Raw genomic sequence first — 112,103 nt, forward strand, 5'->3', positions numbered from 1 at the left:
ACCAGCGGGATCTCGATGTACCACGGTGTGGCATTGTCCTCTTCGGCGCGCCGCAAGCGCGCCGAAGAGGACAATGCCACACCGTGGTACATCGAGATCCCGCTGGTCGTCCTGTTGACCTTGGCGCTGATCTTCGTCCTGCAGACGTTCGTGGGGCGCGTGTATTTGATTCCGTCGGCATCGATGGAGCCGACGCTGCACGGCTGCGACGGCTGCAACGGCGACCGTATTTTCGTGCAGAAGGTCAGCTACTACTTCTCGGACCCAGAGCCGGGCGATGTCGTGGTCTTCGAAGGCACGCCGTCGTGGAACACCGATTACGTGTCTAACCGTTCCGATAATGGTTTCGTGGCTGGTCTGCAGCAGCTCGGCTCGTACGTCGGGTTGGTCGCGCCGGACGAGAATGATCTGGTCAAGCGCGTTGTCGCGACTGGCGGTCAGACGGTCTCGTGCCAGGCAGGCGACCCGGCAGTGATGGTGGACGGCGCACCGATCGACCAGTCGTACATTCTCGACCCGCCGGCGAACCCGGTCATCGGCGAGGACGGCTCCGCCGAGTGCGGCGGCAAATTCTTCGGCCCGATCACGGTGCCGGAAGACAATGTCTTCGTCATGGGCGACAACCGCACCAATTCCGCGGATTCGCGCTATCACTCCGGCGATGAATTCCAGGGCACGATCCCGACGGACAATATTCGCGGCAAAGTCTCCTTCATCATCCTGCCGCTGACCCGCATCGGGCCGGTGAAGAACGGCGACGTTGAGCTGCAGCAGCAGTAACAGCGCGCTTTGCACATGCGCCGGCTGAAGCAGCTGCGCACCTTCGAGGTCGCGCTGGACAAAGCGGGGCTCGGGCCCGTCGCGGGAGTCGACGAGGCGGGCCGCGGCGCGTGTTTCGGCCCCATCACCATTGCGGCGTGCGTTCTCCCGCCGCAGCCGATCGCGGCGCTTGAGGGGCTGACCGACTCCAAGAAGCTCACGGCGAAGCGGCGGGAGGAGCTCTACGCGGTGATCGTCGATAAGGCGCTTGCGCACGCCATTGTGCACGTTTCCGCGAAAGACATCGACCGCCGCGGCATCCAGAACGCCAATATAGATGGTGCGCGCCGCGCGATTGCCGCGCTCGACGTCACGCCGGGCTACGTGCTTATCGACGCCTTCCGCATCCCCGGTCTGACCTCCCCCCACCTCCCAGTCATCGGCGGGGACTACACCGCCCGCTGCATCGCCGCCGCCAGCGTGCTGGCCAAAGTGAGCCGCGACCGGCTGGTCACGGGGATGGGGGATGAGTACCCGGGGTACGGCGTCGATAAGCATAAAGGCTATTCGACGCGCGCCCACATGGACGCGGTGCGCCGTCACGGCGCGAGCCCGGAGCATCGCTACACTTATGCCAACGTTGCTGCCGCCCACGAGAAGTACATGAGGAGCATCCACGATGAGCGCTGAAGACCTGGACAATTACGAAGCCGAGGTCGAACTGTCCCTCTACCGCGAATACCGCGACGTGGTCAGCCAATTCTCGTATGTCGTGGAGACCGACCGCCGCTTCTACCTCGCCAACGCCGTCGAGCTCATTCCGCACACCGAAGGCAAGGACGTCTACTACGAAGTCCGCATGTCGGATGCGTGGGTGTGGGACATGTACCGCGCCGTGCGCTTTGTCCGCTACGTGCGCGTGATCACGTACAAGGACGTCAACATCGAGGAGCTCGACAAGCCGGACATGGTCATTCCCGAATAAAAAATTCGCTTCTCGACGGATCCTTCCGCCACTTCCCCTCGTCTAACTAAGTGCAACTACTTGAGTTAACAGAGGGGATTGTTCATGCCTGTAAAACACGACCAGTACATGCTGGGTATGTGCGGCGAATCGAGCGCCGCGGCCTGGTACGAGGACTTGGGCTACGACATCGTGCAGCTGCGCTACCGTGCCCGCGACGGCGAAGTCGACCTGATCGCGCGCTCGCCGCACGGCGAGATCGTCTTCGCTGAGGTGAAAACCCGGCGCAGCACGAGCTTCGGTGCCGCGGAGGCCGTCACGCCGGCGAAGCTGCGCCGGATTCACGCGGCGGCCGCGCAGTGGCTCGCTGAGAAGTCGTCCGGATACGTCTCTGTGCGCTTCGATGTCATCGAGGTCATCTTCGACGGCATCAACGTCTCGTGCCGCATGTACCAGGGGGTCGACGATGGCGCTTGCTAGTACTTTCTCCGCGACTGTCGAGGGCGTCGGTGCGCACCGCGTCACCGTCGAGGCGAATGTCGGGCCCGGGCTGCCCGGCATGCACATCGTGGGACTCGGCGACAAAGCTGTGGGGGAGTCCCGCGACCGGATCCGCACCGCCGTGGCCAACTCGACGCTGCCGTGGCCGCGCACGAAGATCATGGTGTCGCTATCGCCCGCGAACCTGCCGAAAGCCGGCTCCCAATTCGACTTGCCGGTGGCGCTGGCCGTGTTGGCGAGCATGGACCCGCGCGCGGAGCGCAGGCTGGGGCGCAGCCTCATCGTCGGCGAACTCGGCCTCGGCGGGCAGCTGCGGCGTGTGGACGGGATCCTCCAGATCATTCTGGAAGCCCTCGACGATGTCGATCACGTCATAATCCCCGCCGAAAACGCTGCCGAAGCCGCACTGGTCGGGCACCCGGCGGTGAAGGTCGCGGGGAGTCTCACCGAGGCGTGGCTCTGGGCGGTCGGGGAGCGCGAACTGCCCGGCCTGGAGACCGTGAGCCACACCGTGCAGCCTGTGCACGTGCCGGATTTCCGCGACATCGTCGGTCAAGAGCGCGAGCGGCGGGCCATGGAGATCGCAGCTGCCGGCGCCCACCACGTCCTCATGATCGGCGCGCCCGGCTCCGGCAAGTCGATGCTCGCTGAGCGCCTCCCGTCGATTCTTCCGGAACTCTCTCCGCAGCAGGTCGTGGAAGCGACAGCCATTCATTCCATTTCCGGCAATTCCACCGGGGAAGTGATCGTGCAGGCGCCATTCGTCGCGCCGCACCCGTCGCTGGGGCGCGCCGCTCTCATCGGCGGAGGGTCAGGGATCCTGCGGCCGGGCGCCATCAGCCATGCGCACCACGGTGTCCTTTTCTTGGACGAAGTCAGCGAGATCGACGCTCACACTCTCGACGCGTTGCGGGTCCCGCTCGAAAAAGGTGAGGTGAGGCTGACACGCGCGCGGCGCGACGTCGTCTACCCCGCCGACTTCCAGCTCGTCATGGCCGCCAACCCGTGCCGCTGCGGCGTCGACAACGCCGCGAAATGCACCTGCTCCTCGAGCGAGCGCGCCATGTACTTGCGCAACCTGTCGGGGCCGCTGCGCGACCGCATCGACATCAGCCTATCGACGACCTCCGTCGGCGCACTTGTCACCAGCACCGACAACGAACCCTCAGCGGCGATTGCCGAACGCGTCCTCGCCGCCCGCGACCGCGCGCGGCACCGCTGGTCCGCAGCCGGATTGAGCGCGGTGACCAACGCGCGTGTCCCCGGCGCAGTCATCCGGCGCGATTTCCCCGCCGACGAAGAGGGCATGAGCGTGATCAGCAAAGCCTTGAGCAACGGCTCAATCACGCAGCGCGGTGTCGACCGGCTTCTGAGGTTGGCATGGACGGTGGCGGATCTTGGGGGCGTCGATAAGCCGCGTCTTGCTGACGTCATGGACGCCCTCGACCTGCGCGCCACGCAACACGCGGGGGTGATGGCATGAGCTCGCTGGAATCCTGGGCCTACTTGAACCGCGTCGTCGAAGGACCGAACCGGCACATCCAAGCCATGCTCGCCGCCGGACGTGACGCCGATGAACTCGCCCATGGCATACGCACGCGCGCCAGTTGGCTCGGCGAACTCGGCCCTGCCACCGAGCCCCGCTACAGGTGGGACCAGCCTGCCGACGATCTCGCTGCCGCTGAACGCGAAGGCTACCGCCTGCTCACGCCTGAGTCTCCTGAGTGGCCGCGGGACGCGATCGAGATGTCGTTCGGGGCGGCGGTGGCGGGGGCGTCGAAAAGCGATGAAAAGCTTCCTCCCGACGCGCACCCGCCGCACGGACTGTGGGTGCGGGGCAACGCGAATCTCGCGCAACTTTTCGCCAGCGCCGTCGGCATCGTGGGCACTCGTGCCGCGACCTCGTATGGGCATCACGCCACCGCTGACCTGTGCCGGGGTCTCGTGCGCCACCAGCACACGATTGTCTCCGGCGGCGCGCTCGGCATTGACACCGTCGCGCACACCTCCGCGCTGGACGCAGGGGGCGCGACCGTCGTCGTCGCTGCGTGCGGTGCCGGGCAGGTCTACCCGCGGCGCAACGAGGCGCTGTTTTCGCGCATCGCGTCCGAAGGTGGTGCTGTGGTCACCGAATATCCGCCCGGGGTCACGCCCGACCGGCACCGCTTTCTCACGCGCAACCGCCTCGTCGCGGCGCTGACGCAGGGAACCGTCGTCGTGGAAGCCGCCTTCCGGTCTGGGGCCCTAAACACCCTGAAATGGGTCGAGGTGTTCAACCGCGTCGGCATGGCTGTGCCGGGGCCGATCCTCGGACCGGGCTCTTTGGGCACCAACCTGGCCATCCGCGACGGACGCGCCGCCATGGTGCTCAGCGCCGACGATGCTCACGAGAAACTCAGCCCGATTGGCGCTTCCGACGTCGACGGCCAATACGAAATAGACTTCGCCGCCGACGCTGTCCAGCAGCTCTCCCGCAACGAGCTCCGCGTCTACGATTCCCTGCCGCTTTCCGACACCGGGGGGATTGAAGCCTCCGACGTCGCCGCTGCGTGCGGGTTCACGATCGGGCTCACCGTCCATTTGCTCATGGACTTGTCTGGGAAGGGTCTCGTCGCCCGCGAAGGGCAGCACTGGCGCCGCGTGTAGCCCCGGGTCCGGCTAGTGCGCCGAACTATACTGCCGCGAAGACACCTTTTCGCGGCAGTTTTTCAATGCCCGCGAGCACCCAACCAAGGCAGGCGACAGTGGCAGAGCAGATCACACAGCTCGAAGCGGCGATCGACGACTTCGCCGACTATGCGCTGCTCGTCAAAGGGCGTTCGCCCGCCACCGTGAAGGGGTACCGCAGCGACCTGCGCACGCTCGTGCCGTTGTGTGCGACCTTCGCCGAATTCACGCTGCCCACGCTCAGGGCATGGCTTGCCGACGCCCTCCGCTCCGGCCTCGCCCGCTCCACCATGGCCCGCCGCACTGCCGCCGCCCGTGCCTTTTCCACCTGGGCGTATGAGCGCGGACACCTCGATAGCGATGTCGCTGCCCGCCTGGCCACCCCGCAGGTGAACCGGCACCTTCCCGACGTGGTCACGCCCGCGCGCGCCGGGCAGCTCGTCGAAGCGGAGATCAACGCGGACGCCGCTTCGCCAGAGGCGGCCCGCGACCGCGCCATGCTCGAGCTGCTCTACGCCACCGGCATGCGCGTCGCCGAACTGACGGGCCTCGACATCGCGGACATCGACGCTTCTCGACGCCTCGCCCGCGTCACCGGCAAAGGCAACAAACAGCGCGTCGTCCCGTTCGGCGACAACGCTGCCACTGCGCTCGAGGCCTGGCTCGCCCGCCGCGACGAACTCCTCAAACCCGGTGCTACTGCCTCTGCTGACTCCTCTTCCTGCTCTGCCTCGGAGGCGCTCTTCCTCGGCTCCCGGGGCGGACGCATCGACCAGCGCCAAGTCCGCCGCGTCGTCGAGCGCGCAGCGCAGCGCACCGGGGACAGCGACCTAAGCCCCCACGCACTGCGCCACAGCGCAGCGACCCACATGCTTGAAGGAGGAGCGGACCTGCGCGTCGTCCAGGAATTGCTCGGGCATTCGTCGCTGCAGACCACGCAGATCTACACGCACGTGTCCGCGCAACGGCTCAAGAGCGTGTACGACCAGGCGCATCCACGGGCTTGAGGCGTATCTGCGGAGCGTCGAGAAGCGAAAGCGGATTGATATAGGTGTCCTTGCCGGTGCGTGCGCCCCAGTGCAGCCCGTCGTGATCGCCGTTCGGCGGTGCCATCCTGCCGATCGGCTGCCCCTCTTTCACCTTGTCGCCAGTGCGGACCGTGGCGTGCACCGGCTGATACGTCGTGCGGATCCCGTCCGCGTGATCCACCGAGACCACCGGGACACCAGCAATGACGCCGACGTAGGCGACCACGCCGTCCTCCGCGGACAGGATGTCCTGACCCGTCCGCGCCGCCAGATCGACGCCGCGGTGGCCGGGCAACCAGTTCTTGTCGGGAATATCGGCGCGGCGGGTCACGTTCGTCGCAGTCGGTTTGCCGGTCGTCGGATCGACATACGCGGCGGCTGGGACCGCGCCCGCGAATACGACCGCCGCGACAGTACAGAAAAGCGCGCAGAGGGAAAGAAAGGGATGGACACGAGCATGGGAATGAGAAATGTTCATGGGGTCATTGTGGGCGGGGAGGGGACCACGGTGCGTCGATAAGCGAAATGCCCTGTGGATAACCGTGAGGTGTGCACAGTGCGGCGCGCCGCGAATTGGCGCGCACCCAGCAAAGATGTAAGCTTGGTGACCAGCAGTGTGTCCACTCGGGCGCGCTGACTACGCGCGACGAAAATGCCTGGTCACGAAGGTGGCACGGTGCTGCGATCCGCAACGGTCCTCCCGCAAGGCGCGGAAGGCGTGGACGTGGCTCGTCGCTAGGGTGCGGGCAAAACCCGTACAAACTGCAAGAAACCGAACAACTTTAACTCCCAAGGAGACATTCCCATGGCAGTCGTAACCATGCGTGAACTCCTCGACGCAGGTGTGCACTTCGGCCACCAGACGCGTCGTTGGAACCCGAAGATGCGCCGCTTCATCTTCACCGACCGTAACGGCATCTACATCATCGACCTGCAGCAGACGCTGACCTACATCGATGAGGCATACGAATTCGTCAAGGAGACCGTCGCACACGGCGGCACCATCCTGTTCGTCGGCACCAAGAAGCAGGCCCAGGAGCCGGTCCAGGAAGAGGCCGACCGCGTGGGCATGCCGTACGTCAACCACCGTTGGCTCGGCGGCATGCTGACCAACTTCCAGACCGTGTCCAAGCGCCTCGCCCGCATGAAGGAACTGCAGGCCATGGACGCAGCCGAGGACGGCTACGCAGGCCGCGGCAAGAAGGAAGTCCTCATGCTCACCCGCGAGCGCACCAAGCTCGAGCGTGTGCTGGGCGGCATCTCCGAGATGACCAAGACCCCGTCTGCGCTGTGGATCGTCGACACCAACAAGGAGCACATCGCTGTCTCCGAGGCGCAGAAGCTGCGCATCCCGGTCGTCGCAATCCTGGACACCAACTGCGACCCGGACCTCGTCGACTACCCGATCCCGGGCAACGACGACGCCATCCGCTCCGTCAAGCTGCTCACCCACATCGTGGGCGAGGCAGTCGTTGCTGGTAAGCAGCAGCGCGAAGAGCGCCAGCTGGCCAAGGCTCGCGAGGCAGCCGGCGACGCGCCGGTCGAGGCTAACGAGGCAGCCGCTGAGGCTCCAGCCGAGAAGGCTGACGCACCGGAGACCCCGGCAGCTGAGTCCGCAGAGAAGGCAGAGGCTCCGGCTGACAAGGCTGCCACCGAGGCAGTCGAGAACGTCGACTCCGCCAAGAACGACGTCGACCCGGTCTAAACCCCCGGGCCGTACACGGCGTTTACTTTTAGCACCGACCCCCGCGCCTTTTGAGGCGTCCTAACTTCATCAAGGACGCTTCAGGCGCGGGGGTTTTGCGTGCGACACGGCAGCTGGGCATGCCGCTTAGCGGTAAGTCCACTACGCTGTCAGATGACCTTTACACATACTTTTAGTCCCACAATGAGGAGGGTCGCCCAACTATGGCGAACTACACTGCTGCAGACGTGAAGAAGCTCCGCGAAACCACCGGTTCCGGCATGCTCGACTGCAAGAAGGCCCTGGAGGAATCCGCTGGCGATTTCGAGAAGGCCGTTGAGATCCTGCGCATCAAGGGTGCGAAGGACGTGGGCAAGCGCGCTGAGCGCAACGCTCTCGAGGGCCTGGTCGCAGTGTCGGGCAACACGATCGTGGAGATCAACTCCGAGACGGACTTCGTGGCTAAGAACGACGAGTTCAAGCAGCTTGCCGACGATGTCGCTGCCGGCGCTGCCGCCGTCAAGGCGAACACCCCGGAGGAGCTCGCCAACGCCGACGTCAAGGGCCAGTCTGCAGCTGACGCTGTGCAGGCACTGTCCGCGAAGATCGGCGAGAAGCTCGAGCTGCGCCGTGCCGCTACCATCGAGGGCGACCAGGTCGAGGTGTACCTCCACCAGAAGGCTGCGGATCTTCCGCCGGCAGTCGGCGTGCTCGTCGCGTACACGGGCGAGGGCGCTGAGGCTGCGCACCAGGTCGCGCTGCAGATCGCTGCGATGAAGGCTCGTTACCTGTCCAAGGATTCCATCCCGGCTGACATCGTGGAGAAGGAGCGCGCGGTCCAGGAGGAGATCACCCGCAGCGAGGGCAAGCCGGAGGCTGCGATCGAGAAGATCGTCGAGGGCCGTCTGGGCGGCTTCTTCAAGGACGTCGCTCTGCTTGAGCAGCCGTCGCTCGCGGACTCCAAGAAGACTGTCCGCCAGTACGCCGAGGAGAACGGCATTGAGGTCACCGACTTCATCCGCTTCGAGGTCGGTCAGCAGTAAGCTTTAGCTTTCCAGGATCTCGGTTTCGCCGCTTATCGACGGCGGGGCCGAGATCCTTTTTTATTTGCCTCCCCTTCATGACGCTAGAATCGGTGGGTGAATTTTCGCCCCCATGTGAAGGAGTTTTCGGTGACCGACAACGCGACTGTCAACAGCAACGCCTCGGATTCCACGACCCGCCGCGGATACAAGCGGGTCATGTTGAAGCTGGGGGGCGAGATGTTCGGTGGCGGCAACGTCGGCATCGACCCGGATGTGGTGGAAAATGTGGCGAAGCAGATCGCCGAGGTAGCAAGCAACGGCACCGAGGTGGCTGTGGTCATCGGCGGCGGCAATTTCTTCCGCGGCGCTCAGCTGTCCCAGCGCGGCATGGACCGTGCGCGCTCCGACTACATGGGCATGCTCGGCACCGTGATGAACTGCCTGGCTCTCCAAGACTTCCTGCAGCAGCTGGGCGTGGACTGCCGTGTACAGACCGCCATCAACATGGCGCAGATCGCTGAGCCGTACCTGCCGCTACGTGCCGCCCGCCACTTGGAGAAGGGCCGTGTGGTCATCTTCGGCGCCGGCATGGGCATGCCGTATTTCTCCACCGACACCACCGCAGCACAGCGCGCCCTGGAGATCGGGTGCGAGGTGCTACTCATGGCGAAGGCCGTTGACGGCGTCTACTCCGACGATCCCCGCACCAACCCGGATGCGGAGTTCTACAGCGAGATCAGCCCGCGAGAGGCACTTGAGAAGGGTCTGAAGGTCGCAGACGCCACCGCATTCAGTCTCTGCATGGACAACAACATGCCGATCCTCGTGTTCAACCTCCTCAAGGAGGGCAATATCGCCCGTGCGGTGTCGGGTGAGCAGATCGGCACGCTCGTCCAGTAACTCATGCTGACTGCTGCTGCTATGGCCGTGGGGGCCGTCATCCCCGCGCAGACTGCTGTGAACAGCCGCCTACGCGGTGCGATTGGTGCGCCGATTCCCGCGGCGTTCATTTCTTTTTTCATCGCCTTTTGCTGCGCCGCCGCCCTCGCGGGAGTGTTGGCTGCGACGACGGGTCCCGGCATTGACCTGACGCAGGCTTTCGGTGAGCCGTGGTGGGTGTGGATCGGCGGCCTGATGGGCGTCATCTTCATCACCGGCAACGTGATCCTGTTCCCGAAAATCGGCGCCGTCGAGACGGTCGTCCTGCCGATTCTGGGGCAGGTGATCATGGCGCTGGTGATCGATAATTTCGGTCTGTTCGGGGCGGTACAGACCGATGTCGGGTGGCTTCGGGTGCTCGGCGCCCTCGTCGTCGTGGCGGGCATCGTGCTCGTGCATGTGGTGGGGCGCGCCCCGAGTTCCGCACATGGCGACGCGGCCTCGACCTCCGCGTGGGCGTGGCGTGCACTCGGTGTGTTCATGGGCATGTGCTCGGCCTCCCAGACAGCGGCGAACGGCTACCTCGGCGAAGTGCTGGGCAGCTCCATCCAGGCTGGGTCCGTGAACCTCGGCGTCGGCGTAATCCTGCTGTTTTTGCTCAGCATCGGTCTCACCGATTCGCGCAAGGCACTGTTGTCCGGCATTGAGCGCGGGCCGTGGTGGATGTGGCTCGGTGGTGTCTGCGGCGCGATTTTCGTCATCGGGGCGGCCACACTGTCCCCGTTGATCGGCACCGGTGCCACGGTGATCGGCATCCTGGCCGGAACGATCATCGCGGGCCAGGCGATCGAGCGCTTCGGCCTCTTCGGCTCGCCGCGGTCGGTGCTTCAGCCGGTCCGCGTGCTGGGGCTGTTGTTCGTCTTCGTGGGCGCCGTGCTAGTTCGCACGCTGTAGTTTCCACTCGGCCGCGACCGGTTCGACCAGCCGGGCGAGCTCGAGCACGGTCGCGTCGTCCGCCGCCGTTGTGACGCCGCCGATCTGCACCGGCCCCACAGCGATCGCCGGCGCGCCGGAGAGGTTGAACAGCGACCCCCACGGCGACCATTCGGTCTGAGCTTCGAAGGAATCGGCGGGGGAGAGCGACGGGAAGAACCCCAGCGGAGGCGGGTCGGTGGCGATCATCGGGGTGATTACAGCATCGACACCCCATTCCGCGCGCACAATTTCCGGCAGGGCATCGATGTGGCGGTTCGCGGCTAAGAGCTGGGAGGAGGTGACGGAGCGGCCTTCGTCGCAAAGCCAGGCGATGTACGCGCTGTCTTCCGGATCCGCTTTGGAAAACGCGTGCTTGATACGCGTCTGGAAATGCCGGTACGTCTCGGTCGCCGCGGGATACGGCGCGACTTCGCGGACCTCGCACACCTCCGCCACGGCCTCCGCGGCACGCTTGACGACGGCGGCGCGGTCGGCAGCCACCTGCGCATTCGGCGTGAACAGCGGCTGAGTGAGCACGCCGACGGTGAGTCCCTCCAGTCTGCGCGGACGCGCAGCCCACAGCTCGATCTGGTCGGCGACCGCCGCCGTGATGAAACCGTCTACCGAACCCGACTCCGGGAGACCCGCCGGCTTGAACCCCACGACCTCGCACGCGGCGGCGGGCACACGCAAGGACCCGCCGGCATCACTGCCGTGGGCGGCGCGGTGCAGGCCATCTGCCACGACGACCGCGGCACCGCTCGATGAACCACCAGGTGTGCAGCCGGGGTAGGCGGGGGAGGAGAGCAAGGGGACGTCGTCACGCTCTGCGTAGATCGTCGCGCCGAGCTCGGACGTGACTGTCTTGCCGTTGATCGCGGCGCCCTGGCGTCGGAGCCTATTCAGAAAGGGGCTTGTATCCGTGGCGATGAGTCCCCTGCGCGGACTGCCCCACGTCGTCGGCCAGCCGGCCACATCGGCGGTGTCTTTCGCGGGGATCACCCACCCGTCCAACCGTCCGCCGCGAAGAGGCGGCAGTGGCTCGGCGGGGAGAAAAGAAAAGGCGGGGTGCATGGTGACTCATAGTGTAGGAGGAAAGCAGCGCGCTGCTAGATTGGATGGAGACAAAGCGAAAGGATGACAACATGATCGACGACGTACTTCTCGACGCAGAGGAGCGCATGACCAGCTCCGTAGACCACACCCGCAACGAACTGGTCACCATCCGAACCGGACGCGCCAACCCGGCCATGTTCAACGGCGTCATGGCTGACTTCTACGGTGCTCCCACCCCGATCAACCAGATGGCTACCGTCTCTGTCCCCGAACCGCGCATGCTCCTGATCAAGCCGTTCGACCCGTCGACCCTCGGCGAGATCGAGAACGCGATCCGCAATTCCGACCTCGGTGTCAACCCCACCGACGATGGCAACGTCATCCGCGTGACCATCCCGCAGCTCACTGAGGAGCGTCGCCGCGACCTGGTCAAGCAGGCCAAGGCGAAGGGCGAAGACGGCAAGATCGCCATCCGCAACGTCCGCCGCTCCGGCATGGACGCGCTGAAGAAGATCCAGAAAGACGGCGACGCCGGCGAGGACGAGGTCACCGCAGCCGAGAAGGAGCTGGACAAGACCACCGCCAAGTACGTCGAGCAGGTCGACGAGCTGGTTTCCCGCAAGGAAGCCGAACTCCTCGAGGTTTAAACCGTGGCCGAATCCCACTCCCGCGAATCTTTGGACGCGGTGCACTCTCGTCGCGTGCAACTGCCGCGGCCGAAGAACTCCGCCGGGCGGAATCTGCCTGCCGCGATCGCCGTGGGAGTAGGCCTTGCCGCACTCGTCCTGGTAGCCACGTACGTCGGGCCCGTCATGTGGTACCCGGTGGTGTGCACCGCTGCCGCATTAGGCATGTGGGAGGTGCTCACACGCCTGCGCGAAAACGGCTACGGGGTCTACCGTTTCGTCGTGATCGTGCTCGGGCTGTGCATGATTGTCTCGACGTGGCAGTTCGGCTATCCCGGACTCTTAGCGACATTCACGTTGAGCGCACTGACCATCATGTTCGCGCGACTGTTTTTCAATGGGCGGCACAGTCCGCCGCGCAACTATTTGCGCGATACAGCGGTGAGCATTTTCATCCTGGTGTGGATCGGGTTGTTCGGTTCGTTCGCCGCGATGATCTCGCGTCTCGAGTCAGGGAACGTCACCGGCAGCTATTTCATCGTCACGTTCATCTTGTGCGTGGTGGCCTCTGACGTCGGGGGCTATGTGTCCGGTGTACTGTTCGGTTCCCACCCGATGGCGCCAGCGGTCAGCCCGAAGAAGTCCTGGGAAGGATTCGCCGGCTCCGTCACCTTCGGTGCGGTCGCAGGTGTGCTCAGCGGCATTTATCTGCTCGGTAGTCCCTGGTGGGCCGGGCTGGTGTTCGGACTCGGAATCGTCGTGTGCGCCACACTCGGCGACCTGGTGGAAAGCCAGTTCAAACGCGAGCTCGGTCTCAAGGACATGTCCGGGTTGCTGCCGGGCCACGGCGGCATGATGGACCGCATCGACGGCATTCTTCCCGCCGCAGCCGCTACGTGGCTACTGATGAATGTCGTGGTTCTCTGATTAGAAAACGGGGCTGCGACGTGCCAGAATGGGGCTCGTCATGAGTGATATTCCCAAGATCCAGTTGATCTCGCCGAAGCGCGGGATGCCGCCGAAGCACTTCGCAGACTTGAACGCGCAGGAGCGTATCGACGCCCTCGCGGATCTCGGCCTGCCCAAGTTCCGCGCCGACCAGATCGCCCGCCACTATTACGGGCGTTTCGAGGCGGACCCGTCGACCATGACGGACCTTCCCGCCGCGCAGCGGCAGGCTGTCAAAGATGCACTGTTCCCGCGTCTGCTCACTCCGGTCCGCACCGTCGAGACCGACGAGGGTGATACCACCAAGACCCTGTGGCGCCTGCACGACGGAATCCTGCTGGAGTCGGTGCTCATGCGCTACCCGGGCCGCGCAACACTGTGTATTTCTTCGCAGGCAGGCTGCGGCATGGCGTGCCCGTTCTGCGCCACGGGCCAGGGCGGTCTCGACCGCAACTTGTCCACCGCGGAGATCGTCGACCAGGTCCGCGAGGCCGCCGCGATGATGGAGGCCGAGGGCGGCCGCCTGACCAACGTGGTCTTCATGGGCATGGGCGAGCCGCTGGCGAATTACAAGCGCGTGGTGTCCGCGGTGCGCCAGATCGTCTCGCCCGCGCCGGCAGGCTTCGGCATTTCGCAGCGCAACGTCACGGTCTCCACGGTGGGGCTCGCCCCAGCGATCCGCAAGCTCGCCGACGAGGGTCTCAACGTGACACTCGCCGTGTCCCTGCACACGCCGGACGATGAACTGCGCGACACGCTCGTCCCGATGAACAACCGCTTCACCGTCGAGGACGTGCTCACATCCGCGCGCTATTACGCGGATCAGACAGGTCGCCGCGTGTCCATCGAGTACGCGCTCATCCGCGACATCAACGACCACGATTTCCGCGCGGACATGCTGGGGCGCAAGCTTCACGACGCACTCGGACCCCTCGTCCACGTCAACCTCATCCCGCTGAATCCGACACCGGGTTCGAAGTGGGACGCTTCGCCGCGCGAGCGCCAGGACGAATTCGTCCGCCGCGTTATCGCCCAGGGCGTCACCTGCACGGTGCGCGACACGAAGGGCCAGGAGATCGCAGCGGCGTGCGGTCAGCTCGCGGCCGACGAGAAGCAAGCGGGCGCATAAAAATAACGCTCCGGGAGTTCCCCGGAGCGCTTATCGACGCAGCGTCTTAGCGTCGCTCATCCTTCACCCGCAGAGTCTCCCGGACGTTCGGGATCTCCGGAGCAGCGATGTCCTCGCGCAGTTCGTGGGCACCGCGAGCGGAGCCCTGGATCGCCGGAGCACTGTGCACAGTGGCCGGGTCGATGTTGAGTGCGCGCAGCTGGCTGTCGGTCAGCTCGGCGTAGCGGCCGGTCAGCGTGTGCTGCTCGTGGGTCCAGTTCGGCTCGACGTGACCCTCCGGCTTGTTGTGCGCGGTGAGGGTGCGGACCTGGGAGAGCTCCGGACGCAGGGCGAACAGGATCAGACCGATGGCGATCAGTGCTGCGATGGAGATCAACCAGATCGTCTCGACGTGGCCACGGTGGTTACCGAAGTTGTAGCCGAGGAGGAACAGCACGGAAATCCAGCCGGCAATCTGAATGGTCTTCGGCGTCAGCTCGCTCCAGCCGAGCTTCGCCGACGGGACATCGGCCTCGGAAACACCGTTGTACACCTGGGGTGCATCGTCCTTAGCGCTCACAGCACACTCCTTGCGTGAAATCAGTTCTTGTCCATTATATTGGCACACCGCTCGCACCCGCCGCGATTCATCCCCCCGAAAGTCGCCCGAAAGTCCGGGTGCGGCAAACGTTCGTTTGACCCCGCCATGAAGCCCGTGCGGTGTGTGTGAGAATAGAGCGGTGCGAAAAGTTCTCATCTTGGGGTCCACTGGGTCAATCGGTACGCAGGCGTTGGAGGTCATCGCCGCGGCGCCGGAGCAATTCGAGGTCGTCGGCATCGCTGCCGGGGGGTCGGACCCGCAGGCTGTCATCGCCCAGGCGAAGAGATGGGGGCTGAAGGGGGATCAGGTGGGCGTCGCTAAGCAATCTGCGTCTGCTGTTGTCGCGGAAGCTCTCGGTGAGCCTGTGCGTGCGGGCGAGCACGCGGCGGAGGAGCTCGTGCGCGACATCGATGCGGACGTGGTGCTCAACGCGCTCGTGGGCTCGCTGGGACTCGCGTCGACGCTGGCAACGCTCGACCGCGGCGCCGTGCTCGCCCTCGCGAATAAGGAATCCCTGGTTGCCGGCGGCGACTTGGTCACCGCGAAAGGCGGCGACATCGTGCCCGTCGACTCCGAGCACTCCGCGATGGCGCAATGCCTGCGGGCAGGACGCGCCGCCGACGTCGACCGCTACGTGCTCACCGCATCCGGCGGGCCATTCCGCGGCTGGACCCGCGAGCAAATGTGGGACGTCACCCCCGCGCAAGCCGCCGCGCACCCGACGTGGTCGATGGGGCAGATGAACACGCTGAACTCCGCGACGATGATCAACAAAGGCCTCGAACTCATCGAAGCGACCCTGCTGTTCGGCATTTCCCCGGACATCATCGACGTCGTCGTGCACCCGCAGTCGATCGTGCACTCGATGGTGACGTTCAACGACGGCGCCACGATCGCGCAAGCCTCGCCGCCGTCGATGAAGATGCCGATCGCGCACGCGCTCGCGTGGCCTGGGCGCGTCGCGGGCGCGCAGCCGGCGCTCGACTTCCGCGAAGCCATGGATTGGCGCTTCGAGCCGCTCGACGAGTCGGCGTTTCCCGCGGTGCGTCTCGCACGCGAGGTCGCGGCGGCGCGCGGCACCTACCCGGCGGTGTACAACGCGGCCAACGAGGAAGCCGCGGCGGCGTTCCTCGCGGGGCGGATCCGCTTTCCGCAGATCGTCGACATCGTGGCTGAGGTGCTCGATTCGGCGTCGTCGTACACAGTGGTACCGTCTTCCTTCGACGAAATCGTGGGCGTCGAAACCCAGGCCCGGCAGCGTGCCAATTCGCTTATCGACGCCACCTCCTAACCCCAGGAAGGCCACACCCCCATGGGAGCATTTGTATTAGGCATCGTGCTCTTCGCCGTGTGCATCGCTTTGTCGATCGCGCTGCACGAGGCCGGGCACATGCTCACCGCGAAGGCGTTCGGAATGCGCGTGCGGCGGTTCTTCCTGGGCTTCGGCCCGACGCTTGCGTCCACGAAAAAAGGCGAGACTGAATACGGCATTGCGGCCCTGCCATTCGGCGGCTTCTGCGATATCGCCGGCATGACCGCGATGGACGATTTGAGCGCCGAGGAAGAGTCCTATGCCATGTACCGCAAGCCGTGGTGGCAGCGCGTGGCGGTGATGAGCGGCGGCATCGTGATGAACCTGCTGCTCGGATTCATGGTCATCTACCTGTTGGCCGTGAGCTCCGGGATCCCGAACCCGTACGCCGACCGCACTCCGACTGTCGGGGAGCTGACATGCACCTCCGACCAGGTCGACGAGACAAACGTCGCGGATTGCACCGGTGACGGTCCTGCCGCTGCCGCTGGGGTGCGCGCAGGCGACCGTCTTCTCACCGTCGACGGGGAGGAGCTGGAGTCGTTCGTTCAGTTACGCGACTACGTTCTCGCCCGTCCTGGCGACACCGTTGTCCTTGGTGTGGAGCGTGGCGTGGAGAGCCTCGACATTTCGGTTGAGCTCGATGAAGTCGTCCGCTTCGGCGCTGACGGCCAGCCGTTCACAGCGGGTGCGATCGGCATGGGCAACGCGCCGGTGGCCGACGCCATGAAGCGCTTCGGGCCGGTTGAAGCAGTGCCGGCGGCGGGGCGTTTGTCGGGGGAGATGATCTCGGCGAGCGTCAAGGGATTGGCGGCGTTTCCGGGCAAGATCCCGGGCGTGGTCTCCGCGATTTTCGGCGGCGAGCGCGATGTCGAAGGCCCGATCAGCGTCGTCGGCGCATCCCGCGCGGGCGGCGAACTGGCGGAGCGCAACCAGTGGGCGATCTTCTTCTCGCTGCTGGCCTCCCTGAACTTCTTCCTGGCGCTGTTCAATCTCGTTCCGCTTCCGCCTCTGGACGGCGGCCACATCGCCGTTGTCCTCTACGAAGCCGTCCGGGACCGGATCCGTCGGCTGCGTGGCCTACCGCCGGGCGGACCCGTGAATTACGAGAAGCTCATGCCGCTGACCTACGCCATGGCGGCGCTACTGCTGGGGGTGGGCGTGCTCGTGATCATCGCGGACGTGACTAACCCAGTCCGATTGTTCGGGTAGCGCGCGTGGTTTGCGTGCGGTGTTAATCTTGGGGCTATGAATCAACCTATCGGTTTGGGCATTCCGGAAGGGCCGCCGCCGACGCTGGCCCCGCGTCGCACAACCCGCCAGCTGTTCGTCGGCGACGTTGGAGTCGGGTCCGATCACCCGATCTCTGTGCAGTCGATGACGACGACGAAGACGCACGACATCAACGCCACCTTGCAGCAGATCGCGCAGTTGACGGCGACCGGCTGCGATATCGTGCGCGTGGCGTGCCCGAAGACGGTGGATGCGGAGGCGTTGCCGGCGATCGCGAAGAAGTCGCCGATCCCGGTGATCGCGGACATTCACTTCCAGCCGAAGTACATCTTCGCGGCGATCGACGCCGGCTGCGCTGCCGTGCGCGTCAACCCCGGCAATATCAAGGAATTCGACGGCCGCGTCAAGGAGGTCGCGAAGGCCGCGGGAGATGCGGGCATCCCGATCCGCATCGGCGTCAACGGCGGCTCCCTGGATAAGCGCCTGTTGGAGAAGTACGGCAAGGCGACGCCGGAGGCGCTCGTCGAGTCCGCGATCTGGGAGGCCGGCCTGTTCGAGGAGCACGGCTTCGGCGATATCGCGATCTCGGTGAAGCACTCCGACCCGGTGCTGATGGTCGAGGCGTACCGCCAGCTCGCCGCGAAGACGGACTACCCGCTGCACCTCGGCGTGACGGAGGCGGGCCCGAAGTTCATGGGCACGATCAAGTCGTCGGTCGCGTTCGGCGCGCTGCTCGCTGAGGGCATTGGCGACACCATCCGCGTGTCCCTGTCTGCGGACCCGGTGGAGGAGATCAAGGTCGGCGACCAGATCCTCCAGTCGCTGAATTTGCGTCCGCGCAAGCTGGAGATCGTTTCCTGCCCGTCGTGCGGTCGCGCGCAGGTGGACGTGTACAAGCTCGCGGAGGAAGTCACCGCGGGCTTGGAGGGCATGGAGTACCCGCTGCGCGTCGCGGTGATGGGCTGCGTCGTCAACGGCCCGGGTGAGGCGCGCGATGCGGACCTCGGTGTGGCGTCGGGCAACGGCAAGGGCCAGATCTTCGTCAAGGGTGAGGTCGTGGAGACCGTCCCGGAGTCGAAGATTGTGGAGACGCTCATCGCGCACGCAGAACGCATCGCGGAAGAGGAAGGCCTCGAGGAGATCGAGGGTGCTCGCGCGGAGGTCAAGGTTACAAAGTAGAACGGGCGGGTTCTGAGAGTGGCAGCGTCGATAAGCATGTCGGCGCTGCTATTTTTACGGCCATGAAATCCAGGCTTTCGGTGCTGCTCATGGTCGTCGCGGTCGCGTTGGGCGCTGTGGCGTGCACGCCGAAGCCGAATCCCGCGGAGCCCGTCGCGGAGGAGTTCTTGGACGCGTTGGCGCGCTTCGATTACGAGCACATCAGCACGCTTATCGACGACCCCGCCACCGCCTCCGATTCCCTGTCTTCTTCCATCGGCGGCATGCAGGCAGAAGCGGTGACGGCGACTCTGAATTCGGTCGACCAACAGGAAAATCTGGCCACCGCGAACTACACGCTGGACTGGGCGCTGCCGCGCGACCGCCATGTGCGTTACGACGCGTCGATGACCTTGACACAGCAGAACGACGATTGGACGGTGCGGTGGCAGCCGTCGATCCTGCACCCGCGGTTGGGCGCGAACCAGCACTTGGAGTTGCGGACGGTGCCGGCGGATCAGGCGAGCGTCGTGTCGTCGGACGGTGTGGCGCTGCTGAGCCCGGGGGTTGCGTACCGTCTGCTCGTGGACACGAATGCGGTGGGGGACAAGGCGAATACAGCTGCATCGATTGCGAATGCGCTCGGTGCCGCGCACGAGCAGGATCCGTCGGTTCCGACGCGTGATGCGGGAGAGCTAGAAAAACAGCTTGACGATGCCGCCGGTGTCTTCTCCGTCGCCATGATTCCCCAAGGAGCCCGCGAATCCGTCGAAGGAGCCGTCGGGGGATTGAAGGGCGTGCGCCTCAACGAGGAAGCCTCCATGGTCGCTGACGATCCGCACTTCGCGCCCGACATCATGGCGCGCATCGGCGAGGAAGTCCGCACTGATCTTGAAGGCGATGCCGGATGGAAGATCGCCATCGTCAACGAGAACGGCAACGAGCTCGAAGACATCGAGCGCCACGACGCCACCCCGTCGCCGTCCATCACCGTCAGTCTCTCCCACAAGGTGCAGACTGCTGCTGAGAAGGCCCTCGAACCCATCAACGGGCAGAAAGCCATGATCGTGGCAATCCGGCCGTCGAGCGGCGAGATTCTCGCAGTCGCCCAGACCAAAGCCGCGGATGAAGACGGCAACACAGCCATGATGGGGCAGTACCCGCCGGGGTCGACGTTCAAGATTTTGACGGCGTTCGCGGGCGTCGATAAGCAAGGCCTTTCTTCTGAAGCGATCGTGCCGTGCCCTGGAACCATGGATATCTACGGCCGAACCGTGACCAACTACGCGGGCTTCGGTATGGGAAGCGTCCCGCTCGAAACCGCTTTCGCGCGGTCGTGCAACACCACCTTCGCCGACATCTCGACGAAACTCGCCCCGGGTGAATTGAAGGACGTGGGCAAGCAATTCGGCCTCGGCGTCGACTACGAGATCGCCGGCCTCGACTCTTTGACCGGATCCATTCCCGACGGGGAAGAACCCCTCGACCGCACCGAAGCTGGCTACGGCCAGGGCCTCGACTTGGCGAGCCCCTTCGGGATGGCCCTGGTGTCGGCTACCGCTGCGAACGGATCCACCCCGATGCCGTATCTCATCTCCGGACGCGAGACGAAGCCCAGCGAAGAAATTCCCGCTCCCAACCCCCACGCGATCGAGGAGCTGCGCGGCATGATGAAGGCCGTCACCAGTCCCGGCGGCACCGCCTCCGGGTTCGGCGCTGGCGGCGATATCCGCGGCAAGACCGGTGAAGCGGAGATCAACGGAGGCTCCCACTCCTGGTTCACCGGATACCGCGACGACGATATCGCCTTTGCCACCCTCATCGTCCTCGGCGGGGGATCCGAGGCTGCTGTCGCCGTCACCGACACAATGCTGCGGAATATCGACGAGGCCGGTGCCCCGAAGCAATAGCCCGGAACCGGAGACTAGCATGGTCCGCATGAACACTCGCGGAAAACTGACCCCCGGTAAGCCCACTCCGATTCGCACCGTGCCCGATAGCATCGAGCGCCCCGAATACGCGTGGAAGGACGAGGTCCAGGAGAATATCGGTGAGCCGCTGATTCAGACGGCGGAGACCATCGAGAAGATGCGTGAGGCGTCCCGGATCGCCGCGAACGCGCTCGAGGCTGCCGGCGCCGCTGTCGCCCCCGGCGTGACCACGGACGAGATCGACCGCATCGCCCATGAGTACATGCTCGACCACGGCGCGTACCCGTCGACGCTCGGGTACCGCGGGTTTGAGAAGTCCTGCTGCACCTCTCTCAACGAGATCGTCTGCCACGGCATCCCCGACACCACCGTCATCGAGGACGGCGACATCTGCAATATCGACGTCACTGCCTACAAGAACGGCGTTCACGGTGACACCAACGCGACCTTCCTCGCCGGCGATGTCGCAGAAGAGAACCGCCTGCTTGTCGAGCGCACCAAGGAAGCGACCATGCGCGGCATTCGCGCTGCGAAGCCCGGCCGCCAGATCAACGTGATCGGCCGCGTGATCGAGTCGTACGCGAAGCGCTTCGGGTACAACGTCGTCACCGACTTCACCGGTCACGGCGTGGGAACGACCTTCCACAACGGGCTCGTCGTCCTGCACTACGACTCTGATGCCTACACCGACATTCTCGAACCAGGCATGACACTTACCGTCGAGCCGATGATCAATATCGGATCCCTCGACTACGACATCTGGGACGACGGCTGGACCGTCCAGAACCGCGACGGCGAATACACCGCGCAATTCGAGCACACCATTCTCATTACCGCCGACGGCAACGAGATCCTCACCATCCCAGATTCCGAACGCTAATCTCCGAACAGGAGAGTCATCGCGCCGAACGGGTGGACTTTATTGTCCACCGGGAATCCCCGCGGGGACCGCCAGACAGGTTTGCCTCTGATATTCACGATGCTGCCGCGGTGACGATTCCTCGGATCATCGTCATTAGTGCGGTTGTGGTACCTGCACAGCGGCGCCAGATTCGACATATTCGTCTGACCGCCGCGCGACCACGCCGTGATGTGGTGGACTTCGCAGTTATCGGAGGCATGGCGGCAGTCGGGGACAGGGCACGTCGATAAGCTTGCTCGGGCGAGGTCACGCTGTTTCTTGTTAGCGAAACGGCTCGTGCGGTACAGATTCACGGCACCTTCCTGCGGGTGGAACATGGCGGCCTCGAGGTCGGCGCCGTGATACTTGGCCAGGTAGTCCGCCCCCGTGATCGTCGTGCCGTCGCTGAGCCCGAGGATGGTCTCGTCGCCGTCGCCGTTGATGATGTCGAGGTAGTCCGGAAGCGGGATCAGCACCAGCGGACGCGGCACAGCCGGCGCGACGGACGGTGTCGTCTCCGTCTCGGCGTCGGGCCGCAAGCCGAGCATGGCCATGAGCGTTTCGAGCATCTGCGGGCCCGCTGGTCCGTCTGACGAGATACGCTTCCGCAACGCGTATTCCAGCGCCGCCATGTCCTTCTCGGTGCCCATCGCCGTGAGCGGACGCATGCCATCGCGCGTTTTACCGAAGCCCATCGTCTTCTTAGGCTTCGGCCTCTCCTTCTCGGGGACGATCTCCGCTGCCTTTCGCTTCAAAGTGTCGCAGCGGCCCCGGATGCCCAACAGTTTTAGCCGCAGCTGCCATTTCTCGCGTTCGTCGGTGATGTGCTTGATGCGCGATTCAATGGCCCAGAGCTTGTCCGCCGTGAACTCCGCCGACCGAGCGGCGTGCGCGGCATGCCGTTGCTGGCGCGCCCACTTCGTCGGAGCCAGGTACACGTTGTGGATGGTTTCCCATTGTTTCACCGTCGACCGGTCGAGCCCCGCGTCGAGAGCTTCCTGGGCATCGAAGTGCTCCAGGAAGTCGAGCGGGGCTTTCAGCGCCCCGAGCATCGCGGTGAATTGGTTCATGGCTTTCAACCTAGACACAGCCATGGGCGCTGCGAAAGAGCATGTCTACTGAAGTGCGCAGCCGCGGGGGTGGGAGCGGGGGTAACGCTAAAGAATGCAACAAAAAAGACCGCCCGAAGGCGGTCTTTTTAAAGATCTAGTAGTTGGCCGTGACGGCCGACGGAACTAGAACGGCAGCTTCACGTTGAACGGAATCTGCGGCAGCAGGCCCTCGTGGAGAGCGGCGTTGCCAGCTGCGATGACGATGCCCAGGCCTGCAGCCAGAGCAGCCCAGTTCACAGCGTCGCGCCAGATGAGAGCCCACTGCGCATTCTCGCCGTCCTGGACTTCCTTGCCCCAGACGTTGTCGATGTCAACATCCTTGTCGCCTCCGGTGATGTCACCGACAGCGGAGGAGCCGCCCTTGAAAAGAGCGCCGAGGACGTCGCCGAAGGAGGCATCGCCCTCGCGCTTGGAGGAACCGGAGGTGAAGGTGGAGGAGCCGCCGGTGGTGGTGCCGGTCTGCTCGGCGGAAGCGACAGCGGTGCCGCCGAAGGCGACAGCGGTAGCGGTAGCGGCTGCGAGTGCTGCGTTACGGAACTTACGCATTATATTTCCCTACTTTCTTGAAGATGTGGAGTATCTGGTGTTCGAACGCAGTTACTTAGCGAACGGGCCGAACTTGACGAAGTTGTAAGCCGGTGCGATCAGGAAGGTCAGGCCTGCGAAGACGCCCAGGGCGATGGAGAGGCCGCGCAGGGTCTCAGCGATCTCCGGGTTCTTTTCCGGGTTGCGCTCTTTGCCCCAGAGGTCACGACCGTTGACCTCGGAATTGCCGTGGTCGTTGCCCAGGGAGCCGCCGACGGCGGTCTGCCAGGAGCGACCCTCGGAGCTGCCGCTGTTGCCGTTCTCCTGGGAGCCGGTTGCGGTGGTGTCCTGGTCTGCCTCAGCTGCGGTTGCGACGGTGGTGCCACCGAAGGTCAGGGCCACTGCGGTGGCGCCAGCGATGGCTGCGTTGCGGAAGTTACGCATATTCACTGTTCCTTTTCAACTAGTTTGGTTCGGAGAACGGGTCTTCATTCAAATCTCCGTTCGCTTCCGGAGGTAGTGTAGCGCACCTCATTGTCCTTTGCAGTTCCCGGCAATGTCTTTTCAAGAAAATCTTGTTTCCTGCCGTGAGCCTGTGAATGAGGGCTGCATTTTGTTCATTGTTAGCTGCGCAGATTTCGTTACAGCAGCAACTGTGTTTTGTGTCACACTGTGGGAAATTCGAGGTCGAGGCCGAGGATCGCGTTCTCGGTGACTTCGGGTAGAGCAGGGTGAATCCAGTACTGCTTGCGGGCGACCTCGCGGAGGTCGAGGTCGAATGCCATGACGGTGATGAGCTGCTGGATCAGGGTGGATGCCTGCGGGCCCATGTAGTGAGCGCCGAGTAGCCGGCCAGTCTGTTTGTCGGCGACGAGTTTGACCACGCTGTCCTGGTCCTCGAGGGCCCATCCGTATGCGACATCGCCGTAATTCTGGATCTTGGTGGTCACATCAAAACCGGCGTCGCGTGCTTCAGCTTCGGTCATGCCGACTGTTGCGAGCTGGGGGTAGGTGAACACAGCGGAGGGGACATGCTCATGGGGCATCGGCACCATGTCTTGGGGGTTGAGAATGTTGTGGCGCACGGCGCGCAGCTCGGCGTTGGCGACGTGCTTGAGCATGTGGGGAGAAGAAACATCGCCCAGCGCCCAGACGCCGTCGGCAGTCGTGCGGCCATGCTTATCGACGACCACCCGTCCCCGCTCATCCATCTCCACGCCCCCGGCTGACAAGTTCATCCGGTCGCCATTGGGGATGCGCCCGGTGGCGACGAGGAGGGCGGAGGAGGTGATGGCGGTGCCGTCGTCAAGCGTGAGCGTGATGCTGTTGTCGTCGTGGCTGGCGCTGGCAACCGTGCGCCCGATGTGCGTTTCGTAGCGGGGTGCAGCGAGCGCGTTGAAGCGGTCGTGGATGTCGGCGTCGAGGTGGCGCATGAGCGGCGAGCGGTTCACGATGCGCACGCGGGTGCCCAACGATTGGAAGACGTGCGCGAATTCCATCGCGATGAAGCCGCCGCCGAGAATCGTGATGGATTCGGGTTGTTCCGGCAGACGCATGACGTCCTCGTTGGTGAGGTACGGCACGCCGGAATCGGCGATGACGGGCGGAATGAACGGTCGGGAGCCGGCGGCGATGACGATGGTGTCGCCGGTGATCTCCACATCCTTACCGTCAAGAGTCGTTGAGAGGGTTTTGGGGCCGGTGAACTGGGCGTGGCCGTCGAAAAGCGTGATGTTGGGGCACTCGTCGCCGCGACGGTACTCCTCGCCGCCGCGCGAGATGAGGTCGATGCGGTTCGCGAAGACGCGGTCGACGATCGCGGGCCAGTCGGCGCCCTCGAATGTCGTGTCGATGCCCAGGCGCTCCGAATTTGCAGCGGTGTGCGCGGTGTCCGCGGCGACGACGTACATCTTGGTTGGGATGCACCCGGAGTTGAGGCACGTGCCGCCAAACCGCGGGGCCTTATCGATGATGGCGATGGAAGCGTCGTCGAATTCCGGGGTGGGGAACGAGTTGCCGGAGCCGGAGCCGATAATGATGTAGTCGAAGTGCATGGTTAATTCTCCTGGTTGTCGAGCTCAGCGAGCCACGTGTCGGCGGCGTTGAATGCGAGCTGGCGTGGGTGCGGCTGGGACAGGAAGACGTCGTGAAGCGCGCCCGGAATCGGCCGGGTCTCGTGCGCGGCGGTGGTCAGCTTCGGCGCCCAGCGTTGGATTTGCGCGACGTTGAGGACGGTGTCGGCATTGTCCGCGGCGGGGGAGTACGGCTTGCCCAAATACGAGTGAGTCGAGCACATCGTGAGCGTGGGCACGCCAGCGTCCGTGTCGCTGTGGAGCTGTTCTTGACCGCGCAGGACAGCGCCGAGCCATCCCATGTATTTGTCGTGGCCCCCGAGTCGCTTTTTCTCGGTGTCGAAGTCCCACGACCCGTTGCGCTCCTTATATATGGAGTCGCCGTACGTCGTCTCGCCCGAAATCGGCAACTTCAAGTTCGGCGCGAGTTTCCCACCAAGCTTGACGACGGGGCGCAGCACCCTCAACTGCCACCCCGGCACCTGCATGTCCACCCACGGGCTATTGAGGATCATGCCTTTGACGAGTGCGTGGGTGTCTTTGTCCGTCCGACGGAGGTGATCCAGCCACAGGGGCACGATGAGTCCGCCCGTAGAGTGCGCGAGCGGAATGACTCCGCCGTGCTTTTCCGCGATGAGCTTCGCTGCTTCGGTGAGCTCGTCGAAATAGGTGGCCATGTCGTTGGTGTGGTGCCAGCGCTGGCCGTCACAGTGCGCGCGGCCGCACTTGTGCAGATCGATCGCGTAGAACGAGTAGCCCTGTTCCGTGAAATGGTCCGCGACGTGCGTCTGGAAAAAGTAGTCGGACATGCCGTGCACCCACAGCAGCGCGGGCTTGTCCGTTTGGGGCTCGCGTGCTTTCACCAGCACCGCGACGTTGTCTCCTTCGCCCTCCGGGTCCGCGCCGAGGCGGAGTGTTGCGCGTTGATAATTGTCGCCGAGTTCGTCGGCGGACCAGTCCAGAGAGTCGATTTTCGGGGCTTCGTGATTCATGGCCCTCATCTTAGATTCGGATTCAGGGGGTGGGCCATGTCCGGCGATCTGCGGGGCCGTGAGGCACCGTTTGTGGTTTTCGGGGGTGAGTTCCCACCGTTTTTAGGTGTTTACTGGCCACGAGAAATAGCGTGGAATGATTAGAGTAAGCTTCATCAGCACTAGACAATTATCGGATCGAAGAGGTCATTGAAAGTGTCAACATCGTATTCGCAGGAAGCAGCCAGCACGAGGAACGGAGACGAGGTTGACGTTCTCCTGATCGGCGCCGGCATTATGAGCGCCACCCTCGGCGCCATGATTCGCCAGCTCGAGCCGGACTGGACGCAATTGGTCTACGAGCGCCTCGACGGACCCGCGCAGGAATCCTCCTTCCCGTGGAATAACGCAGGCACTGGCCACTCCGCACTCTGCGAGCTGAACTACACCCCGGAGAAGAACGGTCGCATCGACGTCTCCAAGGCGCAGACCATCAACGAGAAATTCCAGGTCTCCCGCCAGTTCTGGTCCCAGCAGATTGAGGAGGGTGTGCTGACGGACCCGACCGAGTTCATCAACCCGGTCCCGCACGTCTCGTTCGCCCAGGGCGACGATCAGATCGATTACCTGCGCCGCCGCTACGACGCTCTGTCCGACAACTACATGTTCCCGGACATGAAGTTCACCGCCGACCGCGACGAATTCGCCGAGAAGCTGCCGCTGATGGCGCGCAATCGCGACTTCGACCGTGAGCGCGTGGCGATTTCCTGGACGGACGAAGGCACCGACGTCAACTACGGCGCACTGTCCACCCAGTTCTTCGAGCACGCCAAGAAGGCCGGCACCGAGATCCGCTACGGCCACGAGGTCAAGAGCTTGAAGAAGAAGGGCAAGTTCTGGCACGTCACCGTCAAGAACCTGCACACGGGTGACACCAAGGTCACGCGAGCACGTTTCGTCTTCGTCGGCGCCGGCGGCTACGCGCTTGATCTGCTGCGCTCTGCGGGTGTCCCGGAGGTCCGCGGTTACGCCGGCTTCCCGATCTCGGGTGCATGGCTGCGCACCACCAACCCGGAGCTTGTCGAGCAGCACCAGGCGAAGGTCTACGGCAAGGCCAAGGTCGGCGCTCCGCCGATGTCTGTCCCGCACCTGGACCTGCGCGTCGTCGACGGCAAGCAGTCCCTGCTGTTCGGCCCGTTCGGCGGCTGGACGCCGAAGTTCCTGAAGGAAGGCTCCTACCTCGACCTGTTCAAGTCGATCCGCCCGGACAATATCCCGTCCTACCTGGGTGTGGCTGCAACGAACTTCGACCTGGTCAAGTACCTCGTCGAAGAGGTCTTCAAGTCCTTCGACAGCCGTGTCGACGACCTGCGCGACTACATGCCGTCCGCAGACGGCAAGGACTGGGAGTCCGTGATCGCGGGCCAGCGTGTCCAGATCATCAAGCCGGCTGCTCCGCCGCACTTCGGCTCCCTGGAGTTCGGCACTGCTCTGGTCAACGATCAGGACGGCTCCATCGCCGGCATCCTCGGCGCATCCCCGGGTGCCTCCATTGCCCCGGCTGCGATGCTCGAGCTCCTTGAGCGCTGCTTCGGTGAGCGCATGATCGAATGGGGCCCGAAGCTGTACGACATGATCCCGACGTACGGCAAGTCCCTGAAGCGCCACCGCGACCTGTACGACCAGCAGTGGGACTACACGCAGCGCGTGCTTAAGCTGGACCGCTAATTAGGTTCCGCAGAACGTCGTAAAGGCGATATCGCCCTCAGGCTCGGCCATCCAGGCCGGGCCTGCTTGTGCGTTATAGGGGTCGGTGACTGCGGCGAGCAGCTCGCGGTACGCCTCGAGATCGCCTTTTTGCTCCGCGGCGGTGATAGCTGCCTCGAGCATCTGGTTGCGCGGCACGAAAAGCGGTCCTTCGTGGTGCTTACGGTTATACGTCGTGATGTCTTCGGCTCGGGCCAGTGCTTCGGGATCGGGAACGTGCTCGGCCCAGAGGTGATGCCACATCGATTCCATACCGGCGAGGATGTCCTGCATCGCATCGATATCGCTGACCGGCAGCAAGGCTTCGGCCAGGCGCGACAGGTTCCACGCGATGATATCGGGCTGATTGCCGAAGGCATAGCGCTTTTGAACGTCGATGGAGGAGAAGCATGCATCGACGCGGAAGCGTTCCGTGAAGGCGCAGGGGCCGTAGTCGATCGTCTCACCGGACAGGGCAGTGTTGTCGGTGTTCATCACGCCGTGGACGAAGCCGAGGCGCAGCCACTGCGCGATGAGATCTAACTGGCGCTCCATGACGGTGCGCAACAACTCCTCCGGGGTATTGAACCCCGCGGCAGCCACGACGGAATCCACCAGGTCAGCGGACTGCGTCGCTGCGTATTGCACGGAGCCGACGCGCAGGTGGCTTGTCGCCACGCGGACCACTACGCCGCCGGGGACCGGGCCGTGTTGTCGCAGGACGGTCTCGCCAGTCGTCAACACTGCGAGCGACCGTGTCGTTGGAACACCGACCGCGTGCATGAACTCGCTGACAAGGTACCCGCGCAGCATCGGCCCTAAAGCTCCGCGGCCATCCGAGCCCGGTTTTGAAAACGGCGTCGGCCCAGAGCCTTTGAGTTGAATCTCCACGCGGCCGTCCGGGGAGGGAAGGTCGCCGAGGAGGAGGGCGCGGCCGTCGCCAAGCAATGGCACGAACTGGCCGAACTGGTGCCCTGCGTACGCTGTTGCGTGGCCGCCGTGCGCGCCTGTGAGCCAGCGGAGGCCGTCGTCGCTGCGCAGACATTCGATGTCGAGACCGAGCGATGCGGCGAGGTCCTCGTTGAGCACGACAAGCTGCGGGTCGGGGAAGTCGGCGCCGCGCGCTTCGAGCGCCATGGACGGAAGCGCGTCGGCGAAGGTGTGGGCGAGTTTCGGTTCCGGCATGGGCACCACCCTAGACTCAGAAGCCATGAACGGAAGTGTGACTCTTGTCGGTGGTGGCCCCGGCGCGTGGGATCTGATCACGGTGCGCGGTTTGCGCGCGCTGGAAGCAGCGGACGTGATCCTCACGGATCACCTGGGGCCGACGGATCAGCTTGCTGAGTTTCTGGACACGTCGGGCAAGGAGATCATCGATGTGGCGAAGCTGCCGTACGCGAAGCAGGTCGCGCAGGAGCGCATCAACGAGCTGATGGTCGCGCATGCCCGTACCGGCAAGCGCTTGGTGCGGCTTAAGGGCGGGGATCCGTACGTCTTCGGCCGCGGCTTCGAGGAGCTTCAGTCGTGCGCTTCCGCCGGCGTGCCGTGCGAGGTCGTGCCGGGCGTGACCAGCGCAGTGTCGGTTCCCGCGGCGGTCGGAGTCCCTGTGACGCAGCGCGGAGTCACTCACGCGTTCACTGTCGTCTCGGGGCATCTCGCGCCGGATGATCCGCGTTCGCTCGTCGATTGGGAGGCGCTCGCGCGGGTGGGCGGCACCATCGTGGTCATCATGGGCGTGCGCCAGGCAGCGGCGATCGCGGAGACGCTGCAGCGCGTGCTGCCCGCCACGACGCCGGCCGCGGTCATCCAGGATGGCGAGACGGCCCGCCAGCGCGAGTTCCGCACCACGCTCGGTGCGCTCGCCGAGACCATGGCGCGCGAGAATGTCACCAACCCCGCGGTCTACGTCATCGGGGAGGTCGCAGGCCTTGCGTACGCTGGATAAACTCATCGTCGACGAAGCGCTTATCGACGCCACCGCCACCACCCTCATCTGCCACGACCCGTCCCTGGATCTCACCCGCACAGCTCTGGACGCGGGCGGGCCGGTCGTATTTCTGGATTCCGATTATGCGCGCAGCCAGCAGGCTGCTTCCCTCGGCGCTCAGATCGCCGGCGATGTGCGTCTCGACGGGTTCTTGGCCGGTGCTTCAGGTTCGGCTGTAGCCGTGGGTGAGATGCCGAAGTCGTTGGCGCGCCTGGACTACCTGGCGCGCTCGATCGCCGGTGCCGGCTTTGATGACGTGCGCGTGGTGCTCGGTGCGAATAACAAGCACCTCTCGCGCGGCATGAACGGTGTGCTCGCAGAATCTTTCACCGAAGTCGCGGCCTCGCGCGGCCGCGGCAAATTCCGCTGCCTGGTCGCCTCCGGTCCCCGTGAGGTGACGTATACGCCCGTGCGCGGCGATGGTCTCGTCGCCGTCGGCGGCGTCTTCTCCGGCGCGAAACCCGACCGCGGTGGGGAACTGCTGCGCTCGTGCCTGCCCGACGCGCCGGGCCGTCTGCTGGATCTCGGCTGCGGCAACGGCTCGGTCACCCGCGGCCTCGAGGCACAGGCGACAGACTCCGATGCCGACGCGGTGCTGTCTGCCCGCGCCATCGGCCTCGACGCAACGTGGGATGACGCCGGCTCGCAGCTTCCCGACGCCTCCTTCGACACCATCGCCCTCAACCCACCATTCCACGACGGCACCGCCGTCGACGCCACACTCGTGCAGCATCTTCTCGATGCCTCCGTGCGCCTCCTTGCCCCCCGCGGCTCCCTCTACCTGGTGCACAATTCGCACCTGCGCTACCGCGGCGAGGTGGAACGACGTTTCGCCGCAGTCGACCAGGTCGCCCGCGACAAGACCTTCACGGTCCTGCGGGCCTGGAACTAGCTCAAGAGTTTCGGGAGAGCATTGGCCGCCGTGTCTTCAATGACCACTTCAGCCAAATGCGACAGGTCAGTGCGCAGCGGGGTGACCTCGATGATCGGGATCTCGCGGGAGTGCGCGAGCAGCGGCAGACCGGCGGCGGGGTAGACCACGCCTGAGGTGCCGACGATCACCACCGCGTCCGCAGTCTGCATCCGGCGCTCCGCTTCCTTCCACTCGGCCTCGGGGAGAGCCTCCCCGAACCACACCACGCCGGGTCGCACTGGTCCGCCGCACTCGGGGCATGCCGGCGGGGTGATCTCAGCGACTGCCTGCTCGGGGAAGGAGATGGGGTGGGGGTACGGTTCGTCGCAAAGCGAACAACGGAATTCGAACAACGAACCGTGCAAGTGCACGACCTCCGTGCTTCCCGCCCTTTCGTGCAAATTGTCGATATTTTGTGTGGTCACCGTCGTCTTCGGCGAACGCGCAATGGCGAAGTGCCCCGCGTTCGGCTCCGCCTGCTGTGCGAGACGCGCGCGCCACAAGTACCACGCGAACATCGTGTCCGGGTCGTCGTGCCACGCGTCAGTCGACGCCATGTCCTGCGGGTCCACGTTCTCCCACAGGCCCGTTTGTGCGTCGCGGTACGTGGCGATGCCGCTGTCCGCGCTCATGCCGGCTCCGGTGAAGACCTCGATGTGCGCGGCGCCCGCGAGAATCTCCTGTGCGCGAGTGATACTCATATTCTCCAGGCTATGCGTTCGGCTGTGCGCACGCTTCGGCGCTGAAAAATGGGAGCAACGAGATGCGGAACGTCAACTTATTCGCTGCGGACGCCCGCGGTCCAGCAGATAATGTCCGAGATACGGCTGAGAAAATTCAACGAGGCCCCACCCGGCGGGAGAGATCAGATCGCGTTCGATGAGGCGGGCGCGAATGTCGGAAAGCGCCGTCGAGGGACGGCCGAGTTCCTCTGAGAGCGAGGACGAAGAGACTTCGCTCGAACCGGTTTCGGCCTCGATAGCAGCCATCGCCCGAAGGTATTCCATCTGTCGGGCAGGCACATCCCGCAAAGCTGGCTGGTGTATCTGAACCCCCAGCCGTTCGAGGGTGCGCGGAATTGCGTCCGACACTGAGTGGGCGTCGATACTGTCAGTGCCGAAAGCGTCGGCAGCTTCCCAAGATAGGAACCCCAGAAGCTGAACGAGGTAGGGGTAACCTTTGCTGAACTGAGCCGCGCGCTCAGCGTCTTCGAACGGCCTGCCACCGTCGCGGGCTGTATCAGAAAGAGCCGTGCGGGCATCTTCTAACGTGAGAGGTCCGAGTTCGTAATGACGGGCGCGCCGCAGGAACGTCGCCCCTGGAAGATCAAGGAGAGTGTTGATTCCGTGAGTGAGCCCGGCCATAGCGACGGCGACAGGCAAATCGTCGCGCACGAGATCCTGGTACGTCACGGCGACCTGGGTCAGATCCTCGGGGGAGGCATCCTGTACTTCGTCAATGGTGATGAGCACGCCTGTACCACGGAGATGTGAAAGGAGTTCGCGCAACTGAGTGGTGAGCCTGGGAACTGAGTCGGTGGTCTCCACATCGGTTCTCACCGACCCGATGCCAGCCACAGAAACCCCAGTGATGCGACGCTGCGGTGGAGGAGACAGACGGCGGATCGCTTCAGGGATCACAGATTGCATGAGTGATTCAGCAATCTGCTCCCGGGCTGAGGCACGCAGCACCACCCAGCCGTGCTGCGCCGCAATGTCTTCGAGTTCCGTGAGAAGCACAGTCTTCCCGATGCCACGCGACCCCGAGATCAAAAGAGAGCGGTCAGGGTTTCCAGCAGTCCCAGATAGTGCACGGTCGAAGTCGGTGAGCACTGTGGTGCGTCCTGCCCAGACGAGGGGGCTGGCTCCGAAGGTTGGGCGGAAAGGATTGTCCATGCTGGTCAGTGTAGCGCAACCGATAAACCGATAAATTCGCCTCGACCGATAAACCGATAAATTCGCAGTGCGGTTCAAAGTGCGCCCGCTCACGGAATGCGCGTGAACATCTTCCTGTGACAACTAGCCGATCTGTTCTTTGGTGTCGCAGTCGATCTTGGCGTAGCGCCGGCCGTTTTCGTCGACGCTGTCTAGCGAGTAATTCCCGCCGTAGGCGCGGCAACCGGTGTAGACCTCCGCGTCGTCCACTGGCGTGGTCTGGTCGGGCGCCGCGCCGACGAGACATCCTGGCTCGACGCCGAAAACCCCTTTCCGGTCCGCGCGCGGGACTGCCTCGGCAGCGCGAATCCGGTCGTAGAATTTCCGGTTCGGTTCAAAGAGCACCGCGTGGGCGAATCCTTCGCTGACGATCTGCTCGTTGACGAAGTCGTCTCCCACGAAAACACCGGCGAGCTCGCGGCCGTACCGGTCGCGCCGGTCCACGTCGTACTTGAGTGTCACTGTCGTCCCCGCTGGAAGGAGCTCTTCGAGGCGGTCCTTTGCCTCCTGGGCGAGGCATTCTTCCGGGGCACCGTCGTGGCCGAGCTCAGGGGCATTGATATTGAGCAGCCGCACCCGCTTCGTGCCCGACCAGGTGGACACGTCGACGGTGTCGCCGTCGACGACGCGCTCGACCGTCGTGTCGCTCACCACGACGACGGCTGCCGCCACCCCAGCTCCCACGAGCGCAACTGCTCCGATGCCTGCGATCCATTTCTTCATCGTCACTTACACCAGATGCCCGTGCTTAGAGAGCGAGGAACGGAACCACGCACACCGCGACGAGCAGCACAAGAACTACGAGGGCGTACTGCTTCACTGGTGCATGGGCCCAGTTCAGATCCACCTTTCCCTGGTTGAACGGCGAAACCCACGTGACCATTGGGTCGTCGGGCTCGTTGTAGAAGCCCATCCCGGCCCCCGCACCGAAGTGCTTCTGGCGGGTGCGTTCATCGTCGTCGGTGGGCATTTCCTCCATCTGCTTCGGCCAGCGGGAAAGCAGCACGAAGGTGTAGATCACTGCGGCGATGAGACCGACGACAAGCAAGCCCAGTGCGACTGGGCGGTACGCCGCGTACTCGGGAAACGCGAACGTCAACTGAATCAGACACATCGGCACGACGAGCGCCATGGCGATCCAGGCCAGCGAACGGTCCGACACGCGCAACAGGGCAGCGGCCTTGTCAGCGGCGGTGTCGGAGAAAGGGATGGGGGAGGTTGGGGAGACGGGGATTCGTCGATAAGCGATGCCCGGACGCGGGGCCGCGAGGTAGATGAGCGCGAGAAGCAGCAGCGAGTACCACGCGCCGAACGTCGCTGCCGGAAGAGATTTGGGCACCCAACTGTCGACCTCGCCGGCGGGGCCGATGTGGACGGGGATCTCTGCGGGCACCGCGTCGAAGCGCAGCACGATGACAGCGAACGTCAGCAGCGCCACGCCGAGCGCCGTGACGTACAGGGACCGGGATTTCACATGATCACTGTATCGGACACCACAAGACACCTGACCGCGACGGTGCAAGAATGGGTGCGGGGGAGAAAATGAACACAGACAAAGCAAGAAAGCTTTTCGGAGCGTTAGTGTCCACTCGGGCGGCAGCTTCTGGAAATCGCGAACAAGGACGCCAAATCATTGAGGGGGAACTCGTCGAGCTGTCTTCGAGGTTCGCTTTGCCGCGCGATCTCTATTCAACGTTGGAAGCTTATGAACAGAAGTGGATCACCGTCGCCGCAGTAGCGGCCGGTGCGCCACGAGCGGTAGTGTGCGGTCGGTCAGCTGCACGACTGCTTGGGATGTGGGTGGTTCCTCCCAAGAGGGAAAAGGTCGAGCTCATGCTCCCTTCTGGGGGTCTGCCGCCGAAATCGAAATGGCCGCAAGGGGTTGTTTATTACCGCGACGGCTTCCTCGCCGACACCTTCGCGGAAGTCCACGGCATGCACATGACGACTTTTGTGCGCACAGCCTTAGACATCGCGGCGCGCCACGGATTTCTCGAAGGGCTTGTGGCCGTGGACTGGCTTCTGGGACACGGGGTCGCGACTCGGAATCAGTTAGAGACGGAAGTTAGACGTATGCGCGGGCGGAAAGGCGTCGGGACGGTACGCCAGGTAATTCGTCACGCAATCGATTGTTCTGAGTCGCCTTACGAAAGCTATGCCCGTGGGCTTCTGATCGAAGCAGGTTTGGAGGTAGGTGCGCAGGTACAGATCGGGAGGTTTCGAGTTGACCTGCTCGTCGGACGGGTGATCGTCGAAGTGGACGGGCAGGAAAAATACGACGGGGTCACCTATAAACCGGTTGATGAGACTTTGCGGAAGGAACGCGCACGCGAGAACCATTTGCAGGACATTGGTTATGTGGTGCGTCGTGTGTCGCCGCAGGAGTTGCGGCGGGATCCGCAGGGGTTCGTGGAGCGGATCAGGCGCGCACTTGCTGTTTCCTAATGGTCAACGATCCGACGTGTAACGGCGATTGATAACCAGGTTTGCCTTTTGTGGTTTGCCTTTTGCGAGTTTCCGGCGTCGGCGAGCTGGGGTTTTGTGGCTCTCGACGTGCAAAAAGCAAACCACAAAAGGCAAACCTCTCTCAGCGCGCACGAGCACGCTTATCGACGCCGCCCCCGCCGACGCCCCTACACCACGAGGGTGAGCTGATTCGGGTCCTTGGCGTCTGCGCCGGGCAGCTCCACCGTCATGCGGGCGGCTTCGGCAATGGAGGCGACCCCCTCGATGTCAGTCACCGAGTCGGCGTCGGGCGCGGTGGCTAGGACGCGGGCGAGCTCGCCTTTGTAGTGCTTGTTGAAGTGGCTGACGACCTTCCGGGAGCCGTCGTCCTGCACCGACTCGACACGCACGGTCACCGCGCCGGGAACGGGGCCGAGCTGCTGGTAGGCGCCTGAACGCATGTCCACGATGAACCCCTGGTCGGCCAGCGCATCGGTGATGACGGACCCCCACCGGGCCTTCATGGTGGGCAGGTTACCGTCGCGGGACGGGAGCTTTGACCCGCCGGACAGCCGGTAGCGGGGGATGGTGTCGTCGGCGCGCACGACACCGAAGAGGGCGGATCCGATGGCGAGGTGTCCCAGGGAGGTGGAGGGGAGGGAGCTGGCGTCGAGGGCGTCGTAAAGCACGCCCGTGTAGCGGTAGATGGCCGGCATGACGGGCGCTGTGCGCAGCTCGAGGTTCTCGGCGGCTTCGTCGCGCTTGGTGGCGGGGAGTTTGAGCGCGGTCATCATGTCGTCGACGCTCAGGGCGGCGAGGTCGTCCATGATCGCGGCGCGGACCGGATCGAGGGCGGGAAACGACACGTCAATGCCGTCCATTTCGCCGCCGGGAGCTTTGGTTTCGGAAGGGGGAAGCACGATCAGCATGCCGTCAAAGTTACCGGGTAAACTCGCCCGCACCACACCAAAGCAGATCGCCGAGGATGCCTCCGACCGCGCAACTGCCGCCGACAAGGACCTCGAGCACCATGCAGCTGAGTTGCATAGCCGCGGGATGCCCGAAGAAGAGATACAGGCAATCCTCGAGAACGTTCGGGCCCAGAACAGGACACGAGGTATCGGAGAAGAGGTAGCGAAAAATGAGTGACGCAATGACAGTGTTCTTCGATGCGCTTGGTGCCCGCGAAGGCACCAGCCCTGTCTATGACCTCATCGCCCACATCGGAGTCGCCTTGGACTTCACCGATCCCATCGAGGGCGAGTTTTCGTACATCTTCAGCAAGCGCGGCGCAGAGGTGGTCTTCGCAGATCACGTGGTCGTCATGGTCACGGTGGTCACCGTGCCTGAGGGTGAGTTCGCCGCGTGGGCGGGTGAGGTGGTTACCGGCCTCGATCCCCGAGCATCCCGCGCTGAGGTCATGAATGCTCTGGGCACTCCTGAGCGTGTGGGCGAAGACGGCTCATGGGCACGATTCACCGCTGGTCCAGAGCGCTACATCCACGTGGAATTCGATACCCAGGACCGGGCACGCCGCTGGTCCGCCCTGAACGAGGCGCTGTAAGGCGAAACATTCAAAGCAACCGAGCCACTGCATGGTGCCGGTTGTCTGTTCCTCCGCCCGTGGGCACACCTGACACCTGATGCTCCCCAAGTGCCCTGTTGGCTCCGATGACCGAAACCGCCCACGCCATCTCGCCGCCGGGAGCTTTGGTTTCGGAAGGGGGGAGCACGATCAGCATGCCGTCAAAGCTACCGGGTAAACTCGCCCGCATGATCACACGGTTGTCCACGCTGTTCCTGCGCACGTTGCGCGAAGATCCCGCTGATGCTGAGGTGCCCAGCCACAAGCTGCTGGTTCGGGCCGGTTATATTCGTCGCGCGGCGCCGGGCGTGTATTCGTGGCTGCCGCTGGGTTTGCGCGCGCTGCGCAATATCGAGGAAATCGTCCGCGAGGAGATGAACGCGATTGGCGCGCAGGAGCTGCTGTTCCCGGCGCTGTTGCCGCGCGAGCCGTATGAGACGACGAACCGGTGGACGGAGTACGGCGACGATCTGTTCCGCCTGAAGGACCGGAAGGGCGCGGACATGTTGCTTGGCCCGACGCATGAGGAAATGTTCACCGCGGCGGTGAAGGACTTGTACTCGAGTTACAAGGATTTCCCGGTCACGCTCTACCAGATCCAGACGAAGTACCGCGACGAGGCGCGTCCGCGTGCGGGCGTGCTGCGCGGCCGCGAGTTCGTGATGAAGGACAGCTACTCGTTCGACATGTCGGACGAGGGGCTCGATGAGTCCTACGCGAAGCACCGCGGTGCGTACCAGGCGATTTTCGACCGTGTGGGCCTGAAGTACGAGATCTGCAAGGCGACGTCGGGCGCGATGGGCGGCTCCGCTTCCGAGGAATTCCTCGCGTACAGCGACAATGGCGAGGACACGTTCGTCGTCTCCACCGCGGGCGATTACGCGGCCAATGTCGAGGCTGTGGTCACGGTTCCGCCGGCCGAGCGCGCGATCGAAGGCCAGCCGGAAGCGCAGGTTCACGACACGCCGGCGTGCGAGACGATCGAAGCGCTCGTCGAGTGGGCGAAGCAGAACGCGCTTATCGACGATCGTCCGGCCGACGCCGCCGACACCCTCAAGTGCATGCTGGTGAAGGTCAACGACCCCCGCCAGGTAGGCGAGGACGGTGAACCGGTCGGCCCGCAGCTGGCTGGCGTGCTCATCCCGGGTGACCGCGAGCTGGACGAGAAGCGCCTCGAGGCATCCCTCGAGCCGGCGACGTTTGAGCTGGCGGGGGACGAAGACTTCGCTAAGAACGATTTCCTGGTGAAGGGCTATGTCGGCCCGCGCGCGTTGCAGGCAAACGGCGTGAAGATCTACGCGGATCCGCGCGTGGTCGACGGTTCCGCCTGGATCGCGGGTGCGGACGAGCACGAAAAGCACGTCGTCGGACTGGTCGCCGGCCGGGATTTCGAGGTCGACGAGTTCATCGAGGCGGCGGAGATCTTAGAGGGCGATCCGTCGCCAAGCGGCAACGGCACTGTGAAGCTCGCCCGCGGTATCGAGCTGGGCCACATCTTCCAGCTGGGCCGCAAGTACACCGAGGCGTTCGACGTGCAGATTCTCGACGAGAACGGCAAGCGCGCCGTGCCGACGATGGGCTCCTACGGCATCGGCATCACCCGCATGCTCGCGGTCATCGCGGAGCAGACCCACGACGACAAGGGCCTCGTGTGGCCGAAGGAGATCGCCCCGTACCAGGTGCACCTCGCCGTGGCGAATAAGGACGCCGCAGCGATGGAGGCAGGGGAGAAGCTCGTCGGTGAGCTCGAGGCCGCCGGCATCGACGTGCTTGTCGACGATCGCCCCAAGGTCTCTCCCGGCGTCAAATTCAAGGATGCAGAGCTTTTGGGCATGCCCTTCATTGTGATTCTGGGCCGCGCTTTCGCTGACGGCATCATCGAGCTGCGGATCCGCGGGGGCGAGACCCTCGAGGTCCCGGCTGACCAGATCGTGGAGAAAGTCCAGGAGCTGGTCCGCGGTTAGCTTTAGGCGCTGGCCTCGGCGTGCTGCGCATGGCCAGCTAAGACAATGGCGGCTGCGCGCCACTCAGTAGTGGAAGCATCGGCGGCGGCGTTGCGCCAGCGGTTTACCAGACCGCTTTCCAGCTTATCGACGAAGGCTGCCGCCTCCGCCGGGTTTGTGGGGGCACCATTCGGAATCTCGTAACCGGGTTCCCGGGCGGGCAGGGTGTCCTCGGGGAAGGAGTCGTTGAGGGCGGCGAGGCGGGCGTCGTGAAGCTCGCGCAATGAGTCGATGCGGCCCTGGAGCGCATCGTCGGCGTATGCGGTGGCGATGTCGAGGCCGTAGTCGACGGCGTATTCGGCGCTGGCCAGCTGTTTTGCGGCCTCAGCGGCGTCGTCATCCTCGATGGCGGTGAACTCGAGGAGGGCGAGGGGATCGGCTGTGGCCGCGGCGGCGTCGATAGCTTGGGCGACGACCATGTCGACGGAATCCTCCGGGACCTTGTCAGCGGCCTTGGTGGTGCTCGCGATGAGCTCCCTGGCATCCGCTGCGGCGGGGAGATCGGTGTCGCCGTAGCCCACATCGCACGTCGACGGGGTGTTGCCGTGGTCGTCCGTGCCACAGAGGCGGCGAGCCTCGTCCTTCAGCTGCTCAGCGTGGAAGGTGCGCAGCTCGCGCCACGACTCATCGCCGGATGCCCTGTCAGCCGACGCCTGTTTCGCCAATGCCATGATCTCGCCGTTCGGGCGCGGGCCGAAGACATCGAGGGGCGAGCACGCGGCCAGGGGAGCGGCGAGTGCTGTGGTGAGAATGACGGCGAAAATCTGGCGGGAGGACTTCACAGTGGGAGACTGTACCGCCCGCGACCGTCCAGACCCGTACAGTGGTGGGCATGGCATTTCCGGATAGTGGAGAACTCGAGACGCTGATCCGCCCCGTCACCGATGCATACGGGCTGGACATCGAGGCCGTGAAAACGGTCAAAGCGGGAAAGAAATCGCAGGTTGTCGTCGCCGTTGCCGGTGATGAGGCGCCGACGCTCGACCAGTTGGAGGAGATCTCCAACGAGCTTTCCGCGCTTTTCGACGCCGCCGAGGAACGCGGCGAGGTCAATTTCGGCGCCGGTTACACCCTGGAGGTGACCACCCCGGGCGTGGACCTGCCTCTGACGGAAGCTCGGCACTGGCGGCGCAACCGCGGCCACCTGGTGAAATCGGGCGACAAGCTGTACCGCATCGGTGCCCTGAACGATGCTGAAGACACCGTTGCGCTGATCGTTCCCGCCGCGAAGAAGAGTGGCGAGCCCACCGTGGAGATCGCGCCCATTTCGTCGCTGTCCGGTGCAGTGGTAGAAATTGAGTTCAACACTCCGCCAGCCGCCGAAGTGGAACTGGCGGAAAAGGACTACGTCGACGTCGAGGCCCTCGCGGGCAACGGCGATGAGTAGGACCGAGAAAGACTCACTTTCAACGAAGCACGACCCACGTAAGTAAGGACGACAAGTGAATATCGATATCGCTGCACTCGAAGGCATTGAGAAGGAAGCCGGCATCCCGGTCGACGACCTGCTGACCACGATCGCCACGGCACTTTTGCACGCCTACCGCGAGACCCGCGGGGACAGTGGCGCGAACGCGGAGGACGGCTCGAAGGCACGAGTGGATATCGACACTGAGACTGGCCAGGTCGCTGTCATGGTCAGCGAGCTCGATGACGAAGGCAATATCGTCTCCGAATATGACGACACCCCGGTGAATTTCTCGCGTGTTGGTGCGCTGGCTGTGCGTGAAGCGATCTTGAAGCGCATGCGTTCGGCTGAGGCGACCCGCGCCTACGACGAATACTCGGAACTCGAGGGCAAGGTGGTCTCCGGCATCGTGCAGCGCGACGCGAACGCGAATGCTCGCGGGATCGTCGTCGTGCAGCTGGGCACCGAGGCGAACCCGCAGGACGGCATCCTGCTTCCGGCGGAGCAGATCCCGGGCGAGAAGCTCGAGCACGGGGACCGCGTGAAGGCCTATGTCGTGGGAGTGACCTCCGGCGAGCGCAACACCACCGTCAACCTGTCGCGCACGCACCCGGAACTCGTCCGTGGACTCTTCGCGCTCGAAGTGCCGGAGGTGGAGGACGGCTCGGTGGAGATCGTCGGTATCGCCCGCGAAGCTGGCCACCGCTCCAAGGTCGCTGTGAAAGGCGCCGTGAAAGGCATCAACGCCAAGGGTGCGTGCATCGGCCCGCGCGGTGCACGCGTGACCAACATCATGGAGGGCCTGAACGGGGAGAAGATCGACATCGTCGACTACTCCGACGACCCGGCCGTGTACGTGGGCAACTCGCTCGCCCCGTCCAAGGTGATCAAGGTCGATATCCTCGACCTCGAGGGGCAAGCAGCGCGAGTGACCGTGCCGGATTACCAGCTGTCGCTGGCGATCGGCCGCGAAGGTCAGAACGCCCGCTTGGCGGCGCGTCTTACCGGTTGGAAGATCGACATTCACTCCGACACCGACCGCGCGAGCTAGCCAGCCCGGGGCAAATAGCCGAAGGTGAAATCCAGCCGGTGTAATTCGTTCCGGCGAAAGTGAACAACAAGTTACAGTTCCGGGCGCCAATGGCGTATGGTTGAACCTTGGCTTCAATTCTGCCGAGGTGGCGGGGCGGGAGGCGTCGATAAGCGAAAATGAGTAATCCGACACGAACCCGGACGTGCATAGCCACGCGCGAGGCGCGGCCGGACACTCAGCTTTTGCGCGTCGTCGTCGACCCCGACGATCCCACGCGGATCATCCCGGACCCGGGACGCAAACTTCCCGGCCGTGGCGCATGGATCACACCCACCACCCAGGCATGTGAGCTAGCGGAGCAACGCCGCGCCTTCGGGCGGGCCCTCCGGGTGTCCGCGAACGTGGACACCAGCGCAGTACGCAAGTACATCGCGGAAGAAATTCCGCACAGTAAGTGAAAAGGACTAAAGAACTGATGAGTCTTCAACCATGAAGCAGACCATGAAGCATCAGCGATGAACGTCATGACCATCGTCTAGAGGCCTGCCGCGTAGCAGCGGACAGTCGCCTCTAGCCAAACCAAGAGGAGATACGTGTCCGGAAAGCTACGCGTTCACGAACTGGCAAAACAGCTCGGCGTAACAAGTAAGGAATTGCTCGCCACCCTGAAAGAGGAAGGCGAGTTCGTCAAGACCGCATCCTCCACCATCGAACCGCCGGTGGTGAAGAAGATGAAGGCGCTCTATGAAGAGCGCGGCGACGGCGCAAAGGACGATAAGGCTGCCGGCAAGAAGCCGTCCGCCGGGGCGAAGAAGCCCGCGGCGAAGAAGCCTGCCGCCAAGCCGTCGGCTGCGAAACCGTCGGCTGCCAAGTCGGCTGGCACCAAGGCCGATGCGCCGAAGCCGGCTGCGAAGCCTGCTGCTAAGCCGGGACCGAAGCCCGCTGCGAAGGACGCACCGAAACCGGGCGCCGCTAAGCCGGGGCCGAAGCCGGCTGCGAAGCCTGCCGCCAAGCCGGGACCGAAGCCCGCTGCGAAGGACGCACCGAAACCGGGCGCCGCTAAGCCGGGGCCGAAGCCTGCTGCCCCGGGGCCGAAGCCTGCCGCGAAGCCGGGCCCGAAGCCGGGTGCTGAGGGCGGCGCAGCGCCGATGCCGCGTCCGATGCCGAAGCCGGGCGGTCGTCCGCGCGTGGCAAATAACCCGTTCTCTTCTAACTCGGGCGGCCCGCGCCCGCAGCCGCGTCCCGGTGGCGGTCGCGGCGGTGCCGGTGGCCAGCAGAAGCGCCGCGGTGACCAGGCACCCCGTCCGGGCGGCCAGGGTGGCCGTTCAGGTGGCGGCGGTTCCCGCTCCGGTGCACCGAGCCCGGCAGATATGGCGAACCACCCGAATCCGGCGCAGATGCCGTCGCGCGCTGCCGGACGTCGTGGCGGCGGACGCGGCCACGGTGGTCCGGGCGGACCTGGTGGTCGCGGTCGCGGTGGCGGCCCGATGGGAGGCGGCGGTTTCCGTGGTCGCGGCGGTCGTCGCGGCGGCACCGCTGGCGCATTCGGTCGTCCGGGTGGCGCACCTGGCAAGGGACGTAAGTCCAAGCGTCAGAAGCGCCACGAGTACGAGGAGATGCACGCACCGAACGTCGTGGGCGGCGTCCGCCTGCCGGACGGCGGTGGCAAGACCGTGCGTCTGCGTCAGGGCGCAACCCTGTCCGACCTGGCCGAGAAGATCGGTACCGAGGCATCGAACCTCGTCCAGGCGCTGTTCAACCTGGGCGAGATGGTGACGGCGACGCAGTCTGTCTCCGAGGAGACACTGCAGCTGCTGGGCGCCGAGATCAACTACGAGGTGCAGATCGTCTCGCCGGAGGACGAGGACCGCGAGCTGCTCGAGTCCTTCGACCTCCAGTTCGGCGAGGACGAGGGCGGCGAAGAGGCCCTCGAGCAGCGCCCGCCGGTGGTGTCCGTCATGGGTCACGTCGACCACGGTAAGACGCGACTGCTGGACTCGATCCGCAACGCGAACGTTGGTCGCGGCGAGGCCGGCGGCATTACCCAGGGCATCGGTGCGTACCAGACCGAGGTCACCCTGGACGACGAGCCGCGCAAGATCACCTTCCTGGATACCCCGGGTCACGAGGCGTTCACCGCTATGCGTGCCCGCGGTGCCAAGTCGACCGACCTTGCCATCCTCGTTGTGGCGGCGGACGACGGCGTGATGCCGCAGACCGTCGAGGCGATCAACCACGCCAAGGCAGCGGAGCTGCCGATCGTGGTCGCCGTGAACAAGGTGGATAAGCCGGAGGCTCAGCCGGACAAGATCCGCGGTCAGCTGACCGAGTACGACCTCGTGCCGGAGGAGTACGGCGGTGACACGATGTTCATCGACATCTCCGCTAAGCAGGGCACGGGCATCGACGACCTGCTCGAGGCAGTCCTGCTCACCGCAGATGCCGCACTTGAGCTGACGGCGAACCCGGACATGGACGCTCAGGGTCTGGCCATCGAGTCCCACCTGGACCGCGGCCGCGGCCCGGTCTCCACGGTCATCGTTCAGCGCGGTACGCTGCGCGTCGGCGATTCTATTGTCGTCGGCGGCAACTTCGGCCGCGTGCGCCGCATGATCGACGAGTGGGGCAACGACGTCGAAGAGGCAGGCCCGTCCTGCCCGGTTCAGGTCCAGGGTCTCAACGGCGTTCCGGGCCCGGGCGACAACCTGCTCGTGGTCGAGGACGACCGCGTGGCACGCCAGATCGCTGCACAGCGTGACGCGCGTCAGCGTGCGGCGATGCAGGCCCGCAAGAAGAAGCGTGTCTCCCTGGAGAACCTGGACCAGGCGCTCAAGGAGACGAGCACGCTCAACCTCATCCTCAAGGGCGACAACGCCGGTTCGGTGGAAGCCCTCGAGGAGGCTCTGCTCAAGATCGAGGTGGACGACGAGGTGCAGGTCAACATCATCGACCGCGGTGTCGGTGCTGTGACCCAGACCAACGTGTCGCTGGCTGCGGCTTCCGACGCGGTGATCATCGCCTTCAACGTCCGCTCCGAGGGCAAGGCCACCGAGGAAGCCAACGAAGAGGGCGTGGAGATCCGCTACTACTCGGTGATCTACCAGGTCATCGACGACATGGAGGCAGCGCTCAAGGGCATGCTCAAACCCATCTACGAAGAGCGCGACCTCGGTACCGCGGAGATCCGCCAGATCTTCAAGGCTTCCGCTGTCGGCCTCATCGCGGGCTGCATGGTCACGTCCGGCAAGGTCAAGCGCGGGTCGAAGGTCCGCCTTGTGCGCGACGGCAACGTGGTCACGCCGGATGCGACGATCGATTCGCTCCGCCGCGAGAAGGACGACGTCACCGAGGTGGACAAGGGTTACGAGTGCGGCATGGTGCTGTCCTACCCGGACATCCAGGTCGACGACGAGATCCAGGTCTACGAGATGGTCGAGGTTCCGCGTTCCTAACGCACACGCCGCTTATCGACGTCTCCGCTTCACCCACGCCCCGCTGGCTTCCACGCCCGCGGGGCGTGGGTGTTGGTGAGGGGCGCTACACTAGGGAAGCTGATTTTGGAGAGCAGGAAGGGGAATCACTGTGGCTGATAACACTCGCGCGCAGCGTTTGGCCAAGCGGATTCAGACAATCGTGGCCAGCGCCATCGAGCGCCAGATCAAGGACCGCCGTCTGGAGCTGGTGACCGTCACGGATGTCCGCGTCACCGGCGACCTGCACGATGCGACTGTGTTTTACACGGTCCGCGGCGCAGACATCGATGACGAGCCCGACCTGGACCAGGCTGCCGAGGCGCTGCACCGCGCCCGCGGCCAGCTCCGCAAGATCATGGGCGATGAGCTGGGTGTCCGGTTCACCCCGACGCTGAGCTTCGAGGTGGATACGGTGCCGGAGGCGTCGGCACGCATGGAAGAGCTGCTGGCGCGCGCCCGCGCCCGCGATGAAGAGCTCGCGGAGCTGAAGAAGAACGCCACGCCGGCGGGTGAGGCTGATCCGTACAAGACGAGGGACGAATAGATGGCGGCCAACCATCTCTTCGTGCCCGGGGAGGGCGAATTCGCGGCCGTGGCGGCGCGTCTGAAAGACGCTGAGAAAGTGCACGTGGTCACGCACATCCGTCCCGATGCCGATGCCGTTGGTTCGGCCTCGGCACTGGCTTTGTCGTTGCGCGCGCTCGGCGTCACGGTGGATGTGCGGATCGGGCAAAATTCGCCGTGGCCGGAGAATCTCTCCACGATCCCTGGTGTGAACGAGGTCATTCTCGGTGACGAGCTTCCCGATGATGGTCTTGTCGTGACCACGGATTGCGCGTCGCTGGACCGCACTGGGCGTCTGCGCCCGGCGTTGGAGGCGGATCCGTCGCGTGTGATCGTGATCGACCATCACGCGTCCAATCCTGGCTTCGGCGGGATGAACCTGATTCTTCCGTCGGAGTCGACGACGGTGATCATCCGCGAACTCATGCACTACCTGGGTGTGGAGCTCACCCCGGACATCGCGTACTGCCTGTATGCGGGTCTGGTCACGGATACAGGCAGTTTCCGGTGGGGTACCCCGCGCATGCACCGTCTCGCGGAGGAGCTGCTCGACCACGGCGTGGAGCCGCGTTCAGCCGCCCTGGACTTGATGGATGCCGTGTCGGCGGACGATTTGAAGCTGATGGGCGAAGTCATGGCGGGAATGACAACGCTCGCCGCGGGATCGCTCACGATGTCCGTGCTGCGTATCGACGATGCTCATCTCTCCGGCATGCACCAGACCGCTGTGGAGTCCATCATCGAGTATTCGCGCGCTTTGACAGGCAGCGATATCGGTGTGGTGTTCAAGGAAATCCACCCCGGTTACTGGTCGGTGTCGCTGCGCTCGACGGTGGTGAATGTCGCGGAAGTCGCGGCTGCGCACGGAGGCGGCGGACACGTTCCGGCAGCCGGGTATTCCGTGGCGGGGCCGGTCGACGACGGGATTGAAGCGCTGCGCCGCACCGTCGAGGAGATGGCCTCGGCGCTGTGACGGACACCGACACGACTTCCCAGACACCTATCGACACCACGGTGACGCTGCGCCGCGTTCTGGCGCTCGCGTTGCCGGCGCTCGGTGTGCTCGCTGCGAATCCGCTGTACCTGCTGTTGGACACCGCGGTGATCGGCCGGTTGGGCGCCGGCGAACTGGCTGCGTTGGCGGCGGGTGCCACGGTGCAGTCGACGGTGACGACTCAGTTGACGTTCCTGTCTTATGGCACGACTGCCCGATCGGCCCGGTTCTACGGGGCCGGGAAGACGCAGCGGGCCATTGCGGAGGGCGTCCAGGCCACGTGGGTGGCGCTCGGCGTCGGATTGCTGCTCGCTTCCTTGGTATGGATATTTGCGCACCCGATCGCGCTGTTTCTCACCAACGATCCAGCCACTGCCGACATGGCGGTGCGTTGGATGCGCGTGGCAGCGCTGGCGATTCCCCTGACGCTGATCATCATGGCTGGCAACGGGTGGTTGCGTGGGATCCAGAACACCAAACTGCCGTTCTACCTGACGCTGTGCGGCCTGATACCCGGGGCGGCGGCACTGCCATTTTTGGTGGCTCGCTTCGGTCTGGTCGGTTCAGCGGTGGCCAATGTCATCGGCATGGGGCTGACCGCGGCGGGGTTTTTGGGAGCGCTGATTCACGTTCACAAGGGGTCGTGGAAGCCGGACGGAAAAGTCATCGCCCGGCAGCTGGTGCTCGGCCGGGATCTGATTCTGCGGTCGTTGTCGTTCCAGGTCGCTTTCGTGTCCGCGGCGGCGGTGGCAGGCCGGGTGAGTGTCGCCGCGCTGGCGGCGCACCAGGTGATGCTGCAACTGTGGAATTTCCTGACGCTCGTGCTCGACTCGCTGGCGATTGCGGCGCAGACGCTCACCGGCTCGGCGTTGGGCACGGGGCGTATCGACGATGCCCGCGCCGTCGGCGAGAAAGCCACCCGCCTGTCGCTATGGTTCGCACTCACATTGGCGGGTGTCTTCGCGATCGGCGGACCGTTCATCCGCGGGCTGTTCACCACCGATGAGGCGGTTCTGGGCGCGATGGCGGTGCCGTGGTGGCTGCTCATCGCGATGATCGCTGCAGGCGGTGTCCTGTTCGCGCTCGACGGCGTGTTGCTGGGCGCGGGGGATGCGGCGTTCTTGCGCACCCTCACCCTCGGTTCGGTGCTGCTCGGCTTCCTGCCGGGCATCGCCATCGCGTACTGGGCGGAGACCGGGTTGGCCGGTATCTGGTGTGGCCTGACCGCGATGGTGGTGCTGCGCCTGGTGGGCGATGTGTGGCGTTTCTACTCCATGCGGTGGGCGAAAATCGATACGCCGGAAGACTAAAAAGGAAGACATGACTACGACACTGTGGGCCGTTTCGGACCTTCACGCCGCCGTGAAGGCCAACCGTCCGCGCGTCGATGACATCGTTCCGGCGGACCCGTCCGACTGGCTGATCGTCGCCGGCGATGTCGCCGAGCGCACGGAGTTGGTCGTCCAGGTCATGGCGAAGCTGGTGCAGCGCTTCGACACGGTGATCTGGGTGCCGGGAAACCACGAACTCTTCGCCCGCGGCACGGACCGCTACAAAGGCCGTGAGAAATACACCGACCTGGTCAACCGGCTGCGCGGCCTCGGTGTGATCACGCCGGAGGATCCGTACCCGGTCTTCGGCGGGGTGACCATCGTGCCGCTTTTCACGCTCTACGACTATTCGTTCCGTCCGCCCACCACGACGGTTGAGGAGGCGCTCGCCGCGGCGAAGAAGAACGAGGTCGTGTTCACCGACGAGGTGGCCATCGCGCCGTTCACGGATATCCGCGCTTGGTGCTGGGACCGCCTGGCGTATTCGACGCGGCGGCTCTCGCGTATCGACGGCCCGACGATCCTCATCAATCACTGGCCCCTCGTGCAGGAACCGACCGACAAGATGTGGTGGCGCGAAGCTGCCCTGTGGTGCGGCACCCGGCACACCAGGGGGTGGGCGACGCGGTACAACGCTCAGGCCGTCATCTACGGGCACCTGCACATGCCGGGCGTGCAGACAATCGACGGTGTAGACCACGTCGAAGTCTCACTGGGGTACCCCGACGAGTGGAGGCGCAGGAAAAATCCGTCGGCGTGGCCGTATCCGGTGATGGAGGTGGAGCGGTGATCGTCGAAAAGCTCTTTCCTGCTCCCGCGCGCGTGGTGTTCATGCGCACGGATTCCAATGGTGACCTGACGAATTACAACGAGCTGCACCCGGCTGAACGCGTGGTGGTGAGCCGGGCGGTGGATGACCGCAAGGGCGAATTCGGCGATGCCCGTTGGTGTGCGCACCAGGCGCTGCGGGAGCTCGGCATGGATTCCGCGAGCGCCATCCTGAAAGGGGAGAAGGGCATGCCCCTGTGGCCGGAGGGCTACACGGGTTCTTTGACTCACACGGACGGACTCCGCATTGCCGTCGCCGCGCCGACGGACGCGCTACGTTCGGTGGGAATCGACGCGGAACCGGCTGAGCCATTGCCAGAGGGCGTGCTCGACCAGATCGCGCGGTCGCCGGAACGCCATTGGGTCGATGTGCAGAAGGCCGCGGGCAACGACTGGGCGGATCGCCTGCTGTTCTGCGCCAAGGAGGCGACTTACAAGACGTGGTTCCCGATGACGCTGCGGTGGCTCGGCTTCGAAGACGCGGAGATCGACATCCGACCTGATGGCACCTTCATTTCCTACCTGCTTGTGCGGCCCACCCCAGTGCCGTTCATCGAGGGACGGTGGATGGTGCGCAGTGGTTACGTCTGCGCGGCGGCATTCGTCCTGGCACAGTCGACGGCGGGCTAGAGGGTCGAGGGTCGGGCGACAAAGATCGTCGATAAGCGCTTGCCTTTTTCTTTGACGAGCGCGACAGCGCGTCCGTCCGGACCGACGGCTGCGTGGACACCGGCCAATCCGCGCGGCTCGAGCCATTTGCCCATCGCGAGCGCGGCGTATTCGTCGGCGGTGACCTCGAGTACGGGCCACGCGGTCGTGAGCGCCTCGTCGAGGGTGAGCGAGAGCGCGGCGTTGTCCTCGAGCTCGTCGAGCGTGCGCGCGTGCTCGAGCGTGAAGGGGCCGGAGACTTCTCGACGCAACGCCGTCAGGTGCCCACCCACCCCGAGCGCCTCGCCCATATCGCGCGCGAGCGAGCGGATATATGTGCCCGAGGAGCAGTGGACACGCGCATCGATGTCGACGAAGGTGCCCTCGCGGCGGATCGCGGAAACGTCGAAGCTGAAGATCGTGACGGGCCGCGGCGGAATCTCGACCTCTTTGCCCTCGCGGACGAGCTCGTGGGCGCGTTTGCCGTCGATCTTGATCGCGGAGACCTTCGACGGGACCTGCATGATCTCGCCGGTCAACGCGGCGACCTGCGCCATGATCTGGTCGTCGGTGATGTGCGAAGCGTCCGTCTCGGTGAGGATGTCGCCCTCGGCGTCGTCAGTGCTCGTCGACGCGCCGAGGCGGATCGTCGCGGAGTAGATTTTCTCGTCGGCGACGAGGTGCGCGAGCAGCTTCGTCCCGCGCTCGATGCCGGCGACGAGCACGCCCGTAGCCATCGGGTCGAGCGTGCCGGCGTGCCCGACCTTGCGGGTGCCGAAAAAGCGACGCAGCTTCGCCACGACATCATGGCTGGTCACGCCAGCTGGCTTATCGACGACGACCACGCCCGAGGTGGATAGCGGATCTGCAGTTTGGCCCACGTTCATAGTCACAACACTATGCACTACGCTTTCCGGCGTGGATATTTTGTCTGGGCTCGGCCGTGTTCCCGCCGATATGCGCGACCCCGTGGTCACCATCGGTGTCTTCGACGGGGTGCACCGCGGCCACCAGAAACTCATCCGGCGCGCTGTGAACCTCGCCCACGAGGCGGGCGTGGAGTGCGTGGTGATGACCTTCGACCCGCACCCGGTGAAGATCTTCGCGCCGGAGCACACCCCGGACACGCTGCTGCCACTGGCCGAGCGCGCCCGCCTGATCGAGGAGCTCGGTGTCGACCACCTGTTGGTCATTGACTTCACCAAGGAGCTGGCAGGGGAGAGCCCTGAGGATTATTTCCGCTCCGTTATCGTGGACACCCTGCACGCCTCGCGCGTCGTGGTCGGGGAGAATTTCACCTTCGGGGCAGGGGCGTCCGGCACCGCGCAGACGATGCTCGCCCTCGGCGAGAAATACGGCGTCGACGTCGATGTCGTGTCGTTGCTTTTCGACGGCACCGAGCGCATCTGTTCCACCGCCATCCGCGATGCTCTGCGCGGCGGCGATGTCGCCCAGGCATCTGAATTCCTCGGCCGCGAATTCTCCGTGACCGCTGAGGTGGAGCGCGGTGCCGGACGCGGCGGGCGCGAGCTCGGCTACCCGACCGCGAACCAGTACGCCGCCGATACCGAGGCTGTGCCCGCCGACGGGGTCTACGCCGGCTGGTTCACGGTTCTTCCAGACGGACGCCCCATCGACGGCGACATGGAACCCGGGATCCGCTACCGCGCAGCGATCTCGGTGGGAACCAATCCGACCTTCGGCGACCACCGGCGCTCCATCGAGTCCTTCGTGCTTGACCGCGATGCGGATTTGTATGGTCGTACCGCCCGTGTGGAATTCATCGCGAAAGTGCGCGACATGGTCAAATTCGATTCCGTCGATGAGCTGTTGGAGCACATGGCGCGCGATGTCGCGCGCGTCCGCGAGATCCTGTCCTAGCCGTCCTCAGCTATTCCTAGCCCGTCGCGTGTCACGGGCTAATGTGGTGTGCCATGACCCGCAAAATGATTCTGGATCTGGACACCGGCATCGATGATGCCCTCGCTCTCGCTTATGCCCTCGGCTCCGAGGAAGTCGATCTGATCGGCGTCACCGGTACCTACGGCAACGTGCTCGTGGAAACGGGTGTGCGCAACACCTTGGCCATTCTCGAACTGTTTGGCCGCACCGATATTCCGGTGTACGCCGGACCCGGGCACGCCAGCGCGAAAGACTCCTTTGAGGTACTGGAGATCTCCGAGTTCATTCACGGCAAGAACGGCGTCGGTGAAGCGCAGCTGCCGGAACCTCAGCGCGCGGTGGAGACGAAGTCGGCAGTCGACTTCCTCGTTGAATCCGTCGAGCAGTACGGCGATGAGCTCGTCATCGTGCCTACCGGCCCGTCCACCACAATCGCAGCGGCAGCGAAGGTGAGCGAGACGTTCGCCGAGAAGGCCCACATCGTCATGATGGGCGGCGCTCTGACAGTTCCGGGCAATGTCTCGCCGTGGGCCGAAGCCAATGTCAACCAGGACCCGGAGGCCACCGACGCGATCTTCCGTCGCCTGAAAGACATCACCATGATCGGCCTCGATGTCACGCTGCAGACGCTGCTCACCGTCGAGGAGACAGCGAAGTGGGAAGCACTGGGCACCCCGGGCGGAGATTTCCTCGCGGCAGCCACGAACTACTACATCGACGCTTATAAGACGACAGCGCCGCACTTGGGTGGCTGCGGCCTGCACGACCCGTTGGCAGTCGGCGTCGCCATCGACCCGAGCCTCGTGGAGACCATTGCGATCAACCTCAAGGTCGACACCGAAGGGGAGACGCGTGGGCGCACCATCGGCGATGAGACGCGGCTCAACGATGAGGAGAAGACGGCGAAGGTGGCGGTCGGCGTCGATAAGCAACGCTTCCTCGCTGAGTTCATGCGGCGCTTGACGGATCTCGCTGCGGCAGCGAAATAAGCGCGATTAACGGTCGAGCGTGAGCGTGCGCTAGCATGACTGTCTCGGTAACGGCACCGCGCTGTGCTCAGTGCAGCGCGGCATGACTGTGGTTCGCAGCAGTCGCCGACACCGCTTCCCTGTGAGGGAAGATCCGCAGAATGCGAACTGAAATAACCAAGGAGATTCAACAATGGCTTTGACCACTGAGAAGAAGGCTGAACTCCTCAAGGAGTACGGCCTGCACGAGACCGACACCGGCTCCCCGGAGGCACAGGTTGCCCTGCTCACCGAGCGCATCAACAACCTGACCGAGCACCTCAAGGGCCACAAGCACGACCACCACTCCCGTCGTGGCCTGCTGCTGCTCGTCGGCCGTCGCCGCGGTCTGTTGAAGTACCTGCGCGAGAACAACGTTGAGCGTTACCGTGAGCTCATCGCCCGCCTGGGTCTGCGTCGATAAACAACGGCGCTTTTCGACGGCCACCGGTTTTCTCCGGTGGCCGTTTTTTCGTGCCCGCTGGCTTAAATCTCGGTGAACCATGTGCGTCACGTGTTGTTCATGTGCGCATGCCAGGGGGAGAGTTTGTCCGGGGAAAGCGCTTCGCGGCCCGCATTTGGGTTAGCGTGGCGGTGGGCGGAGGAGGATACTCACGTGTATGACAACCGAGCTGATCCTGCTGCTGATCATCATTGTTACCGCCCTAGCATTCGATTTCACCAACGGTTTCCACGACACCGCGAACGCCATGGCGACATCGATCGCCACCGGCGCCCTGAAGCCCAAGACGGCTGTGATCCTCGCTGGCTGCCTGAACTTCGTGGGCGCGTTCATCTCCGTGGAGGTGGCGAAGACGGTGGCCAAGGGCATCGTCAAACTCGATGAATTCGATTTGACCGACAATGCCCAAGCCGACACATTGCTGTTGATTGTGCTGTGCGGATTGATCGGTGGCATTCTCTGGAATTTGTTCACCTGGTTGTTCGGCATTCCGTCCTCGTCCTCGCACTCGCTGTTCGGCGGCCTGATCGGCGCCGCGATCGGCGCGATGGGCTTCGGCGGCGTTCTGTGGAACGGCGTGCTGGACAAGATCATCGTTCCCGCGCTCGCTGCCCCAGTCGTGGCGGCTCTCGTCGCCGCGTGCGGCACGGCAGGTGTGTACTTTTTCACCTCCCAGCTGCGCGAGAAGGAGCGCGACAACTACTTCCGTTGGGGGCAGATCGGCTCCGCATCGCTGGTGGCTCTCGCCCACGGCACCTCGGACGCCCAGAAGACGATGGGCGTGATCTTCCTGGCGCTGGTTGCCACCGGCCACCTCGAGGACTCCGCAGATATGCCGCTGTGGGTGACCTTCGCCTGCGCTACCGCGATTGCATTGGGAACCTACTCGGGCGGCTGGCGCGTGATCCGCACCCTGGGCAAGGGGCTCGTGGAAATCTCTTCGCCGCAGGGCATGGCCGCGGAGACCGCGTCCGCCGTGATCATCCTGTCGTCTTCCCACCTGGGCATGGCGCTGTCGACCACCCACGTCGCAACTGGCTCGATCCTGGGCACCGGCATCGGCAAGAAGGGCGCCGAGGTCCGCTGGAACGTCGCAGGACGTATGGCGATCGCCTGGATCACCACATTGCCGATCGCCGCATTCGTGGCGGGCGTGCTCTTCTGGATCTCCAAGCAGCTCTCCAACGCCACGGGCCCGCTCGGGGGCGCAATCTTCTCCATCGTTGTCCTCGCGGCCCTCGTCCTGTACATGCTGCACCGCGCTCACCAGAACCCGATCCACTCCGACAACGTCAACGACGACTGGGACGGCGACGGCACGCCTGACACCGAAGCCGATGCTAAGGCAGCTAACCACGAGAAGGTCGGCGCCGGCGCACCAGCGCCCCGCCGCGACTCCGGCGAACCCGCGGACTTCGTGGACACCAGCCGCGGTGGCTCGGCGGCCCGCAGAAACCTTCCGGGGGAGACGGGCGGATCGTCCATCTCCGGCTCTGACGGAAACACACCGCGCCGCTAGGTGCCTGCCACTGTTAACGAGTAACGAGTAACGAGAGACGTCAAAGGAAAACGACATGGAACTGCTTCAATCCCTCTTCCAGGTCACGCTCGGTGGCCTGATTCTCGGAGCCGGTCTGCCGATCCTCTTCGCGCTCGGCGTGCGCTTCGCGGTGCCCCACAAGGACTCCTCGGACGGCAGCTCGCCGAACAAGGTCGTGGCCTGGATCTTCTTCGGCATCATCATCGTCGCCCTCGTCGTGGGCATTCTGTGGATCGCCCAGGGGCGCATCTCTAGCACTTTCGGTATCGATCTCTTCGGCACCGGCGGCAAGGGTGTGTAGACCGTCTGCGCGGCTCCGAAAACAACACGATTATGAACTAAAGGTGAACGCAAGGTAAACTTGCTCCTCATTGATTGCGGACGAACGATTCGCACGAAAGGAGCCCCATGAAGTTCACCAACATGTTCAAGCATCCCGTCGACGCCACTGCGCTCGGAGTACTGGCACCGGCTGACAGCCGCGTTCTCACAGGTGGCGGCATCGGCGCTCCAGACGTCGTCGCCCACCTGATCGACTCGGGGCAGACTCCCGCGACTGCGGCGGCGGCGATGGAAGCATTCACCGACGTGATGCGCTACGCCCCGAGTGCCGGTGAGCTTGACAGCGTGATGCAGGAACTCGAGTCCGTCGGTCTCGCCGCGTAGCCGGGAAATGCCCAGTTCGTCCCGCCCACGGATGAACTGGGCATTTCTCTATGCCTGCTGGTAGCATGCCTGGTTGTTGTACCTAAATACCTTCAACGGCGGCACCGATGATCGCCACATGAGACGAGAACCCCAGAAAGGGATCTTTTGAGCAAGCACCAGATGCACACCCCGGACAATTCCGTCGAATTCAACGTTGACGAGGAATACGGCATTACCGACGCAGTAGCCGTGCTGGACAACGGCGATTTCGGTGAGCGCACGGTCCGGTTCGAGACCGGCCAGCTCGCACGCCAGGCAGGCGGCTCGGTGACCACCTACCTCGACGACGAGACGATGCTGCTGGCCACCACCACCGCGTCGAACCAGCCGCGCGAGGGCTTCGACTTCTTCCCGCTCACCGTCGACGTGGAAGAGCGCATGTACGCCGCCGGCAAGATCCCAGGCTCCTTCTTCCGCCGTGAGGGCCGTCCGTCCACCGAGGCGATTCTGGCCTGCCGCCTGATCGACCGTCCGCTGCGCCCGACCTTTGTCAAGGGCCTGCGCAACGAGGTCCAGGTCGTCATCACCGTGATGAGCTGGGACCCGGAGGAGTACTACGACGTTGTGGCCATCAACGGTGCTTCTGCCGCAACGCAGCTGTCGGGCCTTCCGGTCTCCGGTGCTGTCGGCGGCGTGCGCATGGCGCTCATCGCTGACGAGGACCACCCGGGCGGCCAGTGGGTCGCTTTCCCGAACCACGAGCAGCACGAGCAGGCCGTCTTCGAGATGGTCGTCGCCGGTCGCATCGTGGAAAAGAAGAAGGGCCGCAAGAAGGTCGAAGATGTCGCGATCATGATGGTCGAGGCAGGTGCCGGCGCCAACGTGGTCTCGCTCATCGAGGAGGGCGCCCCGGCCCCGACTGAGTCCACCGTTGCGGAAGGCCTCGAGGCGGCCAAGCCGTTCATCAAGACGCTGTGCGAGGCTCAGCGTGGTCTGGCCGAGCGCACCGCGAAGGAGACCCAGGAGTTTCAGCTCTTCCCGTCGTATAGCGACGAGATCTTCGACGCCGTGGAGAAGAAGGCTTCCAAGAAGTTGTCGAAGCTTCTCACGATCAAGGGCAAGGCTGAGCGCGACGACGCGACCAACGAATACATGGAGGAGATCGAGTCTGATCTGCTGGACTCCCTGCCGGTCGAGGACGACGAGGACGCCTCCAAGCAGATCCGCGCCGCTTATAACGCGGTGATGAAGCAGATCGTGCGCAACAAGATCCTCACCGAGGGCTTCCGTATCGACGGTCGCGGGGTCACCGACATCCGTGACCTCGGCGTTGAAGTCGAACTAGTTCCCCGCGCTCACGGCTCCGCTCTGTTCGAGCGCGGCGAGACCCAGATCCTGGGTGTGACCACCCTGGACATGCTGAAGATGGAGCAGCAGCTGGATTCCCTCCACCCGGAGACCTCCAAGCACTACATCCACCACTACAACTTCCCGCCGTACTCCACGGGCGAGACTGGCCGCGTCGGTTCGCCGAAGCGACGCGAGATCGGCCACGGTGCGCTCGCCGAGCGCGCCCTCGTGCCGGTGATCCCGTCCAAGGAGGACTTCCCGTACACGATCCGTCAGGTCTCCGAGGCACTCGGTTCCAACGGTTCGACCTCTATGGGCTCGGTCTGCGCGTCGACGCTGTCGCTGTACAACGCCGGCGTCCCGCTGGCGGCTCCGGTCGCCGGCATCGCGATGGGTCTGGTCTCCGGCGAGATCGACGGCGAGACCAAGTACGTCGCGCTCACCGATATCCTCGGCGCTGAGGACGCATTCGGCGACATGGACTTCAAGGTCGCGGGCACGTCCGAGTTCATCACTGCTCTGCAGCTGGACACCAAGCTCGACGGCATCCCGTCCGATGTCCTGGCGAACGCGCTGAACCAGGCCAAGGACGCCCGCGAGGCGATCCTGGACACCATGGCTGAGATCATCGAGGGGCCGGACGACATGAGCCCGCTCGCCCCAAAGATCACCACAGTGAGCGTCCCGGTGTCCAAGATCGGCGAGGTCATCGGCCCGAAGGGCAAGACCATCAACCAGATCACCGAGGACACCGGCGCAGACATCTCCATCGAAGACGACGGCACGATCTACGTCGCCGCCGCCACCGGCGAGGCAGCCGATGCCGCGATCGAGAAGATCAATTCGATCGCCAACCCGCAGCAGCCGAAGGTGGGCGAGCGCTACCTCGGCACCGTGGTCAAGACGGTCGCTTTCGGCGCATTCGTGTCGCTCACCCCGGGCCGCGACGGCCTGATCCACATCTCCAAGCTCGGCGGCAACAAGCGCATCGAGAATGTGGAGGACGTGGTCAACGTCGGCGACAAGGTCGAGGTGGAGATCGCCGACATCGACAACCGCGGCAAGATCTCGCTCGTCCCGGTCAACGAGGATGAGGACGACGAGTAAACAAAGCTTCTCGACGACAGCACCCACCTCGCCGTCGCCGTCGTCCCGTTGGGACCCGCGGGTGTGGCACCGCAAGGTGTCGCGTCCTGTGTCGGTGTGGATGGGTGTGTTCGTTCTCGTCGGCCTTGTGCACACCACGGTGCCTGAGCCGCGCGTTCTACTGATCCACATCTTCACTCTGGGCGTTCTGACGAATTCCATCGTGGTGTGGTCGCAGAACCTCACCGAACGTTTCCTCCAGCAGAAGCTGCCGGATTCAGCGCGGCCGGCCCAATTGCTGCGGTCCCGTGTCCTCAACGCCGGAGTCGTGGCTGTGTTGCTCGGCCACCTGTTCAGCGGCGCCGACTGGCACTGGATCATTCTCTGGTTTGGCGCAGCACTCGTCGTGGGGGCAGTGGGGTGGCATGCGGTAGGCGTCGCTAAGCAAATTGCTTCGGCGGATCCTGCGAAGCGTTTCCGCCCTGTCGTGTGGGGGTACGTGGCTTCTGGCGCGTGCCTTGTTCTCGGCGGGTGTTTAGGCGCCGCTCTTACGCTGGATTTGCGCGGCGGCTGGCAGCAGCGTGTTTTGCTGGCTCACCTGCTTGCGAATATCGGCGGTTTCGTCGGCTTCGCGGCGATGGCATCGCTTGTCGTGCTGCTGCCCGCGATGTGGCGGATGAAAGCGATGCTCACGCACCCGCGCGCCGTATTCGGCGTGATGGGCGCGGGTCTTTTCGCTGCCATCGCCGGGGCGCTGTCGAACAGTGGTCTCCTTTTGGGAATCGGCGTGCTCGTGTACGCCGCGGCGTGGGCGTGGGCGCTGCAAACATGGTTCGCGGGAGTGCTGTCCACCTCCTGGCGCGAACACGTCACGTACCCGAGCTTGTCCGCGCTGCTCGCCATCGCATGGCTCGTGGCATCGCTCGTCGCTTTCGGGACGTCCGCATTGCCTATCGACGGCTACCTCGACGCCCTTTCTCCTCCCACCCTTCCGCTTCTCGCCGGGTTCGCCGCGCAGCTTCTCATTGGAACGATGAGCTACCTCATGCCCACGACGATCGGTGGTGGCCCTGCTGCGACGCGGGCGGGCCTGGCGGAGCTGAACCGTGCAGGCGTTGTGCGCGTGGTCGTGTTCAACGCCACGCTGCTCGGCTGGCTCTTCGCGCCGTCGTCGATCGCGCGCATCGTGTGCAGCATCGTTGCGTGCGCGTGCCTTGTCGCGTTCATTCCGCTGATGGTGCGCGGTGTGCGTGCCCAGCGCGCGGTGATCATGGCGAATGCCGCCGCGCGGAAACAGGGAAGCTAGTCCGCCATCACGACGTCGTAGACCATGCCCCGGGATTTGTGCGAGGCCATGGTGCACCAGCCCTGAGTGTTGGTGGAATATGTGCCGAAATCGCGCACGACTGTTGTACCCGGCGCAATGATGCCTGAATAGTGCGAACCGATCTTCAGGTCGTGGTTGCGGTCGTCATTGTTCGTGATCTTGAGCACGACCGGGGTCGAGGCGTCTACCTCTACACGCGCGGGAGAAAAGCGCATTCCTTCGATGGTCACTTCCTGGATCACCGGGCCGGATAGATCCCGCGCGTCGCCGGCGCGTGCGTGCGACACGAGAGCTCCTGCCACCGAGGCGATCACCAGCAGAGCCACGACGGCCCACGCTGCTATATTGCTGCGTCGAGTTGAGGCAGTGCGCGGAGAAGTCATGAAAGAAACCGATCGTTGGGCTATAGGCTGAACCTACGTGCTGAAAAGTACGTGACCCATTTTAGAAGTCCAGCTGAAAAGGTGTGACCAGTGCAGATCATCGAAGGTTTACAGGCATCTAAAACGGCAGATAACCAGCAGCATGACCGGCCCCAATTGAAAGTGTTGGGCCGGCACGAGGGGGCTACTGTCGTGCGTCTGTCTTTTGCGGCAGGCGATGTCATGCCGGACCACAAAGCAGCCTGGCCAATCTTGGTTATTGGCCAAACTGGTCGGGTGGAGTTTTCAGCCGAGGGAGAAACTCAGATCGTGGAGCCGGGATGTGCGGTTCACCTCGGCGCGGGAATCGTTCACGAGCTGGTGGCGCGAGAAAATGCGACGGTCACCTTGGTCATCCTCTCGGAATCGCATCAGGCGTAGCGCTCCGGTCTTAGTTCTGGAAGTCGACGACAAGGCGCGTCGGCTCGTGCAGGATTTCGACCTTGTAGGGGCGCTCGCTTTTCAGACCCACGACGTACTGGGAGGTCGCCTCGAAGGCACCGCCGTTGTATACATCGACGATATTGCCGCTGGTCAGGCCCAGGTTGGTGTTCGGCTTGTACATTGCGTCCGGTGACATATCCGGGGCGGTTCCGTGGACAATCATCTCCAGCTTCGCGGCGCCGGGCACGTCGATGGGAAAGCCGGAGCCGTCCTGGCGGGGGTCGTTGTTGTAACCGATGTGGTAGCGCGGTTCCCCGGTGCCCTCGAATTCGATGACGAGCCGGTCGAAACCGTCGTGGGAACCGACGCGGATATCGGTGGTGCGCAGCTCGCCGTAGCCGTCGCCAAATCTTTCGGTCGGCTCTGTGCTGAACCCGTCGGCGGCGGCAGCGGGATCCATCGCGGCCTGACGGGTCTGGCTGTCGGCCTCGGAGGCGTCCGACGTGGTGGATTCCGTCTGCTCCTGGGCTTCGGTCGTCGACTCGGGCGTCTGCTCGGTCAGGGCGGGCTCAGCGACGTTGTCGCCTGCGCACCCGGCCAGCGCGAGTCCCGATGCGACGATGACTGCCGTTAACTGGAGTGACTTGAGGTTCATATGTTTCATTCTAGCTGGGGGAATGTCGCGAGGCGACTACTGACAGGCCGCTTGAGCGTGGAAGTGAGGTCCGCAGCGAGGTTTCGGCGGCGTGGTCACACGGCGGCGCTATGGTAGTTAGGCAGAAAGCGAACGACTAAAGAAATGTGCCGGTGCTCATACCGGTAGGAAGGCGGATCATGTCTATCAAGGTCGGAGTGCTGGGCGCGAAGGGCCGCGTGGGCTCCGCGGTCGTTGCAGGCGTTAACGCGGCCGACGGCGTGGAGCTTGTCGCTGAGATCGACGCCGGCGACTCGCTTGACATGCTCGTGGACAACGGGGCAGAGGTCGTCGTCGACTTCACCACCCCGGGCGTGGTCATGGACAACCTGGAATTCTGCATTAGCCACGGCATTCACGCGGTGGTGGGCACCACTGGCTTTGATGACGCGCGCTACCAGCAGGTGCGCGACTGGTGCGCTGCCAACGAAGGTGTGGGCGTTCTGATCGCCCCGAATTTCGCCATCTCCGCTGTGCTGGCGATGGCATTCGCCCGTCAGGCCGCGCCGTTCTTTGAGTCGGCTGAGGTCGTCGAGTACCACCACCCGAATAAGCTCGATGCACCGTCCGGCACGGCGGTGAAGACGGCGCAGGGGATCGCGGAGGCTCGTCGAGAAGCGAATATGTCCGCGATGCCGGACGCGACCGAGCAGGCGCTCGACGGCTCCCGCGGTGCGGACGTCGACGGTGTGAAGGTGCATGCCGTGCGTATGCAGGGCATGGTCGCGCACGAGGAAATCATTTTCGGCACCACCGACCAGTCGCTGACCATCCGCCAGGATTCTTATGGCCGCGATTCCTTCGTGCCGGGCGTGCTCACCGGTGTTCGCCAGGTCGCGGACAACCCGGGGCTCACCGTCGGGCTGGATAGCTACCTGGGCCTGTAGATGACACAGAGCAAAAAGCTGGACGTTCAACTCGTCGCGGCGACCTCGTTCGCGGCGCCCGCCGACGTCGATTGGGACCAAGACCCCGCCGCAACCGATGCAGAAGCGCTCGTCGAATTCGCGGGCCGCGCCTGCTACGAGACCTTCGACAAGCCGAACCCGCACACCGCGAGCAATGAGGCGTACCTGCGCCACATCCTCGAGGTGGGCCACGACGCGCTGCTTGAGCACGCCACCGCGACGCTGTACGTGCGCGGGCTGTCGCGCGCGGCGGGCAATGAGCTGTTGCGTCACCGCCACCTGTCGTTCTCCCAGCTCTCCCAACGTTTCGTGCCGGCGGGGGAAGCTGATGTCGTCATGCCCGACGCGATCGCGGAAGATGAGGACCTAGCACGCATGTTCCTCGCCGCAGTCGACGAGCAACGCTTCATCTACGAGGAGCTTCTCCAGGCGCTCGAGAACAACCTCGATGCCGAACCGAACGCTTTGCTGCGCAAGAAGAAAGCGCGCCAAGCCGCGCGCGCAATCCTGCCCAACGCGACCGAGACACGCTTCGTGGTCACCGGCAACTACCGCGCATGGCGCGAATTCATCGCTGCGCGCGCCAGCGAGCACGCCGACACCGAGATCCGCGAACTCGCCGTTGCCTGCTTGGAGATCCTCAAAAAACAAGCACCCGCGCTTTTCGACGACTTCCTCATCAGCACGCTTGCCGACGGCTCTGTCATGGCCACCAGCCCATACGCCGGATAAGAACTCTGTCCCGCCGCAAAAGCCCGATAGGGCTACACAGATTGGCGGGGAAGAGAATGTACCCTAGATAACCATGGGCATTTCAACGAAAGCACAAACCGGTGCAGAAGAACTCGGCACTGTCGGTGTCGCAATGGTCACCCCGTTCGATCGAAACGGCGAACTCGACCTGGAGGCCGGGCGAAAGTTGGCTGCCCACCTTGTCGACAACGGTGTCGACTCTCTCATCCTCGGTGGCACCACCGGCGAATCCCCGACGACATCCCCGGACGAGAAGATCGCACTGATCAAGGCCGTCCGTGAGGAGCTCGGCGACCGCGTCAAGATCATGGCTGGTGCCGGCACGAACGACACACGCTCCACCATCGCGCTGGCCAAGGCTTCCCGCGATGCTGGCGCTGACTCGCTTCTCGTGGTCACGCCGTACTACTCCAAGCCGTCCCAGGCTGGACTGCTCAAGCACTTCACGGCCGTGGCTGAGGCGACCGAACTGCCAATCTGCCTGTACGACATTCCGGGCCGTTCCGGTATTCCCATCGCCGGGTCCACGATCCGCGCTCTCGCCGAGTTGCCGACCGTGAAGGCGGTCAAGGACGCCAAGGGCGACATGCTTGAGGCGACCGCGATTATCAACGATACGGACCTTGCCTGGTACTCTGGCGACGACGTTCTCAACCTGCCGTGGTTCTCCGTCGGCGCGACCGGAGTCATCTCCGTGATCGGCCACGCAGCCCCAGGTCTGATGAGGGAAATGGTGACAAGCTTCGAGGAAGGCGACCTCGCCCGCGCGCGGGAAATCAACGCCACCACCATGAGCGTGCTCGCTGGACAGCAAGCAGCGCTCGGTGGAGTGACATTTGCAAAAGCGGCCCTGCGTCTGCAGGGCATCGAGGTCGGAGATCCCCGCCTGCCTGTTGTCGGAGTAGATGACACGCAGTTGGAGGCTCTGCGCCGCGACATGGAAAAGGCTGGAGTCCTATAAGTATGAACGAACCCCGCAATCGCTCCCGTAAAGTGACCCGCAAGGCGGGCCCGCCGGAGGCCGGCGATCAGCAGCCGGTCTTCCAGGCTGCGGATACCCAACCCGGCGACAACGGGGGCAACAACGGTTCCGGCAACGGCAACGGCGGCGTCAACCGCGACAACAACGGTTCTGGCAACGGAAACGGAAACGGCAACGGCAACAACCGCGGCGGCGGCAACGGTGGCAACCGTGGTGGACGCGGCAATAACGGCGGCGGCAACGGCCGTGGTCGTGGACGCGGTCGTGGTCGTGGACGCGGCGGTCGCGGTGGCGGCGACAACCGCCGTAACCCGGTGAAGGGTATGCAGGGCGCCGATCTGACCAAGCGTCTGCCCGCACCGCAGAAGCCCCCGCAGAATGGTCTGCGTATTTACGCCCTTGGCGGTATTTCCGAGATCGGCCGCAACATGACGGTCTTCGAGTACAACGGGCGTCTGCTCATCGTGGACTGCGGTGTGCTCTTCCCGTCTTCCGACGAGCCGGGCGTGGATTTGATCCTGCCGGACTTCGGTCCGATCGAGAACAAGCTGGACAAGGTCGATGCGCTCGTGGTCACCCACGGCCACGAGGACCACATTGGCGCTATCCCGTGGCTGCTCAAGCTGCGTCCGGATATCCCGATCTACTCGGCGAAATTCACCAACGCGCTCATTGCCGCGAAGACCAAGGAGCACCGCCAGCGTCCGAAGCTGAACGAGGTCAACCCGAAGTCCGAGGTGACTGTCGGCCCGTTCAACCTGCGCTTCTTCCACGTCGGTCACTCCATTCCGGACTGCGTCGGCGTGGTCATCAAGACCGGCGCTGGCACGGTCTGCATGACCGGTGACATCAAGGTCGACATGACTCCGTACGACAACAAGCCGACGGATCTCCCGGCGCTGGCACGCTACGGCGACGAGGGCATCGACCTGTTCCTCTGCGATTCCACCAACGCCACGATTCCGGGCATCTCTGCTTCTGAGGCCGGCATCGAGGAGACCCTGATCCGTCTCGTGCAGGATGCGAAGCAGCGCGTCGTCTTGGCATCCTTCGCGTCGAACGTGTCGCGTGTCCAGATGGCGGTCAACGCGGCTGTCGCTTCGGGCCGCAAGGTCGCCTTCAACGGCCGCTCCATGATCCGCAACATGGAGATCGCCGAGAAGATGAATCTGCTCAAGGCTCCGAAGGGCACGATCATCCCGATCGAGGAAGCCGCGAAGATGGCTCCGCACCGCGTCATGCTGATCACGACCGGTACGCAGGGCGAGCCGATGGCTGCTCTGTCGCGCATGTCCCGCCGCGAGCACCGTCAGATCACCGTGCGCGACGGCGACACGATCATCCTGTCCTCCTCGCTCATCCCGGGCAACGAGGAAGCGGTTTTCGCCGTGATCAACAACCTCGCCCAGATCGGTGCGAACGTGATCACCAGCGATGACGCTCACGTTCACGCATCCGGCCACGGTTACGCCGGCGAGCTTTTGTTCCTCTACAACATGGCTCGCCCGCGCAACGCAATGCCGGTGCACGGTGAGTGGCGCCACCTGCGCGCCAACAAGGAGCTGGCGATCGCGACGGGCGTGAAGCCGGAGAACACCGTCCTGGCACAGAACGGCGTCGTCGTGGACATGGTCGACGGCAAGCTCAAGGTCGCTGGCCAGTATCAGGTGGGCAACCTGTACGTGGACGGCACCACGATGGGCGATGTGGACCCGGATGTCCTGACCGACCGCACGAACCTCGCTGCCGGCGGCGTCATCTCCATCACCTGTGTGATCGATGACCGCACGAGCCGCCTCATCGAGCGCCCGGTCGTGTCCACCACCGGTCTCGTCGACGACGACCGCGGTGTCCTGCCGGACCTGGTCGAGCTGGTGGAAAACACCATGTTCGATCTGGCGGCGGAAGGCGAGAACGATCCGTACCGCATGGTGCAGCAGATCCGTCGCCGCGTGTCCCGCACCATCGAGCAGAAGTACAAGCGCGAGCCGGTGATCCTGCCGACGGTCGTTCCGATGAACGCCGACGACACAGCACCGCTCAGCAACGAGGACGTCGAGGCATCGCGCGAATCCCTGTAATTCGCTTCACGACGAACCCCGAACCATAGGCCCCAGCCACGCTAGGCTGGGGCCTATGTCGTTTCAGCAAAAAGAACGTGAAAAGCTGGCCCAGCTGATGCTCAAAAAGGGGCCAGATGCCCCGACGTTGTGCGACGGATGGACGGCCGCTGATCTCGCCGCGCACCTCTACCTCCGCGAGCGCAAGCCGCACTTGGCTGGCGGATATTTCCTGCCGGCGCTGTCGAAGACGACAAAAGACGCCGAAGCCAAAGTGAAGCAGCGCCCATTCGACCAAGTGGTCAATGAGTGGGCAGCAGGACCGCCGGTGTTCATGAAGCCCTTGGACAAGGCGATGAACACCTCGGAGCACTTCATTCACCACGAGGATGTCCGCCGGGGTGGGGGAGAGGTTGCGCCCCGCGAGTTTTCCCGCGCGGTGGAAAACGAGCTCATGAAGGCCACGAAATTAATGGGGCTGATGGCGCTCAAAAGCTCCGCTGTGCCAGTCGTCTTGACCCCGCCGAACCACCCGCCAGTCACGCTCGGCGGCAAACGGGGTGTGGTGGACCAGGGTGACAGAGTCGTCCGCGTCTCTGGTGAGCCCGGGGAACTGCTGCTGTGGGTCACCGGCCGCGATGCGGTCGAGGTTCGCATTGACGGCGACGAGCAGGCGGTTCAGGAAGTCAAGCGTCGAATCTAGACTCAATGAAAATTGAGCGCGCCGGTGTGGCGCATGTGACTTGAGGTGTAACTGGGCATTACAGTGGTGGCCATGTCTGTCACCAGTACCCAGCGCCGCCAGAAAGGTCGCCCCAAGACCGGGCCGAAGAGCCGTGATACCCGCACCACAGGCGGGTACTCGCGCAATTCTGCATCCGGAACCATGGTCGCCGCCGCTTCCGCTGATGAGCGCGTCGGCTCTGCTGTCGGTGCGGTCGGGCGAGGAATGGGCAATGCTGCCCGGGAGGTGACGGGAGCGTTTTCTGCTGTCGGCCGTAAGGCCACAGGCTCACAGAAGCGCCGTGCCGACGACGAGATGGATGGCGCACCTGCGCGCCGCCGCCGGAGGCGTGCGGCGCAGCTGGAAGGGTACGACGATTCCTACGACGCACCCGAGGAGGCTGGGGACATGGATGATTCCTTTGATGCTCATGACGAACACGACGACGTCCCGGGGCGCGGTCGCCACGTCGATGCCCTCGGCCTGATCCTCATCGGCCTCGCAGCCGTGCTCGGTGCGTCTGTCTGGCTGGATATCGCAGGTCCTGTTGGTGCCGCGATCGCAAATGCCGTGCACTGGGTGATCGGTGCTGGTGCACTTGTTCTTCCCGTGATCCTCGTCGGCATCGCCGTCGCTATCATGCTCGGGCTTGGCAGGACCGCGTCTGAACGTGCCCACAGCGGTGCAGGTCTCACGATCATTGCGGTCTGCATGCTCGGTCTGATCCATATCTTCGCCGGTACGCCGGAAAGCTGGGCTGACAGGAAGATCGCCGGCGGCGCCATCGGCGCCATTATCGGTGGACCGCTCAGTGCTGGATTCACTCCATTTGTCGCAGTTCCGCTGCTCGGTCTCGTCATTGTCTATGCGGCACTTCTCGCCACCGGTATCACCGTGCGCGAATCCTTCGACTACATCCGGAACGTGCTTCGCAGCATCGCGTCGAATGCACACACTCCGGATCCGCACGAAGATGAGGCCGAAGACGACGACATGTACGGCCACGTCGACGGCGATCTCGACGACATCGCCGAGGGGCGTGAGCGCCGCCCGCGCGAGCGTGCCCAAGGCCGCAGCCAGCCGCGTAAGCGCCGCACGCCGATGGACAACTACCCAGTCGAGCCCGCTGACGAAGAAGCCGGCGACCCAACGCTTTTCGACGCCCCCGCCGAGCCCGCTCCCCGTCGCCGCCGGACCAACTCCCGTCCTTCGGCAGCCAACGAGACCCGTGCGATGTCCCGTTCGGCAGCGCAGGACGAGGTGTACGACTTCAGCAGCGAGTTCGACTCTGACGATCAGTTCACTGAGCAGATCCCGGCTTCTCCGGCGGCTTCTGCTGCTGAGGCTCTGGCACCAGCTCCGGCTGAAGCACCGCGCCGCAAGCCGGCACCGAAGGCTAAACCTGCGTCGAAGCCGTCTGATACCGCACCGATCCAGAAGGTCGGCGGTGCAGCGACCGCTGCTGGTGCCGGGGCTGTTGCTGGGGCGGCCGCTGCTGGTGCCGCCGGCGCAAGCGATGCAGTGACGCAAGCGCGCGAAGAAATGCGCAAGCAGATCGTCGCTCGTTCGGGCATCGATGCCTCGGCTATCCCGGCGTCCACGCCGAATTCCGAGAAGGAGCAGCAGGTAGCCAATGCTCCGGCCGTACGGGAGCCGGAGGGGGCAAGCGACTACAACCTGCCGTCGACAAGCTTGTTGCTGCCGGGCAACGCACCGAAGACCCGTACTGAAACCAACGACCGGATGATCGAAGCGATCACCGACGTCTTCGACGAGTTCAAGGTCGACGCGGCGGTGACCGGTTTCTCGCGCGGCCCGACAGTGACGCGCTACGAGGTCGAGCTTGGCCCAGGCGTGAAGGTTTCCAAGATCACGAACCTGCAGTCCAACCTCGCGTACGCTGTGGCCACCGATAACGTGCGTCTGCTGACTCCCATTCCGGGCAAATCTGCCGTGGGTATCGAGGTGCCGAATGCCGACCGCGAGATGGTCCGTCTGCGCGATGTGCTCGATGCGCCGCAGGTGCGCAGTGAGCAGGACCCGATGCTCATTGGCCTGGGCAAGAATATTGAGGGCGATTTCGTCTCCGCCTCCGTGCAGAAGATGCCGCACCTGCTTGTCGCTGGTTCGACCGGTTCCGGTAAGTCCGCGTTCGTGAACTCCATGTTGGTGTCGCTGCTGACGCGCGCGACGCCGGAGGAAGTCCGCCTGATTCTTGTCGACCCGAAGATGGTGGAGCTGACTCCGTACGAGGGCATCCCGCACTTGATCACACCGATCATCACCCAGCCGAAGAAGGCTGCCGCGGCGCTGCAGTGGCTCGTGGAGGAGATGGAGCAGCGCTACATGGACATGAAGTCCGCGCGCGTGCGCCATATCAAGGACTTCAACAAGAAGGTCCGCTCCGGCGAGCACACCGCTCCTTTGGGCTCCGAGCGCGAAATGCGCCCGTACCCGCTGATCGTCTGCGTTGTCGACGAGCTCGCCGACCTTATGATGACCGCGCCGAAGGAAATCGAGGACTCGATCGTCCGCATCACCCAGAAGGCGCGTGCGGCGGGCATCCACCTCGTGCTGGCAACTCAGCGTCCATCCGTGGACGTGGTCACCGGCCTGATTAAGACGAACGTACCGTCCCGCCTCGCCTTTGCGACATCCTCTCTCACCGACTCCCGCGTCATCCTCGACCAGGGCGGTGCGGAGAAGCTCATCGGTATGGGCGACGCGCTGTTCATTCCGCAGGGCGCCGGTAAGCCGCAGCGTCTCCAGGGCGCATTCGTCTCGGATGAGGAGATCCAGGCTGTCGTCGATGCCGTCAAGGAGCAAGGCGAGCCGCACTACACCGAAGGCGTCACCGAGGAAAAGGCTCCGGAGAAGAAGGAGATCGACGAGGAGATCGGCAAGGATATGGACGACCTCCTCGAGGCCGTCGAGCTCGTCGTCACCTCCCAGCTCGGCTCCACCTCCATGCTTCAGCGCAAGCTCCGCATCGGCTTCGCCAAGGCCGGCCGCCTGATGGACCTCATGGAATCCCGCGGCGTTGTCGGTCCGTCCGAAGGCTCCAAGGCCCGCGAGGTCCTGGTCAAGCCTGAGGAGCTCGAGACCATCCAGTGGATGATCAAGGGCGCCGACCCCGCCGAAGCTCCGAAGGAAGTGCTCGAGGAGCAAGCCGCGGCGGAAGAAGCATCCAGCGATTCGGATGCAGCAGATGACGACACCCAGACCGTGAAGGCCACCTACAACCCGACCGGGGGTGCGTTCTAACCGATGGGTGCTACTCATGGGCTTCGGTTCTCTGTCGTCCTTTTCGACAATGTTGAGCTGCTCGATGTGGCTGGCCCGGTTGAAGTGCTGTCCAAAGTTGACGACTTCGACGTGGAAATGCTTTCAGCGGACGGTGGTTCCGTCGCGAGTTCTCAAGGCGTCCGGCTCGGCGTGGACGGCGACTTTAGTTCGGCAACCGGGGATGTGCTGTTCGTGCCGGGTGGCATGGGGACGCGCCGGCTGGTCGAAGACGACCACTTCCTTGCCCAGTTGAATGCGCTGGCCGACCAATCGCAGATCTTGATGTCAGTGTGCACGGGATCCGCGCTTCTCGCTGCAGCCGGCCTGCTCGAGGGATATGCAGCGACGAGCAATAAGAGAGCCTTCGAGTGGGCCACGAGCTTTGGCGAAAATGTCGAGTGGCGCCGGTCGGCGCGGTGGGTGCATGACCGCGACCGGTGGACATCTTCGGGAGTAGCCGCAGGTACCGACATGGCCGCGGCGTTCATCGCCGACTGTCGCGGCGATCATCTTGTAGCCGAGATCGCCGATGCGATTGAGCTCCGGCTGAATCTCGATGCCGACGACGATCCCTTCTCCGTTTAGGCCGCGGCTCTGAGGGTCGGGTTGTGTGCTCGCCGGGGCGACCAAGTAGTCTTGCTCTCTGTTGGAGGGGAGTACCCCGAAAGCGCCTCGGATCGTCAACACGGCCAACCTATGCGGTTCCCGGTCCGGGTGGCCCATCACGTGAGAGGGTGGGGGAGACCTCCGGTTAATTTTCGTTCCAACCGGAGGTTCTATTCATGCATGTGCCTGTGTCTATTTGGTTGATCACCTCGGCGGTGATCTTGGGCTTTTTCATCTTCGACTTCGTCTCGCACGTGCGCACCCCGCATGAGCCGACGATGAAGGAATCGGGTGGCTGGGCCGCGTTCTACATGACGATGGCGTGCGTCTTCGGCGGCCTCGTGTGGGTCATGTGGGACTCGGAGCACGCCGTGCAGTTCTTCACCGGCTACATCACGGAGCTGTCGCTCAGTGTGGACAACCTGTTCGTGTTCGCGCTGATCATGGGATCGTTCAAGATCCCGCGCGCGTACCAACAGAAGGTGCTTCTCATCGGCATCCTCATCGCCCTGATCTGCCGTTTGCTGTTCATTCTGCTCGGCGCAGTGATCATTGAGGCGTGGTCGGACGTCTTCTACATCTTCGCCGCCTTCCTTCTCTACACCGCGATCAAGCTGGTGTACGACGAGGCGACCGATCAGGAGGATCCGGACCCGAAGGACATGTTCGTGGTCAAGACGCTGCGCAAGGTCATTCCGGTGACCAGGTCCTACCACGGCGACCGGTTGTTCTCCATGACGGTGGCAGGCAGGAAGGCGGTCACGCCGCTGTTCGTGGCGCTGTTGTCCATCGGCTTCATCGACGTGATGTTCGCCTTTGACTCCATTCCGGCGATCTACGGCATCACCCAGGAAGCATTCCTGGTGTTCACGGCTAACGCATTCGCACTGCTGGGACTGCGCCAGCTGTACTTCCTGCTCAACGGCCTGCTGGATAAGCTCGTCTACCTGCCGTACGGCCTCGCGGTGGTGCTGGGCTTTATCGGTGTGAAGCTGTTGCTGCATGCCCTGCACGCGAACAACCTGTCGTTCATCAACGGCGGTGAGGGCATGAACGTTCCGGAGGTCGGCACCGTGCTGTCCCTGGCGGTGATCGTCGGCGTGCTGGCGGTGACGGCGGTGGCCTCGATCATGAAGGATCGCGCCGATGTGAAGGCGGGCCGTTCCAGCCGCGAGGAGCAGAAGTACCACATCGACTTCGATGACCACGGCAACCGCCGCAAGGTGGACAACCACGGTCACCACATCGAGTGGATCGATGACCCGGCGACTTCGGGCAAGGGTGATCACACCGCGACCGGTTCGCGCGAGACCGACCACTTGGACGTCGCGCGCGGCGGCAGGAAGAAATAAGTCAGTCCCAAATATTGATGACTGGGGTCCATTCACGGATGTCCCGGTCGGTCAGGGCGCCGGCGGCGAGGTAGGGGTCGTCGTCAAGCAATGCTTCGACGTCGGCCTGCGTTGCGCCCTCAGTGAGACGCACGATGATCGCGGATTGCGTGTCACCGCCAAAAGGTCCGGCTGCGACGATCTTTCCTTCGTCTTTGAGCGAAGCTATGAAGTCGCGGTGTGCCGGGCGCGTGTTGTGGATGAGCGCTTTCTCGCCGTACGTGTACGTCGCGATGAAGTAGGTCATGGGCGCGAAGTCTAGCGCGAGAGCATGGAATGTAGGGTTGAAGGCGTGAATGCTCCGAGCCAGACCACACAGTCGAACTGGAATCTGCCCAATATTTTGACGTCGTTGCGCATTCTGTTCATCCCCGTTTTTGCGTGGCTTGTTCTCACGGAGCGGTGGTGGTGGGCGTTCGGGCTCTTTGTCGCGCTGATGATCACCGACAAACTCGACGGCGATATCGCGCGCTCGCGGGGCCTGGTCACGGACTTTGGCAAGATCGCCGACCCGATTGCGGATAAAGCGCTGATGATCACGGCGCTGGTCACGCTCAATATCGCGGGCCCGTTGCCGATCTGGATCACCGTCGTGATCATCGCGCGCGAGCTGGGCATCACCTTCTGGCGCATGGGCATGCTGCGAAACGGCAAAGTCGTGCCCGCATCAAAGGGCGGCAAACTCAAGACAGTGCTCCAAACCATCGGCGTGGCCATGTATCTGTGTCCGCTGCCTGGCTGGATGGATATCCCGACGCTCGTGGTCATGCTCATCGCCGTCGTGGTCACGGTGGTCACGGGCGTGCAGTACCTCGTCGACGGCGCCAAGGCGAACAGGAAGGACGCATGACACAGGACACGCTTATCGACGTCTCCGCTGCCCCCGACCTCATCCGCACCCTCGCGTCACGCGGCGAGACCGTCGCTTTTTGTGAGTCCCTGACAGCGGGGCTGGCCAGCGCGACCGTGGCGAACGTTCCCGGTGCTTCCAATGTGCTGCGCGGGGGACTGATCACGTACGCCACGGACCTGAAGGCATCACTGGCAGGTGTGCCTGAATCTGTGCTGGAAAAGCATGGCCCTGTGGCCGCGGCGACTGCCCGGCACATGGCCCGTGGCGCGCGCGAGAAATGCGGCGCGACGTGGGGTGTGGCCTTAACAGGTGTGGCTGGCCCCGATCCGCAGGACGGGCACCCGGTCGGCGAGGTCCACATTGCGGTCGCGGGACCGTCACGCACTGTCTCACTTCCGGCCGCGGAGATTCTCGCCGGTAATTCTCAGGAAGCGCTAGCGACGCAGTTCGCGCTGGTTCCGGGGAGCCGCGAACCGGTGCGAGTACTGGTGGGGCAGCGGCAGGAGATCCGCGAACTGGCCGTCGCTGCGGCTATCGTGGCAGTACTTCATGAAACTGATCGGGAACAAAAACAAGAGGACGATCGTTGAACGACGTGATGGCAACTACGACGACGCTCAATTACCAACCTGTTACGACCCGAACTGAGGACGGTGCGCGCGAGAATTCTGCGAAGAAGACGCAGACGAAGGTACGCGAACCGCTGCTGCGCGAGGCATTGGGAATGTCGCTTCGCGCCTTCCGCGCCGACAAGGGCGTGACACTGCGCGAGCTGGCGAACGAGGCACGCGTCTCACCGGGCTATATCTCCGAATTGGAACGCGGCCGCAAGGAAGTCTCCTCCGAGCTTTTAGCCTCCGTGTGCATCGCGTTGGACACCACCGTGGCCGAACTGTTGCTCGAGGCGGCGGCGAACCTCTCCCTGCAGTCGATGGAGCACGAGCTGGCTCATACCCCGCCGGCAGCCGCCGAGGTTTAGAAAAACTCCCGCGCGCGACCTGTCGTGCTCCGCTACCATTGAACCGTTAGCGATTAATCACGTGACGTGGTGAAACACCACGCGGTAGAAAGGCGAGACTGAAACACCATGGCGAATCCTTTCGTTAAAGCCTGGAAGTACCTCATGGCGCTCTTCGACAACAAGATCGAAGAGAATGCCGATCCGAAGATCCAGATCGAGCAGGCGATCGGTGAGGCTCAGCGCCAGCACCAGGAGCTGTCTCAGCAGGCTGCGGCCGTGATCGGCAACCAGCGTCAGCTGGAGATGCAGCTGAACCGTCGTCTGGCTGATGTGGAGAAGCTGCAGGCGAACACCAAGCAGGCTCTGAAGCTGGCTGACAAGTCCCGCGCCGACGGCGACAATTCCAAGGCCGTCGAGTACGAGAACGCCGCTGAGGCTTTCGCTGCCCAGCTGGTCACCGCTGAGCAGGGCGTCGAGGACACCAAGAGCCTGCACGACCAGGCTCTCCAGCAGGCAGAGCAGGCCAAGCAGGCTGTGGAGCGCAACTCCATGAAGCTGCAGCAGCAGGTCGCTGAGCGTTCTAAGCTCCTGTCCCAGCTCGAGCAGGCCAAGATGCAGGAGAAGGTCGCCGAGTCCCTGCAGTCCATGAACTCGCTCACCGATGGTTCCTCCCCGAATCTGGACCAGGTGCGCGAGAAGATCGAGCGCCGTTACTCCAACGCTCTCGGCCAGGCCGAGCTCGCTCAGAACTCCGTCCAGGGCCGCATGGCCGAGGTGGAGCAGGCTGGCATCCAGATGGCCGGCCACAGCCGTCTCGAGCAAATCCGCGCCGAGATGGGCGGCGAGCTCGAGTCCGGCAGGAAGCCCGCCATCGAGCAGGGCACATCGTCCGCGTCCAATGCTGCTAATTCCGCCACTGACTACTCCAACGTCGATCAGGACGCAGTCGCAGCGCGCATGCGTGAGCTGCGCGGCGAGCGTTAATCAGTAGCTGTTAATCCACCGCACCGCGCGCCATGAGCGCCTCGCCCGTGAGCTGGGCGTGGCGGACGCTGCGGATGACAAGCGGGGTACCGAAGGCCAGGAGCGATAAATTCGCGCCCCTGGCCTTTCGTGCGTCGAGGGACTCGTTGGCGGTGCCGAGCAACACCGGAATCTGGCGAATGGTCAAAGCGATAGCCAGGCTGATGGTGTCCACGGGCACGCCAATGCGCTCAAGCGGAGCCATATTGGTCTCCAGGGCCTCCATAAGGTCCTCGATGGTCGTGGTGAGCGTGAACAAGCTCGCCGCCAAAAGGGCCGCGATGAGTCCGAAGACGGTGATGAGCATCTTCTCCAGGCCGCTTTGCCACCACAGGAAGGCGCCGATGAAGGCCATGAACGGCAGGATCGGCAGGACTTGGCGCAGGGCAGTTCGGAGTGGAATCTTGGCGACGGCGTACAGCACAGCCACGCCGCCGGCCGCGGCGAGCGGGTGCCACGGCTTCGTCGGCAGCACCGTGATCAAAATGATGAAGAGCAACAGCCCTGCGAATTTCGTGGCGGGGGAGGCGCGATGAACAGGCGTCGTGCCAGGGACGTAGACGCCCATGGGAAGTTCTCTGATTCTCACGGCTCACCGTCCCGGTCAACGTCGTCAAGCTTGTCCATCAGGTCGGTGTAGAACGCGATGGCTTCGCGGGCGGGGCCGTCGAATGCGATGTCGCCGTCGTTGACGCACAGGACGCGATCGAAATCGGTGAGCATCTCAATGTCGTGGGTGACCACGATGACCTGCTGGTCGAGGGATGTCAGCTCGCGAATGATGCGGCGGCGGTTGCGCATATCGAGCAACGTCGTCGGCTCGTCGGCGATGATCGTCTCAGGCTCGATGACCATGACGGCTGCTAGGGCGAGCATCTGCTTCTCGCCACCGGAGAGAGTGTGCGGGGAATTCTCTGCGCGGTCGACCAGCCTGAAGCGTTCCAGCATGTCGTCCACGCGCGCATTGACTTCAGCCTTGGGTAGCTTGAAACGGCGCAGGGAGAACGCGATGTCGTCGCGGACCCGCGGCATGACGATCTGTGCTTCGGCGTCGGAGAAGATGAAACCGACCTTCTTGCGCACGTCTTTGCCGTGCTCGGTGACGTCGAGGCCGTTGTAGGACACGGTGCCTGATGACGGTTCGATCAGACCGTTGATCAGCCGCACCAGCGTAGATTTACCGGAGCCGTTGGAGCCGATGATGCCGATGCGTTGCTCGCTCAGCTCGAGCGTCTGCGGCTGCAGTATGACATCAGAGTCGTAGGCGACGCTGGCGCGGTCAAAGGAAATAGTGGGCACAGCGAGAGACTAACGCGTGCGGTGCAGCTGCGGGAACGCAGAGTGCACGGCGAATGCGATCGCGACCATCACGGCGAGCTTGCCCAGATCGGGGAGGATGAAGGCGAGCTGAGCTGCGAATGCGGCACCTGCACCCATATCGGCACGCCACATGAGACCGAAGGAGCCGAGCACGTACTGGAGGGCGAGAGCGACAAGACCGCCGAGGAAGAACACAGCGATCGTCGCGCCCTTGTTCTTGAACGGAGCGCGGTACGCGATCAAACCCGCAATGCCGGAGCCGAGGAGGTAACCACCAAGGTAGCCGACAGTCGGGCCCGCAAACGCGTGAATGACGGTGCTGCCGCCGGAGAGCACCGGCAGGAAGCAACCGACGAGCAAGAACAGGGCGGTGGCCAAAAAGCCGCGGCGGCCGCCGAGAACGAGGCCCGCGAGAATCGTCGCAGCATTCTGCAGCACGATAGGAACACCGGCCGCGCCGATGGGAATGGAGAAGAAGCCGAGGACGGAGATCAGCGCAGCGAAGACTGCGATATATGCGATGTCGGTGGCTGCGCTGGTCCCGCGCGCGCCGGGGGTGCGTGTAGTCGTCATAAAGCAAACATTAGCGGCCCACTTGAACGCCGTTCAATTCGAGGGGAGGGGCAAGCGTCGAGAAGCGAAAATCGAGGCGCGTAAGGTGGTGCGCATGCGATTGACGGAATTCCACCAACTCGTCGCCGACGAATTTGGCGACGCGAAGGGAAAGTGGGTCGTGTCCTCGCATGTTTTCTCCGGCGAAGGGAAGACGGCGGGCGAGCTTATCGACGCTGGCGTGGACCCCCGCGACGTGTGGGACCACCTGTGCGACGACTTTGATATTCCCGAAGAGCGCCGACTGGGAATTGATCGCCCGGGGGAGTGAATCATTCGAACATTCGTGCGTGTATGTTCGATGGTGGTGTCGCAAAGCCCACTAGTGTGATTTTCAGTGAACGGGGAACCGGACACCGCTTGAGGCGGTCTAAGAAGATGAGACTGCTTTAACCGGGGGTTGAACCGGGGAACACACGAAACGAAAGGAACCACGCCATGGCAACGAAAAAGAAAGCTGCCTCCGCTGCGAATGACCGCCAGAACGCGCTTGACGCGGCAATGGCGATGATCGAGAAGGACTACGGCAAGGGCGCCATCATGCGCCTGGGCGACGAGAAGCGCCCGCCGATCCAATCCATCTCCTCTGGAAACACCGCCATCGATGTCGCGCTCGGCATTGGCGGCTGGCCGCGCGGCCGCATCGTGGAGATTTACGGCCCGGAGTCTTCCGGTAAGACGACCGTTGCACTGCATGCCATCGCGCAGGCGCAGCGTACCGGCGGTATCGCCGCATTCATCGACGCGGAGCACGCCCTCGACCCCGACTACGCCAAGAAGCTCGGTGTGGACACCGACAACCTGCTGGTCTCTCAGCCGGACACTGGTGAGCAGGCTCTCGAGATCGCGGACATGCTCGTGCGTTCCGGTGCGATTGACATCATCGTCATCGACTCCGTGGCTGCGCTGACCCCGAAGGCAGAGATCGAAGGCGAGATGGGCGATTCCCATGTCGGTCTTCAGGCCCGCCTGATGTCCCAGGCTCTGCGCAAGATGACGGGTGCTTTGTACAACTCCGGCACGACCGCCATCTTCATCAACCAGCTGCGCGAGAAGATCGGTGTCATGTTCGGCTCGCCGGAGACCACCACCGGCGGTAAGGCGCTGAAGTTCTACTCGTCGGTGCGTTGCGATGTGCGCCGTATCCAGACGCTCAAGGACGGTCAGGATTCCATCGGCAACCGCACGCGCCTCAAGGTGGTCAAGAACAAGGTTTCCCCGCCGTTCAAGATCGCCGAATTCGACATCATGTACGGCGAGGGCATCTCCCGCGAGTCCTCCATCATCGACCTCGGTGTGGAAAATGGCGTGATCAAGAAGTCCGGTTCGTGGTTCACCTACGAGGGAGACCAGCTCGGCCAGGGCAAGGAGAAGGTCCGTCTCTTCCTCAAAGAGAACCAAGACTTGACCAACGAGCTCGAGCAAAAGATCTTCCAGAAGCTCGGCGTCGGGGAATTCGCCGGCAAGGACGATGAGCTGAGCGACGAGGCCATCGACATGGTGCCCAATATCGACTTCGACGATGAAGACGACGGCGCTGCCGCCGGGGAGAAATAACGCCCTATGGCGCAACAGCGCGAACCTGACCCGGAAAAGCTCCGCAAGCTGAAAGAGGCCCTCGACGCGTACGCGGCCGGCGGGGGGCCGGGACTGATCGATCACGAGCACGAAAAGGCTGCCGCGAAAGTGCGCGAGCGTGCTTTGCGTCTGCTCGATCAGCGGTCCCGCTCCCGCCACGAGCTGCGCGAGCGCCTCCTCGATCAGCGGCGTGTCAAAGAAGGAGAGGAACCTCCCGCGCCAGAGCTTATCGACGATGTCCTGGACTCCCTCCAGCGCTCCGGTCTCATCGACGATGAAGCCTTCGCCCACGAATGGGTTCGCCAGCGCTTTGAACGCCGCGGCAAATCATCGTCGGTGCTGCGCCGCGAATTACGGGACAAGGGTGTCTCTGCCGCGGACCAGGACGCTGCCTTGGAGCAGATCGACGAGGACGACGAACGCGATCTCGCACGCGGACTCGCGCAGAAGAAAGCCCGCACCGTGAAAAGCGTGCCCGTCGACAGAGCTGGCCGTGATAAGGAACTTCGGCGCATTGTCGGGGTGCTTGCCCGGCGCGGTTTCCCTGAGTCAATGGCGCTGCAGATCGCCAAGGACGCGCTCGACGAGAGGTGCGAGGAACTTCAAAATGTCGGCTAAGGACCGTCGAGGAACGACGTGTCGCCCGGGGTGTCACGCATCGTGTCCGGGTCGGCCTGCAGGTTTTCAGACACGAACCGGTCGAAGGAGCCATCGTCGTACATCTGCGTTAGGGCATCGTTGACAGCCTGGATCGTTTCCTCGTCGTTGTGGCGGAGTCCGAGGCCGTAGTGCTCGTCGGTAAGCGGGCGCCCGTCGACTTCGAGCGGGACGACGTCGAAAACTCCGGGCTCCTGCGCTTCGAAGCCCTCGAGAATCGCCGCGTCTGTGGTCACGGCTTCGACATGGCCCTCGCGCAGGGCGCCCAAGCACGCCTTGTAGTTGTCGTATTCCTCCAACACCACATCAGGAAGCGCGTCTTTGATCGTGCCCGCCGCCGTGGTGCCGGTGACGAAGCACAAGCTGCGGCCGCTCAGCGTGTCCAACCCGGTGATGCTGTTCTCGCCGTCGCGCACGAGCAACGCTTGGTGCGTGACCAGATACGGGCCTGCGAAAGCCGTCTTGTCTGCGCGTTCGTTATTCATTGAGTACGTCGAAGCGATCATGTCCACGTAGGCGTGCTCCAACATGGAAGCGCGCTGGCCGTACGGCACCTGTCGCCATTCGATGCTCGGGCGGTCCCAGCCCTTGTCATCAGCGATCGTGTTGATCACGTATTCGGCAATGTCAGTGTCTAGTCCCGCGACCGAGCCGTCGTCGTGGAGGATGCTCAACCCCGGGTTCGTGAACGCGGACCCGATGGTCACCTGGCCGTTTTCGATCTGGTCGAGCAGATCCGCATCGTTGGTGCTGCCGGGGAAAAGGGTGCAGGCGGTGAGCGTCGATAAGCTGAATGCGCTAACGGTGACGCACGCTGCCCGTGAGTGCCCTGTGCTGGACATGAATCCCTCCGAAGGTGGGAACCGACATCGGCGCTGGCCCCCTTGAAGATCGCTATCAAGCGTAGCGTGGCTGCGCGCCCGCGGTGAGCAGTTATGCGATGAACGCGGCGGGCAATACACTGTTGCACCGTGACAACCGGGATGACAACGACGCAGGCAGCTCCGCGCACCTACGAGGTGCGCACGTTCGGCTGCCAGATGAACGTGCACGATTCCGAGCGACTCTCCGGCTTGCTGGAAGACGCCGGCTACGAGGCTGCTCCCGCCGACGCGGAAGCCGACCTCGTGGTCTTCAACACATGCGCTGTCCGCGAGAACGCCGACCAGCGTCTCTACGGCACCCTCGGCCAGCTGCGCGAAGTCAAGCGCAACCACCCGGGCATGCAGATCGCCGTCGGTGGCTGCCTGGCCCAAAAAGACCGCGACACCGTGATCGAGAAGGCGCCGTGGGTCGACGCCGTCTTCGGCACCCACAACATGGCGGCGTTGCCGGCGCTGCTCGACCGCGCGCGTGTCAGCGAGGAAGCGCAGGTCGAGGTCGTCGAGGCCCTCGAGCACTTCCCGTCGGTCCTGCCCGCTAAGCGCGAGTCCTCCTACGCCGGCTGGGTGTCGGTGTCGGTGGGTTGCAATAACACGTGCACGTTCTGCATCGTGCCGTCGCTGCGTGGCAAGGAGCAGGACCGCCGCCCAGGTGACATCCTCGCCGAGGTCAAAGCCCTCGTCGACCAAGGCGTCACTGAGGTGACTCTGCTCGGCCAGAACGTCAACGCGTACGGCGTGAATTTCGTGGACCCGGATTTAAAGCGCGACCGTTCCGCATTCTCGAAGCTGCTGCGCGCCTGCGGCGACATCGAGGGCCTAGAGCGCGTGCGTTTCACCTCGCCGCACCCGGCGGAATTCACCTCCGACGTCATCGACGCCATGGCGGAGACCCCGAATGTGTGCCCGCAGCTGCACATGCCGCTGCAGTCAGGCTCCGACAAGGTGCTCAAGGACATGCGCCGTTCGTACCGTTCGGCGAAATTCCTCCGCATCTTAGACGAGGTGCGCGAGAAGCTTCCGCACGCTTCGATCACGACTGATATCATCGTCGGCTTCCCGGGGGAGACGGAGGAAGACTTCCAGGCGACGCTCGACGTCGTCGAAAAGGCGCGTTTCACCTCGGCGTTCACGTTCCAGTACTCGCCGCGCCCCGGCACGCCCGCAGCAGAGATGGCCGACCAGATCCCGAAGAAGGTCGTCCAGGAGCGCTTCGAGCGTCTGCTTGAGCTGCAGGAGCGCATCAGCGCCGAGGAGAACGAAAATCTCGTGGGCACCGACCAGGAGTTGCTCGTCCAGGAGACCCACGACAAGAAGGACACCGGCCGCATGTCGGGCCGCGCGCGCGACGGCCGCCTCGTCCACTTCACGGTTGAGGGCAATATCGACCGCACCGTGCGTCCGGGCGATATCGTGCACGTCACGGTCACCGATTCGCGCCCGCATTATCTGATCGCCGATTCCGGTATTCACGCCCACCGCCGCACGCTTGCCGGCGACAACGCGGAGGCCGGCCAGGTTCCCACTACCGCGCCCGTCGGTGTGGGCTTGGGTATTCCGACCATCGGCGCGCCGAAGCAAGCACCCAGCGCCGCCAACGCGTGCGGCACGTGCGGTTAACATGAGCAGCATGCTTGACGACGCCACCTCCCACTCCGACCTCGCCTCCCTCGAGAAGCAACGCGCCGGCACCGTCGACCTCGGCGCCCGCCGCTGGGTCTTAGCCGCCGCGGTGGCCGTCTATGTGGTCTCTTTGATCCTGCCTTTCGCCGGCGACGCTGCCGGGTGGCAGATGCTCACCTTCACCGAGCCGGACGGCGTCGATGTGGCGATCGGGGAGCGCGTCTTCGCACTCCTGTCGTTCCTCTGCCTCCCTGTGTTCACCCTGTTGCTCGTGATCGCGCGTCGCACGTCGTTCGCCCTCTTCGCGTGGATGGCGGGCTGCGTCTCACTCGTGGCGGCGTTGCTCGGCCTCTGGCTGCGCCAGACCGGCACCACCGGCGATTCCACCGGCGCCGGCATGTATCTCGCGATCGCCTGCGTCGTGGTCGCCGTGCCGCTGCTCACCGCCGCGTGGATGCGCCGCGACCCCGAGCAACAGAAGATGGAGGCGCTGCGCCGCGAACAGACTGACTTCAACCCCGTCGCCGAAGCCCAGGCGAACGCCGGCCACCAGTCTGTCCGCCGCGCCGAGGACGCAGATACGTTTATCGACGACCGCCGCGCCCGCGCCGCCCAGCGCCACCGCCGCGACGAAGGGCGCTAACCTATCCCCGCACGCAGAGTGGCGAAAGGATAACAGGTTATCCTTTCTCGCTTTCTAGTTGGACATCGCTCTAGAGTTCGCTGGCGATGCCGGTATATACTCATCGTGTATTTGCGCATCATGCGAGGTGAGAAGGTGAGATTGCTATGACTTCGCCCAGAGACTCGAATCAATTGAACACGACTGTTTTTCAGTCGGGTAACAGCCAAGCCGTTCGAATCCCCAAGCAGTTTCGTCTCGATGTGGACCGCGTCGCCATCAGAAAAGTCGGCCAGAATTTGGTCATCATCCCATCCCAGATGTCAGCCCTGGATGCCATTGACCTCATAACAGCGGACCTCCCCGAAGGCTGGGCTGATTCCCTGAATCGTCCGGCAGACGCACCGCCTGCGCCGGTTCAGTCAGTGGGGGATTAGTGGGTTATTTACCAGACACGAACGTTTTCATTGAAATCCTGCGGGGCAGGAATCAGCGGCTTCGCGAACGCCTTGCGGGAGAGCCTCTCGACAATGTGAGGTTGTCGGCCGTCGTCTTGGGAGAGCTGATGGTGGCAATCGAGAAAGGAACGGCTGCACCACAACGCATTGCACTGGGGCGGTTGAAGGATATTTACACGGTTGCGCCGATCGACACCGATGCAGCGCTCGCATACGCCCGAGTCCGCGCCGACTTGGAACGGCGCGGGCTGGTCATCGGGGCCAATGACATGTGGATCGCTGCCCAAGCGCTTGCTCACGATTTGACCCTCGTCACTGTGAATACGAGGGAGTTTTCGAGAGTGTCTGGTCTGAAGATCGTGAACTGGCAGGCTGACGCAGAAACTTAACGTACCTTCGTGATCACCGGTAGACGGAACTCATCCGGGCTGGCCTGGTTCCAGGCTTCGGCCCAGGCCTCGGGGGCGTCGTCGATAAGCTGGCCGGGCTCGAGCCAAGTGTAGAGCGCCTCATAGGACCGGGTGACACCCGGCGCGATGATTTGGCGGAGCATATTCGGCGAGAGCTCGTCCGGGGTGGAGGCGCCGCACGATGCCATCATGGACACCGCCTGCTGGACAGTGGCGTTGTGGTAGTTCTTCACGCGGATTGCCTTGGAATCGACGTCCAGGGCGCGCTGGCGCCACTTGCTTTGCGTCGCCACACCAGTGGGGCAACCGCCGGTCTGGCATTTTTGGGCCTGAATGCAGCCGACGGCCATCATCATTGAACGGGCGGAGTTGGTGAAATCTGCGCCCTGGATGAGGCGTTTGACAATGTCGTTGGCGGCCGCGACCTTGCCTGACGCGCCGATCTTGATCTGGTCCCGCAGGCCAGTTCCAACGAGCGCGTTGTGCATCATCATCAGTCCCTCAGTGAGAGGCAGGCCAACGTGGTCTTCATACTCGAGGGGTGCGGCGGCAGTGCCGCCCTCGGAGCCGTCGATGACAATGAAATCGGGCGCGGTGCCCACTTCACGGATCGCCTTGCAGATGGACAGGACGTCGATCATCGAGCCGACGCACATCTTGAAGCCCGCCGGCTTACCGCCGGAGAGCTCGCGCATTTCGGCGATGAACTCGATGAGTTCGGTCGGGGTGGAAAACACCGAGTGGCGGGACGGGGAGATGCAGGTTTCGCCTTCCGGCACGCCGCGGACCTTCGCGATCTCGGCACTGACCTTCGAACCGGGCAGCACACCGCCGATGCCGGGCTTCGCGCCCTGGGAGAGCTTCAGCTCGGTCATCTTCACCTGGTCGATGGCGGAGAGCTCTTTGAATTTCGCCGGGTCGAATTCACCGTCTTCGGTGCGCGCGGAGAAGTAGCCGGTGCCGATTTCCCACACGAGATCCCCGTTATTTTCCATGTGGTAGCTACTCAGACCGCCTTCGCCGGTGTCGTGGGCGAAACCGCCGAGCTCTGCACCCTTGTTGAGTGCGCGGACGGCGTTCGCGGACAACGCACCGAAAGACATGGCGGAGATATTCATCAGCGACATGTCGTAGGGCTTCGTGCAGTCTTTGCCACCAATGCGCGCGCGGGGCGGTTCCGCAGGCATCTTCGCCGGCATCATGGAGTGGACGAGGTATTCGAAACCAGTCTCCATGACGTCGCGCTCGGTGCCGTAGGACATTTCGCCCTCGGTGCCGTCGGCACGCTCGTTGATCATCTGGCGGGTCTGGAAGTTGAAGGGGCGGCCGTCCCAGTTGTTCTCCACGAAGTACTGCTGGATCTCGGGGCGGATGCGGTGCGCAAGATAGCGGGCGTGGCCCAGCACCGGGTAGTTGCGGAAGATCGCGTTGTTCTTCTGGCGCAGATCTCGTACCGCCAGGGACGCCGTCGCGGCGGCGGCTGTTCCTGCGATCACTGCTCGTGGTTTCTTCGCCACGAATTTTCCAAACGACGACACGGCCTTCTTCATTCCAGACATCACCAATTCACTCGTTGCATGAAAATCACAAACAATTCACAGGGTACCGCGAAATTCTGGTCGTGTTCAACCGGAAAATCTCGATGTAGTTCCAGCTCAGACGTGATGTAAACAACGGGTTCGCGGCGAGCGGAGAGCGTCCAGGGAAGCGATAATCAAGGTATGAGTGCTACATCAATCATCGTGTCGGTCGCAGTCGTTGCCGTCATTATCGGGGTCATCGCGTATACGCGCTCGTACCGTAAACGCGGGGTCGACGAGATGCACGCCAACGGAGTCAAGGTTCAGGGGCGCGTCGTGGATGTGGATAAGCGCAGGCAGATGATTTCAGGCGAGATTCAGCAGTACGCGACGCGCACCTTCGAGGTGGTCGAGTTCACCACCGTCGATGGCCGCGCAATCACGGCACCTGCGTCGAATGCGTCGAAGAGTCCGCGGCTCAACCAGTCGGTCACTGTGTTTTATGATCCGGCGGATCCGCGGCAGTTCGTCGTCGATTAGCGGAATCGCTGCCAAGCGGTCGTCGCGGAGATCGGTTCCGCGCGCGCAACATCGCTTATCGACGGATACGAGCTGTACCCCGTCTCCACCTCCGCCCAGCGGCTCTTTGCGGCAGCCAATGCGGATTCCACCAACGCGGTGCCGACACCCGCACCGCGGTAGGCGGGCAGGACAAAGACGAGGCCGAGCTCGATGAGCGAGTCGTCGTCGGCATCGTAGTGGACGGCTTCGGCGAGCCCGACTGCGAGACGCGCGCCGTCGGGTGCAGTGCTGTACGCGATCGCGGTGTACTGGTTGCCGCCGCGGTCGAGTAGCCGCGCCTGGGCATCGCGAAGACGCTGCTCGGTCCATTCCACCGTGTCGAGCTTCAAGTCCCCGCGCGGGTACCCCTCGGACGCGGCGGTGAGAAGTGTACGGAACAAGGTCAGATTATCGGCGGAAATCTCGTTATTGAACACCACGTCGATGTAGTCGACGGGGAGCCGGTCGGCGGCTGCGGGTTGGGCAATTGCATCGACCGAGAATGTGGCTTGGTCCTCGCGGTAAGCGGGGGTGTAGCCGGCGGCGGTCAGGATGTCGGAGGCAGCGGAGTCGGCATCGGGGGCATGGGTCTCCCAGATGTGGCGGGTGGGGCGGTGGTGGGTGTGGGAGAGGGCGTCGATAAGCGATAAAGCGGCGACCCACGGCTCTTCTGGGACGGGCTCGCCGGGCAGCGGCGCGATGGCGGCGTCGAGCGTGACGGAAGCTTCGATGACGCTGGTGTCCTCAAGAAGCGGCAGGGAGATGAAGACCCAGGCGTCGATATCGGCGAGGTCGTCGACCGTGATCTCCGGGTACCCGCGCGCGCCGAGCGGACGCGGCGCACGAACGTTGGTGAGCGCGAACAGGTAAGACTCGGACTCCGCGGAAGCCTCGAGCCGTTTCGCGATGTGAGATGCTGTGATCCCCGAATGCGCGTCGCCGGTGATGTCCTGGATCGCGAGTGTTGCCGAAAAAGCGTACGCGCCGACGACCTCTTCGGCATCGGCACCAGCGGAAAAGAGAAGCGGCTGCAAGTTAGTCGTCGAGAGCCTTCGCCGCGACGTCTGCGAACTCCTGCCACTGCTCAGCCTGCGCGCGCAGCTCCGCTGCCTTCGCGGCGTTGCTCTTGGCCTCCGCGGCCTCAGCCTTCGCGCGGAAGTCGTCGGCCTTGACCTGGAACTGGTTCGCCTTGTCCTGCTGGACCGGGTTCGACTTGCGCCACTGGCGCTCCTCGGCGTCGGAAACGCGCTTTTCGATCTCGCCGATCTTGTCCTCGTACTCGCGGATCTTGCCGCGCGGAACGAAACCGATCTCGTCCCACTTCTCCTGCAGCTCGCGCAACTTCGACTTCGCGGCGCCGAGGCCCTTCTCTGGGTCGATCAGCGGGCCGTATTCGGCGATGAGGTCGTCCTTCGCCTTCGCGTTGGCCTCGAACTCACGGTCGCGCTCCTCATTGACGGCATTGCGCGCGGCGAAGAAGTGGTCCTGCGCGGAGCGGAAGCGCTCCCACAGCTTGTCGTCCACGTCGCGGGGTGCGCGGCCGGCGGCCTTCCATTCCTTCATCAGGTCGCTGAACGCACGGGCCGTTTCGTTCCACTCCGTGGAGTCTTTGATCTTCTCGGCGCGCTCGATGATGTCTTCCTTGGCGGCCTTTGCAGCTGCGCGACCACGGTCGAGCTCGGCGAAGTGGGCGCCGCGACGGCGGTTGAACGAGTCACGGGCCTTGGAGTAGCGCTTCCACAGTGCGTCGTCGGTCTTGCGGTCGATGCCGCGGATCGTCTTCCACTCGTCGAGGATCGCGCGGATACGGTCGCCGGCGGCTTTCCACTCGGTGGAATTCGCGGCGATGTCCTCGGCCTCGGCGGCGAGGGTCTCCTTGCGCTCGATCGCTTCGGCGCGGCGGGTTTCCTTGGCTTCCTTGGCCTTCTCGCCGGCGATATCCGCCTGGCCGAGGAGATCCTTCAAGCGCTTTTCGACGGCGTCGAGGTCACCGACCACCGCCTGCTCATCAAGCGAATCGATGAGCTGCTGCGCCTGCGTGCGCACAGAGTTGGCGTCCTCCGGGCGTGCAGCGAGGCGGTTTTCTAGCAGACCGACCTCAGTGGTCAGGTCGCCGAAACGCTGGGCGAAGTGCTCCAGGCCCTCTTCCGCGGTGCCGGCCTGCCACGAACCGACGGCGCGCTCGGTGCCGCCGCGGGTGACGTAAACGGTGCCTTCTTCGTCGACGCGGCCGAATTTCTTCGCTTCAGAGGTGTCGACGGCGGGTGCGGCCGGCATCGCAGGAACCGGCGACGGAGTGGACGCCCCCACCTTCGCCGGGTTGGCCCCCGGGCGCGGTCCGGGCTTGGGTGCCTTCGTCGGCATCGATCCGGGCGAAGGTGCCGCAGGCTTCGGAGTCGGCTTCTGTCCGTCGGTAGGGGGCTGCGTCATGGTGGGGGCCAGTCCTTTCATCTTTGTGCCGCGCGACACGGCTGCCGTAACGCTTTGAGACTTTACCGGCCCCCGCGCCTCAATGTCAGGCGGTTGGAACCGTTTGCCCGCGGATCGGGAGGCACTGGATAGGGTGGTGGGCGTGAATCAGTTCAATGTGTGCGTCGTGCCGGGCTCTCCGGCGCTGGTGGCGGAGCTCGCGCCGCGGGATGAGGCCGGGCGCGATATTGTGCGCACCATCCGTGAGCTGACCGCTAACGACTCGCGCGACATCCACATTGTGGGCTCGCGCGACGCGCAGTGGCGCACGGAACGCACGGGTTCTCTCGCGGCGTGGGGCGCGCCGCAGATCACCGTCGGCGAGGGAAACTACATGGCGGAGCTCGTCGCGCGGTACGTGCTGGGGGACGCGGCCGAGCGCGTGACGGATTCGCGCGGCACGATCGCCCCGCTCGACCCGGAGGTGCTCACGGTGGTCGTCGTCGACGGGTCGGCAGGCCTGACGCAGCGCGCGCCGCTCGCGTTCATCGACGGTGCACTGGACACACACGAACAGATGGCGCGCTTTTTGGACGGCCGCGGCGCGTTGCCGGACGAGCTTACGGCACGCGGCGTCGTCGAGCCCGCCCTGTGGCACGAGCTCGCGGCGCTCGATGCGACGAACCAGCGGCTCATCGCGCAGGATGCGACGCACGGTGTCGGACGCTTCGTCGCGACGTGGCAGGTGGACCATGCCTGAGCTAGCAGTCACTCCCATCGCGGTCGTCGGTCCGACGGCGTCCGGCAAATCGGACCTCGGCATCGCTCTCGCACGCGAGCTCGGCGGGGAAGTGGTCAACGTCGACTCGATGCAGCTTTACCGCGGCATGGACATCGGCACCGCGAAGCTCCCGCCCGCCGAACGCGGCGGCATCCCGCACCATTTGCTGGATATTTGGGAGGTCACGCGCACGGCGTCAGTCGCCGAATACCAAGCCCGCGCGTGCGAAGTCGTGGAGGAGATCGCCGCGCGCGGCACAGTCCCGATCCTCGTTGGCGGGTCCATGATGTACGTGCAGTCGCTCATCGACGACTGGCAGTTCCCGCCCACCGACCCCGCGGTCCGCGCCAAGTACGAGGCACGCCAGGCCGAGATCGGGGTGCAGGCTCTCCACGCTGAGCTTGCGGACATCGACCCCCAGGCCGCGAGCATCATTGAGGACAACGACCCGCGCCGCACCGTCCGCGCACTCGAAGTCATCGAGTTGACCGGCAAGCCCTTCCAAGCCTCGCAGCCGCCGAAAGACGCCCCGCCGCGCTGGGGCACGCGCATCATCGGGTTGCGCACGAACGCCGAATGGCTCAATCCCCGCATCGAAAAACGCACGCAGCTCATGTTCGACCGGGGCTTCGTCGACGAAGTGCGCACGCTTATCGACGCCGGCCTTACCCCCGACTCCACCGCCGGCCGCGCCATCGGCTACGCGCAGGTCTTGGACTATCTCGCTGGGGACTGCACCCTCGCAGAAGCAATCGAGTCGACGATCACCGGCACCCGCCGTTACGTGCGCCGGCAGCGGTCCTGGTTCAACCGCGATAAGCGAATCGCCTGGGTCGACGCGGATCAGGACCCGGAGGCGTTGCTGCGCGCCGCGCTAGACTCGCTGGCGTGACTTACAGCAACAAGTATTTGTCCACCCTGCCGTTCATCAAGGCGCACGGCACGGAGAACGACTTCGTCGTGCTTATCGACGTCGACGATCAGCTCGACACCCTCGGTGTCCTGACCGACGACCTCGTCGCCTCCCTCTGCGATCGCCGCGCAGGCATCGGCGGCGACGGTTTTCTGCGCGTCGTCCGCGCAGACGGTGACGGTGCGAAGTGGTTCATGGACTACCGCAATGCCGACGGTTCGATCGCGGAAATGTGCGGCAACGGCATCCGCGTCTTCGCGCACGTCCTTTTGGCTCAGGGGCTGGAGACGGAGCGCGAATTCGACGTGGTGACCCGAGCGGGCGTCAAGCACATCGTCGTTCACGAGCTGACGGGCGAGGGCCCGCACGGTCCGTCGCACGCCCAGGTGGAAGTCGGCATGGGGCCCGTGGAGGTCACCGGCGTATCCACCGCGCGCATGGGGCAATTCGATTTCGCGGGCTTGGGCGTGGACGTGGGAAACCCGCACCTCGCCGCAGTCATTCCGGGGCTGACCGCCGCAGAACTTGAGGCGATGAAGCTGGTCCAGCCCGCCTTCGATCACGACTTCTTCCCCGAGGGCGTCAACGTGGAAATCCTCACCGAGATGGCCGACGGTGCCGTACACATGCGCGTGTGGGAGCGCGGAGTGGGGGAGACGCGCTCCTGCGGAACAGGCACCGTTGCCGCGGCACGGGCAGCGCTTGCCGACGCCGGCATTGAGAACGGCTCCGTCACCGTCAACGTTCCGGGCGGTGCCTTGACCATCGCCATCGAAGGCGGTCAGGCCACCATGACGGGACCGTCGGTGATCGTGGGGAGGGGAGAAGTGGAGCTGGGGGCGCTTCGTCGATAAGCGAAATGCTTTAAGCGGGACCTAACCTGCGGGCGGCGCGACGCGCATCAGCCCACGAGTCCGCGAGCTCCATTGCCCGCTGATCCGCAATATTGATCATGCGTTCCAGCGCGTGGCGGTCCAGATCGTCGTTGCGCAAATGCGTGTCCACCCTTGACAGGAAACGCCGCGACGAACCGAGGCGCAGGTGGAAATCCTCGATCGCCGGAATATCACTGTGGGGCGTCGCCAACGCGCGGTATGTGAGCGTGCGCTCGGCCAGTGCATCCGTGCTCGTACCCGACTTGAAATCCTCGTACTCGGCGACCACTTGGGCGATATCGTCGCGCGCGACCCGCAACGATGATTTCAGTGACTCCACCTCCGGGTCCACCGTCCTTTTGCGATACGCCACGAACGCCACCGCAGCTAACGCGATCCCGAGGAGCAGACCCGGCGCACCGAGCCGTGTGCCCAGCACAATCGCGACGACGAGCGCGAGCGTCAGCCAAATCGCCGACTCCACATTGCGGCTGCTCCCGCCCATCGTCTCCGTGTCCTTGCTTTCCTAGCTGACTAGTGTCCGCCGCAACCGCAGCTGCCGCCACCGCAACCGCCGCCACCGCCGCAACCGGCAGCCATGGCGACCTGGCCAGCGAGCACCGCGGTGCCAGCAATGACTGAATTGCGCTCCGGCAGTTCGGCGCCGGAGTCGGGCAGGACTACGTCGAAGGGGAACGCGGCGTCGACGGAGACATGAACGAAGCGCTCGCCGGTCAACGTGTTGGTGCGGTACTCAGCCTCCAGGACGCGGGCGGAGAATGCCGCGGCGGCGTCCGGGGCAGCGGCGGCACCGGAATTCACGCGCTCAGCGCCCTCGGACACGATCGTCCCCAGGGTCTCGCCGGTGGCGGTGAGGTATTCGTCGACGCTGCCGTAGTGCTGCACGTCAATAGCCAGGGCAGTGAAGCCCATTTCTTGCCACTGGAGGGTGGATTCGTCGACAAGCAATGGCCCCTGCGCGATATTCGCCGTGACGGACGCGATCGCGTTGCCCATGGGGTCGACGACATCGCACAGGCCGACGACATCGTTGAGCATCGTGACATGCGCGTACGTGCGGGTCGTGGAATCGAAGCCGGCGAAGGTGGCGAACGGCTCGACAGCCAAAATGTTCAGCTGGGCGCCCGATGGGTCCGAAAACTGGATCAGCTGGCCGCCGCGCACCTCGCCCGTCACCGCGAGCTGATTCGACGCGATCGCGGCCTCCACGGCGTCCTGCCACCGCGAATAGACCATGCCGATGCTGGAAAGATCTGTCGTGATCGTCTCACTCATATCTCCCGATCCTAGTGCCGGGGTGGCGGAAGGGAACAATCCGCCGTCGCACGCGGTTGCGAATGACGAGGGCGTTTATTTGCCTGGACATGCAGCCATGCGACAATAAGGACTCAATGACGAAACCTTTTTCCGTATTCTCCGCCGACTCCGACGATGAGACGGCCCATGACAAGCTCCTCGCGGAAGCGTTCCGCCACAACGCTCCGCCTGCCGCGCGTGACAGCGCGGACCCGACGGTCGGTTCACTGGACCTCGCCGAACGCAATGCTTTTCGACGCGTCATCCGCGACACCGACATCCGCTCCGAAGAGCAGGAGGACGGCTACGAGGTCGAGTACCGCAAGCTGCGCCTCGAACAGGTCGTCCTCATCGGTGTGTGGACCGAGGGAACGATCGCCGAGGTCGAGGCGAACATGAACGAGCTGGCCGCGCTGGCGGAGACCGCTGGCGCCGACGTCGTGGAGATGCTCTACCAAAAGCGCGACAAGCCGGACCCGGGCACCTACATCGGCTCGGGCAAGGTCAGCGAGCTGCGCGATGTCGTGCACGCGACCGGCGCCGATACCGTGGTGTGCGACGGTGAGCTCTCGCCCGGCCAGATGGTGGCGCTCGAGGAAGCGCTGAAGGTCAAGGTGATCGACCGCACCATGCTCATTCTCGATATTTTCGCGCAGCACGCGAAGTCGAAAGAGGGCAAGGCCCAGGTCAGTCTCGCGCAAATGGAGTACCTCTACACGCGCACCCGCGGTTGGGGCGGCAACCTGTCGCGCCAGGCAGGCGGACGCGCGGGCTCCAACGGCGGCGTGGGTCTGCGCGGCCCCGGTGAGACGCGCATCGAGGCGGACCGCCGCCGACTGCGTTCCGAGATGGCGAAGCTGCGCCGCGAGCTGGCAGGCATGAAGACGGCCCGCGACGTCAAGCGCGCGCAGCGCCAGCGTTCGACCATTCCGAAGATCGCGATCGCGGGCTACACCAACGCGGGCAAGTCGTCGCTCATCAACGCCATGACGGATGCGGGCGTGTTGGTGGAGGATGCGCTTTTCGCGACGCTGGATCCGTCGACACGCAAAGCAGAGCTTGCCGACGGCCGTTCCGTCGTGCTCACCGACACCGTCGGTTTCGTCCGCCACCTGCCCACGCAGCTTGTCGAAGCGTTCAAGTCCACCCTCGAGGAGGTCGCGGGCGCGGACTTGATGTTGCACGTCGTCGACGGTTCCGATCCGTTCCCGCTGAAGCAGATCAAGGCCGTGACAGAGGTGCTCGCCGAAATCACGCGCGACACAGGCGAGGAGATCCCGCCCGAGATCGTCGTGGTGAACAAGATCGACCAAGCTGATCCGGTCGTGCTGGCGGAGCTGCGCCACGCATTCGCCGATTCGGGCCGCGACGTCGTGTTCGTCTCCGCGCGAACGGGCGAAGGCATCGCGGAGCTCGAGGGCCGCATCGAGATGTTCCTCAACACGCTCGACGCGCACGCGAGAATGCTCGTGCCGTACACGCGCGGCGACATCGTCTCCCGCCTCCACGAAGAAGGCACAGTACGCAGCGAGGACTACAAGGAAGAGGGCACGCTTATCGACGTCCGCCTGCCCCGCGTCCTCGCCGACCAGTACTCCGAATTCGTGGTCGGCTGAGACGAATTCGCCCTGGCCCGACGCGGTGCTAGATTTGTGAGTCTGTGAGCTTTATTCCCTCCTGGACCGTCCACGGTGACGGCAAAACCATCCAACCTGGATCTGTTGTTGCGCCAGAAGAGCGCTTGAGCTGGTCGCGCACAATCGGAATCGGCATGCAGCACGTCATCGCCATGTTCGGCGCAACGCTGCTGGTGCCCACCCTGACCGGCTTCCCGGTGAACACCACGCTGCTGTTCTCCGGTTTGGGCACCATCATCTTCCTGTCAATTACGCGCAACCGGTTGCCCAGCTACCTGGGGTCGTCGTTCGCATTCATCGCCCCGCTGACAGCGTCGCAGCAGCACGGCATTGGTGCGCAGCTCGGCGGCATTCTCGTGACAGGTCTCGCGCTTATCGGCGTGGGACTGCTGGTCACCTGGGCCGGCAAGCGCGTCATCGACGCTGTCATGCCACCCGTGGTCACAGGCGCGATCGTCGCGCTGATCGGTTTGAATCTGGCGCCGACTGCTGTGGCGAACACCCAGACGCAGCCCGCCGTCGGCCTAGTCACCCTGGCGACGATTCTGATCGCCACCGCGTGCCTGCGCGGCATGGCTACACGCTTGTCCATCCTCATCGGTGTGGTCACTGGGTGGATCTTCGCTGCGCTGACCGGCAACCTTGCAGAGGACGCAGGCGAGACCATCGCCGCTGCTCCGTGGATCGGTCTGCCGACGTTCCACACCCCCGAATTCCATCTCTCAGCGATCCTGGTGACGCTGCCGGTGCTCGTCGTCCTCATCGCCGAGAATGTCGGCCACGTCAAAGCGGTCGCCGAGATGACGCGCCGCGACCTCGACGACCTCGCCGGTCCCGCCCTTATCGGCGACGGTATCGCGACGACCCTCGCCGGTGGCTTCGGCGGCTCCGGCACCACCACCTACGCCGAGAATATCGGCGTCATGGCGGCCACCCGTGTCTACTCCACGGCCGCCTATTGGGTGGCGGCAGTCTTTGCCATCCTGCTCGCGTTCGTGCCCAAATTCGGTGCTTTGATTTTCACCATTCCCGCCGGCGTTCTCGGCGGCGCATGCCTCGTGCTCTATGGACTCATCGGCATGCTGGGCGTGCGGATTTGGCAGGACAACCACGTCGACTTCAACAACCCCGTCAACCTCACGATGGCGGCAGTCGCCCTGATCGTCGGCATCGGCAACCTCACTTTCGAGATCGGCAATGTCACTTTGGAGGGCATCGCGCTCGGCTCCATCGGCATCATGGTTCTGTACCCAGTCATGCGGTGGGCGTATGGCACCCTCGGCGAGGGTCGGCTCCTTCCCGCCAGCGACCGCGCAGCCACGGTCGAAACCCGCGATTAAACCACGCGGGAGACACCGCGCGCATCCCGGGGCCTGTCAGCCTGTGGACAACTCGCGTTATCCACAGGCTCACATCTGTCTCGATTGACGGTTGCGCGCTGATCCTTAATCTGCGGGGTATGAGCACATTTGCTTCATTCCTCGACACGCAGACTGCCGACGCCTTAGACGTCCTCGCCGATTTCGACCGCGAGGCCGCTCTTGCCGCCGGCATTCGACCGAGCCATGTCGACGAATGGCAGCTCGTCCGCGACACCTACTTCGGAACCACAACATGGACCGCGCAGCAGCGGCTCGCCGTGGAGGTGGTGCGCTCGCGGAAGATGAGTATCGACCAGCTGGCGCTCATCGAGAAACAGCTCAAGAAAGTCAAAGATCCCCGCCAGAAGTGGGAGCTGCGGTTCGAGCTGTTGGGGGTGAGCGGGAGGTATGAGACGGTGCGTCGTAAAGCGAAAGCTTTGATCGGCGAGGAAAAGAAACCCGCGCGGAAGCAACTGTGCTTTTCGAAAACGCGTAACGGACGCCGCACGATGACCGTCACCGCCGATGAACGCGACCTCGCCGACCTCGAGCACGAGCTTCTGCGCGGCATCGACCCGTCGAAAGCCGCCGCACCGCAAATGCTCGCAAACTTCCTGCAGCTCATGCGCAGCGGTAATGCCGGTGTCCCGGCCGCCGTACCGCGACCCATAGTGCTCGTGCCGCTACCCGCATACAGCCGGATCATGGCGGGCGACGGCGACGAGATCCGCCTCGGGCTTACCGACGCCACCACCATGACCGGTGCGGAATTCCTCCAGCAATCCGTCAGCGAAGAACTCGAACTCGCCGCCGTGCACCCGCAAGAAGGTCCCGTGAACCTCTACCGGGCGCAGCGCCTGGCGAACCAGAAGCAGCGCGACCTCGCGCGGGTGTCCTCGCCTGTGTGCCCGGTGCCCGGCTGCCGTCACGGCGCTGACGCGTGCGAAATCCACCACATCACAGCGTGGAAGAACGGGGGAGAGACCAACGCCGCGAATCTCGCACCGCTGTGCAGGTATCACAACCGCGTCAACGACGACGACCCGTGGCGCGCGAAACGCGGCCGCATCGAACGCGTGCGGGGAACACCGAGGTGGCGCTCACCCCGCGGATACCTCGTGCCCAACGACTACCACCCGTACGCGGCAGTAGACACCCTGTTCGGGCCGAGAGGGCCGACATAGAAAAAGCTCCGGCCCTTAAAGCCGGAGTTTGGACGGGCGACGTTTTCTTACTCGTCGTCCAGGTTGGACTCGATGAGCGCCGCGATCTTCTCGACGGCCTCGTCGTTATCGGACGAGACAGTCACCTCGGCGCCGTGCTCTGCTCCCATGGCCATGATCATCAGGGACGATGCGGCATCCGTCTCATCGTCCTCGTCGCCGCCGACGAGGGTGAGAATGATGTCGTCGTCGTACTCGCTGGCCGCCTCCGCGATCACGGTCGCTGGGCGGGCGTGCAGCCCTACGGTGGAGCCGACGGTGACTGTTTTGGAAGCCATGTGAAGTCCTTTCTCTGGGGCGCGTATGCGACCTATCGTAGGAGATTTTTGCAGTGCCGAACGGTTACGCGGCGGAGGCTGACGGTGTCGGTGTCGGTTCGGGAGTCACAGCGTTGTGCGCTGCCTCCTCAATGGTCTTGTTGGGCCACAGGCGCTTGGCGGCGATGACGGCGAGTGCTGCGACTGCCACGCCGGCTGCCAGGGCGATGAAAAGGCCCCACCACGGCTCATACGCGAAAATGACGAAGATGCCGCCGTGCGGTGCCTTCGCTCCCACGCCGAGCGCCATCGAGGTCGCGCCGGCAGCGGCGCCGCCCAGCATCATCGACGGAATGACGCGCAACGGGTCGGCCGCGGCGAACGGGATCGCACCCTCGGACACGAACGACAGGCCGAGCAGCCACGCTGATTTTCCGTTCTCCTGCTCCGCGGGAGTGAAAAGCTTTGCGCGGAGGAATGTCGCAACAGACAGGGCGATCGGCGGGACCATGCCGGAGATCATGACAGCAGCCATGACCTCGTAGGCGGCGTCGGTTCCCGCTGACAGGCCTGCAGTACCGAAAAGGTAGGCAGCCTTGTTCACGGGGCCGCCGAGGTCGAAGCACATCATGAGACCGACGATGACGCCGAGCAGAATTGCCGACGAGCCGCTCATCGACTCCAACCACGCTTGCAAGCTCGTCATGATTGCGCCCAGCGGGCGACCGAGCAGCAGGAACATGAGTAGACCCACGGCCAGCGAAGTCAGTAGCGGAATGATCACCACCGGCATCAGCGAACCGAGCCAACGCGGCACCTTCCACGAGCCGATCCAGTACGCGATGAGACCGGCAAGGAGACCGGTGACCAAACCGCCGATGAACCCGGCGCCGACCATCACCGAGATAGCGCCGCCGATAAAACCTGGGGCGATGCCGGGACGCCCGGCGAGGCCGTAGCCGATATAGCCGGAAAGAGCAGCGACGACGAACCGCATTGCCAACTGCCCGATGGCGAAGAGGACCGCGCCCAGGTACAAGGCCCAGCCGGAGCGGTCGAAGGGGACGGGGGCTCCGTCGATAAGCACATCGCTGCCCGGCAAATTCGTCGGCGAATATTCGAGCGGAATGACCTGCCAACCAGCTGCGACGTCGTAGCCTCCGACGAGGAAACCGAGCGCGAGCAACAACCCGCCGGCTGCGACGAACGGCACCATGTAGGACACACCCGTCATGACGGCTTGCTGGATACGCTTCGGCCAGCCGACGTCGCCGCGCGTTTCGACAGCGGTGGCGGGTACGCGCCGGGCGTGCGGGTTGTCGGCGGCGGCAAGCGCCTCGTCGATCATCGCGTTAGGCTCGTTGATGCCACGCTTGACGGGACTGTCCACGACAGGTTTGCCCGCGAAGCGCTCCCGGTCGCGCACGGCAACATCGTGGGCGAAGATGACGGCATCCGCCGAATCGATGAACTCCTGGTCGACTCGGCCCCCGCCCGATGACCCCTGAGGTTCGATGCGCAGCTCGACATCGTCGCGGCCGTGCGCTGCCTGCTCGAGAGCGTCGGCGGCCATGTAGGTGTGCGCGATGCCTGTTGCGCACGACGTGACGGCGACGATGCGCTTCTTCGGCGCGGATGCTGCGCCCGAGCTGCTCTTCTTCGTCGCGCTGAGCACCTCGTCGACGGCTGCGACGATGTCCGCAGGGGTCGCGGCAGTGCGCAGCTTATCGACGAAATCCCCCCGCACCAGCGCCCGCGCCAACTTCGACAGAATCTTCAAGTGTTCCTTGCCGCCTTCCTCAGGGGCGGCGATGAGGAAAACGAGTTCGGCGTCGCCGTCTGGGCCTGCGAAATCGACGGGGCGGGACAGACGCGCAAAAGCAAGCGTCGGTTCTTTCACCGCGGAGGTGCGGCAGTGGGGGATTGCCACGCGGCCGTTGACGCCGGTGCCGGTTTTCTCTTCGCGGGCGGTGGCGGCGTCGGCAAGCGTGCTCGGCTCGTTGGTTCGTCCTGCCTCCGCAACGATCGAAGCGAGGTGTCCGATGACATCGCCGGGCGTTTCCCCGAAGTCGCAGTCGAGCCGGACGAGGTCCGGGGTGATGGTAGGTGAAGACACGGTGTGGCCTTTCTTAGAGTTCGCGCACTAGGGTGCGTTCGAGATCGATGTCGTCCGGGGAGGGGCTTTCAGTGCCGGGGTTCGCGGCGGCTGCGGTGCCGTAGGCGACGGCGTGGCGGAGCGCGTCGGGGAAATCCGCGCCGTTCAGGCGCGCGAGGACATAGCCTGCCAGTGCGCTGTCGCCCGCACCGACGGTGGAGCGCACCTGCGCGGGTGGGGCGGCGGCGTGCCATGCGCCGTGCGCGGTGACAAGGCATGCGCCGGCGCCGCCGAGAGTGACGAGCACGTCGCTCATGCCCTTTTCGACGAGCTCCCGCGCGGCATCTGCGACCCGTTCGAAGCAGCCGCTTTCTGCTTGGCGTTGGAGCTCGGCACCGTCGCGTCCGCAGAGTTGACCGAGCTCAAAAGCATTCGGCTTGACGACGTCCGGCGCCGCCCCGTCCACCTGTTCCCCCAGCTGTTTGAGCGGTTCGTCCGAAGTGTCAACAGCGATCAGCACCTCGGGGCAGGTCGTGCGCAGAGCGCGGATGAGCGTCGGGTACCAGTCTGCCGGTGCTCCTGGCGGAAGCGACCCGGCGAGGACCACTGCCTTTGTCGCCGGTGCGGATGCAGCCGTAGTGAGCTCCGCTTCAAGCGCTCGCATGACGGTCTCCGTGAGCGCTGCGCCGGGCTCGTTGAGCTTGGTCGTTCGTCCGTCGGCTTCGGTGACGGTGGTATTCGTCCGGACTGCACCGTCGACCGGAATCGTCCGCAGTCGGAGACCAGTCCGAGCCGTAAGAGCGACAAAGGGGTCGTGCTGGGCGGCGGGCGCGATGGCAACGGTGTCGCGGCCGGCTTTCACCATGGCGCTGGCGACGTTGATTCCTTTCCCCCCGGGCTGCCGGAGACTGCGGGTCACGCGGAGTACTCCGCCGAGTTCAAGACGGTTGACGCACATTGTCACGTCGATGCTCGGGTTGGCAGTGAATGTCACAATCACGTGGCGTGTCCCTTCCTGGCCCTTGGCGTGCGCAGGGTGAAGCTCCTCCAATATGGGGGTAGAGGAGTCGCGTCCCTTTATGTCCGAGTATGCCCGGTTGTGTGACTGTGCTCAACAATCGGGGCACCAGTGCGGGAGGGGGCTTACTCGGCCAGGATCACGTCGACACCGAGCTCGGTCAGCTCATCGACGAAGGATGACGGTGCGTCGGTGTCCGTGACAACGACGTCGACACTGTCGAGCCCCGCGAAGCTGACCAGGTAATCGCTTCCCAACTTCGAGGAATCGCACAGCACCACTACCTTGCGGGCATTGGTCACCATTGCTGATTTCACTGCCGCTTCCTGGGCGTCGGCCGTCGATAAGCCGTGATCGACGGTGAGGGCATTGGTGCCGATGAACGCGACGTCGGCACGCAAAAGCGCGAGTGTGCGAAGCGCTGTGTCCCCGACAACTGCCTGCGTAATGGCGCGCACAGTGCCGCCGAGCAACTGGATGTTGAGCTTTCCCGAGCTGGACAGATCGACTGCGATCGGCAGAGAATTCGTCACGAACGACAATGACGGTGCACCAGGCGCGTCTTTGATCAATCCTGCGAGGACGTTGGTCGTCGTGCCCGCGTCGAGGAAGACCGACCCTTCGCCGGAAGGCAAAAACTGCAGCGCGGCTTTCGCGATCGCTGACTTCGCCGTCGTCGCCGAGCGGAGGCGGGTGTCCAAGGGAAGCTCTGTGGTCAGGTACGACTGACTCGACACCGCACCGCCGTGCACGCGCTGAATAATGCCGTCGCGGTCGAGGACAGCAAGGTCGCGGCGGATTGTTTCAGCTGTGACGTCGAATTTATCGGAGAGTTCGGTAACGTTGACGCGCCCCTCGACTGCTGTCAGGGACGCGATTTGGCGGCGCCGTTCTTCGGCGTACATGGGCACTTCCTTCCGGGGCCTCGAACATCGCGTGCGAGGCACTCACGCTCGTGCACCATTATTCCCACAAAGAGAACGCAATCGGGCCAGCGGGTGTCCGGGTGTGCCCGATTCACCCCCGGACGGGGAGGTTAGAGCCGGCGGAAAACAGAGACAACCAGGCCCATGATTTCCGCATCGTCGCCCTTAATGGGGGCAAAAGCTTCGTTGTGGGGCAGAAGCCACACACCGGAGGAGTCTTGGTGGAATTCCTTGACGGTCGCCTCCCCGTCGATAAGCGCGGCGACGAATTGCCCTTCCTCCGCGACGGGCTGCGTGCGGACGGCGACCCAGTCCCCGTCGAGGATGCCCGCATCGCGCATGGATTCGCCGACGACCTGGAGGAGGTAGAGATCGCCGTCGCCGACGAGCTCCTCGGGAAGCGGGAAATACTCCGACACATTCTCTTCCGCCAGGATCGGGTTGCCTGCTGCTATCTGGCCGAGTACCGGGATGTAGCGCGGGGCAGCTGCATCTTCCGGCGTCGGCTCCGGCTTGCGGGTTTTGCGACCGGCGGTCTCAGGCAGATGGCGCAGGTCGACGGCGCGTGGCTTATTCGGGTCGCGCCGCAAAAAGCCCTTCTTCTCGAGCTCCTTGAGCTGGTATGCCACCGAGGACGTCGATTGCAGCCCCGCAGCATCCCCGATCTCGCGGATGCTCGGCGGGTAGCCCCGGAGCACCACCGCATCCTGGATGACCTCCAGAATGCGACGTTGGCGCTCGGTCAACGACTTCAGGTCAGGCTTCTTGTCTTCTCGTTTCGGCATTGGCTGCGTCCTCTTTCTTTCCGTGATCGTCGTTAGCGGTGTGGTGGGTGAAAACCCTCACATACTTCGACGACGCTGCCCGGCGTTCGGTTCCCTTGCCTCCTGTTTACCACGTATGAGCAAATTTGTTCGAAATATTTCGCGTGCGCCTAGACAAAAATTCGGACCCTTGCTATAAATCGAACATAGAAGCTATCGAACATCTACTCGAACGGTGTGGCGGCGGTGGTTCAACGGGGCCATAGAATCGCAACCACACAACAAGAAAGGGAACGACAATGACCATCTCCATCGCACGCACTAACAGCACTGATTCTTTCTCTAAGGTGACGCCGCAACGCGTTCAGCCGGCGGATGTCTGGGACCTGGATCGCCGCCGTTCTGGCAATGACACGCCGGTGCATGTTCGAACGCTGGAATCATCCAATCGAAAATACGGTCCTATCCCGGACGGCCATTCCGACAGGGATGAGGGCGGCGCCGATAGTTTCGAAACTCGCCGCGAGAAGACCGGGGCGGCGCTCATGGGCGCGCTCTTCGGTTTGGCCCTGATTGTCGGATCGGCTTTCGGCGGAGCGTTCTCCGGTGGGGATGCCGGCTTCGTCCCGCAGGATGCGGGTAACCAGATTGCGGCTGTCTCGCAGCGCTAGCAAGCAGGGGGGACCGTTCGGCCGGGCCGGGGGCGAAAATATGGCCGCAGCGAACGGGTAAGATGCAGTGTCGTGCACTGCCCTTTTTGTCAGAATGATAGCTCCCGCGTCTCAGACTCGCGTCTCGTGGACGGAGGAGCAGCCATCCGCCGCCGTCGCGAATGCACGGAGTGCGGGGGACGTTTCACCACCATGGAGAAAGCTGTGTTGACGGTGGTGAAGCGCAACGGGGTCAGCGAGCCCTTCGACCGCGACAAGCTCATCGTCGGCGTGCGTCGCGCGTGCCAAGGTCGCGACGTGTCTGATGACTCGCTGAAGCGACTCGCGCAGGAAGTCGAAGAGATCGTGCGCAGCCACGGCAGCTCCCAGATCCCGTCGAATGAAATCGGTCTTGCGATCTTGGAGCCGCTGCGCGCGCTGGATGAGGTCGCGTACCTGCGTTTCGCGTCCGTGTACAAGTCCTTCGAAAGCGCCGACGACTTCGAATCGGAGATCCGACTTATGCGTCGCAAGGATCGCGGGATGGACGAGCTCTAGCGAACGGCTCGGGATGATCCACTGCCCGAAGCGTAGCTAGAGCTTGTCGATCATCTTCTCGATGCGCCGCGGACTCACCGGCTTCGCAGTGCCCAGACGCTGGGCGAACAGGCTCACACGCAGTTCTTGGATTCGCCAATTGATGTCTTTGACTGCCCGGGATTTTGCGCGGTTAGCGGGCAGGCGTTGGAGCTTGGCATCGCGGTACGCTTTGACGTCATCGATAACGGATTGGCGGTCGGCATCGCGGTCGGGGTCGAGGTTCATGTCGTCGAGACGCGCTTGGATCGCCGACATATAGCGCGGCAGGTGCTGGAGATTCTCGGTGCCGTGAATCGTGATCGCGTTCTTCGGCAGCAGGAAGCGCATTTGCTGCTTGATGTCGTCGATGGCGGGGCCGTCCCACTTGTCGATTTCGGCGGCGATGTTGACGTATTCGACGATTCCGCCGGCGAGTGCGACGACGGAGCGGCGAACAGCACCAGGAACCTGGGGTTTGACCGCGCCCAGCAGTGTCTTGAATTCGTCGGGAGTGCGCACGGGGCCGCCATTTTTCATCATGAGGTCGCGGATTGCGGCCACGCGCGCATCTTCGACGAGTCCAGCGGCACCACCGTGGGGATACTTATCCACGGCCACACGCTGCCGCAACGGCAACCCCTTCGTCATCTGGGAAACGTTGACGGGGATCTGGCGCATCAGCATAGTCAGCGTGGCCGTCATCATGGAGGCATCGGCGGCAGCCTTGGTGGGGAAGACCTTGACGCGGACGCCGTCGGCAGTCGCTTCCAGAGCGGGATACGCATCGACATCGTTGCCTTCGATCGTCGTGGTGACGGTTTCAGGCACGTCGCCGAGGGTATCGGCAGTCCAGTCTCTGGCGGAGTCGGATTCCGCTTTTTTCGTCGCCTTGGCTACAGAAGACGTGATGTGGCCAGCCTGGCGGTTTTTGAGAGCGATGAGGCTCTTGTCGTGATCGATGATTTTTCCGCGGCGGTCGACGGCAGCGAAGGTCATCGTGAGGTGCGCCGGCAGCGCATTGGGTCGGAAGTCGGACCCATTGATGCCGTGGCCGCCGAGGGACTGCAGCACGTCGGCGAGCTGTTCGGTGATGGGGGCTTCGAACGGAACGAGCTTGCCCATCGCCCGGTCGGCGAATTCCGGGGCAGGGACAACCGTTTTGCGCAGTGCTTTCGGAAGAGAGCGGATGAGTTCGGTGACCAGTTCCTCGCGTAGTCCGGGCACGAGCCAGTCGAAACCGGTGTCTTCGAGTCCCGCGAGGAGAGGAACGGGGACGAGCACCGTCACACCGTCGAAGGGGTCGCCGGGCTCGAATTTGTACTGGAGGTCGTAGTCGATGGAGCCGTGGCGCCAAGTGTCGGGGAAGGCGGTGTCGCCGGCGTCGGCGGAGGCGTCGTTAAGCAATGCCTCGGGGTCGAAGTCGAGGAAGGACGCGTCGTGCTGGCGCTTCTTCTTCCACCATGCGTCGAAGTGGCGGCCGGTGCCGATGTCGTCGGAGACGCGCTGGTCGTAGAAGTCGAACAGGGTGTCTTCATCGACGACGATGCCGCGGCGGCGCACCTTTTCCTCGACGGCAGCGGCTTCTTCGAGCAGAGCCGCGTTGTGCTTCAAGAACTTATGGTGAGCATTCCATTCGCCGTCGATAAGCGCGTGGCGGATGAACAGGTCGCGGGCAGCCTCCATGTCGACGCGGTGGTACGGGACCAAGCGGTCAGCGACGACGGTGACTCCGTAGAGCATCGACTTCTGGTGCACCATCGGCGCGGCGCGCTTCTGCGACCACACCGGTTCAGAATAGGAGTGCTTGAGAAGGTCGCGGGCGATCTTTTCCACCCAGGAGGGATCGATCGCGGCGACATCGCGCGCCCAGAGGCGCGACGTCTCGACGAGCTCGGCCGCCATGACGAATTCCGGCGGTTTCTTCGCCAGCGAGGAACCCGGGAAAACCATGAAGCGGGTCCCGCGGGCACCCTTGAATTCCTTGGAGTTTCCGTCGCGGGCACCGATATTGGACAGCAGACCGGTAAGTAGCGACTGATGGATCGCGTTGGTGTCGCGGTCGGCAGCATCGACGGCGGACGAGACATTCTTCCACCCGAGCTGCGCTTCAGCGTCGCGGAGCTGGCGCACAAGGTCGAACCACTCGCGGATGCGCATGTAGTGGAGGAATTCCTTCTTCATGCGTTTGCGGAAGGCGTTGCCGGACAGTTCGTCGCGGGAGTCTTTGATGTAGTCCCAGAGGTTCAAAGACGCGAGGAAGTCGGAGGAGGTGTCCTTGAAGCGGGCGTGTGCTTGGTCAGCCTGCGCCTGGTATTCCAGGGGGCGTTCGCGGACGTCCTGAATGGTCATGGCGGCGACGATGATGGTCACGTCACGGAGCACACCGAGCCGGTCAGCTTCGACGAGCATGCGCGCCATGCGCGGGTCGACGGGAATGCGTGCGATGTCGCGGCCGACACCGGTCAGCACAGGTTCAGCGTGGTCGCGCGAGTCTTTGATGGCGCCGAGCTCGTGGAGGAGCAGGAGGCCGTCGCGGACTGCTTTGGGTTCGGGCGGCTGCACGAAGGGGAATTCGGAGATATCGCCGAGCCGCAGATTGATCATCTGGAGGATGACGCTGGCCAGGTTAGTGCGCAGAATCTCCGGGTCAGTGAATTCGGGGCGCGCTTTGAAATTGTCTTCGGAGTAGAGGCGGATGGCGATGCCGTCGGCGGTGCGACCCGAGCGACCGGAACGCTGATTGGCGCTGGCCTGCGAGATCTCCTCGATAGGGAGACGCTGGACCTTGGTGCGGGTGGAATACCGCGAGATGCGCGCAAGGCCGGTGTCCACGACATAGTGGATGCCCGGCACGGTCAGCGATGTCTCGGCGATATTGGTGGCCAGCACGATGCGGCGGCCGGAGTGCGGTGAGAACACGCGGTGCTGCTCGGCATTGGACAGGCGGCCGAACAGGGGAGTGACTTCGACGCCGCGCCAGTGCTGTTTCTCGATGACTTCCATCGCGTCGCGGATATCGCGCTCGGAGGCGAAGAAGCACAAGATGTCGCCGTCGCCTTCGCGCATGAGTTCTTTCAGTGCGTCGATAAGCCCGTCGAGCATGTCGATGTCGACGACCTTGGTGCTGCCGTCCTTGGCGGCCACTTCCGTCTCCAGCGGCCGGTAGCGGATTTCCACCGGGTAGGTGCGCCCGGAGACTTCGATGATGGGCGCGGGTTCGCCGGAAGCGTCAGCGAAGTGCGCGGCGAAGCGCTCGGGGTCGATGGTCGCGGAGGTGATGATCACCTTCAGGTCGGGCCGCGCGGGCAGCAGGCGTTTGAGGTAGCCGAGGAGGAAGTCGATATTGAGCGACCGCTCGTGGGCCTCGTCGATGATGATCGTGTCGTAGGCGTTGAGGTACCGGTCGCGCTGCATTTCGGCGAGGAGGATGCCGTCGGTCATGAGTTTGACGGCGGTGGTGTCGGTAACGCGGTCGTCGAAGCGGATGGCGTAGCCGACGGTCTCGCCGATGTCTTGGCCGAGCTCGTGGGCGATGCGTTCGGCAACGGTGCGCGCGGCGATACGGCGCGGCTGGGTGTGGCCGATCAGGCCGCGGCGTCCGCGCCCGAGCTCGAGGAGCATCTTCGGGATCTGCGTGGTTTTGCCGGAGCCGGTCTCACCAGCGATGACGACGACCTGGTTGTCGCGGATGAGCTCCATGATGTCGTCGCGCCGCGCGGAGACAGGGAGGGATTCGGGGTACTCGATCGCGGGGACATGCTTATCGACGTCCGCTACTTTCCCCGCCTCTGCGTCCATGTCAGCGCTGATCTGGCCAAGCGCGTGCGGAGAACGCGCCTTTTTCAGGCGCCGCTTGAAACGCCGGACGCTGGCGATGGGCAGCTCGTCGAGGCGGCGGTAGAGCTCGTCGCGGGTGAGTTCAGGGTTCGTCATAGTCAACGCGCGAGTCTACCCGCGTGCGAGCAGCCGTCGTGCGGTGGCTATGCGCGCTTATCGACGGTCGCGTGGAACGCTTCCGCAATCAGCTCCCCGAGGGCAGTGAATTCCTCGGTGCGCGTGGACGATGAGCGGTGCACGAGTCCGATGTCGCGTGAGGCGGTGACATCGTCGGCGAAGTGCGCGACAGCGACGTTGGGGCGAGCGCATTCGACGGGGACGGCGGAGATAGGGAGAAGCGTGGCGCCGTAACCGGCGGCGACGAGCTGGATGATGGTGGTCAGTGAGGACGCGCGGGTGACGGATTCGGTCATTCCGGCTACGTCGAGGTTGGCGGTGCGGCACAGGTCCATGATCTGGTCGCGCAGGCAGTGGCCGTCGTCCATGAGGAGCATGTCGAGAGCATCGAGTTCGGCGAGCGCGACGTCGCTGCGGCCAGCGAGGCCGTTGTTTTCGTTCACGGCGATGGCGAAATCCTCGGTGTAGAGGGGAATTTCGTCGAGGCCGGTCGTGCCGGACGGAAAGGCGATGAGTGCGGCGTCGAGCTGGCCGTTGCGCAGTTGCTCCATGAGCGCCGGGGTCGTCTCCTCGACGACTTTCGGTTCGAGGTCCGGGTAGCGCTCTTGGACGAGGCACAGAAACTCTGGCAGTAGGTACGGCGCGATGGTGGGGATGATGCCGAGCGTGAGTTGCCCGTTGAGAATGCCTTGGGCACCGCGGGAGTGCTGCACGAAGAACTCGGCGGCTTCGAGCGTGGCTTGGGCGTAGGGGAGGAGGCGTTCGCCGACGGGGGTGACGATGACTTTGCGCGTCGAGCGCTCGATGAGCTGGATTCCCAAGCCGGATTCCAAGGCGACGAGTGCCTGGGACAGGGATGGCTGGGAGATCTGCAGATGGCTGGCCGCCGTGCCGAAGTGCCGGTGTTCGGCAATGGTCACGAAGGTGCGGATCTGAGCCAGCGTCGGGCGGTACTCCTTATTACTCATATCTTCAAAAACTACAAGGATTAATAGGTTGGTGCGGGAAAATAGCAGAAATACTTAATGGCGCATTTCAAGAGAGCTCAGCCGGACTTCGCCGGCGGCATCGGAAGCATCGAGGTCAACGGTGCCGTGCAATTGGAAAGAATTGTCGCCTTCAGGGTCTTTGACGATCTGAGTGACAGTCCAGCTGCGGGAGTCCGTGTCGGCCAGCACGAAGTACTCGGGTCCGCGGGCATCGGCGTCCAAGTCGACGTCGTCGTAGTCGTCGAAATAATCGTCCATGAGTGCAGGCCAGTCGGGCTGGTCGGCCAGCTCCATGTAGTCGAGCATGTCGGCGAGCTCTTTTTCCTTCTCGAATGCGAAAAGCTCGATCATGCGGAAGAAATAATTGCGCACCATGATGGTGAAGGCTCGGCGATTGGCGGTCAGAGCGGTCGGATCTTCCACGCCGAAGGCCAGTTCGCGTTCCAGATCGTCGCGGCTGATGGGGGTGTTCTCGTCGGCCATGTGGGCCCATTCGTCGATAAGCGATGAATCGACCTGGCGGATGAGCTCGCCGAGCCACACGATGATGTCGTCGAGACGCTCTGTCATGTACGCGTCGGGGATGGAATGCGACAGCGTGCGCCATGCGTCGGTGAGGTAGCGCAGGACGACGCCTTCGCTGCGGGCGAGACCGTATGTGGCGATGACGTCGGAGAATGTCATCGCGTGCTCGATCATGTCGCGCACGACCGATTTGGGGGAGAGGTCGAATTCTTTCGCCCACGGATTGCCGTGCACGAAGGTCTCGTAGGCGTCCTCGAGCTCGTCGCGCAGCGGCTGCGGGTAGGTGACGTCCTCGATGAGCGCCATGCGTTCGGTGTAGTCGACGCCGTCGGTCTTGAGTGCGGCGATTTCCTCGCCGCGCGCCGCGGATTGCTGGGCCTGGAGGAGCTGGCGCGGATCGTCGAGAATCGCCTCGAATGTGGAGATGACGTCCAAGTCGTAGGTTTCCGAGGCTGGGTCAAGCAACGTCAAAAACGCGAGCGCGAACGGCGACAGCGGCTGGTTGAGCGCGAAGTCCCGGTCGAGCTCCGCAGTCAGCGTGTACGGGCGGAACGCGGGAGAATCAGGTGTGCGCTCGACGACCTCGGCGGCGATGAGCCCGCGGAAGAGATCGACGGCGGTGAGAATGTCGCGGTTCTGCTTGGCGCGGGTGTCGTGGTTGTCTCGCAGCAAGTGCTTCATGTGCTCGTAACCGTCGCCGGGACGTGCGACGACGTTGAGCAGCATCGAGTTCGACACAGTGAATTGGCTGGTCAGCTCCTCGGGCTCAGCTTCAGTGAGCCGGTTGAACGTCTTCTCCGACCACGAGACTTCGCCGTCGCGCGGGGCCTTCTTGCGGATCTTCTTCAGTTTCTTCGGGTCGTCGCCGGCCTTGCGGCGGAGTTTCACATTCTCGATTTCGTGCTCCGGCGCTTCGACGACGACGGTGCCTTCCGTGTCGTAACCGGCGCGGCCCGCGCGTCCGGCGATCTGGTGGAATTCGCGGGATTTCACGATGCGCTGCTTCGTGCCGTCGAATTTCGCCAGCCCGGTCATGAGCACGGTACGGATCGGCACATTGATGCCCACACCGAGCGTGTCCGTTCCGCAAATGACCTTCAAATGGCCCGCCTGGGCGAGACGCTCCACCAGGCGCCGGTATTTCGGCAGCATGCCCGCGTGGTGGATGCCAATGCCGCGGCGCAGCAGCTTCGACAGTGTCTTGCCGAAGGTGGTGGTGAAGCGGAAATCGCCGATGGCGTCGCGGATCGCTTCTTTTTCCTCCGCCGAAATGATGGACATCGACGTGAGCGCTTGCGCGCGCTCCGTCGCCTCACGCTGGGAGAAATGCACGACGTAGATGGGCGCCTTACCGTCGGCAAGCAGCTCTTCAATGGTGTCGTGGACGGGCGTGAACACATAGTGGAAGTCCAGCGGCACGGGGCGCTCGGAGCCGCCGACATAAGTAGTTGTGCGGCCCGTACGGCGGGTCAGGTCGTCTTCGAGCCACTTCGTGTCGCCCAAGGTCGCCGACATGAGCAAGAACTGCGCCTTTGGCAACTCCAGCAGCGGCACCTGCCACGCCCAGCCACGCTCGGGCTCGGAGTAGTAGTGGAACTCGTCCATCACGACTTGGCGGATGTCGGATTTGGCGCCCTCACGCAGCGCGATATTGGCCACGATCTCAGCAGTAGCCGCAATGATCGGGGCATCGCCGTTGACGGTGGCATCGCCGGTCATCATGCCGACATTCTCCGGGCCGAAGATCTCGCACAGGGAGAAGAATTTCTCGCTCACCAGCGCCTTGATCGGTGCGGTGTAGAAAGACCGCTGGCCGCGCGCCATGGCGATGAAGTGCGCAGCGTTAGCCACCATCGACTTACCGGACCCAGTGGGCGTGGCCAAGATGACATTGTCACCGGACAACAGAGCCAGCGACGCTTCCTCCTGCGCCGGATACAGCGAGATCCCGCGCGAGGAGGTCCAGGAGGTGAAAGAGTCCCAGACTGCGTCGTCGATAAGCGTGCTCGGGACGTTCTCGAGATCCGCAATGGAATCTCCGAGCGTCGGTGCTGAGGCGTTGGAAGTCACCTCACCCACGGTACTAAAGGCGCGCGACTACTCGTCGTCGTCCGGCATATCGATGTCGTCGCCCGGGCCGAGCGTCCTATCGCGGTCGTCGATGGCCGCGAGGAAATTCTCGAATGCCGCGCCGATCTCCTCGCCGCTGGGCACCTGCGCCTCGCCCGGCATCATCTTCTGCGGGTTCTTCTTGCGGTAGGACGCCATCTCCGAGTCGTAGTGCTGCTCGAGCTGGCCGACGACGTTGGCGATCTCCTCGGAATTATTTGTCTGCTCGGCGAGCTGCTGCGCGACGCGCTCCATGTCGCGCTCGATCGCGCCCAGCGGGAACTTCAGGTTCGACGTATCCGAAACGGATTGCAGCAACTGGTAGACAGCCTGCGGGTACGGCGAAGACGCGACGTAGTGCGGCACGTGCGCGGTGTAGCCGGCGACGCGACGGCCGCGGGAGTGCAGCTCTCGCTCGATCATCACGGCGGCGGCGCCTGGAACGGACACCATGCCGTCGAACGTGAACATCTTCCCGACGAGCTCGCGGTCGTTGCCGTGTGCGGACACGACGAGCGGACGCGTGTGCGGCGCACCCATCGGCGCGGCGTAAAGGCAGATGGTCTTGTCCACGTTGAAGCGGTCGGCGAGATCCGCCACCGATTTCGAGAACGCCTCCCAGCGCAGATCCGGCTCTGGGCCGGACAGCAGCAGGAAGGACTCGCCCTTGGAATCGCGCAGCACGCGGATGTCTAGGTCAATGTCGTCGACGTCGCTGATCTCGTGCTGGCTCAGCGTCACCATGGGGCGGCGCGAGCGGTAGTCAATGAGCTCGTCGTTGTTGAACGTTGCGAGCGTGCGCGAATCGAGCGCGTCCTTCAGATGCCCGGCCGCGCCCTCGACGGCGTGCCCCGCGTCGGCGTAGCCCTGCATGGCCACGATGAGGGTGGGGCCAGAGGACGCGCCGTCTTCCACGGCGGGAGCCGGGTACTCCAGCTCGTACATGTGCCGCTGATCGTCTGACGTCATGTGTGTGACATCCTCCTTCTTGTGAACTAACACCCGGTACAACACCGCGGGCGTTAGGTTTCATTCCCACCTTACGGACCCCACGCGATAGGCGGTAACGCACGTCCCGCATTGTCCGGGAAAGCACAGCTTCGCTTATCGACGCACCCCCGCCGCGCTCCCCAGTTCTGCTTTCCTGGGAACCGATCCGGGGGGTGGGAAAGTCCAATAGGGCATGACACATTCATTCTCAGGACAACAGAAACCGACAAACTCGAACAACCCGAATTTCGATCCGTGGACCGACGACATCGGTTCCGTGGACGACCCGGCGACCATCATCGCGACCATTCCCGGCACGCTCGGCTATTACCCGCAGGAATCCGTCGTCGTGATCGGTCTCGTCCCGGACGACGTGAAAGGTGGGGAGCTCATGCTGGGGCCGGTGATGAGGGCGGATCTCTCGCACGCCGGCCAGTTGGGCAGCTTCTTGGAGACGGCGCCGGTGGAGCGCTGCGTCGCCTTCCTCGGCGTCATGGTGACCAGGACGCCGCTCGGTGAACTCGCGACCAGTGCCGCCCACGGACTGGAAGAGCTGACGCGTCCAGGCGGCGAACCGCTTATCGACGTATTGTGGCACGTCTCCGAAATCGCCCAGGGCACCCCGTACGAGATGGTCTTCGGGCCCGACCCGGAAGACATGAACCGGAACTGGCCCGAACTGAAATGGGACCGCGGCACGGTGGCGTCTGTGGTCAACTCGCCGGCGATGCGCGCGTGGCGCGACAACGGGATCCTGCCGGCGTTGAACCGTTCCGACACATTCGAGTACTTCGAGCAGGACTCCCACACGGGATGGGTGACGCTCGGCGGGGACAACATTGAGGTCGCGGCGTTCATCCGGGAGGCGCGTTTGTGTGCCGATGCACTGCGCCGCCAGATCGACCGCGGCGCGTCCACCCCTGGCGAATATGTGCGGGAAGCAATGGCCGCGCTGCGCAACGCCCCGGCTCAGCCACTCATCGCTTCAGACGGACGACCGAGCCTGGACAGCGTTTTCTCAGACACCGACGATCTTTTCGCGCTCGTGACGGTGTTGTCGCGCTCGATGCTGCGGGACTGCATTATCGGCACCGCGGTGCGGTACCCCGAGCAATCAGCGGCGGCTCTGCTTGCCGTGGCCCGGACATTCGATGGTGTGATCCGTGCGAATGCGCTGAGCTTGTGGGCGATCGTCGCCATTAGCAAGGGCTTGTCTTCCTGGGCGTCTGCGGCGCTGGCGACTGCGCAGGAGGACATGCCCAGGCACTCCATGTCAGCGATCTGCCAAGAGATTCTCGCCGCCGGCCAGCAGCAGCACCTCGTCACCACGATTCTGCAAGGGTGCGAATTGGCGTGCGCGCACATCATCGGAAACGCCGCCGAAGGCGACGGCGACGAATTCAACGATCTCGGCCGCGACGATGACGAAGCCGATGATTTCGACGATCCCGACGAGGATTACGGGGACCAGGCGGCCAGCGCGTAGCTAACGGGACTGGGTGTACTCCCATGCGTCCGCCACGATCTGGTCGAGGTCGGTGCGGGTGGGAGTCCATCCAAGTTCGTCCTTCGCGCGCTGGGAGGACGCGATCAGCGTTGCTGGATCGCCAGCGCGCCGGGGAGCGATGTCCGCGGGAATAGGGTGACCGGTCACGCGTCGGCACGCCTCGATGACTTCCTTGACGGAATAGCCGTCGCCGGAACCGAGATTGAAAATGCGGTGCTTGCCTGGCGTATTGGATTGCAGGGCGAGCAGGTGTGCGTCGGCGAGGTCGCGGATGTGGATGTAGTCGCGCACGCAGGTGCCGTCAGCGGTAGGCCAGTCGTCGCCGTACATGAAGATCTTCTCGCGTTTGCCCTGCGCCACCTGGAGCACCAACGGAATCAAGTGGGTCTCCGTCGCATGGTTCTCGCCGAGGCCACCGTAAGCACCTGCCACGTTGAAGTAACGCAAACTCGTTGCACCCAGTCCGAATGCGGCGGCATAGGAGGTGATGGCATAGTCGATGGCCAGCTTTGTCGCGCCGTAGGCATTCGTCGGGGCAGTGGGCATGTCCTCGGTGATCGGGACGCGCTCCGGTTCACCGTACGTCGCGGCGGTGGAGGAGAACACGAGGTTGGTCACGTTATGAGCGCGCATGGAGTTCAGCAACGTCAGCGTGGTGCCCACGTTGTCGCGCCAGTATTCGTCGGGCTTTTCCACGGACTCGCCGACTAGCGACCGGGCGGCGAAGTGGAGGACGCCATCGACGGGGCCGTCGGAAAGCACGTCGTCGATGACGTCGTTGATATCGCCCTCGACGAGCGTGGCGCCCTCGGGCACGGCATCGCGGTTGCCGGTCGAAAAATTATCGACGATGGTGACCGTGTGGCCCGCTTCCATGAGGACCTTCGAGCAGACGCTGCCGACGTAGCCGGCGCCGCCGGTGACGACGAGACGGGACATGAATTTCCCTCTTTCAGGGTTGGAGGCTAGTACGTTTAGTCAGCCTAGCTGCTACCCATGGACAGGGATGACGCGAAGCGCGTGCTCGAGGTCCGGTGCGAGGTTCACGCGGGAACCGGACTCGGTGACGAGCGACAGTGAGCCATTATCGTTGCGCTCGAGAGTGACATGTGCTCCGCGGGCGATGCCGAAGCGGCAGATCGACGAATAGTGCTCGGAATCGAGCTGGAGGATTTCGTTGATCTGCACGATCTCCACGTGGACCGGCTCGGAGACCTCGAGATCGCTGGCGCGTACCCCGAGGTCTTCTTCCGTCGCCGCGGTGTAGCCAAGCTCGTCAAGAGCGGGAATGGGATTGCCGAATGGCGAGCGCGTCGGGTCGTCGAGCACCCGGAGCATTTGGCGTTCCACGTCTTCGCTCATGACGTGCTCCCAGCGGCAGGCCTCGGCGTGAACCTGGCTCAAATCCAGATTCAGGACGTCGGTGAGCAGGCACTCGGCGAGGCGGTGCTTGCGCATGACGGAGGTGGCCAGTTCGCGGCCGCGTTCGGTCAGGGAAAGGGAACGGTCCGATTCGACCACGATGAGGCCGTCGCGCTCCATGCGCGCCACGGTCTGGGAGACGGTGGGGCCGGACTGGTCCAGGCGCTCGGCGATGCGAGCGCGAAGCGGAATGATGCCTTCTTCCTCAAGCTCGTAGACCGTGCGCAGGTACATTTCGGTGGTGTCTACGAGATCTCTCACTT

General features: G+C 64.0%; 112 protein-coding genes. 73 read left to right on the top strand and 39 right to left on the bottom strand.

Going from position 1 to position 112,103, the window contains the following annotated elements; translation table 11 throughout:
- Positions 1-15 precede the first annotated feature (15 nt).
- From lepB to ACUY2Y_RS07145, 7 genes are all read left to right on the top strand, one after another.
- Positions 16-780, top strand: coding sequence for a signal peptidase I (gene lepB / locus ACUY2Y_RS07115; protein ID WP_448325511.1), 765 nt, complete (start codon positions 16-18; stop codon positions 778-780).
- Positions 781-795: 15 nt separating this feature from the next.
- Entirely contained in the window at positions 796-1,449 is a 654-nt protein-coding gene (locus ACUY2Y_RS07120) for a ribonuclease HII (protein ID WP_448325411.1), read from the top strand.
- The gene (locus tag ACUY2Y_RS07125; protein WP_076598780.1) at positions 1,439-1,744 is read left to right on the top strand and encodes a DUF2469 domain-containing protein; all 306 of its coding nucleotides are present in this window, start codon (positions 1,439-1,441) and stop codon (positions 1,742-1,744) included. Before ACUY2Y_RS07120 ends, ACUY2Y_RS07125 begins: the two co-directional genes overlap by 11 nt.
- Before the next feature lie 84 nt (positions 1,745-1,828).
- Positions 1,829-2,203: a YraN family protein gene (locus tag ACUY2Y_RS07130; RefSeq protein ID WP_448325412.1), complete on the top strand. Its 375-nt coding sequence runs from the start codon at positions 1,829-1,831 to the stop codon at positions 2,201-2,203.
- A complete protein-coding gene (locus ACUY2Y_RS07135; protein WP_448325413.1) occupies positions 2,190-3,707 on the top strand; it encodes a YifB family Mg chelatase-like AAA ATPase in 1,518 nt (505 codons plus the stop codon). Before ACUY2Y_RS07130 ends, ACUY2Y_RS07135 begins: the two co-directional genes overlap by 14 nt.
- On the top strand, positions 3,704-4,870 hold the full coding sequence (dprA, locus tag ACUY2Y_RS07140) for a DNA-processing protein DprA (RefSeq protein WP_448325414.1): 1,167 nt from the start codon (positions 3,704-3,706) through the stop codon (positions 4,868-4,870). The genes ACUY2Y_RS07135 and dprA overlap by 4 nt, the downstream gene beginning before the upstream one ends.
- Before the next feature lie 65 nt (positions 4,871-4,935).
- Positions 4,936-5,898, top strand: a complete 963-nt coding sequence (locus tag ACUY2Y_RS07145; RefSeq protein ID WP_448325415.1) for a tyrosine recombinase XerC — start codon at positions 4,936-4,938, stop codon at positions 5,896-5,898.
- Here ACUY2Y_RS07145 and ACUY2Y_RS07150 read toward each other — a convergent pair.
- Complete coding sequence (locus tag ACUY2Y_RS07150) at positions 5,861-6,397, bottom strand: M23 family metallopeptidase (RefSeq protein ID WP_448325416.1); 537 nt, start codon at positions 6,395-6,397, stop codon at positions 5,861-5,863. The two genes, ACUY2Y_RS07145 and ACUY2Y_RS07150, sit on opposite strands and share 38 nt — an antisense overlap.
- Before the next feature lie 327 nt (positions 6,398-6,724).
- Between ACUY2Y_RS07150 and rpsB the strand changes: the two genes are divergently transcribed.
- From rpsB to ACUY2Y_RS07170, 4 genes are all read left to right on the top strand, one after another.
- The gene (gene rpsB / locus ACUY2Y_RS07155; RefSeq protein WP_210571742.1) at positions 6,725-7,624 is read left to right on the top strand and encodes a 30S ribosomal protein S2; all 900 of its coding nucleotides are present in this window, start codon (positions 6,725-6,727) and stop codon (positions 7,622-7,624) included.
- Between the two features lie 203 nt (positions 7,625-7,827).
- Complete coding sequence (tsf, locus tag ACUY2Y_RS07160) at positions 7,828-8,646, top strand: translation elongation factor Ts (protein ID WP_448325417.1); 819 nt, start codon at positions 7,828-7,830, stop codon at positions 8,644-8,646.
- A gap of 198 nt (positions 8,647-8,844) precedes the next feature.
- Positions 8,845-9,528 carry a UMP kinase gene (pyrH, locus tag ACUY2Y_RS07165; RefSeq protein WP_210571868.1) on the top strand — a complete coding sequence of 228 codons (684 nt, stop codon included), beginning with the start codon at positions 8,845-8,847 and terminating at the stop codon, positions 9,526-9,528.
- Positions 9,529-9,531: 3 nt separating this feature from the next.
- Entirely contained in the window at positions 9,532-10,461 is a 930-nt protein-coding gene (locus ACUY2Y_RS07170; RefSeq protein ID WP_448325418.1) for a DMT family transporter, read from the top strand.
- Here the strand turns inward: ACUY2Y_RS07170 and ACUY2Y_RS07175 are convergent.
- The gene (locus tag ACUY2Y_RS07175) at positions 10,444-11,556 is read right to left on the bottom strand and encodes an amidase family protein (protein WP_448325419.1); all 1,113 of its coding nucleotides are present in this window, start codon (positions 11,554-11,556) and stop codon (positions 10,444-10,446) included. The genes ACUY2Y_RS07170 and ACUY2Y_RS07175 overlap by 18 nt on opposite strands.
- Before the next feature lie 71 nt (positions 11,557-11,627).
- Here ACUY2Y_RS07175 and frr point away from each other — a divergent pair, with 71 nt between their 5' ends.
- From frr to rlmN, 3 genes are read left to right on the top strand one after another with little or no spacing between them, the layout of a single operon-like run.
- Positions 11,628-12,185, top strand: coding sequence for a ribosome recycling factor (gene frr / locus ACUY2Y_RS07180; protein WP_210571748.1), 558 nt, complete (start codon positions 11,628-11,630; stop codon positions 12,183-12,185).
- Between the two features lie 3 nt (positions 12,186-12,188).
- On the top strand, positions 12,189-13,091 hold the full coding sequence (locus ACUY2Y_RS07185) for a phosphatidate cytidylyltransferase (protein ID WP_448325420.1): 903 nt from the start codon (positions 12,189-12,191) through the stop codon (positions 13,089-13,091).
- A 40-nt stretch (positions 13,092-13,131) separates the two neighbouring features.
- A complete protein-coding gene (gene rlmN, locus ACUY2Y_RS07190) occupies positions 13,132-14,241 on the top strand; it encodes a 23S rRNA (adenine(2503)-C(2))-methyltransferase RlmN (protein WP_210571750.1) in 1,110 nt (369 codons plus the stop codon).
- A 46-nt stretch (positions 14,242-14,287) separates the two neighbouring features.
- Here the strand turns inward: rlmN and ACUY2Y_RS07195 are convergent, their stop codons facing one another.
- Positions 14,288-14,800 (bottom strand): DUF2631 domain-containing protein, encoded by a 513-nt coding sequence (locus ACUY2Y_RS07195; RefSeq protein WP_448325421.1) that lies wholly within the window; start codon positions 14,798-14,800, stop codon positions 14,288-14,290.
- Between the two features lie 142 nt (positions 14,801-14,942).
- Here ACUY2Y_RS07195 and dxr point away from each other — a divergent pair, with 142 nt between their 5' ends.
- The 5 genes from dxr (at position 14,943) to map (ending at position 21,335) form a co-directional block, all read left to right on the top strand.
- Positions 14,943-16,112: a 1-deoxy-D-xylulose-5-phosphate reductoisomerase gene (gene dxr / locus ACUY2Y_RS07200; protein WP_448325422.1), complete on the top strand. Its 1,170-nt coding sequence runs from the start codon at positions 14,943-14,945 to the stop codon at positions 16,110-16,112.
- Between the two features lie 21 nt (positions 16,113-16,133).
- Positions 16,134-17,345: a M50 family metallopeptidase gene (locus ACUY2Y_RS07205; protein WP_448325423.1), complete on the top strand. Its 1,212-nt coding sequence runs from the start codon at positions 16,134-16,136 to the stop codon at positions 17,343-17,345.
- 36 nt (positions 17,346-17,381) lie between these two features.
- On the top strand, positions 17,382-18,545 hold the full coding sequence (ispG, locus tag ACUY2Y_RS07210; protein ID WP_448325424.1) for a flavodoxin-dependent (E)-4-hydroxy-3-methylbut-2-enyl-diphosphate synthase: 1,164 nt from the start codon (positions 17,382-17,384) through the stop codon (positions 18,543-18,545).
- Positions 18,546-18,607: 62 nt separating this feature from the next.
- Positions 18,608-20,434 carry a penicillin-binding transpeptidase domain-containing protein gene (locus ACUY2Y_RS07215; protein WP_448325425.1) on the top strand — a complete coding sequence of 609 codons (1,827 nt, stop codon included), beginning with the start codon at positions 18,608-18,610 and terminating at the stop codon, positions 20,432-20,434.
- 28 nt (positions 20,435-20,462) lie between these two features.
- Positions 20,463-21,335: a type I methionyl aminopeptidase gene (gene map, locus ACUY2Y_RS07220; protein WP_448325426.1), complete on the top strand. Its 873-nt coding sequence runs from the start codon at positions 20,463-20,465 to the stop codon at positions 21,333-21,335.
- Here the strand turns inward: map and ACUY2Y_RS07225 are convergent.
- The 5 genes from ACUY2Y_RS07225 to ACUY2Y_RS07245 all read right to left on the bottom strand — a co-directional run bounded on the left by ACUY2Y_RS07225 (position 21,332) and on the right by ACUY2Y_RS07245 (position 26,057).
- Positions 21,332-22,426, bottom strand: coding sequence for an HNH endonuclease signature motif containing protein (locus ACUY2Y_RS07225; protein WP_448325427.1), 1,095 nt, complete (start codon positions 22,424-22,426; stop codon positions 21,332-21,334). The genes map and ACUY2Y_RS07225 overlap by 4 nt on opposite strands.
- Before the next feature lie 165 nt (positions 22,427-22,591).
- The gene (locus ACUY2Y_RS07230) at positions 22,592-23,014 is read right to left on the bottom strand and encodes a hypothetical protein (protein ID WP_210571770.1); all 423 of its coding nucleotides are present in this window, start codon (positions 23,012-23,014) and stop codon (positions 22,592-22,594) included.
- A gap of 51 nt (positions 23,015-23,065) precedes the next feature.
- Positions 23,066-23,437 (bottom strand): hypothetical protein, encoded by a 372-nt coding sequence (locus ACUY2Y_RS07235; protein ID WP_448325428.1) that lies wholly within the window; start codon positions 23,435-23,437, stop codon positions 23,066-23,068.
- Positions 23,438-23,658: 221 nt separating this feature from the next.
- Positions 23,659-25,047 (bottom strand): mycothione reductase, encoded by a 1,389-nt coding sequence (gene mtr / locus ACUY2Y_RS07240; RefSeq protein ID WP_448325429.1) that lies wholly within the window; start codon positions 25,045-25,047, stop codon positions 23,659-23,661.
- A 2-nt stretch (positions 25,048-25,049) separates the two neighbouring features.
- Complete coding sequence (locus ACUY2Y_RS07245; protein ID WP_448325430.1) at positions 25,050-26,057, bottom strand: alpha/beta fold hydrolase; 1,008 nt, start codon at positions 26,055-26,057, stop codon at positions 25,050-25,052.
- Between the two features lie 195 nt (positions 26,058-26,252).
- Between ACUY2Y_RS07245 and mqo the strand changes: the two genes are divergently transcribed.
- A complete protein-coding gene (gene mqo, locus ACUY2Y_RS07250) occupies positions 26,253-27,764 on the top strand; it encodes a malate dehydrogenase (quinone) (protein WP_448325431.1) in 1,512 nt (503 codons plus the stop codon).
- On the opposite strand, the gene ACUY2Y_RS07255 is transcribed toward mqo, so the two are convergent.
- Entirely contained in the window at positions 27,765-28,967 is a 1,203-nt protein-coding gene (locus ACUY2Y_RS07255; RefSeq protein ID WP_448325512.1) for a protein adenylyltransferase SelO family protein, read from the bottom strand.
- A 25-nt stretch (positions 28,968-28,992) separates the two neighbouring features.
- Here ACUY2Y_RS07255 and cobA point away from each other — a divergent pair, with 25 nt between their 5' ends.
- Positions 28,993-29,727 (top strand): uroporphyrinogen-III C-methyltransferase, encoded by a 735-nt coding sequence (gene cobA / locus ACUY2Y_RS07260; RefSeq protein WP_448325432.1) that lies wholly within the window; start codon positions 28,993-28,995, stop codon positions 29,725-29,727.
- On the top strand, positions 29,711-30,661 hold the full coding sequence (locus ACUY2Y_RS07265; RefSeq protein WP_448325433.1) for a class I SAM-dependent methyltransferase: 951 nt from the start codon (positions 29,711-29,713) through the stop codon (positions 30,659-30,661). Before cobA ends, ACUY2Y_RS07265 begins: the two co-directional genes overlap by 17 nt.
- Here ACUY2Y_RS07265 and ACUY2Y_RS07270 read toward each other — a convergent pair.
- From ACUY2Y_RS07270 to ACUY2Y_RS07285, 4 genes are all read right to left on the bottom strand, one after another.
- On the bottom strand, positions 30,658-31,392 hold the full coding sequence (locus ACUY2Y_RS07270; RefSeq protein WP_448325513.1) for an NAD-dependent deacylase: 735 nt from the start codon (positions 31,390-31,392) through the stop codon (positions 30,658-30,660). The two genes, ACUY2Y_RS07265 and ACUY2Y_RS07270, sit on opposite strands and share 4 nt — an antisense overlap.
- 63 nt (positions 31,393-31,455) lie before the next feature.
- The gene (locus ACUY2Y_RS07275; RefSeq protein WP_448325434.1) at positions 31,456-32,577 is read right to left on the bottom strand and encodes an ATP-binding protein; all 1,122 of its coding nucleotides are present in this window, start codon (positions 32,575-32,577) and stop codon (positions 31,456-31,458) included.
- 123 nt (positions 32,578-32,700) lie between these two features.
- Positions 32,701-33,339 (bottom strand): thermonuclease family protein, encoded by a 639-nt coding sequence (locus tag ACUY2Y_RS07280; protein ID WP_448325514.1) that lies wholly within the window; start codon positions 33,337-33,339, stop codon positions 32,701-32,703.
- Between the two features lie 25 nt (positions 33,340-33,364).
- Positions 33,365-34,090, bottom strand: a complete 726-nt coding sequence (locus ACUY2Y_RS07285) for a DUF1648 domain-containing protein (RefSeq protein ID WP_448325435.1) — start codon at positions 34,088-34,090, stop codon at positions 33,365-33,367.
- 68 nt (positions 34,091-34,158) lie between these two features.
- Between ACUY2Y_RS07285 and ACUY2Y_RS07290 the strand changes: the two genes are divergently transcribed.
- The gene (locus tag ACUY2Y_RS07290) at positions 34,159-35,061 is read left to right on the top strand and encodes an endonuclease domain-containing protein (protein WP_448325436.1); all 903 of its coding nucleotides are present in this window, start codon (positions 34,159-34,161) and stop codon (positions 35,059-35,061) included.
- A 188-nt stretch (positions 35,062-35,249) separates the two neighbouring features.
- On the opposite strand, the gene yaaA is transcribed toward ACUY2Y_RS07290, so the two are convergent.
- Positions 35,250-35,990 (bottom strand): peroxide stress protein YaaA, encoded by a 741-nt coding sequence (yaaA, locus tag ACUY2Y_RS07295; RefSeq protein WP_448325437.1) that lies wholly within the window; start codon positions 35,988-35,990, stop codon positions 35,250-35,252.
- On the opposite strand from yaaA, the gene ACUY2Y_RS07300 reads away from it, so the two are divergent.
- From ACUY2Y_RS07300 to ACUY2Y_RS07310, 3 genes are all read left to right on the top strand, one after another.
- Positions 35,989-36,210 carry a hypothetical protein gene (locus ACUY2Y_RS07300; RefSeq protein WP_210571798.1) on the top strand — a complete coding sequence of 74 codons (222 nt, stop codon included), beginning with the start codon at positions 35,989-35,991 and terminating at the stop codon, positions 36,208-36,210. The genes yaaA and ACUY2Y_RS07300 overlap by 2 nt on opposite strands.
- Positions 36,203-36,625: a hypothetical protein gene (locus tag ACUY2Y_RS07305; RefSeq protein WP_448325438.1), complete on the top strand. Its 423-nt coding sequence runs from the start codon at positions 36,203-36,205 to the stop codon at positions 36,623-36,625. The genes ACUY2Y_RS07300 and ACUY2Y_RS07305 overlap by 8 nt, the downstream gene beginning before the upstream one ends.
- A gap of 209 nt (positions 36,626-36,834) precedes the next feature.
- Entirely contained in the window at positions 36,835-38,610 is a 1,776-nt protein-coding gene (locus tag ACUY2Y_RS07310; protein ID WP_448325439.1) for a proline--tRNA ligase, read from the top strand.
- A gap of 2 nt (positions 38,611-38,612) precedes the next feature.
- On the opposite strand, the gene ACUY2Y_RS07315 is transcribed toward ACUY2Y_RS07310, so the two are convergent.
- Positions 38,613-39,431: a DUF4439 domain-containing protein gene (locus ACUY2Y_RS07315; protein WP_448325440.1), complete on the bottom strand. Its 819-nt coding sequence runs from the start codon at positions 39,429-39,431 to the stop codon at positions 38,613-38,615.
- A 50-nt stretch (positions 39,432-39,481) separates the two neighbouring features.
- Here ACUY2Y_RS07315 and rimP point away from each other — a divergent pair, with 50 nt between their 5' ends.
- From rimP to ACUY2Y_RS07360, 9 genes are all read left to right on the top strand, one after another.
- Complete coding sequence (gene rimP / locus ACUY2Y_RS07320) at positions 39,482-40,036, top strand: ribosome maturation factor RimP (protein ID WP_448325441.1); 555 nt, start codon at positions 39,482-39,484, stop codon at positions 40,034-40,036.
- Positions 40,037-40,091: 55 nt separating this feature from the next.
- On the top strand, positions 40,092-41,108 hold the full coding sequence (gene nusA, locus ACUY2Y_RS07325) for a transcription termination factor NusA (RefSeq protein WP_296145855.1): 1,017 nt from the start codon (positions 40,092-40,094) through the stop codon (positions 41,106-41,108).
- A 158-nt stretch (positions 41,109-41,266) separates the two neighbouring features.
- Positions 41,267-41,548: a YlxR family protein gene (locus ACUY2Y_RS07330; RefSeq protein ID WP_210571813.1), complete on the top strand. Its 282-nt coding sequence runs from the start codon at positions 41,267-41,269 to the stop codon at positions 41,546-41,548.
- A gap of 135 nt (positions 41,549-41,683) precedes the next feature.
- Positions 41,684-44,542: a translation initiation factor IF-2 gene (gene infB, locus ACUY2Y_RS07335; protein WP_448325442.1), complete on the top strand. Its 2,859-nt coding sequence runs from the start codon at positions 41,684-41,686 to the stop codon at positions 44,540-44,542.
- 130 nt (positions 44,543-44,672) lie between these two features.
- Positions 44,673-45,107 carry a 30S ribosome-binding factor RbfA gene (rbfA, locus tag ACUY2Y_RS07340; RefSeq protein WP_259902050.1) on the top strand — a complete coding sequence of 145 codons (435 nt, stop codon included), beginning with the start codon at positions 44,673-44,675 and terminating at the stop codon, positions 45,105-45,107.
- Positions 45,108-46,100, top strand: a complete 993-nt coding sequence (locus ACUY2Y_RS07345) for a DHH family phosphoesterase (RefSeq protein ID WP_448325443.1) — start codon at positions 45,108-45,110, stop codon at positions 46,098-46,100.
- A complete protein-coding gene (locus ACUY2Y_RS07350) occupies positions 46,097-47,431 on the top strand; it encodes an MATE family efflux transporter (protein WP_448325444.1) in 1,335 nt (444 codons plus the stop codon). Before ACUY2Y_RS07345 ends, ACUY2Y_RS07350 begins: the two co-directional genes overlap by 4 nt.
- Before the next feature lie 10 nt (positions 47,432-47,441).
- Positions 47,442-48,242, top strand: coding sequence for a metallophosphoesterase family protein (locus ACUY2Y_RS07355; RefSeq protein WP_448325445.1), 801 nt, complete (start codon positions 47,442-47,444; stop codon positions 48,240-48,242).
- Entirely contained in the window at positions 48,239-48,910 is a 672-nt protein-coding gene (locus tag ACUY2Y_RS07360) for a 4'-phosphopantetheinyl transferase family protein (protein ID WP_448325515.1), read from the top strand. The genes ACUY2Y_RS07355 and ACUY2Y_RS07360 overlap by 4 nt, the downstream gene beginning before the upstream one ends.
- Here the strand turns inward: ACUY2Y_RS07360 and truB are convergent.
- On the bottom strand, positions 48,907-49,815 hold the full coding sequence (truB, locus tag ACUY2Y_RS07365) for a tRNA pseudouridine(55) synthase TruB (RefSeq protein ID WP_448325446.1): 909 nt from the start codon (positions 49,813-49,815) through the stop codon (positions 48,907-48,909). The two genes, ACUY2Y_RS07360 and truB, sit on opposite strands and share 4 nt — an antisense overlap.
- A gap of 31 nt (positions 49,816-49,846) precedes the next feature.
- On the opposite strand from truB, the gene ACUY2Y_RS07370 reads away from it, so the two are divergent.
- The 8 genes from ACUY2Y_RS07370 (at position 49,847) to ACUY2Y_RS07405 (ending at position 58,230) form a co-directional block, all read left to right on the top strand.
- Positions 49,847-50,809, top strand: coding sequence for a bifunctional riboflavin kinase/FAD synthetase (locus ACUY2Y_RS07370; RefSeq protein ID WP_448325447.1), 963 nt, complete (start codon positions 49,847-49,849; stop codon positions 50,807-50,809).
- 53 nt (positions 50,810-50,862) lie between these two features.
- Positions 50,863-51,819, top strand: coding sequence for a nucleoside hydrolase (locus ACUY2Y_RS07375; protein ID WP_448325448.1), 957 nt, complete (start codon positions 50,863-50,865; stop codon positions 51,817-51,819).
- Between the two features lie 172 nt (positions 51,820-51,991).
- A complete protein-coding gene (gene rpsO, locus ACUY2Y_RS07380) occupies positions 51,992-52,261 on the top strand; it encodes a 30S ribosomal protein S15 (RefSeq protein WP_448325449.1) in 270 nt (89 codons plus the stop codon).
- Between the two features lie 196 nt (positions 52,262-52,457).
- On the top strand, positions 52,458-53,819 hold the full coding sequence (locus ACUY2Y_RS07385) for an anion permease (protein WP_448325450.1): 1,362 nt from the start codon (positions 52,458-52,460) through the stop codon (positions 53,817-53,819).
- 55 nt (positions 53,820-53,874) lie between these two features.
- Positions 53,875-54,141: a hypothetical protein gene (locus ACUY2Y_RS07390; RefSeq protein ID WP_296145887.1), complete on the top strand. Its 267-nt coding sequence runs from the start codon at positions 53,875-53,877 to the stop codon at positions 54,139-54,141.
- A 107-nt stretch (positions 54,142-54,248) separates the two neighbouring features.
- Positions 54,249-54,506 carry a hypothetical protein gene (locus ACUY2Y_RS07395; protein WP_296145890.1) on the top strand — a complete coding sequence of 86 codons (258 nt, stop codon included), beginning with the start codon at positions 54,249-54,251 and terminating at the stop codon, positions 54,504-54,506.
- Between the two features lie 162 nt (positions 54,507-54,668).
- Positions 54,669-56,945, top strand: coding sequence for a polyribonucleotide nucleotidyltransferase (locus ACUY2Y_RS07400; RefSeq protein WP_448325516.1), 2,277 nt, complete (start codon positions 54,669-54,671; stop codon positions 56,943-56,945).
- A gap of 88 nt (positions 56,946-57,033) precedes the next feature.
- Positions 57,034-58,230 carry a copper oxidase gene (locus ACUY2Y_RS07405; protein WP_448325451.1) on the top strand — a complete coding sequence of 399 codons (1,197 nt, stop codon included), beginning with the start codon at positions 57,034-57,036 and terminating at the stop codon, positions 58,228-58,230.
- Here the strand turns inward: ACUY2Y_RS07405 and ACUY2Y_RS07410 are convergent.
- Positions 58,227-58,634 (bottom strand): cupredoxin domain-containing protein, encoded by a 408-nt coding sequence (locus ACUY2Y_RS07410; protein WP_210574181.1) that lies wholly within the window; start codon positions 58,632-58,634, stop codon positions 58,227-58,229. The two genes, ACUY2Y_RS07405 and ACUY2Y_RS07410, sit on opposite strands and share 4 nt — an antisense overlap.
- A 90-nt stretch (positions 58,635-58,724) precedes the next feature.
- Between ACUY2Y_RS07410 and ACUY2Y_RS07415 the strand changes: the two genes are divergently transcribed.
- On the top strand, positions 58,725-59,054 hold the full coding sequence (locus tag ACUY2Y_RS07415) for an XRE family transcriptional regulator (RefSeq protein ID WP_448325452.1): 330 nt from the start codon (positions 58,725-58,727) through the stop codon (positions 59,052-59,054).
- Between the two features lie 10 nt (positions 59,055-59,064).
- Here the strand turns inward: ACUY2Y_RS07415 and ACUY2Y_RS07420 are convergent, their stop codons facing one another.
- The gene (locus ACUY2Y_RS07420) at positions 59,065-59,712 is read right to left on the bottom strand and encodes an AMIN-like domain-containing (lipo)protein (RefSeq protein WP_448325453.1); all 648 of its coding nucleotides are present in this window, start codon (positions 59,710-59,712) and stop codon (positions 59,065-59,067) included.
- Between the two features lie 179 nt (positions 59,713-59,891).
- On the opposite strand from ACUY2Y_RS07420, the gene dapB reads away from it, so the two are divergent.
- The 8 genes from dapB (at position 59,892) to ACUY2Y_RS07460 (ending at position 70,421) form a co-directional block, all read left to right on the top strand.
- The gene (gene dapB / locus ACUY2Y_RS07425) at positions 59,892-60,638 is read left to right on the top strand and encodes a 4-hydroxy-tetrahydrodipicolinate reductase (protein WP_448325454.1); all 747 of its coding nucleotides are present in this window, start codon (positions 59,892-59,894) and stop codon (positions 60,636-60,638) included.
- Entirely contained in the window at positions 60,639-61,391 is a 753-nt protein-coding gene (thyX, locus tag ACUY2Y_RS07430; RefSeq protein WP_448325455.1) for an FAD-dependent thymidylate synthase, read from the top strand.
- A 73-nt stretch (positions 61,392-61,464) separates the two neighbouring features.
- On the top strand, positions 61,465-62,373 hold the full coding sequence (gene dapA / locus ACUY2Y_RS07435; protein WP_296144509.1) for a 4-hydroxy-tetrahydrodipicolinate synthase: 909 nt from the start codon (positions 61,465-61,467) through the stop codon (positions 62,371-62,373).
- A gap of 2 nt (positions 62,374-62,375) precedes the next feature.
- Positions 62,376-64,475, top strand: coding sequence for a ribonuclease J (locus tag ACUY2Y_RS07440; RefSeq protein ID WP_448325456.1), 2,100 nt, complete (start codon positions 62,376-62,378; stop codon positions 64,473-64,475).
- A gap of 55 nt (positions 64,476-64,530) precedes the next feature.
- Complete coding sequence (locus ACUY2Y_RS07445) at positions 64,531-65,157, top strand: TIGR03085 family metal-binding protein (protein WP_448325457.1); 627 nt, start codon at positions 64,531-64,533, stop codon at positions 65,155-65,157.
- Positions 65,158-65,229: 72 nt separating this feature from the next.
- The gene (locus tag ACUY2Y_RS07450; RefSeq protein ID WP_448325458.1) at positions 65,230-68,442 is read left to right on the top strand and encodes a DNA translocase FtsK 4TM domain-containing protein; all 3,213 of its coding nucleotides are present in this window, start codon (positions 65,230-65,232) and stop codon (positions 68,440-68,442) included.
- A 3-nt stretch (positions 68,443-68,445) separates the two neighbouring features.
- Positions 68,446-69,048, top strand: a complete 603-nt coding sequence (locus ACUY2Y_RS07455) for a DJ-1/PfpI family protein (RefSeq protein ID WP_448325459.1) — start codon at positions 68,446-68,448, stop codon at positions 69,046-69,048.
- A 197-nt stretch (positions 69,049-69,245) separates the two neighbouring features.
- Positions 69,246-70,421 (top strand): TerC family protein, encoded by a 1,176-nt coding sequence (locus tag ACUY2Y_RS07460; protein WP_448325460.1) that lies wholly within the window; start codon positions 69,246-69,248, stop codon positions 70,419-70,421.
- Position 70,422: 1 nt separating this feature from the next.
- Here the strand turns inward: ACUY2Y_RS07460 and ACUY2Y_RS07465 are convergent, their stop codons facing one another.
- Positions 70,423-70,707 (bottom strand): YciI family protein, encoded by a 285-nt coding sequence (locus ACUY2Y_RS07465; RefSeq protein WP_296144495.1) that lies wholly within the window; start codon positions 70,705-70,707, stop codon positions 70,423-70,425.
- Positions 70,708-70,731: 24 nt separating this feature from the next.
- Here ACUY2Y_RS07465 and pgsA point away from each other — a divergent pair, with 24 nt between their 5' ends.
- The 4 genes from pgsA to ACUY2Y_RS07485 all read left to right on the top strand — a co-directional run bounded on the left by pgsA (position 70,732) and on the right by ACUY2Y_RS07485 (position 73,258).
- Entirely contained in the window at positions 70,732-71,310 is a 579-nt protein-coding gene (gene pgsA, locus ACUY2Y_RS07470) for a CDP-diacylglycerol--glycerol-3-phosphate 3-phosphatidyltransferase (protein WP_210574195.1), read from the top strand.
- The gene (locus ACUY2Y_RS07475) at positions 71,307-71,903 is read left to right on the top strand and encodes a CinA family protein (RefSeq protein ID WP_448325461.1); all 597 of its coding nucleotides are present in this window, start codon (positions 71,307-71,309) and stop codon (positions 71,901-71,903) included. Before pgsA ends, ACUY2Y_RS07475 begins: the two co-directional genes overlap by 4 nt.
- A gap of 8 nt (positions 71,904-71,911) precedes the next feature.
- A complete protein-coding gene (locus tag ACUY2Y_RS07480) occupies positions 71,912-72,292 on the top strand; it encodes a helix-turn-helix domain-containing protein (protein WP_448325517.1) in 381 nt (126 codons plus the stop codon).
- A gap of 108 nt (positions 72,293-72,400) precedes the next feature.
- A complete protein-coding gene (locus tag ACUY2Y_RS07485) occupies positions 72,401-73,258 on the top strand; it encodes a PspA/IM30 family protein (RefSeq protein WP_448325462.1) in 858 nt (285 codons plus the stop codon).
- A 10-nt stretch (positions 73,259-73,268) separates the two neighbouring features.
- Here the strand turns inward: ACUY2Y_RS07485 and ACUY2Y_RS07490 are convergent, their stop codons facing one another.
- From ACUY2Y_RS07490 to ACUY2Y_RS07500, 3 genes are read right to left on the bottom strand one after another with little or no spacing between them, the layout of a single operon-like run.
- Positions 73,269-73,865: an energy-coupling factor transporter transmembrane component T family protein gene (locus ACUY2Y_RS07490; RefSeq protein WP_448325463.1), complete on the bottom strand. Its 597-nt coding sequence runs from the start codon at positions 73,863-73,865 to the stop codon at positions 73,269-73,271.
- Positions 73,866-73,882: 17 nt separating this feature from the next.
- Entirely contained in the window at positions 73,883-74,596 is a 714-nt protein-coding gene (locus ACUY2Y_RS07495; RefSeq protein ID WP_448325464.1) for an energy-coupling factor ABC transporter ATP-binding protein, read from the bottom strand.
- Between the two features lie 9 nt (positions 74,597-74,605).
- Positions 74,606-75,190, bottom strand: a complete 585-nt coding sequence (locus ACUY2Y_RS07500) for a biotin transporter BioY (protein ID WP_448325465.1) — start codon at positions 75,188-75,190, stop codon at positions 74,606-74,608.
- Positions 75,191-75,284: 94 nt separating this feature from the next.
- Here ACUY2Y_RS07500 and ACUY2Y_RS07505 point away from each other — a divergent pair, with 94 nt between their 5' ends.
- The 3 genes from ACUY2Y_RS07505 (at position 75,285) to ACUY2Y_RS07515 (ending at position 77,425) form a co-directional block, all read left to right on the top strand.
- The gene (locus tag ACUY2Y_RS07505; RefSeq protein ID WP_448325466.1) at positions 75,285-75,500 is read left to right on the top strand and encodes a DUF3046 domain-containing protein; all 216 of its coding nucleotides are present in this window, start codon (positions 75,285-75,287) and stop codon (positions 75,498-75,500) included.
- 167 nt (positions 75,501-75,667) lie between these two features.
- On the top strand, positions 75,668-76,786 hold the full coding sequence (gene recA / locus ACUY2Y_RS07510; protein WP_448325467.1) for a recombinase RecA: 1,119 nt from the start codon (positions 75,668-75,670) through the stop codon (positions 76,784-76,786).
- A 6-nt stretch (positions 76,787-76,792) separates the two neighbouring features.
- On the top strand, positions 76,793-77,425 hold the full coding sequence (locus ACUY2Y_RS07515; RefSeq protein WP_448325468.1) for a regulatory protein RecX: 633 nt from the start codon (positions 76,793-76,795) through the stop codon (positions 77,423-77,425).
- Here ACUY2Y_RS07515 and ACUY2Y_RS07520 read toward each other — a convergent pair.
- Positions 77,422-78,306 carry a glutamate ABC transporter substrate-binding protein gene (locus ACUY2Y_RS07520; protein WP_448325469.1) on the bottom strand — a complete coding sequence of 295 codons (885 nt, stop codon included), beginning with the start codon at positions 78,304-78,306 and terminating at the stop codon, positions 77,422-77,424. The genes ACUY2Y_RS07515 and ACUY2Y_RS07520 overlap by 4 nt on opposite strands.
- Positions 78,307-78,447: 141 nt before the next feature.
- On the opposite strand from ACUY2Y_RS07520, the gene miaB reads away from it, so the two are divergent.
- The 4 genes from miaB to ACUY2Y_RS07540 all read left to right on the top strand — a co-directional run bounded on the left by miaB (position 78,448) and on the right by ACUY2Y_RS07540 (position 81,437).
- The gene (gene miaB, locus ACUY2Y_RS07525; protein WP_448325518.1) at positions 78,448-79,965 is read left to right on the top strand and encodes a tRNA (N6-isopentenyl adenosine(37)-C2)-methylthiotransferase MiaB; all 1,518 of its coding nucleotides are present in this window, start codon (positions 78,448-78,450) and stop codon (positions 79,963-79,965) included.
- 10 nt (positions 79,966-79,975) lie between these two features.
- The gene (locus ACUY2Y_RS07530) at positions 79,976-80,611 is read left to right on the top strand and encodes an Rv2732c family membrane protein (RefSeq protein WP_448325470.1); all 636 of its coding nucleotides are present in this window, start codon (positions 79,976-79,978) and stop codon (positions 80,609-80,611) included.
- A 146-nt stretch (positions 80,612-80,757) separates the two neighbouring features.
- Entirely contained in the window at positions 80,758-81,027 is a 270-nt protein-coding gene (locus ACUY2Y_RS07535) for an antitoxin (protein WP_210574219.1), read from the top strand.
- A complete protein-coding gene (locus ACUY2Y_RS07540; RefSeq protein ID WP_448325471.1) occupies positions 81,027-81,437 on the top strand; it encodes a PIN domain-containing protein in 411 nt (136 codons plus the stop codon). Before ACUY2Y_RS07535 ends, ACUY2Y_RS07540 begins: the two co-directional genes overlap by 1 nt.
- Here ACUY2Y_RS07540 and ACUY2Y_RS07545 read toward each other — a convergent pair.
- Positions 81,434-83,008: an FMN-binding glutamate synthase family protein gene (locus ACUY2Y_RS07545; protein ID WP_448325519.1), complete on the bottom strand. Its 1,575-nt coding sequence runs from the start codon at positions 83,006-83,008 to the stop codon at positions 81,434-81,436. The two genes, ACUY2Y_RS07540 and ACUY2Y_RS07545, sit on opposite strands and share 4 nt — an antisense overlap.
- A gap of 171 nt (positions 83,009-83,179) precedes the next feature.
- Between ACUY2Y_RS07545 and ACUY2Y_RS07550 the strand changes: the two genes are divergently transcribed.
- Positions 83,180-83,518, top strand: coding sequence for a DUF3592 domain-containing protein (locus ACUY2Y_RS07550; protein WP_448325472.1), 339 nt, complete (start codon positions 83,180-83,182; stop codon positions 83,516-83,518).
- On the opposite strand, the gene ACUY2Y_RS07555 is transcribed toward ACUY2Y_RS07550, so the two are convergent.
- Positions 83,515-84,573, bottom strand: coding sequence for a GNAT family N-acetyltransferase (locus ACUY2Y_RS07555; RefSeq protein WP_448325473.1), 1,059 nt, complete (start codon positions 84,571-84,573; stop codon positions 83,515-83,517). The two genes, ACUY2Y_RS07550 and ACUY2Y_RS07555, sit on opposite strands and share 4 nt — an antisense overlap.
- A gap of 1 nt (position 84,574) precedes the next feature.
- Positions 84,575-85,903, bottom strand: coding sequence for a DUF349 domain-containing protein (locus ACUY2Y_RS07560; RefSeq protein WP_448325520.1), 1,329 nt, complete (start codon positions 85,901-85,903; stop codon positions 84,575-84,577).
- Between the two features lie 208 nt (positions 85,904-86,111).
- On the opposite strand from ACUY2Y_RS07560, the gene ACUY2Y_RS07565 reads away from it, so the two are divergent.
- From ACUY2Y_RS07565 to dapF, 3 genes are read left to right on the top strand one after another with little or no spacing between them, the layout of a single operon-like run.
- Complete coding sequence (locus ACUY2Y_RS07565) at positions 86,112-86,708, top strand: hypothetical protein (protein ID WP_448325474.1); 597 nt, start codon at positions 86,112-86,114, stop codon at positions 86,706-86,708.
- Positions 86,701-87,621, top strand: coding sequence for a tRNA (adenosine(37)-N6)-dimethylallyltransferase MiaA (gene miaA / locus ACUY2Y_RS07570; protein WP_448325475.1), 921 nt, complete (start codon positions 86,701-86,703; stop codon positions 87,619-87,621). The genes ACUY2Y_RS07565 and miaA overlap by 8 nt, the downstream gene beginning before the upstream one ends.
- The gene (dapF, locus tag ACUY2Y_RS07575; protein WP_448325476.1) at positions 87,618-88,496 is read left to right on the top strand and encodes a diaminopimelate epimerase; all 879 of its coding nucleotides are present in this window, start codon (positions 87,618-87,620) and stop codon (positions 88,494-88,496) included. The genes miaA and dapF overlap by 4 nt, the downstream gene beginning before the upstream one ends.
- Positions 88,497-88,506: 10 nt before the next feature.
- On the opposite strand, the gene ACUY2Y_RS07580 is transcribed toward dapF, so the two are convergent.
- Together ACUY2Y_RS07580 and ACUY2Y_RS07585 are read right to left on the bottom strand one after the other, a co-directional pair.
- Positions 88,507-89,022 (bottom strand): hypothetical protein, encoded by a 516-nt coding sequence (locus ACUY2Y_RS07580; protein WP_448325477.1) that lies wholly within the window; start codon positions 89,020-89,022, stop codon positions 88,507-88,509.
- Between the two features lie 29 nt (positions 89,023-89,051).
- Positions 89,052-89,801, bottom strand: a complete 750-nt coding sequence (locus ACUY2Y_RS07585) for a hypothetical protein (RefSeq protein ID WP_448325521.1) — start codon at positions 89,799-89,801, stop codon at positions 89,052-89,054.
- A 128-nt stretch (positions 89,802-89,929) separates the two neighbouring features.
- On the opposite strand from ACUY2Y_RS07585, the gene hflX reads away from it, so the two are divergent.
- From hflX to ACUY2Y_RS07600, 3 genes are all read left to right on the top strand, one after another.
- Positions 89,930-91,450 carry a GTPase HflX gene (hflX, locus tag ACUY2Y_RS07590; protein WP_448325478.1) on the top strand — a complete coding sequence of 507 codons (1,521 nt, stop codon included), beginning with the start codon at positions 89,930-89,932 and terminating at the stop codon, positions 91,448-91,450.
- A gap of 44 nt (positions 91,451-91,494) precedes the next feature.
- On the top strand, positions 91,495-92,811 hold the full coding sequence (locus ACUY2Y_RS07595) for a uracil-xanthine permease family protein (RefSeq protein WP_448325479.1): 1,317 nt from the start codon (positions 91,495-91,497) through the stop codon (positions 92,809-92,811).
- A 119-nt stretch (positions 92,812-92,930) separates the two neighbouring features.
- Positions 92,931-94,016, top strand: coding sequence for an HNH endonuclease signature motif containing protein (locus ACUY2Y_RS07600; RefSeq protein WP_448325480.1), 1,086 nt, complete (start codon positions 92,931-92,933; stop codon positions 94,014-94,016).
- Positions 94,017-94,063: 47 nt separating this feature from the next.
- Here the strand turns inward: ACUY2Y_RS07600 and ACUY2Y_RS07605 are convergent, their stop codons facing one another.
- The 5 genes from ACUY2Y_RS07605 to lexA form a co-directional block, all read right to left on the bottom strand.
- Entirely contained in the window at positions 94,064-94,333 is a 270-nt protein-coding gene (locus tag ACUY2Y_RS07605; protein ID WP_448325481.1) for an HPr family phosphocarrier protein, read from the bottom strand.
- A gap of 64 nt (positions 94,334-94,397) precedes the next feature.
- Positions 94,398-96,428 carry a PTS fructose transporter subunit IIABC gene (locus ACUY2Y_RS07610; protein ID WP_448325482.1) on the bottom strand — a complete coding sequence of 677 codons (2,031 nt, stop codon included), beginning with the start codon at positions 96,426-96,428 and terminating at the stop codon, positions 94,398-94,400.
- A 13-nt stretch (positions 96,429-96,441) separates the two neighbouring features.
- The gene (locus tag ACUY2Y_RS07615) at positions 96,442-97,407 is read right to left on the bottom strand and encodes a 1-phosphofructokinase family hexose kinase (protein WP_448325483.1); all 966 of its coding nucleotides are present in this window, start codon (positions 97,405-97,407) and stop codon (positions 96,442-96,444) included.
- A gap of 143 nt (positions 97,408-97,550) precedes the next feature.
- Positions 97,551-98,330 carry a DeoR/GlpR family DNA-binding transcription regulator gene (locus tag ACUY2Y_RS07620; protein WP_448325484.1) on the bottom strand — a complete coding sequence of 260 codons (780 nt, stop codon included), beginning with the start codon at positions 98,328-98,330 and terminating at the stop codon, positions 97,551-97,553.
- Positions 98,331-98,461: 131 nt separating this feature from the next.
- Complete coding sequence (gene lexA, locus ACUY2Y_RS07625) at positions 98,462-99,136, bottom strand: transcriptional repressor LexA (protein WP_210574243.1); 675 nt, start codon at positions 99,134-99,136, stop codon at positions 98,462-98,464.
- A gap of 278 nt (positions 99,137-99,414) precedes the next feature.
- Here lexA and ACUY2Y_RS07630 point away from each other — a divergent pair, with 278 nt between their 5' ends.
- Both ACUY2Y_RS07630 and nrdR read left to right on the top strand, forming a co-directional pair.
- Positions 99,415-99,786 carry a hypothetical protein gene (locus ACUY2Y_RS07630; protein ID WP_448325485.1) on the top strand — a complete coding sequence of 124 codons (372 nt, stop codon included), beginning with the start codon at positions 99,415-99,417 and terminating at the stop codon, positions 99,784-99,786.
- A gap of 72 nt (positions 99,787-99,858) precedes the next feature.
- A complete protein-coding gene (gene nrdR, locus ACUY2Y_RS07635; RefSeq protein ID WP_210574246.1) occupies positions 99,859-100,323 on the top strand; it encodes a transcriptional regulator NrdR in 465 nt (154 codons plus the stop codon).
- Positions 100,324-100,359: 36 nt separating this feature from the next.
- Here nrdR and hrpA read toward each other — a convergent pair whose 3' ends face one another.
- The 4 genes from hrpA to ACUY2Y_RS07655 are packed head-to-tail and all read right to left on the bottom strand — an operon-like array spanning position 100,360 to position 108,890.
- Positions 100,360-104,277, bottom strand: a complete 3,918-nt coding sequence (gene hrpA, locus ACUY2Y_RS07640; protein WP_448325486.1) for an ATP-dependent RNA helicase HrpA — start codon at positions 104,275-104,277, stop codon at positions 100,360-100,362.
- 47 nt (positions 104,278-104,324) lie between these two features.
- Positions 104,325-105,266 (bottom strand): LysR substrate-binding domain-containing protein, encoded by a 942-nt coding sequence (locus tag ACUY2Y_RS07645; protein ID WP_448325487.1) that lies wholly within the window; start codon positions 105,264-105,266, stop codon positions 104,325-104,327.
- Positions 105,267-105,320: 54 nt separating this feature from the next.
- On the bottom strand, positions 105,321-107,882 hold the full coding sequence (locus ACUY2Y_RS07650; RefSeq protein WP_448325488.1) for a DEAD/DEAH box helicase: 2,562 nt from the start codon (positions 107,880-107,882) through the stop codon (positions 105,321-105,323).
- A 27-nt stretch (positions 107,883-107,909) separates the two neighbouring features.
- Positions 107,910-108,890: a PAC2 family protein gene (locus ACUY2Y_RS07655; RefSeq protein ID WP_448325489.1), complete on the bottom strand. Its 981-nt coding sequence runs from the start codon at positions 108,888-108,890 to the stop codon at positions 107,910-107,912.
- A gap of 214 nt (positions 108,891-109,104) precedes the next feature.
- Here ACUY2Y_RS07655 and ACUY2Y_RS07660 point away from each other — a divergent pair, with 214 nt between their 5' ends.
- The gene (locus ACUY2Y_RS07660; RefSeq protein ID WP_448325490.1) at positions 109,105-110,397 is read left to right on the top strand and encodes a DUF4192 domain-containing protein; all 1,293 of its coding nucleotides are present in this window, start codon (positions 109,105-109,107) and stop codon (positions 110,395-110,397) included.
- On the opposite strand, the gene galE is transcribed toward ACUY2Y_RS07660, so the two are convergent.
- Together galE and ACUY2Y_RS07670 are read right to left on the bottom strand one after the other, a co-directional pair.
- Complete coding sequence (gene galE, locus ACUY2Y_RS07665) at positions 110,398-111,357, bottom strand: UDP-glucose 4-epimerase GalE (protein ID WP_448325491.1); 960 nt, start codon at positions 111,355-111,357, stop codon at positions 110,398-110,400. It lies immediately after the preceding gene.
- A gap of 51 nt (positions 111,358-111,408) precedes the next feature.
- Positions 111,409-112,101: an iron dependent repressor, metal binding and dimerization domain protein gene (locus ACUY2Y_RS07670; RefSeq protein WP_448325492.1), complete on the bottom strand. Its 693-nt coding sequence runs from the start codon at positions 112,099-112,101 to the stop codon at positions 111,409-111,411.
- Between the last annotated feature and the right edge of the window lie 2 nt (positions 112,102-112,103).

It is taken from the genome of Corynebacterium sp. 20-84, assembly GCF_053479455.1.

Excerpts from the sequence above, each read along its gene's own strand:
- lepB (WP_448325511.1), top strand. The coding sequence starts at position 16 with ATGTACCACGGTGTGGCATTGTCCTCTTCGGCGCGCCGCAAGCGCGCC.
- ACUY2Y_RS07120 (WP_448325411.1), top strand. The coding sequence starts at position 796 with ATGCGCCGGCTGAAGCAGCTGCGCACCTTCGAGGTCGCGCTGGACAAA.
- ACUY2Y_RS07125 (WP_076598780.1), top strand. The coding sequence starts at position 1,439 with ATGAGCGCTGAAGACCTGGACAATTACGAAGCCGAGGTCGAACTGTCC.
- ACUY2Y_RS07130 (WP_448325412.1), top strand. The coding sequence starts at position 1,829 with ATGCCTGTAAAACACGACCAGTACATGCTGGGTATGTGCGGCGAATCG.
- ACUY2Y_RS07135 (WP_448325413.1), top strand. The coding sequence starts at position 2,190 with ATGGCGCTTGCTAGTACTTTCTCCGCGACTGTCGAGGGCGTCGGTGCG.
- dprA (WP_448325414.1), top strand. The coding sequence starts at position 3,704 with ATGAGCTCGCTGGAATCCTGGGCCTACTTGAACCGCGTCGTCGAAGGA.
- ACUY2Y_RS07145 (WP_448325415.1), top strand. The coding sequence starts at position 4,936 with ATGCCCGCGAGCACCCAACCAAGGCAGGCGACAGTGGCAGAGCAGATC.
- ACUY2Y_RS07150 (WP_448325416.1), bottom strand. The coding sequence starts at position 6,397 with ATGAACATTTCTCATTCCCATGCTCGTGTCCATCCCTTTCTTTCCCTC.
- rpsB (WP_210571742.1), top strand. The coding sequence starts at position 6,725 with ATGGCAGTCGTAACCATGCGTGAACTCCTCGACGCAGGTGTGCACTTC.
- tsf (WP_448325417.1), top strand. The coding sequence starts at position 7,828 with ATGGCGAACTACACTGCTGCAGACGTGAAGAAGCTCCGCGAAACCACC.
- pyrH (WP_210571868.1), top strand. The coding sequence starts at position 8,845 with ATGTTGAAGCTGGGGGGCGAGATGTTCGGTGGCGGCAACGTCGGCATC.
- ACUY2Y_RS07170 (WP_448325418.1), top strand. The coding sequence starts at position 9,532 with ATGCTGACTGCTGCTGCTATGGCCGTGGGGGCCGTCATCCCCGCGCAG.
- ACUY2Y_RS07175 (WP_448325419.1), bottom strand. The coding sequence starts at position 11,556 with ATGCACCCCGCCTTTTCTTTTCTCCCCGCCGAGCCACTGCCGCCTCTT.
- frr (WP_210571748.1), top strand. The coding sequence starts at position 11,628 with ATGATCGACGACGTACTTCTCGACGCAGAGGAGCGCATGACCAGCTCC.
- rlmN (WP_210571750.1), top strand. The coding sequence starts at position 13,132 with ATGAGTGATATTCCCAAGATCCAGTTGATCTCGCCGAAGCGCGGGATG.
- ACUY2Y_RS07205 (WP_448325423.1), top strand. The coding sequence starts at position 16,134 with ATGGGAGCATTTGTATTAGGCATCGTGCTCTTCGCCGTGTGCATCGCT.
- ispG (WP_448325424.1), top strand. The coding sequence starts at position 17,382 with ATGAATCAACCTATCGGTTTGGGCATTCCGGAAGGGCCGCCGCCGACG.
- ACUY2Y_RS07215 (WP_448325425.1), top strand. The coding sequence starts at position 18,608 with ATGAAATCCAGGCTTTCGGTGCTGCTCATGGTCGTCGCGGTCGCGTTG.
- map (WP_448325426.1), top strand. The coding sequence starts at position 20,463 with ATGAACACTCGCGGAAAACTGACCCCCGGTAAGCCCACTCCGATTCGC.
- ACUY2Y_RS07225 (WP_448325427.1), bottom strand. The coding sequence starts at position 22,426 with ATGAACCAATTCACCGCGATGCTCGGGGCGCTGAAAGCCCCGCTCGAC.
- ACUY2Y_RS07230 (WP_210571770.1), bottom strand. The coding sequence starts at position 23,014 with ATGCGTAAGTTCCGTAACGCAGCACTCGCAGCCGCTACCGCTACCGCT.
- ACUY2Y_RS07235 (WP_448325428.1), bottom strand. The coding sequence starts at position 23,437 with ATGCGTAACTTCCGCAACGCAGCCATCGCTGGCGCCACCGCAGTGGCC.
- mtr (WP_448325429.1), bottom strand. The coding sequence starts at position 25,047 with ATGCACTTCGACTACATCATTATCGGCTCCGGCTCCGGCAACTCGTTC.
- ACUY2Y_RS07245 (WP_448325430.1), bottom strand. The coding sequence starts at position 26,057 with ATGAATCACGAAGCCCCGAAAATCGACTCTCTGGACTGGTCCGCCGAC.
- ACUY2Y_RS07255 (WP_448325512.1), bottom strand. The coding sequence starts at position 28,967 with ATGCCGGAACCGAAACTCGCCCACACCTTCGCCGACGCGCTTCCGTCC.
- cobA (WP_448325432.1), top strand. The coding sequence starts at position 28,993 with ATGAACGGAAGTGTGACTCTTGTCGGTGGTGGCCCCGGCGCGTGGGAT.
- ACUY2Y_RS07275 (WP_448325434.1), bottom strand. The coding sequence starts at position 32,577 with ATGGACAATCCTTTCCGCCCAACCTTCGGAGCCAGCCCCCTCGTCTGG.
- ACUY2Y_RS07280 (WP_448325514.1), bottom strand. The coding sequence starts at position 33,339 with ATGAAGAAATGGATCGCAGGCATCGGAGCAGTTGCGCTCGTGGGAGCT.
- ACUY2Y_RS07290 (WP_448325436.1), top strand. The coding sequence starts at position 34,159 with ATGAACACAGACAAAGCAAGAAAGCTTTTCGGAGCGTTAGTGTCCACT.
- ACUY2Y_RS07300 (WP_210571798.1), top strand. The coding sequence starts at position 35,989 with ATGCCGTCAAAGTTACCGGGTAAACTCGCCCGCACCACACCAAAGCAG.
- yaaA (WP_448325437.1), bottom strand. The coding sequence starts at position 35,990 with ATGCTGATCGTGCTTCCCCCTTCCGAAACCAAAGCTCCCGGCGGCGAA.
- ACUY2Y_RS07305 (WP_448325438.1), top strand. The coding sequence starts at position 36,203 with ATGAGTGACGCAATGACAGTGTTCTTCGATGCGCTTGGTGCCCGCGAA.
- ACUY2Y_RS07310 (WP_448325439.1), top strand. The coding sequence starts at position 36,835 with ATGATCACACGGTTGTCCACGCTGTTCCTGCGCACGTTGCGCGAAGAT.
- rimP (WP_448325441.1), top strand. The coding sequence starts at position 39,482 with ATGGCATTTCCGGATAGTGGAGAACTCGAGACGCTGATCCGCCCCGTC.
- ACUY2Y_RS07330 (WP_210571813.1), top strand. The coding sequence starts at position 41,267 with ATGAGTAATCCGACACGAACCCGGACGTGCATAGCCACGCGCGAGGCG.
- ACUY2Y_RS07345 (WP_448325443.1), top strand. The coding sequence starts at position 45,108 with ATGGCGGCCAACCATCTCTTCGTGCCCGGGGAGGGCGAATTCGCGGCC.
- ACUY2Y_RS07355 (WP_448325445.1), top strand. The coding sequence starts at position 47,442 with ATGACTACGACACTGTGGGCCGTTTCGGACCTTCACGCCGCCGTGAAG.
- truB (WP_448325446.1), bottom strand. The coding sequence starts at position 49,815 with ATGAACGTGGGCCAAACTGCAGATCCGCTATCCACCTCGGGCGTGGTC.
- ACUY2Y_RS07375 (WP_448325448.1), top strand. The coding sequence starts at position 50,863 with ATGACCCGCAAAATGATTCTGGATCTGGACACCGGCATCGATGATGCC.
- rpsO (WP_448325449.1), top strand. The coding sequence starts at position 51,992 with ATGGCTTTGACCACTGAGAAGAAGGCTGAACTCCTCAAGGAGTACGGC.
- ACUY2Y_RS07385 (WP_448325450.1), top strand. The coding sequence starts at position 52,458 with ATGACAACCGAGCTGATCCTGCTGCTGATCATCATTGTTACCGCCCTA.
- ACUY2Y_RS07390 (WP_296145887.1), top strand. The coding sequence starts at position 53,875 with ATGGAACTGCTTCAATCCCTCTTCCAGGTCACGCTCGGTGGCCTGATT.
- ACUY2Y_RS07395 (WP_296145890.1), top strand. The coding sequence starts at position 54,249 with ATGAAGTTCACCAACATGTTCAAGCATCCCGTCGACGCCACTGCGCTC.
- ACUY2Y_RS07400 (WP_448325516.1), top strand. The coding sequence starts at position 54,669 with ATGCACACCCCGGACAATTCCGTCGAATTCAACGTTGACGAGGAATAC.
- ACUY2Y_RS07410 (WP_210574181.1), bottom strand. The coding sequence starts at position 58,634 with ATGACTTCTCCGCGCACTGCCTCAACTCGACGCAGCAATATAGCAGCG.
- ACUY2Y_RS07420 (WP_448325453.1), bottom strand. The coding sequence starts at position 59,712 with ATGAACCTCAAGTCACTCCAGTTAACGGCAGTCATCGTCGCATCGGGA.
- dapB (WP_448325454.1), top strand. The coding sequence starts at position 59,892 with ATGTCTATCAAGGTCGGAGTGCTGGGCGCGAAGGGCCGCGTGGGCTCC.
- thyX (WP_448325455.1), top strand. The coding sequence starts at position 60,639 with ATGACACAGAGCAAAAAGCTGGACGTTCAACTCGTCGCGGCGACCTCG.
- dapA (WP_296144509.1), top strand. The coding sequence starts at position 61,465 with ATGGGCATTTCAACGAAAGCACAAACCGGTGCAGAAGAACTCGGCACT.
- ACUY2Y_RS07440 (WP_448325456.1), top strand. The coding sequence starts at position 62,376 with ATGAACGAACCCCGCAATCGCTCCCGTAAAGTGACCCGCAAGGCGGGC.
- ACUY2Y_RS07445 (WP_448325457.1), top strand. The coding sequence starts at position 64,531 with ATGTCGTTTCAGCAAAAAGAACGTGAAAAGCTGGCCCAGCTGATGCTC.
- ACUY2Y_RS07450 (WP_448325458.1), top strand. The coding sequence starts at position 65,230 with ATGTCTGTCACCAGTACCCAGCGCCGCCAGAAAGGTCGCCCCAAGACC.
- ACUY2Y_RS07455 (WP_448325459.1), top strand. The coding sequence starts at position 68,446 with ATGGGTGCTACTCATGGGCTTCGGTTCTCTGTCGTCCTTTTCGACAAT.
- ACUY2Y_RS07460 (WP_448325460.1), top strand. The coding sequence starts at position 69,246 with ATGCATGTGCCTGTGTCTATTTGGTTGATCACCTCGGCGGTGATCTTG.
- ACUY2Y_RS07465 (WP_296144495.1), bottom strand. The coding sequence starts at position 70,707 with ATGACCTACTTCATCGCGACGTACACGTACGGCGAGAAAGCGCTCATC.
- pgsA (WP_210574195.1), top strand. The coding sequence starts at position 70,732 with ATGGAATGTAGGGTTGAAGGCGTGAATGCTCCGAGCCAGACCACACAG.
- ACUY2Y_RS07475 (WP_448325461.1), top strand. The coding sequence starts at position 71,307 with ATGACACAGGACACGCTTATCGACGTCTCCGCTGCCCCCGACCTCATC.
- ACUY2Y_RS07480 (WP_448325517.1), top strand. The coding sequence starts at position 71,912 with ATGGCAACTACGACGACGCTCAATTACCAACCTGTTACGACCCGAACT.
- ACUY2Y_RS07485 (WP_448325462.1), top strand. The coding sequence starts at position 72,401 with ATGGCGAATCCTTTCGTTAAAGCCTGGAAGTACCTCATGGCGCTCTTC.
- ACUY2Y_RS07490 (WP_448325463.1), bottom strand. The coding sequence starts at position 73,865 with ATGGGCGTCTACGTCCCTGGCACGACGCCTGTTCATCGCGCCTCCCCC.
- ACUY2Y_RS07500 (WP_448325465.1), bottom strand. The coding sequence starts at position 75,190 with ATGACGACTACACGCACCCCCGGCGCGCGCGGGACCAGCGCAGCCACC.
- ACUY2Y_RS07505 (WP_448325466.1), top strand. The coding sequence starts at position 75,285 with ATGCGATTGACGGAATTCCACCAACTCGTCGCCGACGAATTTGGCGAC.
- recA (WP_448325467.1), top strand. The coding sequence starts at position 75,668 with ATGGCAACGAAAAAGAAAGCTGCCTCCGCTGCGAATGACCGCCAGAAC.
- ACUY2Y_RS07515 (WP_448325468.1), top strand. The coding sequence starts at position 76,793 with ATGGCGCAACAGCGCGAACCTGACCCGGAAAAGCTCCGCAAGCTGAAA.
- ACUY2Y_RS07520 (WP_448325469.1), bottom strand. The coding sequence starts at position 78,306 with ATGTCCAGCACAGGGCACTCACGGGCAGCGTGCGTCACCGTTAGCGCA.
- miaB (WP_448325518.1), top strand. The coding sequence starts at position 78,448 with ATGACAACGACGCAGGCAGCTCCGCGCACCTACGAGGTGCGCACGTTC.
- ACUY2Y_RS07530 (WP_448325470.1), top strand. The coding sequence starts at position 79,976 with ATGCTTGACGACGCCACCTCCCACTCCGACCTCGCCTCCCTCGAGAAG.
- ACUY2Y_RS07535 (WP_210574219.1), top strand. The coding sequence starts at position 80,758 with ATGACTTCGCCCAGAGACTCGAATCAATTGAACACGACTGTTTTTCAG.
- ACUY2Y_RS07545 (WP_448325519.1), bottom strand. The coding sequence starts at position 83,008 with ATGAAGAAGGCCGTGTCGTCGTTTGGAAAATTCGTGGCGAAGAAACCA.
- ACUY2Y_RS07550 (WP_448325472.1), top strand. The coding sequence starts at position 83,180 with ATGAGTGCTACATCAATCATCGTGTCGGTCGCAGTCGTTGCCGTCATT.
- ACUY2Y_RS07560 (WP_448325520.1), bottom strand. The coding sequence starts at position 85,903 with ATGCCGACGAAGGCACCCAAGCCCGGACCGCGCCCGGGGGCCAACCCG.
- miaA (WP_448325475.1), top strand. The coding sequence starts at position 86,701 with ATGCCTGAGCTAGCAGTCACTCCCATCGCGGTCGTCGGTCCGACGGCG.
- ACUY2Y_RS07580 (WP_448325477.1), bottom strand. The coding sequence starts at position 89,022 with ATGGGCGGGAGCAGCCGCAATGTGGAGTCGGCGATTTGGCTGACGCTC.
- hflX (WP_448325478.1), top strand. The coding sequence starts at position 89,930 with ATGACGAAACCTTTTTCCGTATTCTCCGCCGACTCCGACGATGAGACG.
- ACUY2Y_RS07600 (WP_448325480.1), top strand. The coding sequence starts at position 92,931 with ATGAGCACATTTGCTTCATTCCTCGACACGCAGACTGCCGACGCCTTA.
- ACUY2Y_RS07605 (WP_448325481.1), bottom strand. The coding sequence starts at position 94,333 with ATGGCTTCCAAAACAGTCACCGTCGGCTCCACCGTAGGGCTGCACGCC.
- ACUY2Y_RS07620 (WP_448325484.1), bottom strand. The coding sequence starts at position 98,330 with ATGTACGCCGAAGAACGGCGCCGCCAAATCGCGTCCCTGACAGCAGTC.
- lexA (WP_210574243.1), bottom strand. The coding sequence starts at position 99,136 with ATGCCGAAACGAGAAGACAAGAAGCCTGACCTGAAGTCGTTGACCGAG.
- ACUY2Y_RS07630 (WP_448325485.1), top strand. The coding sequence starts at position 99,415 with ATGACCATCTCCATCGCACGCACTAACAGCACTGATTCTTTCTCTAAG.
- hrpA (WP_448325486.1), bottom strand. The coding sequence starts at position 104,277 with ATGACGAACCCTGAACTCACCCGCGACGAGCTCTACCGCCGCCTCGAC.
- ACUY2Y_RS07645 (WP_448325487.1), bottom strand. The coding sequence starts at position 105,266 with ATGAGTAATAAGGAGTACCGCCCGACGCTGGCTCAGATCCGCACCTTC.
- ACUY2Y_RS07655 (WP_448325489.1), bottom strand. The coding sequence starts at position 108,890 with ATGACGTCAGACGATCAGCGGCACATGTACGAGCTGGAGTACCCGGCT.
- ACUY2Y_RS07660 (WP_448325490.1), top strand. The coding sequence starts at position 109,105 with ATGACACATTCATTCTCAGGACAACAGAAACCGACAAACTCGAACAAC.
- galE (WP_448325491.1), bottom strand. The coding sequence starts at position 111,357 with ATGTCCCGTCTCGTCGTCACCGGCGGCGCCGGCTACGTCGGCAGCGTC.